Genomic DNA, 115,343 nt, shown 5'->3' on the forward strand with positions numbered 1-115,343 from the left:
TACCCATTCAACGGGAAGAAAGGATTTGCTGGTGCCGGCAGCCAAAGCCGCTTTGGCCATCGGAGCTGATGGCGTGATGGCCGAGGTCCATCCTAACCCGAAGCAGGCATTATCGGATGCTTCCCAGCAAATGAACTTTACGGAATTTGAACACTTTGTCAATGAGCTCGAAAAGAGCGGTTTATATAAGCATAATAAAGTAATGGTATAAGGATAAAGCCCTCTGTTAAATGGGGGCTTTTCTTTTATATGGATGGCCAAGAATATTAAGGAAAGGTGTTTTGTGCAATTTGGAGGATAATGAAGCATAATAAAGGGATTTAAAGAATGACCTGTATGAGTTGGACACTGGTAGTTACAAAAGAAAATACCTAAAAGAATCACGATAAGAAGTTTTTTACTTCCTCATTGAACTCCGTATAATGGGTAGGGTGAACCTGAAACACTGCAAATGGGTCAATTTGTAGCGGGGTCATTTTCTTTTTTTTTGAGGAGGAAAATCAATGATGAATAAACTTGAACAACAAACGAACATACAAAATTCAACTAAACGATCTTTAAGCTTTTTTCTGCTGGCGGTTATCCTTCTTTGGGTAAAATCGTACATCGCCTTCAGGGTTGGATTGAACCTTGATCTTGAGAACGTGATGCAAGAGATCATCCTGGTGATTACACCGCTCAGTTCCGCATTGTTTTTCCTGGGGCTGAGTTTGTTTGCTCCGGCAAAGAGCAGGAATAAAGCGTTGCTTACGATTCATTTTATAATGTCCTTTATTTTATACGCCAATATTGTGTACCACCGGTTCTTTGATGACTTCATTACAATACCGGTCCTGTTTCAATTTAAAAACTTTGGCGATCTCGGCGGAAGTGCACAAAGCCTGATGCATCCGCTTGATATTTTATATTTTTTGGACTTTCTACTGTTATTGACCATTGTATTAACCAAGAAAGTAAAACCTGTGGAAAAATTGAAAAAGAAAACCATTGGTCTTGTTTTTATTTCAGCACTCAGCATCTTTTTGGCGAACCTTGGGATGGCGGAAATTCAGCGTCCCGAGCTGCTGACCCGTACATTTGACCGGGCCATTCTGGTTAAGCTGATGGGTGTTTATAACTATCATGTATATGACGCGGTATTGAACACCAAGTCGTCTACACAGCGTGCATTAGCAGACAGTAATGATTTGGCTGAGGTGAAGAACTATTCGGATTCGCAATACAAAAAACCGGATCCAAAAATGTTTGGGGCGGCCAAAGGTAAAAATGTGATTCTTGTATCCATGGAATCCACCCAGAACTTTTTGATCAACAAGAAAATCAACGGTCAGGAAGTTACACCTTTCTTGAATGACCTGACCAAGAAAAGTTATTACTTTGATAATTTTTATCACAATACTGGACAGGGCAAAACGTCCGATGCGGAGTTTTTGATTGATAACTCGCTGTATGGACTGCCTGGAGGATCTGTATATTCAACGAAAGCGCAAAATAAATTTCATGCCACACCGGAGATCGTGAAACAAAAAGGCTATAACCCGGTTGTGTTCCATGCCAACAACAAAAGTTTCTGGAACCGTGACATGATGTACAACACGCTAGGATATAACAAGTTTTACTCTAAGCCTTACTATAATGTGAACGATGAGAACTCGGTAAACTACGGCCTGAAGGATAAGGAATTTTTCAAGCAGTCCATGCCGATGCTTGAGAATTTGAAACAGCCGTTTTACAGCAAGTTCATCACGCTGACCAACCATCACCCGTTCATCTTGAACAATGAACAGGAGAAGAGCATCCAGCCGGCTGATACCGGAGATCCTACAGTAGATAATTACTTTGTAACTGCGCGCTATCAGGATGAAGCCTTGAAGCAATTCTTCCAGCAGTTGAAAGCTTCAGGACTCTATGACAATTCTGTCATTATCCTGTACGGTGACCACTACGGAATCTCCGAGAACCATAATAAAGCAATGAGCAAAATCCTGGGCAAGGAAGTAACACCATATGAACACCTTAAGCTTCAGGAAACCCCTTTGTTCATCCATGTGCCGGGGCAAAAAGGTAAAGTAATGCATACCATCGGGGGAGAAATTGATTTAAAGCCAACGATTCTGCATCTGCTTGGCATTAAAACGAAAGGTGACATCCAGTTTGGATCTGACCTCTTTTCTCCGGACCGTGACGAATTTACAGTTCAGAGAGATGGCAGTGCCATAACGAAAGACTATGTTTATGCAGGTGAAAAAGAGAAATGCTACAGACAGTCTGATGGGCAGGAGGTAGCGAATAAACTCTGTAAGCCTGCAAAAGAAAAGGCAGCCAAAGATCTGAACCTCTCTGATAAAGTGGTGTATGGTGACTTGCTTCGCTTCTTTAAAGATGGGAAAATTGTTAATCAGCAAGAATCAAACAAATAAGAGAAAGCCGGCTGAAATCAGCCGGCTTTCCTGTTTTGAATGGACTTTTAAGGATTGGAGAAAACTAAACAAGAAAGTTGGAAAATGTTCACTTTTATACAGTGGAATATGGCAGTGTACGGGCTTTTCGTTGCCTAACAGCAGTCCTTTACTGTATGATAGCAATAACATTACATAACCTGTCTGGATTGTGGAATTAAAGGAGGATTACTAAATTGAATACAACAATTTATGATGTGGCACGTGAAGCAGGCGTCTCAATGGCAACTGTTTCCCGTGTCGTTAATGGAAACCCAAATGTTAAACCATCTACAAGGAAAAAGGTGCTTGAAGCGATTGAACGTCTAGGTTACCGACCAAACGCGGTGGCAAGGGGGCTTGCCAGTAAAAAGACAACAACCGTCGGCGTGATTATCCCCGATATCGCGAGCATCTTTTTTGCGGAGCTTGCGAGGGGTATTGAAGATATCGCGACCATGTATAAATACAATATTATCTTATGTAATTCTGACCAGAACAAAGATAAAGAAATTCATCTTTTAAATACATTGCTCGGAAAGCAAGTGGATGGCATCGTCTTTATGGGAGGTAAAATTACAGATGAGCATGTGGAAGAATTTAAAAAATCTCCCGTGCCGATTGTAATGGCGGCAACCGTAGATATGAACAATGAAATCCCGTCAGTTAATATCGATTATCAGCAGGCTGTGTATGATGCGGTTGAGCATCTGTTAAAATCAGGCCATGACTCAGTCGCGATGGTAACCGGCCCGCTGGAGGATCCCATCAACGGCTATCACAAGTTCACAGGCTTCCGTAAAGCAATGGAGGATGCCGGGAAAAAGGTGGATGAAAAACAGATTTTTGTCGGCGATTACACGTATGATTCTGGAATTGAAGCCGTGGAAACCTTCCTTGAAAGCGGAAATGTGCCTACAGCCATTTTTGTAGGGACAGATGAAATGGCGCTGGGAGTTATTCATGGCGCACAGGATAAAGGAATCACAGTTCCTGGGGATCTTGAAGTGATCGGCTTTGATAATACACGACTGGCTACGATGGTAAGACCAACCCTTTCAACTGTGGTACAGCCTATGTATGATATCGGAGCGGTTGCGATGCGTCTATTGACAAAGCTCATGAACAAAGAAAAAGTCGAGGAGAATACCGTTGTGCTTCCTCACCGTATTCAATTCAGAAATACAACAAAGAACAACGAACAATAGACGCTACAGAGGTGTGAGAGTTTTGAGAATCGGTATTATTGGAGCGATGGATGAAGAAATCCATTATATGAAACAGGCTCTTGATATTTATGGGGAAAACAATTATGCGAAAACCACCTTCTATGAAGGAACCTACGCCAACAAAGAAGTCGTCCTTTGCAAGTCGGGTGTGGGAAAAGTGAATGCGGCAGTCGTGACACAGCTTTTGGTGGACCGGTTTAACGTGACACATATCATGTTTACCGGCGTCGCTGGGGCCTTGCATCCTGAGCTTGAAATTGGAGATATTGTGATTTCAACAAGTGCCATGCAGCATGATATCGATGCCTCCGCATTAAGTTCGGATTTTCCGCAAGGAACCATTCCCATGTTTAGGTATGAGTCGGATTTTGCGGCAGACCCAGGCCTTGTGGATCTGGCGGAAAAAGCAGCGGCAAAGGTATCCGGAGTTTCTGTCAGAAAGGGAAGGATCCTAAGCGGGGATCAGTTTATTGCAAGCCGCACACTTGTGGAAAAGTATTATCAGCTTTTTGACGGTGCGTGCATTGAAATGGAAGGCTCCGCTGTGGCACAGACTGCTTTTTTAAATGACGTTCCCTTTGTCGTGATCCGTTCGATCTCGGACAAGGCCAATGGCGAAGCAGCTGTCAACTTTACTGAGTTTACAAAGCTTGCCGCGAAGCGGTCTTCTGACATGGTAGAAGAGATGCTGAAAGCCATTTAATAATTGGAAAGACCTGATGCATGTTTGCGTCAGGTCTTTTTTCTGCTGTCCCGGATATGGTGTAATGCCTTGCTTAAGGTCAGGCTGTTTTTTTCCATGATTTCAGGTTTTCGGGGAATCGGTTTATACAAACCGGGCGGGTCTTCCCATGTAAGTGGCAGGGTGACTGGAGCTGCTTTTTGCCACTTTTCAATCCATTCCATGGGAAGTGATCCTTCCAAATCCATATCGTTCATCGCCAGCCAGATTTCAGACCAGGCGCGTGGAACGACCCTCCAGATATCATAACCACCACCCCCGGTGGCGATCCACTTTCCGCCGCAAAACCGGTCGGCCGCTGCCTTTGCGATCCTGGGGATGGCATGATAGGATTTCATCGTTACCGACAGGTGGGTCAATGGATCGTAATAGTGGGCATCTGCACCATTCTGAGACAGAATGACATCAGGCTTGAAAAAGGAGGCCACTTCATGGACCGCCGTTTCATACAATTCAAGCCATGATTCATCTTCTGTAAAGGCATCCACGGGGAGGTTAAAGGAGTAGCCGTAACCGTCGCTTTGACCCTTCTCCGTGACGTTTCCGGTGCCCGGAAACAGATACCGGCCAGTCTCATGTATTGAAAGGGTACAGGCGTCCGGGTCTTCATAAAAGGACCATTGCACCCCGTCTCCATGATGGGCATCCGTATCAATATAAAGCACTCTCGCACCGTACTTCTTTTTCAAATAAGCAATGGCTACAGCGCTGTCATTGTAAACACAAAAACCCGAAGCTTTTCCGCGAAATCCGTGATGAAGTCCCCCGCTTGCATTAAATCCATACGTTGCTTTGCCTTCCATCACCATCTCAGCAGCTGTCAGGGTCGCACCCACTATCCACGCGCTTGCTTCATGCATGCCGGAAAAAATCGGGGTATCCTCAGTCCCAAGTCCGTAATTTTCTGCTGCAGCTCCTTTTAAGGTCCCATCCCCTGCTTTTTTTACGGCTTCGATATAAGCCGTATCATGGATGAGTGCGAGCTCTTCATCGGTTGCCATTCGGGGCTGTACGATATGGCTCTCATTCAGTGCATCAGACATGCGCAGCAGATCATAGGTCAGCTTGACGCGCAATTGGTTGAAGGGATGCCCTTCATTGAATTTGTAACGCAGCAGATCATCGGAATAAACAAAAACAGGCTTTTTCATTGTCCCACTTCCGGTTCCTGCGGCCAAATGACGTCATAACCATTCTGCCTTAATTCTGAAGCAATTCGGTAAGGATTCATCGTTCCAATGCGCAGGACAAGGATTTTTTGGCTGTCGTCCTGCTTGCCCGGATAGACAAGCACACTATTGATATTGATTTTAAATTTCTTGATCAGCGAGGCAACATCTGCCAGCTGTCCGGCTATGTTTTCAACTTTAACTTCCAGATGGGAGCTCGGCTGATGGGCGCCGGTCAATTGGATCAATGTGTACAGCATGTCACGTTCAGTAATGACCCCGACCAGTTTTTCATGCTCAAGCACAGGGACACAGCCGATTTGATGCTCATAAAAAACACTGAGAAGATCTTCTGCAAAATCAAGGGGATGGGCGGTAATCACATCCTTTACCATGATCTCCGATATCGGCCGTTCCAACTTGTCCGCATGATCGGCTGCATCAAAGATGGAAGGGCTGGCATCCCTGAGGTCACGGTCGGAAATGATCCCTGCCAATGATCCATCCTCGACAATAATGGGCAGGTGTCTGATCCGGTGTTTTTTTAGCGTAAGCAGGGCCTCCACAATGGTTGTTTCGGGCCGTGCGGTAACGGGCTTTTTATTCATCATATCCTGAACAATCATCTTTATTTCCCCTTTCTGTGGCTTTCTGGAACGCTATGTCTTTGGGTAGGAATAGTTAATACATGAAACGGTTCTGAAACCGAATCCGGTCAAACTGCTGGACGGTCTCCATCGAAACCCGGCTGCCGAATCTGACCATTAAGCAGTTTGCAGGGTGGGAACTGATCTCGGGATCATCGGTTGCCATATATTCCAAACCGCCGGCGTTCATCATTTTTTCCATGACTTTTCGGTAATCCCACACCGATAAACCGGTGCCTATTAAATCCCAATGCCAGTAATACTCCGTCGTAATAATAATATAATCTTCCATGCTGTCATCCATCATGGACACCTTTAACAGGCTTTTCCCTATTTTATAATTCCGGTAATCAGAAATGACTTCGATCGCTCCAAGCTCAAGAAGATTTTCCATATTGCCATGTGACCATCGTTCCATTGGATCAGGATAAACGTATGTAACGTAACCGATGATGGTATCCTTTGTTCTGGCAATAATAATCCTTCCTTCATCAAGGCCGGCGATTTCGATAAGAGCTTCATGCTGCTGAGGTGAGGGCCTGAACGCTTTTAGTCCGGCATGAAATTCGTAACCGGCCAGATGTTCCGGCGAGATGGGACCCTCAATAATAACCTTGCCTGAAGGTGTATCAACAGCAAGGCAATTGTAAGTTTTAATATGATTCATGTATACACCACCCAAGTAAAAATTCATCTACTTCCATTATACATAACAAAAAAGATTTGTAAGGGATTTCAAGACAGTCAGATTTGACATTTCTAATAAATTTAAATATTTTGAACCTATATGATATACTTAGTATGTATATATCTATTGGCATTGGAGGAGATTGACAGATGAAGGTGGAAGCGCTTCCTAGTATCAAAGGTAATTTTAATCTGGAAGATTATCAAACAGCATATGATGCATTTGACTGGACCGAAGTTGAAAAAGAATTCTCCTGGTATGAAACGGGGCGAGTCAATCTGGCCTATGAAGCAGTGGACAGGCATGCGGAAGGGAACAGAAAAAATAAAGTCGCTCTTTATTTTTCTGATCAAAAAAGAGATGAAAAATACACATTCCGCGATTTGAAGGAAATGTCCAACCGGGCAGGGAATATGCTCCGTCAGCTTGATGTTGAAAAAGGGGACAGGGTGTTTATTTTTATGCCTCGTTCTCCCGAGCTGTACTTTGCACTTTTGGGTGCGGTAAAAGTTGGAGCGATCGTTGGCCCGTTGTTTGAAGCATTCATGGAGGGGGCTGTCAGGGACCGCTTGGAAGACAGTGAGGCAAAAGTGCTCATTACCACTCCTCAGCTCCTGGAGCGTGTACCTGTAAGCGAACTGCCTCATCTCAAGCATGTTGTTCTTGTAGGGGAGGATGTGAAAGAAGAGGGGCTATATGTGGACTTTTTCAGCAGAATGGAAAAAGCTGACAAGCATCTTGATATCGAATGGGTAGACCGCGAAGACGGTTTAATCCTTCACTATACCTCCGGATCTACCGGAAAACCAAAGGGCGTATTGCATGTTCATAATGCCATGATTCAGCATTACCAGACAGCCAAATGGGTGCTCGACTTGAAAGATTCTGATGTATACTGGTGCACCGCCGATCCAGGCTGGGTGACCGGAACATCCTACGGTATTTTCGGTCCATGGCTGAACGGAGCATCCAATGTGATTCGCGGCGGCCGCTTCAGTCCGGAAGATTGGTATGGCACGATCGAAAAATATGGTGTAACCGTCTGGTATAGTGCACCAACGGCATTCCGTATGCTGATGGGAGCAGGAGATGAGGTCGTGAAGCGTTTTGATCTTTCCTCGCTGCGCCATGTACTGAGCGTCGGTGAACCGCTCAATGCTGAAGTTGTACGTTGGGGAATGAAGGTCTTCAGTCTTAGAATTCATGATAACTGGTGGATGACGGAAACAGGAGCCCAACTGATCAGTAACTATCCGGCAGTGGAAATTAAACCTGGCTCCATGGGGAAACCATTCCCTGGCATTGAAGCGGCCATTATCGACGACCAGGATAACGTGCTTCCGCCAAACCGAATGGGGAATCTGGCCATTAAGAAAGGCTGGCCTTCCATGATGAGGGCCATTTGGAATAATCCGCAAAAGTATGAATCTTATTTTACACCTGGCGGCTGGTATGTTTCCGGAGACTCGGCTTATATGGACGAGGAAGGATACTTCTGGTTCCAGGGAAGAATCGATGATGTGATTATGACGTCCGGTGAACGGGTAGGTCCGTTTGAAGTGGAAAGCAAGCTCGTCGAACATCCGGCGGTTTCAGAAGCGGGTGTTATCGGAAAACCCGATCCAGTGCGCGGTGAAGTGATCAAGGCGTTTATTGCACTAAGGGAAGGATATTCGCCAAGCGATGAGCTGATTGAAGAGATCCGTTCATTTGTAAAATCCGGCCTTGCTGCCCATTCAGCGCCAAGAGAAATTGAATTCCGTGACAAACTGCCTAAAACAAGAAGCGGTAAAATTATGAGACGCGTATTGAAAGCATGGGAGCTCGACCTTCCGACTGGCGACCTGTCCACGATGGAAGACTAAAAGAAAAGAAGATATGAAAAACCCCTCGATCAATTCGAGGGGTTTTCTGTTTCCTTTTTATCGGTATTCTGTTCATCAGATGGTTTCTTTGGCTTATCGGACGGTTTTTCTTCGGTTGGTTTCTTTTCCTTTGGTTTCTCTTTCTCGGGCTCTTCTTTTGTATCTTTTTTGGATTCCTTTTTAGAATCTTCCTTTTTTTTGTCTTTATCGGTGGATTCCTGTTTTTTCGTACCGTAGGTGACTTTTTCCGAAGGAGACGATTCCTTGCCTGCAATGTCCACTGCGGTGACATAGAGTACACCTGAAGGGGCAGACAGGGAGGTATGGTCTGACGTCACGCTACCAATCTTCTTAAAGGATCCACTGGTGCCGGAAGCCTGATAGATGCGGTAACCGATCACATCGCTCTCACCTGAGGACGACCAGGATAGCTTACCGTCTTTAACCGATATTCCGCTGACCGTACCAGGCGCTTTGCCGTTTTCCGGCAAGCTTTTGTCAGGGAGGAGATCTCCGGCATCTACGCCGGCAGCTTCTTTCAAATCCACACCATTAAATAATTCCTCACCGACCATTACACCATTTTTCGTAAACTCTTTTGGTGTAGAATCAGACGCCTTGTATTTTTTGCCGTTCGCAATGACATAAAGGCCGGTATCCAGACTGTTGTCTTTTGAATTAGGCGCATATTTCACATTAAATAAATCGGTTGTGACCAATCCGGCTTTTCGGCAAAGATCAGATGGAAGCTTTCCGGAAATGCCGCATATTTCTTTTCTTACGATACCAGACGGCATGCTGAACCGCTCTTTAGGAGCAATCAGTGAAGGCGCGTATTTATAGGCATCATTCGCAAAAGCCGCCCACAAGGTCTGGCTGATATGCTGTTGTCCGGCCGGAAGGGCATCCGGCTTGTCATAGCCATGCCAAACACCAAGAGTTACGTTAGGGTTGGTGGCAACGAACCAGGAATCCTTCGCTGAAGATGTGGTTCCTGTCTTTCCTGCCCAGTCGGCAGAAAAATTCAGTCTGCCTGGAATACTCGCTGCTGTTCCGCCCGGTTTCAATACATCTCTCATCATATCAAGGATCAGATAAGAAGTCTGTGGAGAATAAGCAGTGACCGGTTTAACTTTGTGCTGATATACGACTTTCCCGTCTTTTCCTACGATCTTATTGATCAGGTATGCATCCACGAACTTCCCTTGATTCGCGAAGGTGGCGAAAGCATTTGTGTTTTCTTCAACCGTTACCCCGTGGGTAAGACCACCGATGGCAACTGACGGTGCGCTTTTATCTGCTTCCGCAATACTAGAGAATCCCATTTTTTCCAGGCGGTTGAACGCATCGGCATGGTCAGCCATCAAGTAGCTTCTCAGTGCTGGGATATTATAGGATTTTGCAAGTGCAGTTCTGGCCGAAAGAAGACCATGGTACCGGTTATCATAGTTGTGCGGATTATATTTACCTATCGTCAAAGGTGTATCCGGAATAATGTAGCCCGGCTGCATTTTTCCTTCTTCAATGGCTGGCGCGTAAGCGAGCAGCGGCTTCATGGTTGATCCATTTTGGCGTAATGCCTGTGTCGCATGGTTCAACTGCTCACGGTTATAGTCGCGGCCGCCAACAAAGCTGAGAATTGCTCCCGTTTTATTTTCGATTAAAATGGATCCCACTTCCTGGGGCTGCTGGACATACACCCATTTTCCTTTGTCATTTTTGACGCGTACCGTGTGAGGAGATCCAAAGAGATACTTGTTCTTTGCCGTTTTCTCCATTTCATCATACATCTTTTTATTGATGGTGGTATAAATTTTCAAGCCTTTTTGGCGAAGCTGTACATACGCGTTTTGGCGGTATTCGTCCTTTTCCTTCCGCTTCAGCGTGGAATAGTTTTTACCATCTTGTTTCGCAGCCTGTGCCGCTAAAATGGACGCTGAACGCCGTTCGACTTCCATGCTTAAATACGGATATTTTTCATAGGAATTTTCTTTTTTCTTAGTAAAATGTTTTTTTACATCATACTTTATGGCTTTTTCATACTGGTCTGGTGTAATTTTTTCAGCAGTGAGCATCCGTTTGAGCACGATTTTCATACGGTTCGTTCCGGCGCTGATATCCTTTTTCACATCCCCGCTGTTCGTAAACGGAGAATACACAAATGGATTCTGCGGCATTCCGGCGAGAAACGCGGCTTGCGGAAGACTTAAATCCTTCGCATCCACACCAAAAACCCCTTGTGCAGCAGCCTGTATGCCCGCGACGTTGTGGCCGGATGAACTGCGTCCAAAAGGAACAATATTCAAGTATGCTTCGAGAATTTGCCCTTTCGTAAAAAAGTGTTCCAGACGAAGAGCCAGCAGAATTTCTTTTGCTTTCCGGTCGAAGGAGACTTCGTTAGTCAGGATTTGGTTCTTGATCAGCTGCTGGGTCAGCGTACTTCCTCCCGAGCGGTTAGATGATCCTGTTACTTCCTGAATGACGGCACGTATGATAGCTTTTGGAACAACACCTTCGTGCTCGTAAAAATATTCATCTTCTGTTGAGATGACAGCATCTTTTACAAAAGGGGAGATGTTTTTTAACGATACCTCGTCGCGGTTCAAATCCGCCCGAAGGTTGCCCAGTTTTGATTTGTCATTAAAGTACATCATACTCGTCGTCGAGTAGTTGTAAATCTCTTCTTTCATGGTAGCTTCGGCCCTGACCGGCTCATTTTTTACAAGTGAAGCCAGAAAGCCTGCACCGGCTCCAGCTGCCAGACAGCCGCCAAGCAAGATCAAAACGACGATGATTAAAAATAAGTTCCATGTAAAAGTGTATGTTTTATCGGCGGCCTGGATAATTTTCTTCTCATTAAGGTAGGCGATGAAGCGCCTCCATTTTTCCTTAATTACCTCTAGATGAGACATATGTAAATTCCCCCCTATTTGACTAATTATATCATATTCGTTGTCGTTTGAAGGGAGTGAGGGTACAATTTTGTCAATGAAGAGGAATTGACATCGCCCTTCAGCTATGGTAAAAAGAAGAATATATGCTAATTGGATAAGTAAGAAGCGAAGATAGGAATGAGTAGTAACTGTCTCCCTGTTTCAGAAAGCTGGTGGCCGCTGCAAACCAGTACACAGACGGATTATGAAGTACACCCTGGAGCTTTCTTTGTGAACATACAGTAGCAAAGACCGGTTGAAAAGCCGTTAACCGATATGAGTGGAAGGATTTTTCCTTCAACAAGGGTGGTACCGCGATAATCACGTCCCTTATTCAGGGGGCGTTTTTTATTTGTCTTTTTTAATTGGATGCAATGAAAGGAGCAACATTAATGGGAATCTTGCAAGATTTGGAATACCGGAATCTGATCAACCAGATGACCGACCGAGAAGGTCTGGAAGAAAAACTGAACAGCGGAAAAACAGCATTTTACTGCGGGTTTGACCCGACAGCGGACAGTTTGCATGTCGGCCATCTTCTCGTGATTATGACAATGCGCCGCCTTCAGCAGGCAGGACACCAGCCTATTCCATTGGTGGGAGGCGCCACTGGGATGATTGGTGATCCGAGCGGAAAAAAAGCGGAGCGCACACTGAATGAATCCAGTGTCGTCGAGCAATGGAGCGAGCGCATCAAAGGCCAGCTTTCCAAGTTTTTGGATTTCGAAGCTGAGAACAATCCTGCGGAAATTGCCAATAACTATGACTGGATTGGGAACATGGATGTAATTACCTTCCTTCGTGATGTGGGTAAATACTTCCCGCTGAACTATATGCTCGCGAAAGAATCGGTAGAATCCCGTTTGGAAGCAGGAATTTCTTTTACCGAGTTTACGTACATGATTCTGCAATCATATGATTTTCTGCAATTATACCGCCAGAAGGACTGCCGCCTTCAGCTGGGAGGAAGCGACCAGTGGGGGAACATTACTGCAGGGCTTGAACTGATCCGAAAAGCAGGGGAAGAAGAGAAGGCATTTGGCCTGACAATTCCGCTTGTTACAAAGAGTGATGGAACCAAGTTTGGTAAAACGGAAGGCGGAGCAATCTGGCTGGATCCGGAAAAAACCACTCCGTACGAGTTCTATCAGTTCTGGATCAACACGGATGACCGCGATGTCGTCAAATTCTTGAAATACTTCTCGTTCAAGAGTGAAGAAGAGATCCAGGCACTTGAGGAGCAGGTACAAAACGCTCCTGAAAAACGTGCGGCTCAAAAAGCGCTTGCCGAAGAACTGACAGCTCTCGTTCATGGGGATGCAGCCCTTGAACAAGCCATCAAAATTTCACAAGCTTTGTTCAGCGGCCAGCTTTCCGAGCTTTCCGGAGCTGAGATTGAACAAGGATTTAAAGATGTTCCATCCTTTGAAATGGAATCTAAAGAGGACATAGGACTCATCAATTTGCTTGTGGCAAGCAAGATTTCTCCTTCCAAACGGCAGGCGCGCGAGGATATCACAAACGGAGCGATCTCCATTAACGGCGAACGCTGCCAGGACCTTGAAAAAGTTGTTGGAGCAGACTCGCGAATCGATGATCGATTTGTCGTCATCCGCCGTGGTAAGAAGAAGTACTTCCTGATCCGATACTAAATAGACGAAAACCGGCTCACCATTATGGTAAGCCGGTTTTTTTAAGACAAATCGTGATTCAAAAGATTGCTGCTTTCCAGAACATCTTTGTAAAAAATCTTCATTGCAAGTTGATTGGAGTGCAAGGTGCGAGACTCCTCGAAAATAGGCAGGTGTTTACGCCGGTACATAGGCGCTCGCACCGGTAAAAGCGAGCAGCCTGGAATGGAAATCAACCACTCCTAGAGGAAACATCCCGTTTACATAAAAAAAAGCGTCCCGCATAAACGGAACGCTTTCTTAAACTTAACGAGAGTAGTACTCGACGATAAGTTGTTCTGAAATTTCAGCTGGCAATTCAGAACGCTCTGGCAAGCGAGTGAATGTACCTTCAAGTTTGTTTTCGTCAAAAGTCAAGAAGTCAGGAACGAAGTTGTTTACTTCGATTGCTTCTTTAACCGCGCTTAGGTTTTGAGACTTTTCACGGATTCCGATTACTGAACCAACTGCAACGCGGAATGATGGGATATCAACGCGCTTACCGTTTACAGTAACGTGTCCGTGGTTTACCAATTGACGAGCTGCACGGCGAGTGCGAGCAAGGCCAAGACGGTAAACGATGCTGTCCAAACGAGACTCAAGAAGGATCATGAAGTTTTCACCATGAATTCCTGCCATTTTGCCAGCGTCGTTGAAGATGCGGCGGAATTGGCGCTCGTTTACACCATACATATGACGAAGCTTTTGCTTCTCTTGAAGTTGTAAACCGTATTCAGAAAGTTTTTTACGTTGGTTAGGACCATGTTGTCCTGGAGCGTAAGGACGCTTTGCTAATTCTTTTCCAGTTCCGCTTAGGGAAATACCTAAACGACGGGAAATCTTCCATGATGAACCTGTATATCGAGCCATGAATGACTCCTCCTTCACGTGTTTTGTTTTTGTAAAACAAGAACAGTGACTGTTTTCTTTCCACCTGTTTATTTTGTTGGCCTATACCTTCACTTCAGCAGCCGTAGAAGCTACGTGATATACCATGCCAGGGAGGCATGTAACAAAATAACAGCAAGTGACGAACACAGTGCCGCTTTATTTTACACAAAGTCTAGTATATGTTTTTTGGGGCGCCAAGTCAAGGGATGTCTTCAAGAAAAGGATACATTGGCCAGAACCGATGAATACATTAGTAAGGAAGGGGAGGATTCACCTTTCTGAAGAAGAAGCTATTATAGTAAGCGCTTACAAATAGAGAAGGGGTGCATAGATGAAATCCAATTATTTTGAGACGAACGCGATTCATGCTGGATATGATGACAGGGAGCATAGCGGCAGTCTGTCCCCGCCCATCTTTCAAACTTCGACCTTTGTGTTTCCTGATGCAGAAACCGGAGAGCGGAGATTCGCCGGTACGGAGGAGGGCTACGTGTACTCCCGGCTGAAAAATCCGACGGTCCGCCAATTCGAAGAAAGAATGGCGGTGCTCGAAGGCGGTGAGAAAGCATTGGCGTTTGCTTCCGGGATGGCGGCAGTTTCTGCTGTTTTGCTGGGACTTGCGAAAACCGGAGAGCATATTCTTTGTTCAGAAGGAGTGTATGGCTGTACGTACGGACTCCTTCAATTTATGGAGGAGCGCCTGGGAATCAGTCATTCCTTTCTCTCCATGGAAAGCGCAGAAGAGCTCGATGCGGGAATCTTGTCAAATACATCACTGATTTATATTGAGTCCCCGATCAATCCGACGATGAAGCTGGTTGACCTGGAAATGGTTGTGACTATAGCTAAAGAAAAAGGAATTCCAGTCATTGTCGATAATACATTTTGTTCGCCGTACCTGCAGAAGCCGCTGGAGTTAGGTTGTGACCTTGTTGTTCACAGCGCGACCAAATATTTATGCGGCCACGGCGATGTGATAGGGGGTGTGGCTGTTGGCAGGCAAGAAGTGATGGAACAGATTGCCCACGCCGCACAAAAGGATATAGGCGGCATTATGTCTCCATTTGATGCATGGCTGCTTCTGAGAGGAATAAAGACGCTTCCGGTGCGGATGGACCGCCATTGTGATAATGCTGAACACATTGCGGTCCTGTTAAAACGGCATCCTTATGTTGATGGCATTTTTTATCCCGGTGATCCGGATTTTCCCCAGTATGATATTGCCTGTAAGCAAATGAAAAAGTCAGGGGGAATGATCAGTTTCAGAATTAAGGGAGGAAAAGAAGAAGCACAGCAGCTCGTGAACGAGCTGCAGCTTATTAAAATCGCCGTCAGCCTTGGTGATGCAGAAACATTGATTCAGCATCCGGCCACCATGACCCATTCGGGAGTCCCGGAGCACGAACGGGAGAACATGGGAATTCCCCAAAATCTGCTCCGCCTGTCTGTAGGGCTGGAAGCATGGCAGGACATCTGGGCAGATCTCGAGCAGGCACTGCATTCGCTCATGAAAAAAGAGGACCAGGTAGTATCCTAAAAAAAAACGGCCCGGAATGAATCCGGTGCCGTTTTTTATGTTTAATCTTAAATGTGTTTATTCAGTTCATCCACAAACTTTTCAAGCCACTCTTGATCGGTTTGATCAAATCTTCCTTTTTCCGGGCTGTCGATATCAAGCACACCAAAAAGCTGTCCGTCCTTTACGATGGGAACGACAATTTCAGATTGTGACGCAGCATCGCAGGCAATGTGTCCCGGAAATTGGTGAACATCTTCAACAACAAGGGTCTTTTGCTCTTTCGCTGCTGTACCGCACACACCTTTACCGATCGGAATCCTTACACAAGCAGGAAGACCTTGAAATGGCCCCAGTACAAGCTGATCCGATAATTCTTCGTATTCGTAAAATCCAACCCAGTTAATGTTGGGAAGGAACTGGTTTAAAAGCGCGGAAGCATTGGCCAGGTTGGCCGTGATGCTTGTTTCATCTTCCAAAAGAGCACGTGCCTGTTTAAGCAGCTGTTCGTATCCCTCTTTGCGATTCTGACTGTATTTTTCGACTGTAAACATGAACATCCCCCTTTATGTGCTAGCCGTCTTTTACCATCTTATCAAAAATTGTAGAAGAAAACATCCGAACAGATGTATTTGTCGAGCGAATCTTAAAGGGAAAAACACCGCTATGAAAGAAAAAAGAAGTATAAGAAGGGCGGTGGTTGTAATATGTCAAAAGATCAGATGGCCACAAAGATAAAAATTGCCGAAGCGGCGGTTGAACTGTTTACAAGTCAGGGGTATCAGGGAACTTCTGTCCGTCAGATTGCAAAAAAAGCGGGAGTGAACCTTGCTCTTGTTTCCTATCATTTCGGAGGCAAGAAAGGACTTCTCGAAGAATTGGTCTCCTCGTTTTATGAGGGATACATCCGTAAAATTGAAGTCGTCTACCATACCTCCGCCGATCAACCCGAGAAGGAGCGGCTGCTCGAAGTGATTGAGAGTGTCCTGAACTATCAGCTGCGGCAGCCTCATCTGTCCCGGTTTGTCCATCGTGAAATGACCCTGGACTCCACGCTCGTTCGCGAAGTGATGACCACTTACCTGGCAAAAGAAAAATATTATTATGATTCCATTTTTGAAAAAGGAATGAAACAAAAAGAGTTTCACAAACAGCCGGTTATGCTTCTGACCCTGCAGCTGCGCAATCTGATTATTATGCCTTTTCTTCATCCTTTATATATTTCTGAAGTGTTTTATACTGCACCTCATGACCCGTTATTTGTTACTTCTTATATGAGTTTTATCCATAAATGGCTGGAACAGTCTGTCTGTGTACCGCAAAGGAAAGGCTCTCTTCTTTCTGCCGTGCAAAATCCATTATTCGCTACGATTCAGGAAAAGTGGAACGGTTAAGCTTCCGGTATGGATTGAATCGAGACCTTGCCCCAATCCCTTCACGCTGTGGGCATCTGATCCATATACGAGAGGGATTTCTTGTTCTACGGCGGCTTCAATCACCCAATCCGGGGGATAAGGTTCCTTGCAGAAAGGCTTTGATAGTCCGGCTCCATTATAGTCCAGTTCTAGACCGTAAGTTTTCACGAGTTGTAAAATACCCTGGATTTCACGGTCGAAAGAAGTTTCTGTCGGATAGAGAGCCTGAAATTTATTTACTAGTGTCATGTGGCCGATCCTTTTTGGTTTGTACTTGCCAAGATCGGAAGTGATCGATTGGGCCAATGTCCTGTAATACGATGAATGGACTTGGTCTGTGCTGCCAAATACGGCGGCAATTTTTCCAAACATCTCTTCACTGTAATCGAGGCAATAATAATGGTCAGCTTGCTTTAAGAAGTGAACCGACAGGACAGCATCGTCCAGCCGGGGGCCGAATTCATCCAGGAATGTTCTGGTTTCGTTCTCCCATCCCTCAATATAATCCACTTCCAGACCGATATTAAGAGTTAGGGCACTGTTGTAATATTTTTTTAATGAAGTAAGCTCGTCAAGGTATGCCGGAAGCCTGGACATTTCCATCGCTGAATCGTTATCAGGTACAGGATCCGTGAATCCTTCGGGAAGCGGGGCGTGCTCAGTAAAGGTCATGCCGCGGTAACCCAATTGAATGGCCCTTTCGATATACTCTGTCAGTGGATCGGCTGAACCGTGGGGACAATAAGGGGTGTGAATATGGCCGTCATATATTCCTGTCATGCTTAACCTCCTGATTGATTTTAAATAAAAAACCGCTTTGATAATTCTGGAAAAAAATTATTCATTTTTTTCATTTTTTTTTGGTCAAAATTCGGGTTTACATGTTATCATTAGAACATTGAGTCAGCACTAAATGTGGTTTTAGAGGAAGAAAAATGCCGGCTCGAAGTAAAACAGGAATAAATCATTATTACAATAAAACGTAAATCATTGTAACATGATTATTACATAGATTTTGCAGTTTTGCAGAAAGGAAGAAAGGGTGCTTCCTATGACATACATAATTGCCGCAGTAATTCTTTTAATTGCTTTAGTTGTTTTCGGCTCCTTTTCACGCAAACGGATTTACAAGCAGATTGACCGGCTGGAATCCTGGAAAATGGAGATCATGAACCGTCCTCTGACAGAGGAAATTTCAAAGGTCAAAGGGCTTACCATGGTAGGCGAAACGGAAGAAAAGTTTGAATCCTGGCGAAATGATTGGGATGAGATGGTAACTGTCGAGCTGCCAAATATGGACGAGGCCTTGTTTGATGCGGAAGAAAGTGCAGATAAATACAAGTTCAACAAATCTAAAGGAATCCTTCGACGAATTGAATCACAGCTTCAGGGGATGGAAACACGAATTAAAGCCATCTCCACAGAAATAGATGAGCTGGTGACCAGCGAAGAGTTGAACAGAGAAGACATCATTGAAGCGAAGGAACAATTCAGTGAAGGTAAAAAGTATTTTCTTACACACTCCCGCTCATTGGGGAAGACAGCTTCACTGTTTGAAGCTGAGTTCTCGGAAGTCAATACAATGTTTGCGCAGTTTGACGAAATGACCTCACAGGGCAACCACCTCGAAGCCCGAAAAATCCTCGTAAACAGTATCGAACGCTTAAAAGATCTCCGCGAGAAAATGGAGTCTGTGCCAGAATTGCTTGTCCTGCTTTTATCCGATCTTCCATCGAGTCTGACAGATCTCAAGGACGGATTCTCCGATATGGAAGAGCAAGGGTATATCCTGAATCATATCGGCATCGATAAAGAAATCAGCTCCATGAACGAGCGGATCGCCGCGTTACTTGAAAAGGTGTATGAGTTGGAAATTGATGAAACCCAAAAAGGCATTGATCAATTAAACACAGAAATTGACCAATTGTATGACCTGCTGGAAAATGAAGTGATATCCAAGCAGTTTGTGTTTAAAGAGAAGGAAGTCATCCTTCAGTCTCTGGCCGATCTTCAGCTGGATATGGAAAAGATTCGTGCAGAAGCAGACATGGTTTCTCTAAGTTACCAGCTTGACCAGTCAGATGTAGAGGTGCATAAGCGACTGGAGAAGATGTTTAACAAGTTGCAAACCCGCTTTGCTTTGATTGAACACTCGATTGAGGAAAAAAAGGATTCCTATTCCGTCATCCGTGAGATGATGGAGGAGATGGCGGTTCAGCTGGAGGATCTGAAAAAATCCAATCAGGAATATCAGGAAAAGCTGGTGAATCTCCGAAAGGACGAGCTTGAAACCAAGGAGAAGCTGAAAGAACTAAGAAGACGGTTGCTTGAAGCAAGAAGAATGATGCAAAAAAGCAATCTGCCAGGACTGCCCGATCACTATCTGATGACCATCGAAAAGGCTGAAAACTATATTATTGAGGTGTCAAAACGCCTTGACGATAAACCGCTCGAAATTGCTGAAATTACTGAAGTGCTTGAAAATGCGCTTGAAGCAGTAGAAGAAGGATATAAAGAAACGGCCGAAATCATTGAAACAGCCATGCTTGCAGAAAAAGTCATTCAATATGGCAACCGCTACAGAAGTTCTTATTCTTCCGTTTCGGTCCGGCTCATTGAAGCAGAGATTGCGTTCCGCAACTTTCAATATGAAGAAGCACTCAATCTGGCGGCCAATGCCATAGAAAGTGTTCAGCCGGGGATCCTGAAAGAACTCGAAGTTAACGTGAAACAAAAAATCTGATAAAGCTGGAATCCGTAAAACGGGTTCCGGTTTTTTTATATTCACCAAAGAAGCGGAACTTCGTATACATGGGAAGCAGAGCAGAAGGTTTAGTTTCTTGTGATGATGGAATGCTAAAAGCGCGGAAAAATACAATTTTTTCTTTTCATCCATTATGGTATTATAGAATGATGTGTAGAATAAGTGAGTTATGCGGAGGACTCGATCATGATTTATTTTGACAACAGTGCAACAACCAAACCCTATAAAGAGGTTCTTGATGCGTTCGTTACGGTTTCTCAAACGTATTTCGCCAATCCATCCTCCATTCATTCCAAAGGCGGAGAAACAGAACGTCTGATGCTTCAAGCTCGGAAAACAGTAGCTGGGCTGCTGAGTGTTAAGCCAAACGAAATTATCTTCACTTCCGGAGGAACGGAAGGAAACAATACAGCTATCAAAGGAATCGCATTAAAACATCAGGAACGTGGCAAGCATTTGATCACGAGTGAAGTGGAGCATGCTTCATCCTATGAAACGTTTCATTATCTCGAATCCCTGGGTTTTGAAGTCACCTACCTTCCGGTAAACGGTAAAGGTGAAATTTCACTGGAACAGCTGGAGAACAGCATCAGGGAGGATACCATTTTAGTTTCGCTCATCCATGTGAACAATGAAGTCGGCACGATTCAGCCTGTCGTGGATGCCGGTAAAATTTTAAAGAAATTCCCGAAAGTATTCTTCCATGTGGATCATGTGCAGGGAATTGGCAAGGTGCCTTTGAACCTGAAAGAAGCTGCTATTGATTTATGTACCATGTCAGGCCATAAATTCCATGGCCTGAAAGGCACCGGCATTCTGTATAAGCGCGAAGGGGTAAGCCTTTCGCCGCTTCTTACGGGCGGAGAGCAGGAAATCAACGTACGGGCGGGCACAGAAAATGTGGCAGGCATCGTTTCCATCGCCAAGGCGCTCCGTATGTCTTTTGACAAAATGGATGCTGGCGTGGAGACCATGAACCGTGTCAAAGAGCAGATTTTGGAAGGTCTTTCGGACATCCAGGGAATTTCAATCAATACACCTGCTGACGGATCTCCTCACATTATCAACTTTTCGGTGGATGGAGTGAAGCCCGAGGTACTGATCCACACACTTGATCAAAAGAATATTTATGTATCCACCCGTTCAGCTTGTTCATCAAAGCAAGCGGGGCCGAGCAGAATACTTATGGCCATGGGGCTGGGACAAAAGAGGGCGAACACGGCCATACGGATCAGTCTGTCGTATGAAAATACGCTTGAGGAAGCAGAGATTGTCCTTAAGGAACTAAAAAATGCAGTGGTTCAGCTGCAGACAGTAATGGGGTAAATAAACATGCAATATAATCACATTGTTATTCGTTTTGGTGAATTGTCGCTAAAAGGGAAGAATAGAAGACATTTTGAAAGCCAACTGAGGGAGACGGTTCGCAAAAAGCTGTCACCGTTTACGAATGCAGTCGTTCTCAAGTCATACGACCGGATTTTGGTAGAAATCAACGGAGAAGATCATGAAAAAATGGTTGCAAAACTGCAGGAAGTGTTTGGAATTCATGCTATCAGTCTGGCCATCCGGGCAGAAAATGAACTTGAAAGCATAAAAGAAGCAGCGCTAGCCACGTTTTTAAAAAATGGACAAGGTCCGAAAACCTTTAAGGTTTCTGCACGCAGGAGCAACAAACATTTTCCGGTCGGTTCCATGGAATTGAATCGAGAAGTGGGCGGCCACATTTTAAAAAATACCGAAAATGTATCGGTGGATGTCCATCACCCGGACATCGATGTTAAGGTCGAAGTCAAAGACAATGGAACATTTATCAGCTGTGAGACCTATCCCGGGGCAGGCGGACTGCCAATCGGTGTTGGCGGTAAAGCGCTATTGATGCTGTCTGGTGGCATTGATAGCCCGGTGGCAGGCTACCTTACCATGAAGCGTGGTGTACGTCTCGAAGCGGTACACTTTCACAGCCCGCCTTTTACCAGTGAACGGGCAAGGCAAAAAGCGGAAGACCTCATGCAGGAGCTGACAAGATATGGTGGTAAATTGAAGCTTCATATCGTTCATTTCACAAAAATCCAGCAGCTCATTAAGGAAAAGATCCCGGCAAGCTACAGCATGACGATTATGAGGCGGATGATGCTGCGCATCGCCGAGCGGATCGCAGAAGAGCGAAATGCAATGGCTATTGCGAATGGTGAAAACTTGGGCCAGGTGGCCAGCCAAACAATGTACAGCATGCATACCATCAATGAAGTGACCAACCTTCCGATTATCCGGCCGGTGGTTACAATGGATAAATTGGAAATCATTGATATTTCACAAAAAATTGGAACGTATGATATTTCCATACGTCCATATGAAGACTGCTGTACCATTTTTGTTCCGGCGGCACCCAAAACAAAACCAAAGCGCGAAAAAGCCAATCGATTTGAACAGGCCCTTGAGAACATGGATGAACTGATCCAGGAAGCCGTGGATACCATCGAAACCGTAACCTTTGAAGAGCAAAAAGAACGAACGGAATTTGAAGACTTATTTTAAAACTGTCCTGATGGTGCCTAGCATCTTCAGGATTTTTTTTGGTTCTCAACTTAATATTTACCACGATTGAAAGCTTGTTTCTTTCACAACCTATAAGTACAGGAGGTGAACACAACATGTCAAACAACTCAAACCAACTTCTTGTACCTGGTGTACAACAGGCAATCGATCAGATGAAATTTGAAATCGCATCTGAATTGGGTGTTAATTTAAATGCTGATGGTTCTTCCCGCTCCAACGGGTCTGTCGGAGGAGAAATTACAAAGCGTCTTGTTGCGATGTCTCAGCAGCAATTCAGCGGACAACAAAAATAATTCATTCCTAACCAACTTCATATATGGCTTAAGAGTGGGCTCGTACCCACTCTTTTTATGCAATTTTAAAATATTCTAAATTTATTGTATAATAAAGAGGGTAATATGCTTGGTTTACATGGAGGAGGACGTAGAAATGGATAATCTATTGGATCTGCAGGCACCGCCGATTTACAATGTGACGGAGGAAATGGAGAAATTTGCTCAAAACCCTGAGCGTAAAGCCATTGTTTGGCAAAATGACCTGGGGGAAAAGAAAGAAATGACCTACAGCGAGCTTTTTGAATGCTGCAATAGCTTTGCAAACGCACTGACGAAATTAGGGCTTTCAAAGGGAGACAAAGCATTAATAGTAATGCCACGGAAAGTGGAAACCTATGTGGTTTATTTGGCCTGTTTAAAAGCAGGTATTGTGGTCATTCCATCCTCCGAAATGCTCAGACCAAAGGATTTGAGTTACCGAATTATACATAGCGAAGCAAAGGCTGTAATTATTGATGCTGCTTTTCTGTCCGGCATAGATGAAATTACTGACGAACTACCTTCGCTACAATACAAATTGTCCATTGGCGGAAGTAAAGAAGGCTGGCAATGTCTTGATGAATTAGCAAAAAATGAAAGCGGTTCATTTGAAACAGTTAAAACAAGTAAAGATGATATGGCATTTTTATCCTATACATCAGGAACGACTGGACTTCCCAAGGGAGCGGTACATACCCATGGATGGGCTTTTGCACACTTGCAGACAGCGGCAAAAGGCTGGCTGGGCATAAAAGAACAAGATAAAGTGTGGGCGACTGCTGGACCGGGCTGGCAAAAATGGATATGGAGCCCCTTTGTTTCCGTATTGGGCTGCGGAGCTACAGGTTTCGTGTACAATGGAAAATTTGATCCTGACAAGTATTTGGCACTTCTGGAAGAGCAGGACATATCCGTTTTATGCTGTACACCGACTGAATACCGTCTGATGGCGAAAACTGATCATCTGGACCAATATAAGCTTCCTTCGCTGCGCAGTGCTGTGTCTGCAGGCGAACCACTAAACCGGGAAGTCATTGATATTTTCCAGCGTCACTTCAATGTCACGGTCCGTGATGGATACGGTCAGACTGAGAATACATTGTTGGTGGGCATGATGGAGGGCATGGAACTGCGGCCGGGATCGATGGGAAAACCGACGCCAGGGAATCGTGTGGAAATTGTAGATGAAAATGGAGAGCCTGTTGCTGTTGGTGAAGTAGGGGATATTGCCGTTCACAACAGTTCTCCAGCTTTGTTTAAGACATACTACAAGGATCCTGAACGTACAAAAAAGGCGTTCAGGGGAGACTACTATTTAACAGGTGACAAAGCCAAAAAAGACGAGGATGGCTATTTCTGGTTTGAAGGCCGAAGCGATGATATTATCATCAGTTCCGGCTATACCATCGGACCGTTTGAAGTGGAAGATGCACTGGTTAAACACCCCGCAGTAAAGGAATGCGCGGTCGTGGCAAGCCCGGATGAGATCAGGGGCCATATTGTAAAGGCATATATCGTTTTAAAAGATGATCAGCAAGAAGCGTCTGAATCACTTGTCAAAGATTTGCAGGAACACGTAAAAGCACTCACTGCTCCTTATAAATACCCGCGCAGTATTGAGTTTGTATCCGATTTACCCAAAACAACATCGGGAAAAATCAGGAGAATAGAACTGAGGCTAAAAGAAAACAGTGGCAGTTGATGACAAAGGCAGGCAAAAAGCCTGCCTTTTGAGTGAAAAAATATTCCGTTAATTGTATGAAATATGGTTAAATGAGGGAAAAGCAGAGCTGAAATCCGTACATACGAGGTGAAATATGGGAACATTATACTTCAATGGAACAATCTATACGATGATGAGGGAAGGGGAAACGGTGGAAGCCGTCTTTGCTGAAGGAAAGGATATTCGGGATGCCGGTTCCCTTCAAGACCTGTCCGAGAAATATGGATGTCATATCAAAGAGAAAGTAGACCTGAAAGGAGCGGTTATGTTTCCCGGATTTGTGGATAGTCATCTTCATATCATTGGACACGGAGAAAAGCTGATCCGCAGGAATCTGTCTCATTTTACATCTGCAGAAGAAATGGGATCGTACCTGAAGAAAGAAGCTGAGAAAGAGAAGCCCGGAAATTGGCTGCTCGGAGACGGCTGGAATGAAAACAACTTTCTCGACCGAAAAATTTTTCACTGCCATGAGCTGGATGAGCTGGCTCCCAATCATCCGATGCTGCTGTCAAGAGTATGCCGTCATGCCTCATTGGCCAATTCAAAAGCGCTGGCGCTTGCGGGAATTACGAAAGAGACGGAAAATCCGGAGGGCGGAATTATCGTACGCGATGAAAATGGCGAGCCGACAGGTTATCTGCTTGACAGTGCTTCAGATCTTGTGAAAGATGTGGTTCCGCCTGCAACAAAGGAATATTTGTTCACCGCATTAACCGCTGCGGTAAAGGATTTGCTTTCTATGGGGCTGACCGGCGGCCATACCGAGGATCTCGGATATTACGGTGGATTTGATAAAACGATCTCCGTATTTCAGAACGTTCTTAACGATCGATCACTGAAATTCAAGGCGCATCTTCTTGTTCATCATAGTGTGGCCGGGGACTATCAAACAACCAGCCTGCATAAAAGCATCTCACCATACCTGGAGTTCGGAGCGATGAAAATCTTTAGTGACGGAGCCTTTGGGGGACGAACTGCACTTCTTAGCAAGCCATATAATGATGCGCCTGATACATCCGGTGTGGCTATTCATTCGCCGCAAGCTTTAAAGGAACTGGTGAAACAGGCGAGAGAATATCAAATGCCGGTGGCTGTGCACACAATCGGTGATCTATCTCTGGAATACACACTTGATGCAATTGGTGCATATCCGCCAGTCACAAAAGAGCGGGACCGGATCATTCATGCGGGTCTCGTTCGGCCCGAGCTGATTGAAAGGATGAAGCAGCCTTCTTTAATTATCGACATCCAGCCAAGCTTTGTTCCTTCTGATTTTCCATGGCTTATTGAGCGGCTAGGAATGGAGAGGGTACCTTATGCATTGGCCTGGAAAACGCTTCTGTCGAATGGGCTGCATTGCGCAGGCGGATCGGATGCCCCGATTGAAACAGCCAACCCCTTAGAAGGAATCTATGCGGCAGTTGCAAGGAAAAAACCGGAGGAGACGCATGAGGGCTACCGGCCTGAAGAAAAACTCACTCCTTATGAAGCAGTTCAACTCTATACTGCAGGCAGTGCCTATGCAATCAATAAGGAAGAGGAAAGAGGCAAGATTGCCCCTGGCTTTGAAGCGGACTTTACCGTACTCGACCGGGATATCCTGACATCAGAACCAGAAGACATCCGCCAAGCCAGAGTGGTTTATACGATTATTAACAATTCGATCGAATACAGGGCTGCTACCTAAAATAAACACCGCCTGCAGTCCCACGCTGCAGGCGGTTTATTGTATTTCTATAAAAAGCTTCGTCTCACTTTATGCCAGAATGAATTGTCCTTTAGTTTCACCGTTTTTACTACAAGGTCGGATAAGTGGAAACGGATGGATTCCGAATGTCTGATGCTCAATGCTTCGTTATCGATGCCGATGATGGGATATTGGTTATTGTCCTGTTCGATTTTAAAGGTGAGTTTTCGTTCGTTGCTCAAAACAAAGGAAGAACCAAGTGTCCGATACAGGTTGTTGTTTAGGGACGCCATTTCACTTACCTGATAACACTGCAGTTTGGGATCGACAACTGCACCTGTTACGGACTTGTTGTATGCCGTACTTCCGGTAGGCGTCGAGACGATCATGCCATCCCCCCGGAAGGTTTCAAAGTATAAATCATCGATGAACACATCCATCACTAGTGTTTTGATGATGGAAGAGCGGATAGAGCATTCATTCAAACAATAGAACGTTGAATCATCATGATCCATCGTGACCGCCAGTGTTGGATATTTACGGACTTCCACTTGGTTGTTGTCCATGGCGGTCATCATTTTTTCATGATCATCCACATGAAAATCACAATAAAAGCCAAGCTCTCCCGTACTGACCCCGACGTACAGGCAGTCATCTCTGAATCCGGTTTTCCTTACTGCCTGCAAAAAGGCGCCGTCACCGCCAATTGACGCAATAATATTGGCTTTTTTATAATCATCCACAAGGGTAAAACCGTAATTTTGAGCAAGCTCCAAGAGGGGCTCTACCTTTCTTAATACCTCATCTTCCTGCTTGTACGCAACAAATAAATTTCTGCGATCGTCTGTCATGTGATGTCCTCCTGTCGAATGTTTCTGGTGTCCTTTATCCATTTCTACTCTTGTTTTATAAATCCTTTTGCCGTACAGCAGGTTTATTTTTTTGCGCCAAGCCCATAATGGTTGTGAAAGGAAGAATAGCCTGTGTTGATTATTTATAGTATTCTCATTTTGCTTTTGCTCTTATTTATTGCCATACCACTGTCGACGCTCCACATTACTTTTTTGTTCACCCATCACGGAGATGACGATTTTCTTCGGTTAAAGATTACGCTTTGGAAAGTGATTTCCTATACGCTGGAGCTGCCGGAGATCAAGGTTAATCTTGCAGAAAAGAAGCTAGACCTTAAGGAAAAATCAAAAGGCGCGACCAAGGAAAAAAAGAAGAGAAAAAGCATTACACTGCATGCCTTTTTAAACAGCTATTATAATTATCTAAATTTACTCCGGCATGTTGGAGGCTTTTATCGTATTCTTAAGGTTTTTTTTAAAAAGGTGACGATTACGGATGTGAAATGGAACAGCCGGTTTGGGCTTGGTGACGCGGCATCTACTGCAGTCGCGTCGGGTTTGGTATGGGCATTAAAGGGAAACGTCCTTGGCTTGTTATCTCATATCGTAAGGTTAAAAGGCATTCCAACCATTGGAGTTGTACCTGTTTATCAGGGAACCCTCACGCAAACCCGGCTGTCCTGTATGATTTCTTTTAAAATCGGGCATGCTATTGTCGTCATGTTACAAGTGTTGAAGCACTGGAGATCCATCAGCTCCAACGCAAACAAAAAATCAAAAAAATATGTAGCAGGAGGAACATCACATGTCTGAGCACCCTATCGAAGGCTTAATGAAAACCGCGATGGAAAACCTGAAACAAATGATCGATGTAAATACCATTATAGGTGATCCGGTTGAAACCCCGGATGGAAGCGTCATCCTGACCGTTTCTAAGGTTGGATTCGGCTTTGCGGCTGGGGGAAGTGAATTTGGCGGCGGAGATCAACAAAATGGAAGCAGCCAGCAAAATCCATTGGATTCAGAAGAGCTGCCATTTGGCGGAGGAAGCGGTGGCGGGGTATCCATTACACCGATTGCTTTCTTGATTGTTGGCTCAAATGGCATCAAAACCATCCATTTAGACAACAGCACTCATTTATACGAGCGGTTGCTTGATCTTGCACCAAGCGTTGTGGAGAAAATCCAGCAAATGATGAACAATAAAAACAGACAACGCAATGTACAGCAACAGAACAACAATCCGAATCAACAGCAGAACCCTTTTTGAGTTAACTGTTTTTACAGTTAGCTTTTTTCTTTGCGGTTAACATACTCAGTTTTGGCGAGTAAATCAGTGACTATGGCGGGTAAACGAGTCGCAGAAGGGCGTAATCGCCTGCCTCAGCTTGTTCATCGATCCAGCTTCAGGGACCAGAGACTCGGCCACTTCGATCTTTGCCAGAAAACAAAAAGCGGTTTATGGCAAAGCCCTCCAGTGTTTTTCGTCTCTATACGGCCCCTTCAGCTTTTTATTTGCACATTCTGGTTCTTCGCTATATGATGGGACATGTACATAATTAAATAAGAGGAGGCTGTTTTCATGGGAGTTACATTTAAAGAAAAACCGGTTACGCTGGCTGGAAAGCAAGTACAGGTAGGTGACCAGGCTCCGGATTTTACGGTGCTGGCCAATGATTTATCAGAAGTGACACTTGCGGATTCTAAAGGTTCTGTTCGTTTAATTTCAGTGGTGCCTTCTATTGACACAGGAGTTTGTGATGCGCAGACCCGCCGTTTTAATGAGGAAGCTTCCCAATTGGACAATGTGAAAATTCTCACGGTTTCTGTTGACCTTCCTTTTGCTCAAAAACGCTGGTGCGCAGCAGCTGGAGTAGAGAACGTTCAAACGCTATCCGATCACCGCGATCTTTCTTTCGGTAAAGCTTACGGTGTAGCAATTGAAGAGCTTCGTCTTCTTGCAAGAGCGGTTTTCGTTGTAGACAGCTCTGACAAAGTAACTTACGTTGAATACGTGGATGAAGTAACCAACCATCCAAATTATGAGGCGGCTATTGAAGCTGCAAAAGCTGCCAAGTAAAACAAGAAACTCCGGATTCTGATTCCGGAGTTTTTTAGCGGTATAATCTCCCATGATCAGCTTTTGTATATATGATTAAACGCATAAACAGTGCGGTTGCAGGATATTTAGGAGGAACGACAATGAACAGCAATCTTTCGAATGTGGAAAAATTATTTACGGTTATCGACCAATCGGCAGAAAGAATTAAACAGGAAGAGGAACTGACCTATTTGGATGCCCTTGTGGAAACCGGTGAAAATATGTTTCATAAAGAAATCCCTGAAGACGTGTCGCAAGTTACCAAAGTATTTTTAGAAAAGGAATACGCAAAGGTTAAGCTTGAAGCCATGAATCGGGAAGAAATCCGTAAAGCTTTTCAGCTGGCTGTATTGAAAGGGATGAAGGAAGCCATACAGCCGCATCATGCCATGACGCCGGATGCGGTTGGTATTTTTATCAGTTATCTTGTCCAAAAGCTGATGCCTTCCGCCAAAGAGTTTGCGTTGCTGGATCCTGCGGCAGGAGCGGGTAATTTGCTGACAACGGTTTTGAATCAATTGGAAGGCAATATAAAAAGCTTTGGCGTAGAGGTGGATGAAACCCTTTTGCGTCTGGCATGGATCATTTCCAATCTGCAAAAGCATAACGTGGAGTTTTATCATCAAGACAGCATTAAGCCGCTTTATGTGGAACCCGTGGATCTTGTGGTCTGCGATCTTCCTGTCGGTTTTTATCCAAATGATGAAGCAGCAAAAGAATTTATCGTTCATGCTAATGAGGGACACACTTATGCCCATCATCTGCTCATTGAGCAAAGCCTTCATTACCTGAAAGAATCGGGATTTGGGGTATTTCTTGTGCCCAATGGGCTGTTTTCCAGTGAACAGGCGCCTCTTCTTCAAAAAATGATTAAAGAAAAGGCCGTCATCATTGGGATGATTCAGCTTCCGCTAAGTCTTTTTAAACAGGAATCACAGGCAAAAAGCATCCTTCTTCTGCAGAAAAACGGGGAGAATACAGTGAAACCGAAACAGGCATTGCTGGTGGATCTGCCGTCGTTTTCCAAAAAGCAGGCCATTGCTAACGTGATGGACCAAATGAATGAATGGTTTAGCGAAGAACTTAAACGTCCATAAAAAAAGGCATTTATCCGCAATGGAAACGAATTCATTTCTGAAAAATACGAATATGCACGGAAAGCCTTTACAAACTTGAAATAAGCGAATAACGATGGTTAAATGGTTAAGGATATATTGAATTTATATTGAGAAGAAGTTCATGGTTACATGTACTTCTTTTTCATTGCTGTTAAGGAGCTAAAAGAATGGCTAAAATTATTGCAATCAATGCCGGGAGTTCTTCCTTAAAATTTCAATTGCTTGAAATGCCTGAGGAGCTGGTTCTCACAAAAGGCGTGGTTGAACGAATCGGATTAAATGACTCCATCTTCACGATTGAAGTGAATGGGGAAAAAATAAAAGAAGTAACGGAAATACCTGATCACGGAGTAGCTGTCAACATGCTGCTCAACAAACTGACAGATCACAGCATCATTTCCTCATATGATGAAATTGAAGGAATTGGACACCGGGTTGTACACGGTGGGGAACAATTTCATGATTCTGCGGTTATCACGGATCAAGTTCTTGAAGAAATTGAGGAGCTTTCTTTCCTTGCTCCCCTTCACAATCCTGCCAACGTGGTAGGCATTCGTGCTTTCAAGGAAGTACTGCCCGATGTTCCGTCTGTTGCTGTGTTTGATACAGCATTCCATCAGTCCATGCCTGAACAATCCTATTTGTACAGTTTACCATATGAATATTATGAAAAGTACGGAATCCGTAAATACGGCTTTCACGGAACATCCCATAAATATGTATCCGAGCGTGCAGCTGAACTGCTTGGCCGTCCGATTGAACAGCTTCGCCTGCTTTCCTGCCATTTAGGAAACGGAGCAAGTATTGCTGCCATTGAAGGTGGAAAATCGATTGATACTTCCATGGGCTTTACGCCACTTGCAGGTGTGGCCATGGGAACCCGTTCAGGAAACATTGATCCTGCGCTTATTCCGTATATTATGCAAAAAACAGGTCAAACCGCTGAAGAGGTACTGACCGTACTGAACAATAAAAGCGGTATGCTTGGTGTTTCTGGTTTATCTTCCGATCTTCGCGATATCGAGCAAAAAGCGAATGAAGGTAACGAGAGAGCAGAGCTGGCACTGGAAGTCTTTGCTTCACGCATTCATAAATACATCGGTTCTTATGCGGCACGCATGGCCGGAATCGATGCGATCATCTTTACTGCTGGTATTGGTGAAAACAGTGACACTGTTCGCGCAAGAGTGCTTCGCGGGCTGGAATTCATGGGAGTATACTGGGACCCCGCATTAAATAAAATTCGCGGCAGGGAAGCTTTCATCAGCTATCCGCATTCACCAGTAAAAGTCATCGTGATTCCTACAAACGAAGAAGTTATGATTGCCCGCGATACTGTACGACTTTCCAAATAAACATGACAAACCAAAGGACAGCCATAGATGGAGCTGTCCTTTTTCTTTTACGGATGTTCCTTCTTTTTGACTGGGATCCAAATTTTGCTTTTAAAGGTTGGCGATGTTATATCCTTTTGTTCATTCCACAAAATTTCGGCTTGCGGAACTTCAAGCAAAGCCCAGTCCCCTGCTGTCTTGACCGTTGTTGCTGCACCCATGTAATGATCCAGTTCTCCTTTCCCTTCCATTCTTTCCTCGGAAAAATGGTCTGAAGCGCTGATCAGTCCGGCTTTCTGTGCACGAAGATGCAGGGTGCAGGGGATTTATGTTATAAAGGATAAAAAGATTGTATAATAACTATAACAAATGCGAAATCGCAGGAGGTTGAATTGTGAGCCTAACGCCAAGAGAGGAAAAAGTATTCAATTCCATTCTTCAATGGGAGTCCAGTTATTTTGAATATGAGCCGTCAGACTTTGAAGCAACGTACGAACGATGGGTGAAGCAGCAGCTGAACCAATTGAACCCCGCCCTGATTGAAAAGATGAACAATGGTATTGATTCAGCTTTATTCCATGTTCATGCGCTGATCCAAAATTCCAGGCATCAAATGGATGTTCGGGAAAGGCTGTTATCAGAGGCGAGAATCTTTCATCCGGAAGCGGAAGAAATTGAAGATTTAAAAGTATGCTCCGTCGACCAGCTTACATATATTGCCCAACAACAGATTGCCAGAAGCCGGATGCTGTCGCTTGCCCAGGGAGGACTTTCGGGAACCGGTGGTTTATTGCTATTGGGAATCGACATTCCGGCAATGATTGCCCTGCAGGTTCGTTCCATTCAATACATTGCAATGAATTATGGATATGACATTCAAAAACCGTATGAAATGATGATGTCGCTCAAGGTGTTCCATGCATCCACTCTTCCTAAACGCTACCAGCATGAAAGCTGGGATGAACTGATGGAGGAAATCAGCAACGGAGAAACCGACTCCTTTTTTTATGTCGGAGATGAGTCGGTAGCTGATATTTCATGGCTGTCCATGCCTCTCAGACAGGGCATCAAGGGTCTGATCATTACGATGCTGAAAAAGAAGGTTGTCCAGGGAATTCCGCTTCTTGGAGTTCTGTTTGGGGCGGGAATGAACTACCAGAAGTCGAGGGAAGTTACAGAGTTTGCCCATAAATTTTATCAAAAACGCTTTTTAATGGATAAACAACTATAATTTTATGCATTTTATGTATACAACATACAAAAACACCCGATGATCAATTGATCACTATCGGGTGTTTTTTATTATGAATGAAGCCTTGCGCTAATATCCTGATGGGTACGGTACCAGAGCCACAAATCGTTAATTATGGAAGCGAGCTCCGCGATTTCCCAATTTAATCGGCAGGAGGTTTCGAAATTATCTTCTTCGCCAAGTGCTTCTTGTTTTTGATTTATGGTTTCTTCAATCCGTGCAATTCTTTCCGGAATGGTTCCGCGGACGGTTTCCCACTGTGCAAGGATTTCCGACTGTCTGGCTGCCGAATAGTCATCCCAGGGCTGCTCCAGGCGGGGCAGAGCAATGCCGAGCCGTCCATTAAATTCAAAATCAGATCTCATTTCCATCACCTCTGCTTCCATCATACATAATATAAAGAAGATGTAAAACTGAAATCCTATTAATAATTATACATTTTTATAAATAATTATTGAAATATGATTCAAGAGTTGGTATAGTGGTCTCAGAAGAAAAATTGAAGTTGCAAAGAGCAGCTTCTTTTATTTAACCGGTAATGCATAAAAATTAAATTTAAAGTATTTTAATACAAAGGAGTTTTTACAGAATGGCGAACAAAAAAGTAGTATTGGCATACTCAGGCGGATTGGATACTTCAGTAGCGATCAAGTGGCTTCAGGAAAAAGGTTACGATGTCATCGCACTTGGACTGGATGTAGGAGAAGGAAAGGACCTGGATTTTGTTAAAGAAAAAGCGTTGCTTGTTGGTGCTATTGAATCCATCAGCCTCGATGTGAAAAAAGAATTTGCACAGGAGTTTGTCCTTCCGGCTCTTCAAAGTCATGCAATGTATGAAGGAAAATACCCGGTGCTTTCTGCGTTATCCCGACCGTTGATCGCCAAAAAGCTGGTTGAGGTAGCTGAGGAATATGGAGCGCAGGCGGTAGCGCACGGCTGTACAGGAAAAGGAAACGACCAGGTTCGTTTTGAAGTTTCCATTTCTGCATTAAATCCAAATCTTGAAGTAATTGCACCGGTTCGTGAATGGGGCTGGTCACGTGATGAGGAGATTGAATATGCAAGAAAACATAATATTCCGATTCCGGCGACACTTGACAGCCCGTATTCAGTGGATCAAAATCTTTGGGGAAGAGCCAATGAATGCGGCATTCTGGAAGATCCATGGGTTGCACCGCCAGAGGACGCATATGATTTAACGGCAGCACTTGAAGATACACCGAACACACCTGAAATTATCGAAATTGCATTTGAAGAAGGTGTTCCTGTTGCGCTGAACGGGATACCGTACAGCCTGGAGCAATTGATTCTACATTTGAACAAGATAGCCGGAGCACATGGGATTGGGCGAATTGATCATGTGGAAAACCGATTGGTGGGTATTAAATCACGTGAAATTTATGAATGTCCTGCAGCCGTAACGCTTTTAAAAGCGCACCGAGAGCTGGAAGATATCACGCTTGTAAAAGAAGTAGCTCATTTTAAGCCGGTTGTTGAGAAAAAATTGACGGAAGTAATTTATGAAGGGCTATGGTATTCTCCAATTCGCCCTGCACTTCAGGCTTTTCTTGAACAAACACAAAAAACAGTAACGGGCGTGGTACGTGTCAAGCTGTTTAAAGGGCATGCCATTGTGGAAGGACGTAAGTCACCATTTTCCCTTTATGATGAAAAACTTGCCACCTATTCAACAGACGATACATTCAATCACCAGGATGCCGTAGGGTTTATTTCCCTATGGGGCTTACCAACCAAAGTAAGCAGCCAGGTAAAGCAGCAAAACGGGGTGAAAGCATGACCACAAAATTATGGGGAGGAAGATTTACCGAATCTGCCGAACAATGGGTCGATGAATTCGGTGCTTCCATCTCTTTTGATAAAGAACTAGTAGAAGAGGATCTTGCAGGCAGCATCGCCCATGTGACGATGCTTGCCAAATGCGGGATCATAACAGAAGAAGAAGCAGAGACCATTCGAAACGGACTTCAAACCCTTTTGAAAAAAGCACAGAACAATGAGCTTGAGTTCAAGGTGGACTTTGAAGATATTCACCTGAACCTGGAGAAGCTTCTTACGGATGAAGTTGGACCTGTAGGCGGAAAACTCCATACAGGCAGAAGTCGTAATGACCAGGTCGCTACTGATATCCATCTGTACATGAAAAAGCAGGTTTCTGCATTTATCGAACAGATTAATCAGCTGCAAACGGTGCTTCTTTCTCTGGCGGAGGAACATGTGGAAACCATCCTGCCGGGCTACACCCATCTGCAGAGAGCGCAGCCGGTTTCTTTCGCCCATCATTTGATGGCTTATTTCTGGATGTTCCAGCGAGATAAAGAACGCCTTTCAGACAGCATGAAGCGGATCGATGTGTCTCCACTGGGAGCTGGTGCGCTCGCAGGGACGACGTTTCCTATCGACCGTGAATACAGCGCCCAGCTTCTTGGGTTTGATGATATTTACCACAATAGCCTGGATGCGGTCAGTGACCGGGATTTCTTGATCGAATTCTGCAGCAATGCTTCGCTTGTTATGATGCATTTGTCCCGTTTTTGCGAGGAGCTGATTCTGTGGTCTTCACAGGAGTTTCAATTTGTTGAAATCAGTGATTCGTTCGCAACAGGGAGCAGCATGATGCCGCAAAAGAAAAACCCGGACATGGCAGAGCTGATCCGCGGGAAAACCGGACGTGTCTATGGCAGCCTCGTTTCCTTGCTGACCGTGCTAAAAGGACTGCCGCTTGCGTACAACAAGGATATGCAGGAAGACAAAGAACCCTTGTTTGACGCGGTGCATACGTTAAAAGGTTCAGTGGCCATTTTTACCGGCATGCTTGAAGGTCTTACTGTTAAATCCGAGAATATGCAAAAAGCTATTTCTTCGGATTTTTCAAATGCCACTGAACTCGCCGATTACCTGGTAAATAAAAACATTCCATTCCGCGAAGCGCATGAAATTGTCGGAAAGCTTGTGCTAACCTGTATTCAGAAGCAGATGTATTTACTGGATCTTCCGTTTGAAGAATACAAATCCGCTTCATCATGTTTTGAGGAAGATGTTTATGACGTCCTGCAGCCGAAAACCGTGGTATCCCGCCGGAATTCTGCAGGCGGAACCGGGTTTGAAGCCATCAGATCTCAATTGGAAGTGGCGAAGACTAAAATTTAACCAGCCAAATTGTGGCACGCTAATCTACCCTCTCGTGGTGAACACTAAGTTAAACCCGAGAAGGAGGACAAAAGTATGCCCAAACAAGAAAAACCTGTTTCCTTTACATCCTTTGATCAGGAAGATGAGATAACCATACAGCAGCAAATCAACGAATCGTATCAGAGCGGAGTCGTTGACTATGTAGATCAAGGCCATTCAAAAAAAGAATGGGAAGACGACGAAAGTCTTGAATCCTGACAGGCAAAAAAGCACCTGGATAACCCAGCGTGCTTTTTTGTTTTGCAGAGATGAGAAGTGCCACACATTTAACTGGTGTCCGGAATAGACTTAGTTAAGAAGAAATGGTTACAATGATAATGAAGGATCAGAGTTTTTGGAGGTGGTACAGTGAGGCATGCCATTGTCACAGCAGGATCAAAAGGATTAGGCAAAAAAGTATCAGAGCAGTTAATCAAGCAGGGGTGTTCCGTCACTGTCAACTATCGAAGTGATGAACAGGCCGTAAGTAAGCTGAAGCAGGAATGGGAGTTGTATGAAGACCGTATCCAATACATAAAAGGCGATGTAACCAAAAAAGAGGATATCTCCCATATCTGTGAAAGTGCTCTGGATCAATTTGGACGTATCGATTATTTAATTAACAATGCAGGACCTTATATATTTGAACGAAAAAAACTGGCTGACTATGAAGATCATGAATGGTATGAAATGATCGACGGAAATTTAAGCTCAGTGTATCACTTTTTAAAATGTACGATACCGGTTATGAGAAAAAATGGTTTCGGACGCATCATCACCTATGGGTTTCAAGACGCAGAGTACACTCCGGGCTGGGTCTATCGTTCAGCCTTCAGTGCTGCAAAGGTGGGGCTCGTATCGTTGACCAAAACCATCGCGCTTGAGGAAGCGGAACATGGCATTACGGCAAACATGGTCTGTCCCGGCAACATTGTTGGAGAGATGAAGGAAGCGGGTATAGAAGAAGCAAGGATGATTAGAGACCAGGACACACCAATTGGACGTTCGGGAACAGGTGAAGATATCGCCAGACTGATCGCTTTCTTGTGTGAAGAAAATTCGGATATGATTACAGGCAGTATCATTTCAGCGACCGGCGGACTGGATGTCATCAACCGCCACCGGAAATAGGAAGTTTTTTAGTATTTTTTTGCTCGAATGCTAAGACTAGACATTAATACGTCATTACATAAATAATCATTGGTCTCAAAGAGGAGGATGGAAAATGAAAATCGGTGTTCCCACAGAAGTGAAAAATAATGAGAACCGTGTGGCGATGACGCCGGCCGGTGTATTGAACCTGGTGGCATCCGGGCATGAAGTGTATATTCAGAGCGGTGCGGGTGAAGGATCTGGCTTTCATGATTCTGAGTATGAAAAAGCGGGAGGAACGATTGTGCAGACCGCTGATCACGCCTGGGCCATGGACATGGTGATGAAGGTAAAAGAACCGCTGCCTGAAGAGTATATTTATTTCAGGGAAGGACTGATCTTATTCACTTATCTTCACCTTGCGCCAGAGCCGGAACTGACAAAAGCATTGATTGATAAAAAAGTAGTGGGCATCGCCTATGAAACCGTGCAGCTGCCAAACCGCTCACTTCCGCTTCTCACCCCGATGAGTGAGGTGGCAGGGAGAATGGCGGCGCAAATCGGCGCACAATTTCTTGAAAAGCCAAAGGGCGGAAAAGGCATCCTGCTTGGAGGAGTTCCGGGGGTGAAACGCGGAAAGGTAACCGTCATCGGCGGCGGCGTAGTTGGAACAAACGCTGCAAAAATAGCGATGGGGCTTGGAGCTGATGTGACCATCATCGATTTAAATCCTGAGCGGTTAAGACAGTTGGATGACATCTTCGGAGCAGAGATTAACACCCTGATCTCCAACCCGTTAAACATCGCTCTATCTGTAAGTGAATCCGACCTGGTAATCGGCGCTGTATTGATTCCGGGAGCTCGGGCGCCCAAACTTGTAACAGAGGAAATGATCAAATCCATGAAGCCGGGATCGGTCATTGTAGATGTAGCCATCGACCAGGGTGGTATCTTTGAAACCGTTGATAAAATCACCACCCATGATCATCCGACGTATGAAAAACACGGAGTGGTTCATTACGCGGTCGCCAACATGCCGGGAGCGGTTCCACGGACATCAACGATGGCGCTTACAAATGTCACCGTACCTTATGCGGTCCAAATCGCAAATAAAGGGTACAAAGAAGCCTGCCGGAAAAATGAGGCTCTGCTTATGGGGATTAATACACTTGAAGGCTATGTGACATACGAAGCGGTGGCAGAAGCGCACGGTCTTGAATATAAGTCGGTTCATGAGTTTATTGATAAAGATTGATACAAAAGAAAACCAGCGAATCCATCTTGGATCCGCTGTTTTTTCTGATTAGTTTACAATGACAAGTTCCTTGGTGAATTGTGTAAGGCATTCGTGGCCGCTTTCTGTTATGTAAACATCGTCCTCGATCCTTACACCACCCACATCCGGAAGGTAAATACCCGGTTCGATGGTATAAACCATTCCTTCAACCAGTTTTTCGTTATTTTTTTCGTTCATGGAAGGGTGCTCGTGAACGTCAAGCCCAAGCCCATGACCGATGCGGTGAGGGAAGTAGTCGCCGTATCCCGCTTCTTCGATGACCCGTCTTGCAGCAAGGTCTAGATCACCCACGCGGGTTCCCGGTTTGCTCAGATCCAATGAGGCCTGCTGGGCTTTTTTCACCACTTCATAAATTTCTTTTTGCTTTTCGGAAGCCGACTGGTAGGCAACGGTCCGGGTAATATCCGAGCAATATCCATCAACCACCACTCCAAGATCAAAAAGGACAAAGTCTCCTGGCTGGATTTCTTTTAATCCGGGATTGCCGTGTGGCATCGCGGACTTTTCCCCTGCCAGAATGGTTGTGGAAAAGGACATTTCTGCCGCCCCTTTTTTCTTGAGTGCATATTCCACTGTAGCGACGAGCTCAAGCTCTGTTACTCCTCTGCCTATGGCTGCGATTCCTGTTTCTATGCCAAAGTCGGCCAGACGTGCTGCTTCGCGGAGAATGGAAATTTCATCTTTGCTTTTGACAAGCCTCATGGCATTCAGCTCATGCTCCACGGACACAAGGGATGCGTTTGGAAAAAGATTTAACAGCTGCATACCGCGATGATAGGAGAGATGCTCTTTTTCCACGGCAATGGATTCCACAGAAGAAATGCCGCGGCCGGAAATGGCTTCCGAAATCATTTCCCATGGATTATCCGTATCGGAAAAGCCCAGAATCTCATGCTTCCATCCTGCATTTTTTGCCTGTAGTACTTCCATTCCTGGACAAATGAGAACGGGCTCTTTATCCGGAAATACAAATACACCGAGCAAGCGCTCGTGAGGGAAACAGCGAAATCCCGTTAAATAATAAACATTGGCGGTTGAAGTTACAAATGCGCCTTGTATGTTTTGCTCTTTCAGCCAGGTTGAGAGTGCTTCGATTTTTTGCATAATGTATCTTCCTTTCCTATGTATGGCTATTCATTGATATTTGAAGTACGCTTTCAATGTATCACTTCAATGGGGGGTTGTAAACGAACCGCCTCTGTAAAAGTCCGTTTAAGATCTGTGAAAACAGGTAATGAGAAGGAAATGAAGGCTGTAATTGCGAAATGAATTACAGATAACTATTAAAGGAGATGTGAAGTAATGAAATTAACGTTCCATGGACAATCTGCACTAGAGATTACCACTGAAAAACATTCCATATGGGTTGACCCTTTTATTTCAGGCAACACCTTTTGTGATGTGGAGATTGATGACGTAAAGCCGGATGTTATTCTTCTGACCCACGGACATAATGACCATGCCGGTGATGCAGAGGAAATTGCCAAACGGAATAACAGCCTGATTGTAGCGCCGTTTGAGCTGGCCGAATATTTTGGTACCAAGGGCTTGAACGTTCATCCCATGCATATTGGCGGCGGCTATCAGTTTGAATGGGGATATGTAAAGTGGACGCAGGCTTTCCACGGATCCAGCTTTACCGAAGAAGACGGAACGGTTGTCTATACAGGCATGCCGGCGGGACTTCTCTTTACATCAGAAGGAAAAACGATTTATCACGCAGGCGATACGGCCTTGTTCTCGGATATGAAGATGATCGGCGAACGCAATGATATTGATGTGGCCTTTTTACCGATCGGGGATAATTTCACGATGGGGCCAGAAGATGCGGCAACCGCGTCGGAGTGGCTTAATGCGAAATTGACAGTGCCTATTCATTACAATACGTACCCTGTGATTGAACAGGATCCCGACAAGTTTGTCGCATCTTTAAAAGGAGACGGCAAGGTCCTTAAACCGGGAGAATTTATTGAACGATAGGATACGCTCTGCTTCTGCCTCCTTGTCAACATGCATAGCATTAGACAAGGGGGTTTTTTTATGATGGCCAATCACACCATGTTTAAAGCACTTTCTTTATTGGCGCTGCTGGTTTACGGTATTCCGCATTTGAATTTTTCTCAGACAGGAAGTCCGGCTTTTGTTTTCTCGGTTGTTTGGCTCGGTTTCGCACTTGTGGCATTCATAGCACAGACGAAGAAATTATGGATGACGCTGGTTTTTGTTCTTGAACTGCATCAACGACCAAAAGGTGATAATCCCGAGCATTCCGGGCAGTCCTTCCTGAAGAATCATTGAGTTTCTGTTTCAATGTCTGTATAATCTGTATTAATCAACTATAGTAGAACAGATAAAACAGAAGCCAAAAGGAACGGTGGATAACGTGGCTACCAAACATGAACAAATTATTGAATACATCGAATCCCTTGAAATCGGCTCCAAAATTTCTGTACGGCAGATCGCCAAAGCGCTTTCCGTAAGTGAGGGCACTGCCTACAGAGCCATTAAAGAAGCTGAGAATCAAGGTGTGGTCAGCACAATTGAACGTGTTGGAACCATCCGTATTGAGCGGAAATTGAAGGAAAATATTGAAAAACTGACCTTTGCCGAGGTGGTTAACATTGTGGACGGCCAGGTGCTCGGCGGCAGAGAGGGATTACATAAAACACTAAACAAATTTGTCATCGGCGCGATGAAGCTGGATGCCATGATGAGATACGTGGATCCGGGAAGCCTCCTGATTGTCGGTAACCGTGAAAACGCCCATGAATTGGGACTGAACTCCGGGGCAGCTGTACTCATAACTGGAGGGTTTGATACAACAGATGAAGTGAAACGGCTGGCGGATTCCCTGAAACTTCCTGTTATTTCTTCGAGCTATGACTCCTTCACCGTGGCGACCATGATCAACAGGGCGATTTATGACCAGCTTATCAAAAAGGAAATCGTACTCGCTTCGGATATACTGATACCGGCAGAAAAGACCCACCTGCTCACCACGTCAGATAACGTGGAAAAATGGTACGAACTCAATCAGAAAACACAGCATAGCCGTTATCCGGTCATTGACAGCCAGATGAAAGTGGTTGGCATCGTAACGTCAAAAGACATCATTGGTATGGAGCGGTCTTTAATGATCGATAAGGTCATGACCCGCTCACCCATTACGGTCACTCATAAAACGTCTGTTGCTTCCTGCGCTCATATTATGATTTGGGAGGGCATTGAGCTACTGCCAGTGGTGAACAACGCACAGAAGCTGCTCGGGATTTTGACGCGGCAGGATGTATTGAAATCCATGCAAATGATCCAGAAACAGCCTCAGGTCGGGGAAACCTTTGACGATTTGATTACCGCCTCCATTACGGAAGTCAAAGACGGACAAGCTCCAAGATACAAGTTCGGGGTTACCCCGCAAATGACCAACTACCTCGGGACCGTTTCATACGGCGTCATGACAACCCTTGTTATTGAAGGAGCCAGCCGCGCCCTAAGAAAGATTAAAAAAGGGGACATCGTGGTTGAGAACCTGACGTTTTATTTTATCAAACCTGTGCAGATGGAAAGTACGATCGAAATCGTTCCGCGCGTACTCGAAGTCAGCCGGAAGTTCGGAAAAGTGGATGTGGAATTGTATCATGAGGGTGCAGTCGTGGGTAAAGCCCTTTTGCTTGCCCAGTTGATCGGACATCGCTCCTAACGAAAAAACGGCTCAGGATCATCATCCGCTGAGCCGCTTTTTATATTAAGACTGTGCGTTTTGTGCTTCTTCTATGGCCAAAGGCAGAAAATGCTTGTACATTTTATAGCCCTTAACCAATAAAAACAAGCCGTAAACAGAAAAAATGATAGCAATCCAAAGCTGGATTTTATCTTCGACCATGGTGAACTCGTTCAAACCGAATGAAAGCAAGAAGATACCAAGTGCCATTTTGGCTTTGGTACCAATCCAGTTTTTTTCATAAACAGCTCTGGAACGGACTTCTTTTACTTTATAAAAAATGTAAAATGAAAGAGAAACTACAATCAGGATAACAAATAACGGCATATGTCTACTAACCTCCAAGTTCGTTGTCCATCTCCATTGTAATGGTTGATGAGAAGAATTGCCATATGGTTAGTCAAAGAAAAGGGAGAGAATTCTATGAAAGACGCTATTCTTGAAACGATCAAAAGCTACAATAAAATCGTCATCCACCGCCATATCCGTCCGGACCCTGATGCGCTTGGTTCCCAGGGTGGACTTGGAGCCATTTTAAAAGCCAGTTTTCCAGAAAAAGAGATTTACCTGGTGGGGGAAGAAGATCGAGCATTAACGTTTTTGGTGCAAATGGATCAGATTACTGATGATACCTATAACGGTGCGCTTGTGATTGTATGTGATACGGCAAATTCCCCTCGAATCAGTGATCAGCGATACTCGCTCGGCGACAAACTGATTAAAATTGATCATCATCCCAATGAAGAGCCATATGGTGACCTTGTCTGGGTGGATACCAGTGCCAGTTCTGTCAGTCAGATGATTTTCGAGTGGTTCGAGCATGAAAAAGAAAATGGTCTGATTCTGAACAAAGAGGCTGCCCGGTTGTTGTTTGCGGGTATAGTAAGTGATACCGGACGATTTTTATACCGGAATACTACAGACAGAACTTATTATGCCGCAGGAGAGCTTGTGAGGAAAGGAATTCCAACAGGCGAAATCTTTGAAAATCTGTATAAAGTGAAAGAAAGTACGGCGAGATTGAATGGCTATGTTCTTCAAAATTTTACTGTGATTGACGGCATCGCCGGTTACATTCATCTTGAGAAGGAGACGCTCGAAGAGTACGGCGTAAGTGTGAGTGAAGCCTCCCAGCTCGTGAACGCGTTTGCCAATGTGGAGGGAATTGTGGCGTGGGTGTTTTTTGTTGATGAACCCAATCAGATTCGTGTCCGCCTTCGCTCAAAAGGTCCGGTGATCAATCGATTGGCAATGAAATACAACGGCGGCGGCCACCCGATGGCTTCAGGAGCAACGGTTTACAGTGAAGAAGAAACAAAACAAGTTGTTTCCGATTTGGTAGAACTGTGCAAAGAGTTTGTAACGGGCCGCTAAACCAGCAGGATGACATAAAGAAAAAACAGCTCGATGCAACTGCCCCTGGTAACAGGTCAGCAGTTCAACGGCTGTTTTTTGTTTGCTATGCACGCATTTAAATCCATTAGGATTTCTCGGGAATAAACCAGGAGCCAAGGTCTGTTGTGTCTTCGTGAACAGGAATATTCAGCTTCATCAGTTCTTTTTTGATGAGTTCTGCCACTTCTTTTGTTTCTGCAAAAGCAGAAAAGCCATTCTGGATTTTTTTGACTTGTTCGCGAGCGATTTCTTTACGGTTAATAATCAAGCGAAATACCCCCTATTCATTCTTGCTTTCTTTTATTGTAAACAATCCGGTATGAAAAAGCCAACAGATTATTTGAATTGTCAAAAAACAGGAAATACGAATTATTTTTGGGATGAGCAGATTATCCTTCGGGAATGATTTTTATGTGAACCTCGAGTGTCGTGAACAAAAAAAGATAAGTAACAATGACTTTGTAGCTTTCGCCGTCGACTTCATACCCTTTGTTTTCAATAGCCTTGTAAAGGAGCATACGGGTTTTATCGACGGATTCAATATCTTCACCGAGGAGGTTTTCCAGCTGATCCTGTACGGATTCTGATATTTCGTAGACTTTGAGCTGCGGCAGTCTGAGTGTATCATTGTTCGTTACGTATACTTTTATTTTCTGAACCCTTAATTGCTTTTCGTTTTCCTCATTGCTTTTTTCATAGGTATCTTTCCATTGGGCGATTTGTTCTTTAAGGTCAGCGATATGGGACGCTTGATTCTTGATGGTGCTGACATAATGTTCTACCGTCAGCCCATACTGTATTAAAAAGAAGACCCATCCCAGTATAATTCCAAGCATCATCCCGGCAAAAAAGCGCTGATATCCTTTTCGGTTAAAAAAAGGGGGGATTCTCATCTCAGTTCAGATTCTCCTGTGTCAGCCATTGCAAAAGAAGCATGGCGGTATTGGCTCCGGCCATGGCGATAAAGATGATAATCAGCTGTTTAATGATTTCGTAGGTTGCACCATTTAAAAAGCTTCGTTCAAAATTCGTAATGGTGTCAAACGTACCTCCCATTGCAGCCACGATGGCCCAGATTTTCAGTTTTTTTGCAAGATCCACTGTCTCCATGAGAGGGGCTTTCCCTACCAGGAAGGCGGCGAGGCCGCCGATAATGGCGCCACCGAGAATGACGCCGAAAGCGATAAAAAAGGTAATGATAATACTCGAAAGAAACTCTCTCACACGTCACTCCTCCTTTTTTATTATTATTATGGACACGCTCTGCCGAATATGCTTATTTTCTAAAGGAGGCACGGATGTACTATAATAGAAGACAAATGAGCGATAAGGAAGTGATGCAATGACATTTGTTCCGTTGCATATACATACAGAATACAGTCTGCTTGAAAGTTCCAGTCGCCTGAATTCCCTGGTGAACCGCGCAAAAGAGCTCGGGTACAAAGCGCTGGCGATTACGGACAAGCTGAATATGTACGGGGTGATCCCCTTTTATAAAGCCTGTAAAAAGCAGGGCATTAAGCCGATCGTTGGCGTTGAGGTCACCATTCTTTTAAACCCGGTGTTCGATACAAGAAAAAGACCGGAAACCGGCAAGCTGCTTCTTTATGCACGAAATGAAGAAGGCTATATGAATCTTTTGAAAATCAGCACAAAGCTGATGAAAGACCCGGCTTCTTTTCCAAGTCTGCAAAAAGATGTGTTGAGCGCAAATAAAGAGGGGCTGCTCCTCATCTCTTCCGGAACTGAAGGAGAAGTGCAGCAGCTGATTCTCCAGGGAGAAAAGGAGAGAGCGAGGGAAGTTTGCCGGCTTTATCAAAGCTGGTTTGGTCCACACGTTTACCTCGGGGTGGAAGACCATGGAACCGGGAAAGAAAAAAATATCAATTTTGAGATGGAGCAGCTCTCCAAAGAGGAAAACATTCCACTTACCGCTGCACATGAAATCTATTATGTGAAACCGGAAGAAGCGGAATCGCAGGAGGTGCTGCTCTGTATTAAAAACGGTCAGAAGCTTGGGGATTCGGATAGGGAAATGCTCCCAACCGATGAGTTTTACCTGCTGTCACCCGATGAGATGGAAACCCGGTTCAGCCACCTTCCAGATGCTTTGGCTGCCTCAGAAAAAATTGCGTCTGAGTGCAATGTCGATCTTGTATTCAATCAGCAGTTGATTCCTAAATATCCGCTGCCCGAAGGAACAGCATCCACCGACTACCTGAAGACGATTTGCCTGAAAGGCGCGGCTGCCCGATATGGGGAACCAGATGCCAGAGTTCTTGAACGGCTGGACTATGAGCTCGACATTATCCGGAAAATGAAATTTGATGATTATTTTTTAATTGTCTGGGATTTTATGAGATTTGCACATCGTTCCGGCATGATCACAGGACCCGGACGAGGGTCGGCGGCAGGCTCGCTTGTCGCTTATGTGCTCTATATTACCGAAGTGGACCCTATTGAGCATGATCTGCTATTTGAACGATTTCTTAATCCGGAACGTGTAACCATGCCGGATATCGATATTGATTTTCCGGATGTTCGAAGAGATGAAGTGCTTCAATATGTGAAAGAGAAATACGGAGAAGAACGGGTCGCTCAAATCATCACGTTTGGAACCCTCGCGGCCAAAGCGGCAATCCGTGATACGGCCCGGGTGCTTAACCTCCCGGGGAATCTGGTGGACTCGGTTTCCAAACAAATTCCCTCACGCCCGGGTATGACACTGGCACGGGCAACAGAAGAGTCGTTTGGGCTGCAAAAGCTGATGAATGAAAATCCGACTGTGAAAAAACTGATGGACGTGGCTGCTACGCTTGAAGGCTTGCCGCGCCACGCTTCCACACATGCAGCCGGGGTAATCATAAGCGGTCGGCCACTTACGCATTATACTCCCCTGCAAACCGGGCATGAAGGCATATCTCTTACACAGTACAGCATGGAATGGCTTGAGGAGATCGGATTGCTTAAAATGGATTTTCTCGGCTTGCGAAATTTAACGTTGCTGGAGCAAATCTGCACGCTCGTTGAAAAAGGTACAGGAACGACCGTCCATCTGGGCAGCATTCCGTTTGATGATAAGGCAACCTTTGAAATGTTGGGCAAAGGCGATACAACAGGGATTTTCCAGCTGGAATCTGACGGAATGCGAAGAGTCCTGCAGCAGCTGAAGCCAACGGAATTTGAAGATATTGTCGCCGTGAACGCGCTTTACCGGCCGGGCCCAATGCAGAATATTCCGGATTATATTGAGGGGAAGCATGGGACGCGAAAGGTACAATACCGGCATCCGGATCTTGAACCCATTCTAAAACCAACCTATGGCGTTATTGTGTATCAGGAACAGATCATGAAAATCGCCTCAAAAATGGCAGGCTTTTCTTTGGGTGAAGCCGACCTGCTGCGACGGGCCGTAAGTAAAAAGAAGCGGGATGTGCTCGATCGGGAAAGAGAGCATTTTGTTAAAGGCTGTCTTGATCATGGGCATGACCAGGAGACGGCGAACGGCCTTTATGATCTCATCGTCCGGTTTGCTGATTATGGATTTAACAAAAGCCATGCGGTCGCATATAGTGTTATCGCGTATCAGCTGGCCTATTTGAAAGCCAATTATCCGCTTTACTTCATGGCGGCTTTGTTGTCCAGTGTAACGGGAAATCCTGAAAAAATTGAACAGTACCGGAAAGAATGTACAGAAAAGAAGATACAGGTGCTTCCGCCCTCGATCCGACACAGCTTTCTCCATTTTACTGTGGAAGGAGATTGTGTTAGATTTGGTCTGTTGTGCATAAAAAATGCAGGTTATCAAGCAATCAAGCACTTGATTGAAGCAAGGAGCAAGCATCCGTTCACTGATTTGTTCGATGTTTGTGCTTATTCGCCCGCCAGGCTGGTGAATAAGCGGACACTTGAATCCCTGATTTTTGCCGGAGCATTCGATGATTTTGGACAGGATAGGGCTTGTCTTCTGGCTACTCTGGACCGGGCCATTGAGTATGGAGAAAAAATTCAGGCGTACCGGGAAGAAAATCAGATACAGCTGTTTGGGGAACACGACAGCGTAGAGAAGCCCGGCTATGTAGAAGTGCCTCCGTTCAAGGAGCCGGAACGTCTGAAGTTCGAGCATGAAGCCCTTGGCTTTTACCTTAGCGGCCATCCGCTGAAAAAGTTTCAGCGCATAATGGAACAGTATGGGCTCCTTTCCATCAGTGAAGCGTCAAACACCCCGGCGAAGTCCAATGTGCGCCTTGGCGTCATGATCACGAAGGTAAGAGCGATTAAAACAAAAAAGGGAGACCTGATGGCTTTTATTTCGGGAAGTGATGAATCGGGAGAAATGGAATTTGTGGCTTTCCCGAATGCCTATAAAACCTATCATGACCTTTTTCAAAAAGGAGCTTTCCTCTTGATTGAGGGAACCATGGAGGAAAAGAGCGGGTCAAGGCAGGTTTTGATTAATAAAGCCAGCCTCCTTTCGGACGTCAGTGAAAGAAAGCAGCCTTCCGGGGAACAAATTTTGTATCTCAAACTTCAAAAGAACCTTTCTCCGGCCGTGCTGAGCCAATTAAAAGCAAGGCTGAATACGAGCCGGGGAGAAGCCCGGGTGATTCTGTATTATGAACAGGATCGAAAAAGCATGAAGCTGGCACAGTCAGTCGCTCCAACCCATGAATTTTTGTCAGAAATCAGGGGGCTGATTGGTGCAGAAAACGTGGTGTTAAAAGGAAGGTAATGTCTTTACAGCTTGCCTTCATCTGTTATAATAAATAGGTCAATGGTGGTCTGACCACCAAAAAAGGCTGATAAAATATACTGGATATTTGCACCGCTTTGAAACAGACATTGCTTCACCAATTCTTTTTACGCTAACTTAATTCATTAAAATTAGGAGATGAACGGATGTCTATATTACGAGAAGAAGCACTGCACATGCACAGAGTAAACAAAGGGAAACTGGAATCAACTCCTAAAGTTCCGGTAAGAAATGCAAAGGATTTAAGCCTTGCGTATTCTCCGGGAGTCGCAGAACCATGCAAAGATATCTATGATGACAAATCCAAGGTCTACGAATATACCATGAAGGGCAATACTGTTGCTGTAGTTTCCGACGGAACCGCTGTTCTTGGACTGGGCAACATCGGACCGGAAGCGGCCATGCCTGTTATGGAAGGAAAAGCTGTTCTTTTTAAGAGCTTTGCCGGTGTGGATGCGTTCCCGATCTGCCTGAATACAACGGATATCGATAAAATTGTTGAAACGGTTAAGCTGCTCGAGCCTACCTTTGGCGGAGTTAACCTGGAAGACATTGCGGCTCCAAATTGCTTTTTGATAGAAGAACGATTGAAAAAAGAGACGAATATCCCTATTTTTCATGATGACCAGCACGGCACGGCAATCGTTACACTTGCAGGCCTTGTTAATGCTTTGAAGCTCTCAAACCGTCAGATGTCTGAGATCAAGGTTGTAGTGAATGGGGCAGGTGCTGCCGGAATCGCTATCATTAAGCTTTTGGACCGCTTTGGTGTAAAAGACATTGTAATGTGCGATACTAAGGGTGCGATTTATGAAGGTCGTCCGTTTGGCATGAACAGCGTAAAAAGCGAGGTTGCTAAATTCACCAACCGCTCCAAAAAGGAAGGAACCCTTCAGGAAGTCATCGCCGGCACCGATTTGTTCATCGGCGTGTCAGTTGAAGGGGCATTAACGGAGGAAATGGTTCGCTCCATGAATGAAAACCCGATCATCTTCGCCATGGCGAATCCTACGCCTGAAATTATGCCTCGAAATGCGAGAGAAGCAGGAGCTATGGTTATTGGGACTGGCCGTTCCGATTTTCCAAACCAGGTAAATAACGTACTTGCTTTTCCGGGGATTTTCCGAGGTGCTCTTGATGTCCGGGCAACCCACATCAATGAAGAGATGAAGATCGCTGCGGTGCATGCCATTGCGAACCTTGTGGCAGAATCAGAACTGAATCCTGATTATGTAATTCCGGCACCATTTGATCCACGTGTAGCACCAGCAGTTGCCGCAGCAGTGGCAAAAGCGGCTATGGAAACTGGTGTTGCCAGAATCAAAGCGGATCCCGAAAAAATCGCTGAAAAAACCATGCAGCTTTCATTGATTGGTAAGGAATAAGCGATTCTCGAGGGAGGCTGGACAGTTGTCAGGCACATCTGAAAAGGTCTATGTTGAGATCATAAAAAAGATTAAATCCATTATTGAAGAAGACGATCTGCAAGCCGGTGATAAACTTCCGTCGGAGCGAGAGCTTACAGACCGCCTGCATGTTGGGCGCTCCTCTGTAAGAGAGGCGTTGCGTTCACTTGAGCTTCTGGGGCTTATTGAAACCCGCAGAGGTGAAGGGACGTTTATAAAGCCTGCCACGGGCCACCGGCTTGTGGAGGTTCTTGCTTCTTTTATTTTGCACGATCAAAAGGCCAGGCAGGATCTTCTGGAAACCAAGTCTATTATTATCAGAGATTGTATAGAATTAGCTGTACAGAGAGTTCGTCCAGAGGATATTGAGTACCTGAATGTCCTCATCCGGGAGATCGAACGCACGGAGCATGACAGAGATGTGCAGCAGCTGATTCTCCGGTTTCAGGAATCTGTCATCAAATTATGCAATAATCATTTGCTGTACAGGCTGTGGGTTGAGTTATCAGACTACGGACTGTCAGTTCATCAACATTCATTTCTTCTTCATTCAGGGGAATGCTCGCAACTATTGGAGCACTTAAAGAACGGGGACAGCAAGAATGTAATTCAGCTAATGTCACAGACGATGTGAGATTAAGTTTACACAGTATGGGTGGTGTTATTTTGTTAAAGGATTTTTTCGCCAAGAAGAAGAAATATGCCACGATTCCTACCGAAAAAATGAAACATGATGTACCTGAGGGACTGATGACCAAGTGTCCCGAATGCAAACACATCATGTATACAAAAGAGTTAAAGAAAAACTTGCTTGTATGCCAATCCTGCCATTATCATTATCCGATGTCTTCCTTCGAACGAATTGGAAGTCTTGTGGACGAAGGCAGTTTCACAGAATACGACCGGAACATGATATCGGAGAATCCGCTGGAGTTTCCAGGATATCTGGAAAAATTAGAAAGTGACAGAATGAAAACAAAAATCAATGAAGCGGTTGTCACTGGAGACGCGACCATTAATGAAAATCCAGTTGTTATTGCCGTCATGGATTCGCGTTTCAGAATGGGCAGCATGGGCTCTGTGGTTGGAGAAAAGATCACAAGAGCTATTGAGCAGGCTATAGAGAAAGAGCTTCCGTTTATCATCTTCACCGCTTCCGGTGGTGCAAGGATGCAGGAAGGAATCCTGAGCTTGATGCAGATGGCCAAGACGAGTGTTGCGCTTAAAAGGCACAGTGACCGCGGGCTGCTGTTTATTTCTGTCATGACCCATCCGACAACGGGCGGGGTATCTGCAAGCTTTGCTTCTGTTGGAGATTATAATTTTGCAGAGCCTAAAGCGTTGATTGGCTTTGCCGGCCGCCGGGTCATCGAGCAGACAATCCGCGAAGACCTGCCGGAAGATTTCCAGACGGCAGAATTTTTGCTGAAGCACGGTCAGCTTGATAAGGTTATACCAAGACATGAAATGAAAGAAACACTGACAAATGTATTGAAAATCCACTCAGGAAGGAGGGCATAAACATGGTTGGAGAGTTGGAGTTCGAACGTCCGATTACAGAACTGAAAAAGAAGATCGCAGAACTTAAATCGTTTATGGATGAAAAGGGAATTGACCTAACCGATGAAATCACTTCACTTGAAGAAAGGCTGAGCGCTCTTCAAAACGATACGTATGAAAATATGAGCGCATGGGACCGTGTTCAAGTTGCCCGCCATCCTGAGCGTCCGACAACCCTTGATTACATCTCTTATCTTTTTAAAGATTTCATTGAATTGCATGGCGACCGCCTCTACGGAGAAGATGAGGCGATTGTCGGGGGAATTGGCATGTTCCATGACCAGCCCGTTACTGTGATTGGACAGCAGCGCGGCCGTGACACAAAAGAAAACATCAGGCGCAACTTCGGCATGCCGCATCCGGAAGGATACCGCAAAGCCCTTCGTTTGATGAAGCAGGCAGAGAAGTTCTCACGCCCGGTTATTTGCCTGATGGATACAAAAGGAGCATTTCCCGGGAAGTCAGCTGAAGAAAGAGGACAGAGTGAAGCCATTGCCAGAAACCTGGTGGAAATGGCGGGTCTTCATGTACCCATTATTTGTATCGTTATCGGTGAAGGTGCAAGCGGCGGAGCCCTTGGCATCGGAGTAGGCAACCATGTTCACATGCTGGAAAACTCCTGGTACTCTGTTATTTCACCTGAAGGTGCGGCTTCTATTCTTTGGAAGGATTCCACAAAGGCCAAACTTGCGGCAGAGTCGATGAAAATTACAGCTCCGGATCTGAAGGAACTCGGAATTATCGATGAAATGATCCCCGAAGTTAAAGGCGGAGCACATCATGATCCCGAAGAACAGGCGAAGCGAATCGAAGCGGTTATTCAGTCATCGCTTGAAGAACTGATGAATTTGTCGGAAGAAGAGCTGGTGGAACAGCGCTATGAAAAGTATAAAAATATGGGAGAATTTACGTTTGTAAACGATTCCATTGCTGTGAAATAAGGAATGTGCTTTCTCTGTGACGAGAAAGCACATTTTTTGTCGTTTGTTGTCTATTGTGTTGAAGTTTTGAACATGATATTTTAATAAGATGAGAATACAGGAGAGGTGGAAGCTAAATGAAGCGAATTGGGGTTCTTACGAGTGGAGGAGATTCACCAGGTATGAACGCTGCCATTCGTGCTGTAGTTCGTAAGGGGATTTTTCATGATCTTGAGGTTTATGGCATCTATAATGGTTATGCTGGCTTGATTGCGGGTAACATTACTAAATTGGAAGTGGGCTCTGTGGGAGATATTATTCACAGAGGCGGCACCATGCTTCGTACAGCAAGATGCGAAGAATTCAAAACGTCTGAAGGACAGGCTAAAGGTATTGAGCAGCTAAAGAAATTTGGCATCGAAGGTTTGGTTGTCATTGGAGGAGACGGTTCTTTTCAAGGAGCGAAAAAACTCTCCGAAGCCGGGTTTCCAACGATTGGTTTGCCAGGAACCATTGACAATGATATTCCGGGAACCGATTTTACGATTGGATTTGATACAGCATTAAATACTATAATTGAAGCGATCGATAAAATTCGAGATACTGCAACTTCCCATGACAGAACCTATGTCATTGAAGTTATGGGGCGCGATGCAGGGGATCTGGCCTTATGGGCAGGTCTTGCTGACGGTGCAGAATCCATTCTTATACCTGAAGAACAGCATGAAATTGATCACATTATCAACCGTCTGCAGCTGGGCATTGACCGCGGTAAGAAACACAGTATTATCATTGTGGCTGAAGGCGTCTGCAGCGGTGTGGAAATCGGAAAACAGATCGAAGAAAAAACGAACTTGGAAACACGGGTTACGGTGCTGGGACATATCCAGCGCGGCGGATCACCAACCGCATTTGACCGTGTACTTGCAAGCCGTCTGGGCGCCAGAGCCGTAGAGCTCCTGCTTGAAGGCAAAGCCGGGCGTACCGTTGGTGTGCAGAAAAACGCCCTGGTGGATCATGACATCACGGAAGTGCTGGCAAGCAAACACCATTTGGATCAAGGAATGTACCGTCTGTCTCAGGAACTATCAATCTAATTTTACATTGCATGAGCAAGTGCAAAACACAGGAGGAAGACCATGCGTAAAACAAAAATAGTCTGTACTATCGGACCTGCAAGCGAGAGCGTTGAGAAACTGACTCAACTGATCGATGCAGGTATGAATGTGGCTCGACTTAATTTCTCTCACGGAGATTTTGAAGAGCACGGAGCACGTATTATTAATATCAGGGAAGCAGCTGGTAAGCTGGGAAAAACAGTTGCCATTCTTTTGGATACAAAGGGGCCTGAAATTCGTACACAGACATTGGAAGGCGGAGTGGCAGAGCTTCAAGCAGGAGAAGAGCTTGTCATTTCCATGGAAGAAGTCGTGGGTACGAATAAAAAAATCTCAGTAACATATCCTGGCCTTGTGGACGATGTTCATGTAGGTTCCAAAATTCTTTTGGATGATGGCTTGATTGAGCTGGAAGTTACAAAAATCGGAGCCAAAGAAATCACAACAAAAATACTTAACAGCGGAACGCTAAAAAATAAAAAAGGGGTTAACGTCCCAAATGTCAGCGTTAAGCTGCCAGGTATTACGGAAAAAGATGCGAAGGATATCGAGTTCGGTATAGAACAGGGAATCGACTTTATTGCTGCCTCCTTTGTACGTCGTGCGACGGATGTGCTTGAGATCCGCGAGATTCTTGAAAAGCACAACGCCCCAAGCATTCAGATCATTCCAAAGATCGAGAACCAGGAGGGTGTCGAAAACATCGACGAAATCCTTGCTGTATCTGACGGTTTGATGGTTGCCCGCGGTGACCTTGGCGTGGAAATCCCTGCTGAAGAAGTTCCGCTAGTGCAAAAAATGCTCATTAAAAAGTGTAACGAGCTTGGAAAGCCTGTCATTACGGCAACGCAGATGCTCGATTCCATGCAGCGTAATCCTCGTCCAACACGTGCGGAAGCGAGTGACGTAGCCAACGCGATTTTTGATGGCACAGATGCCATTATGCTTTCCGGAGAAACAGCAGCCGGAACTTATCCGGTTGAAGCAGTACAAACCATGCACAAGATTGCGAACCGTGCCGAAGCCTCTCTGGAATACCGCAATATCCTGTCACAGCGAAGCAAAGAGAGCAAAACAACGATTACAGATGCGATTTCTCAATCTGTATCCTTTACTGCTCTTAATCTTGAAGCGGATGCCATCATCACAGCAACCGAGCGCGGTCATACTGCAAGAATGATTTCCAAGTATCGTCCAAAAGCTCCTCTTGTTGCGGTAACAAGCCACGATGACGTGATGAGAAAGCTTGCTCTTGTCTGGGGAGTCTATCCGGTAAAAGGCAAAAAGGCAGAAACAACAGATGAAATGTTCCAGATTGCTATTGACTCTTCCATTGAAAGCAACCTTGTTACTCATGGCAGCATTGTGGTGATTACAGCTGGTGTTCCTGTAGGAAAAACCGGATCAACCAACCTTCTTAAAGTTCATGTGATCGGCGATGTACTTGCCAAAGGTCAGGGCATTGGACAAAATTCCGCTACCGGGAAAGTTGTAGTGGCAAAAACCTCCACTGAAGCTTCCAAAGTTCAGGCAGGCGACATCCTTGTAACGATCGGTACTGACCGTGAAATGATGCCGGCAATTGAAAAAGCAGCTGCTATTATTACCGAAGAAGGCGGGTTAACAAGCCACGCTGCAGTAGTGGGGATCAGCCTTGGAATTCCTGTTATCGTTGGTCTTCAGAATGCCACAGAAATTTTAAAAGACGGCCAGGAAATTACGGTGGACGCTTCCAAAGGCGACATTTACGACGGGCGTAAAAATGTACTATAAAATATACAAATAAGAGAGGGATTCTTGTCCTTCTCTTTTTTTATAAACAAAAAGTGTGATGGTAAAGGAGCACCTTTATGTTCAGGATTTTATTTTTATTGTTGCTGATCGTACCCGCTGCCGAAATTGTAATTTTGGTATGGGTGGGCCACCAAATCGGTCCACTGCCCACGTTTATCCTCATTGTCCTCACCAGCCTGCTTGGCGCATGGCTGGCCAAAAAAGAAGGGCTGCATGCTTTGAGGCTTGCACAATCTCAGCTGCAGAACGGGCAGGTTCCCGGCTTTGTCCTTATTGACGGCATCTGTATTCTGGCGGGTGGTATATTTTTGTTCACGCCAGGCTTTATTTCAGACCTTATCGGTGTGCTTCTGCTCATCCCGCCGACCCGGGCGGTGGCAAAAGCCTGGCTTTTGCGCTATTTTCAGCGAAAAATCAAATCCGGGCAATATCAATTCTATTGGAAACGGTAAAAGAGCATCCATTTTGGACGCTCTCTTCTTTTTACGGGGGAGAGTAAAACCGATGGCTGCGTTTTATGGAAAAGTCCTCCAATGCTTTTCGTCTCTGATCGGGCATGTCGGCTTTTCCTGATCCAGCTTCCACGCCCAGAGACTCAATCATTTCAGCCTTTTCCAGAAAACAAAAAGCGTTTTATGGAAAAGTCCTCCAATGCTTTTCGTCTCTAATCGGGCATGTCAGCTTTTCCTGATCCAGCTTCCACGCCCAGAGACTCGATCATTTCAGCCTTTTCCAGAAAACAAAAAGCGTTTTATGGAAAAGTCCTCCAATGCTTTTCGTCTCTAATCGGGCATGTCAGCTTTTCCCTTTGATAAACGCATAGATTTCGTGGAAAAACTGGGCTTGATGGAGGGCGCGGATGATGACGAGAAAGGCAGGTCCAATTAACAGCCCAAGAAAGCCAAACCACTGGTATCCGGCAAAGAGGGCAATCAGGGTAGCGAGAGGATCGAGTCCGATCGTGGAGGACAGAATTTTGGGTTCTGCCAGCTGGCGCTGAATGATCACAACCCCATACAGGATGGAAAGCCCCACGGTCAAAGGATAGTCGCCTGATACGAAGGTATACGCAATCCAAGGCATAAAAACCGCTCCCGTTCCGAGGTAGGGAAGAAGGTCAACGGCACCAATCAAAAGTGAAATGGTAATGGCGTATTCAATCCGCAGCAAAAGCAGACCGATTAGAACAATACAGGCTGTCATTGAAATCAGTGTAAACTGGGCCTTTGCAAAACCGAACAACGCCTTTCTGAGCTCCAGATAGACGGTCCGTGTGCTCGCCATCCACTTGTCCGAAGAGATTTTTCGCAAATACCGGGAAAAGCGGTACCAGTCCTTGCATATAAAAAAGGCAGCCAGTATGGAAAAAACAAAAACGGTCACAAACGTGGGAAGGCTGACGACCAGGGCGGAGACGATATTCACGGCTTCTTGTGCGAGCTTGGAAACCGTTGTGGTAATGTGGGTACCGATGGCGTCAATATTCTTCATGATCGTTTGCTGATGGTCGTCTTCAAGGTTGTTGAACATGGCGTTAATATCATTATAAAAGGGCAAAATTTTTGTTTTGAAGCAGATCTCCATATACTGCACAAGTTCCTTGCTGTAATCGGGAAGAACATGGGCCAGGTACGCCAACCCGGTGAAAATTTCACGGACGAGCAGCAGGATGATGCCGGCTGCCGCTCCAATCAGGAGCAGCAACGCCGCAAAGACAGCCAGCGCCCTCGGCATTTTCCCCTTTTCCTCCAAAAAGTTAACAAACGGATTAATCACCATGGCGATGATTCCCCCCAGGATAAAAGGATAGGTTACTTTGGAGAGAAAAAAACAGCCTACTAAGACGAGGGCAAATAAACATACTATGAGAAAGAAACGAAATATACGGTGCAGATAATCATTGTTCACCATTTCCACCACTTCCTGTCCATTGCTTACTACGAAAGAAGGTATATTATGCAGTCCACTATATTTTTGGTTATTTTGCTCATCATAGGAGTAATCGCGAAGAACCAGTCGCTGATTGTAGCGCTGGCGGTATTGCTTGTCCTGAAATTCACCGGGATTGGGGACAAGGTTTTCCCGCTGATTCAACAAAAGGGAATAAACTGGGGAGTCACGATCATAACCATTGCTGTTCTTGTTCCTATTGCAACCGGCGATATCGGATTCAAGCAGCTTCAGGAGGCAATGAAGTCTTCCTTCGCCTGGATCGCCTTACTTTCGGGAATATTTGTCGCACTAATTGCTTCTAAAGGAATCATCCTTCTCCAGGAGGATCCGCATATCACAGCAGCTCTTGTTTTCGGCACTATCCTCGCTGTAGCATTCCTGAACGGCGTTGCCGTAGGGCCGCTTATCGGAGCAGGAATTGCTTATTTCGCCATGAAGATTGTCGAATATTTCACTGCATAAAGAAGGAAAAAGGGCTTAAGCATTCACAAAGTACTATTTATTGTTTATAATTGACTTATATGTACCAATTCCTTTAAATAGTCTACATTTCTTAATAGGCCAGAAATGTAAGCTCTTACTTATAAGAGTTTTTTGGTATTGTGCTTTTCTATTAAAGGAGAAAGAGATTCTAGAAAGGGAGAGATAACCATGACAGCAACAAGAGGATTAGAAGGTGTAGTAGCTACCACCTCATCTGTCAGCTCAATCATTGATGATGTACTGACATACAGAGGGTACAGCATCGATGATCTCGCAGACCATGCAACATTTGAGGAAGTAGTGTATTTATTATGGAATGGCAAACTTCCTAACGAAAGAGAACTTGAACAGTTTAAAGCAGAGCTTGCAGAACAAGCGACCGTATCTGAAAATTTAATCAACCAATTGAAATCGCTTCCGCTAAAAGGGGTACATCCGATGGCGATTCTGCGTACAGCTGTCTCTATGCTAGGCATGTATGACGACGAAGCGGAAGATATGTCAACAAAAGGAAACTACAAAAAAGCGGTAAAACTTCAAGCGCAGATTTCAACTGTGGTTACAGCGTTTGCAAGAATAAGGGAAGGCAAAGACCCTGTTGCTCCGCGCAAGGATCTCGGCTTCGCCGCCAACTTCCTGTACATGCTGACTGGCAATGAGCCGGATGAAGTGGCAGTGGAAGCGTTTAATAAAGCGCTTGTTCTTCATGCAGACCATGAACTGAATGCATCCACGTTTACAGCACGTGTAGCGGTTGCCACGCTTTCTGATATTTATTCTGGTGTTACTGCTGCAATCAGCGCCCTTAAGGGACCATTGCACGGCGGTGCCAACGAGCAGGTTATGAAAATGCTCAGCGAAATTAAAGAAGAAGAAAACGTTGAAAGCTATTTAAGAAACGCAATTGACAACAAACAGAAGATCATGGGCTTCGGACACCGTGTATATAAGAGTGGTGACCCGCGCGCCAAGCATCTTCGTGAGATGAGCAAGCAGTTAACGACAACAACAGGCGAAGAAAAATGGTATAACATGTCTGTGAAGCTTGAAGGATTGTTGAAAGAAGAAAAAGGCCTTCTTCCAAATGTTGACTTCTATTCAGCAAGTGTATATCACAGCCTTGGAATTCCGCATGATATCTTCACACCGATTTTTGCAGTAAGCCGTGTATCCGGTTGGATTGCTCACATTCTTGAGCAATATGAGAATAACCGCCTGATCCGTCCGCGTGCAGATTACACCGGGCCTTCCATGCAGAAATACACACCGCTTGCCGAGCGTTAAAAAAAGATGGTGAGAAGAGGGCTTCCTCTTCTCATTTGAACGGTATTTTAGTAGGATAGAAAAGTAAGAGTTTTTGGATAGATTACAGATAGGAGGACAAGCAACATGTCAAACGGAGAGCGTATTACAGTAGATAACGGGGTATTAAATGTACCAAACCATGCAATTATTCCTTTTATTGAGGGAGACGGGACAGGCCCTGACATTTGGGCGGCTGCATCTCGTGTATTGGAAGCAGCAGTAGATAAAGCATATAACGGTGAGAAGAAAATTGTCTGGAAAGAAGTTCTTGCCGGAGAAAAAGCATTCAACGAAACTGGGGAATGGCTTCCAGCTGAAACACTTGATGTGATCCGCGATTACATAATCGCTATTAAAGGACCTTTAACTACACCGGTTGGCGGCGGAATCCGTTCATTGAACGTAGCACTTCGCCAAGAGCTTGACTTGTTTACATGTCTTCGTCCGGTTCGTTATTTCAAAGGTGTTCCTTCACCGGTTAAACGGCCAGAAGACACAGATATGGTTATCTTCCGTGAGAACACTGAAGATATTTACGCTGGTATCGAGTATGCAAGCGGTTCTGATGAAGTGAAGAAAGTAATCTCTTTCCTTCAAAACGAAATGGGAGTTAACAAAATTCGTTTCCCAGAAACTTCTGGAATCGGAATCAAACCAGTTTCTTCAGAAGGTACAAAGCGTCTTGTGCGTGCTGCTCTTCAATATGCAATCACTGAAGGCCGCAAGAGCTTAACGCTCGTTCACAAAGGAAACATCATGAAATTTACAGAAGGTGCTTTCAAAAACTGGGGTTACGAGCTTGCTGAACAAGAGTTTGGCGATAAAGTATTCACTTGGGCTCAATACGACCGCATTGTAGAAGAGCAAGGAAAAGAGGCAGCGAACAAAGCACAGGCTGATGCAGAAGCTGCAGGAAAGATTATCGTTAAAGACTCAATCGCTGATATCTTCCTTCAGCAAATCCTTACTCGTCCGGCAGAATTCGATGTTGTAGCAACAATGAACCTGAATGGTGACTACATTTCCGATGCACTGGCTGCACAAGTAGGCGGAATCGGAATCGCTCCTGGAGCCAACATCAACTATGAAACTGGACATGCGATCTTCGAAGCAACTCATGGTACAGCTCCTAAATATGCTGGTTTGGATAAAGTTAACCCATCTTCTGTTATCCTTTCTGGTGTGCTCATGCTTGAACACCTTGGATGGCATGAAGCAGCTAAACTTATCACGAATGCTATGGAAAAATCCATTGCAGAAAAAGTGGTAACTTATGACTTCGCTCGTCTGATGGACGGTGCTACAGAAGTAAAATGTTCCGAGTTTGCTGACGCATTGATCAGCAAGATGAAATAATAACAAAAGGCCCCGACTTCCGGGGCCTTTTGTAAAATTTAACGAGCTGCAGGACAGAAACCTGAATACCTTGGAGGGATAATAGAATGGCAGTGAATTCGCGCAAAAAGATTTCGGTCATCGGTGGAGGATTTACAGGAGCAACTACTGCATTTATCGCAGCACAAAAAGAACTTGGCGATGTGGTTCTTGTTGACATCCCACAAGCTGAAAACCCTACGAAAGGCAAAGCGCTGGATATGCTTGAAGCAAGTCCGGTACAGGGGTTTGATGCCAACATTATCGGTACTTCCAACTATGAAGATACAAAAGATTCCGATGTGGTGGTCATCACAGCCGGTATTGCACGCAAGCCCGGCATGAGCAGGGATGATCTTGTCAACACGAATGCAAACGTCATGAAAAGTGTTACACAAGAGATTGTGAAGCATTCACCTAATGCCGTTATCATTGTTTTAACCAATCCGGTGGATGCCATGACCTATACCGTATTGAAGGAATCCGGTTTCCCGAAAAGCCGTGTGATCGGGCAGTCTGGTATCCTTGACAGCGCCCGCTTCCGTACCTTTATCTCACAAGAGCTTAACTTGTCTGTAAAAGACATTACCGGGTTTGTCCTTGGCGGACATGGAGATGACATGGTTCCGCTCGTTCGTTACTCTTACGCAGGCGGTATTCCGCTTGAAAAACTGATTCCTCAGGAGCGTCTGGATGCCATCGTGGAACGTACACGGAAAGGCGGAGGAGAAATTGTTAATTTGCTTGGAAATGGCAGTGCCTATTATGCACCAGCGGCATCTATGGTTGAAATGGTGGAAGCTGTTCTTAAAGACCAAAGGCGCGTTCTTCCATCCATCGCTTACCTTGAAGGTGAGTACGGCTATCAAGGAATCTGTCTTGGAGTACCGACCATTATTGGAGGAAACGGACTGGAAGAAATCATTGAGCTGGAACTTACAGCAGATGAAAAAGCCGCTCTTGACCGTTCGGCTGAGTCTGTAAAAGCAGTCATGAACGTGCTTGCATAATGATAGAAGATTCGGGACTTCCCGAATCTTTTTCTAGCACCAAAAATGTAAGCGTTTACTTTTTGATTCGGGGAAGGGGTGTTCTATATGCTGCTTGGAAAAAAACGAAAACTGGGCAGAAAATTAGAAGAAATCAAAACAGGTGAGAAGCTTGAGTTGTCTGAAGCGATAGAAGATAAAGATCTCCTGTTATATCTTGGACTTACCAACGATAATAATCCTTTATTCATCCAGCATGACTATGCATCGATGACGCCTTTCAAAAAGCCAATTGTTCCACAAATCATGCTGACGGGAATGGTAACCTCGGCCATATCAAAATATTTGCCGGGACCAGGAAGCAGTATTAAAAAACAATCCCTTACCTTCATTAAGCCCGTTCACCATTATGGAAAAGTACATTTTCTTTTCCAGGTGACCGGCATCAACGAGGCAGCCCATTCTATTACCATGTCGGTGGAGGGCAAAAATGAAAAGAACGAAAAGGTGCTTGAAGGAGAACTTGAAGTTTGTCCTCCCTATGCTCCAAAATCGATTACTTCCCATACCTTGGAAAATTTCTGAGGAAATTTCTAGGAAAATTTCTGAGGAAATTTCTAGGAAAATTTTTAGGGGGATTTCTAAGACCGGCTGCAGAGCTGGTCTTTTTTCATTTGGAAATACCCGTCAAGAATGAGCACCACTCTCAATAAAAATTTTACAAACTTTACGAAATCTTTATTCTGACCCTTTTGTGCATTGAAGAAAAAAATAGTATGATTGTAATGAATCAAGTGAAACGTAACTATAAAAGGGTGGGAAAAGATGAGCCAGAAGATTATGGTAGTCGAGGACGAATTATCGATCTCAACATTATTGCAATTTAATTTAGAACAAGCTGGTTTTGAAGTGATCACTGCTATGGACGGACGCAAGGGCCTGGAATTGGCAGAGATGGAAAAACCGGATTTAATGGTTCTCGATCTTATGCTTCCTGAGATGGATGGCCTTGAGGTTTGCAAAAACCTGCGGCAAAAGCAGATTTTTATTCCCATTCTCATGCTGACTGCAAAAGATGATGAGTTTGATAAAGTCCTGGGGCTGGAGCTTGGGGCTGACGACTATATGACAAAGCCATTTAGCCCGAGAGAAGTGGTGGCCCGTGTTAAGGCGATCTTAAGACGGACAAAGCAGATGGCCGTGGAAGAAACTGCTCCTGAGGAAGAAGCAGAAAAACTGACGATCGGCGAGGTTGAGGTATACCCGGAAAATTATGAGGCCTTTTATAAAGGAACGGCACTGGAATTAACACCAAAAGAATTTGAACTTCTCGTTTATCTGTCAAAAAATAAAAACAGAGTATTAACCCGTGAGCAGCTTCTGTCAGCTGTTTGGAATTATGATTTTGTCGGTGATACACGAATAGTTGATGTTCATATCAGCCACCTCCGGGAAAAAATCGAAGAAAATACACGCAAGCCCATCTATATTAAAACCATACGGGGAATGGGCTATAAATTAGAGGTTCCTCAGTAATGCCGGATTTTAAAAACCGGGTACTTTCTTTTTTCCTGGTTGGCATTATGCTTGTTTTTATTTTGCTTGCTTTAATTGTGGGAGGGCTGGTACATTACACCATCAAGGAGAAGCGGGTGCAATCCTATCTGCATGATCTTGAGCTGGTGGCGGTTGCTGTCAGAGGCAATGATCAGGAACTGCTTAAAAAGCAGCTGATTATGGCAGAAAAGGATTTACATGGTAAACTTGTCTATCTTTCCCCTGAAGGCAAGGTGCTTGCCCAAACCGACAGAGAAGAACAGCCGGTTCCCCGGCAGCCATTACAGGGCTTGGACGGTTATAAAAAAGATGTACTGGTTTCCGCCAAATATATGGACCGCCTTTTGTATACTCTCCCTGTAAAAGAAGACTCCTCCGGTAATCTCCGTGGCTATGTACAGCTGATTATCCCGGAACAAGTGGCCAACCAAACAGAACGAACCGTATGGCTCAGCCTTTCACTTGGCTTTTTGCTCAGCCTTGTGATCGTTCTATTTATCTCAATCCGGGTGCTGGACCGCATTGTGAAACCGGTGGAAGAAGCGACCAGCACGGCGAAAGAATTGGCCCGGGGGAATTTTAAAGCCAGAACCTATGAGTATAAAGGTGATGTAGGAGAACTGAACTTTTCATTAAATGTACTGGCAAGAAACCTGGAAAAAATGACAAAATCGTACGAGTCACAGCAGGACCGTTTGAAAACCCTGATTGAAAACATGGGCAGCGGTCTGATCCTGATTGATTCCGATGGATACATCAATATCGTCAATAAAGCATTTAAAGAGATTTTTAGAGAATATACCGATTCCTGGAGCGGGCATTTGTTTCATGAGGTTTTTCCTTACAAGGAAATCAAGGAAATTGTGGAAGACACCTTTATTATGGAAACCAATATCCGCAAGCAGGTGGTCCTGCCGATTCATATTGAAAGAAAAAACTTTGATGTATACAGCGCACCCGTTTTAAACAGTCTTGGAAAACTGCGGGGTATGGTCCTGGTTTTCCATGATATTACCGAATTGAAAAAGCTCGAACAAATGAGAAAAGATTTTGTTGCCAACGTTTCTCATGAATTGAAAACGCCTGTTACTTCGTTAAAAGGCTTTGCTGAAACATTGCTGGATGGGGCGGACGGAAACCCGGAAATCCGCAAAAAGTTTTTAACGATCATATGGAAGGAGAGTGACCGGCTGCAGCATCTGATTCAGGACCTGTTGGATCTTTCCAAAGTGGAACAAGGGTTTTCGTTAAACCTGCAGAAAGTCAATCTGTCTGCCATTGTTGAAGAAGTGATCGTCATGCTTGAAACGAAGGCTAAGGAGAAAGAGATCACACTGAAGTACTCGGTCGAAGGGGACACCGCCATTGAAGGCGATGCTCCGCGTTTAAAGCAAGTATTTATCAATCTTATCAACAACAGTCTGAATTACACGCCTAAAGGCGGCCGGGTCACCATCAGGCTTAAGGAGAGCAGTGAGAAGGTAACGTTCAGTGTGTCGGATACCGGAATTGGCATTCAGAAGGAAGAAATCTCCCGTATTTTTGAGCGTTTCTACCGGGTGGACAAAGCAAGAAGCCGTAATTCCGGAGGCACAGGGCTTGGCCTGGCCATCGTAAAGCATTTGATTGAGGCCCATCATGGAAGAATTCATGTTAAAAGCAAACCAGGTGAAGGTTCGACATTCACACTTGTTTTTAGAAAAGAATTTGTTGAGTGAATTTACAAACTATTAACACTGGGTTTGTTTCAGCTTAACAGTCTCCATGTAATATGAAAGTATCCTTTTTCAGTACCCCCTTTAAGAGAATCCGATTCCGGGTTCTCTCTTTTTTTGTTTTTGCTCACCAGCAGGCAGAGCAAGGCGGCCGTTATTTTGTTTTCGGGGAAACCGATGGTACAATATAGTCAGAAAAACTGATCAGGGGGTATCATTTTGGCAAATAAACTAGTATTGATTGACGGAAACAGTATCGCCTACCGGGCGTTCTTTGCACTTCCTCTGCTCAATAACGAAAAAGGTGTTTACACGAATGCCGTTTATGGATTCACGACTATGCTTCTTCGCATATTGGAAGACGAAAAACCAAGTCATGTTCTTGTAGCTTTTGATGCAGGCAAGACGACGTTCAGGCATAAAACATTTGAAGACTATAAAGGAGGCCGTCAAAAGACGCCTTCCGAGCTTTCAGAACAATTCCCGCTGATTCGGCAGCTTCTGGACGGTTTTGGAATCAAGCGGTACGAGCTTGAAAGCTATGAAGCGGATGATATCATTGGCACCCTTTCCAAACAGGCCGCAGAAGGTGATTGGGATGTGAATGTCTATACAGGAGATAAGGATTTACTTCAGCTCGTAACGGAGAATGTGAAGGTTACACTCACAAGAAAAGGCATATCTGAAGTTGAAGCCTACGATCTCAAGCAGGTGGAAGAGAAATATGGCTTAACACCACATCAGATCATCGATATGAAAGGCCTGATGGGCGATCCTTCCGATAATATTCCGGGAGTTCCCGGAGTCGGGGAGAAAACAGCCATCAAACTGATTAAACAATTCGGTTCTCTGGAACAAACACTGGATTCCATTGATCAGGTGTCTGGAGCAAAGCTTAAAGAAAAGTTGATTGACAACAGAGATCAGGCATTGATGAGCAAGGAATTGGCAACCATTACGCACGAAGCTCCTATTGAGGTTTCTTTGAAGGATGCCGCATACCAGGGGTATGAGGCAGAACGGCTCCTCCCGCTGTTCAAGGACCTCGGATTTAACTCCCTGCTTGAACGGATTGGAGGGGACAGCGAGCAAGCAATGGTGAGTGAAGAAGAAAAAGAGGAGATCAATTTTGAAAAAGCGGAAGCGTTAAATGGTGAAATTTTATCTTCTCCTGCAGCCTTGATCGTAGAAACCACACCGGAAACCTATCACCGGGCGCCGGTAAACGGCCTGGCGATCGTTAATGAAAACGGAAGGTTTTACATTCCAGCAGACCTTGCCCTGTCTTCTCCCGAATTCAAGCAATGGGCGGAGGATACAAGCAAAGAAAAGTTTGTATTCGATGCGAAAAGAGCGTACGTCGCACTGGACTGGAATAATATTTCACTTCAGGGAGTGACGTTTGACCTGATGATCGCCTCATATTTGCTGAACCCCTCGGATTCGGGGGATGATGTGGCAGTGATTGCCAAGCGCTATGGCATCCATGATACCGATAGTGAAGAGGCGGTTTATGGAAAGGGAGCCAGGCGGAAGGTACCAGAAGAAAGCGTTCTTTCCGAGCATATGGTACGTAAAGCCAACAGCATTTATGTGCTTCAGGAAAAGCTGACGAATGAACTGAAAAAGAATGAACAATATGAGCTGTTTTCGGATCTGGAACTACCACTATCGCTGGTGCTTGGTGAAATGGAAACGACTGGCGTTAAGGTAGATGTAGGCAGACTGCAGTCCATGGGACAGGAGCTGACGGAGCAGTTGAATGCACTCGAAGCGGACATCCATGAACTTGCCGGGGTCGCCTTTAATATTAATTCACCCAAACAGCTTGGTGAAATCTTGTTTGAAAAGCTCAATCTTCCTCCCATCAAAAAAACAAAGACCGGCTACAGCACCTCGGTCGATGTGCTGGAGAAGCTGGAAGGCAAGCATGAAATCATCCGGAAAATTCTTGTTTACCGGCAGTTGGGCAAGCTGAGCTCAACCTATATCGAAGGTCTCCTGAAAGTGGTAGATCAACAGACAGACAAGATTCATACTCGTTTTAATCAGGCTCTTACTCAAACCGGACGCTTAAGCTCAACAGAGCCCAATCTGCAGAATATTCCGATCCGGCTTGAAGCAGGAAGGAAGATCAGACAAGCCTTTGTTCCAGCTACTTCAGGGTGGAAAATCCTGTCTGCCGATTATTCTCAGATTGAGCTCCGTGTACTAGCCCACATTTCTCAGGATGAAAATCTGATGGAAGCCTTTAAGAAAGAAATGGATGTTCATACGAAAACAGCGATGGATGTGTTCCATGTTGATATGGAGGATGTTACTTCGGAAATGAGAAGGCACGCGAAAGCCGTCAACTTCGGGATTGTATACGGAATCAGTGACTACGGATTGTCTCAAAGCTTGAATATCACAAGAAAAGAAGCGGGAGAATTTATCGAGCAGTATTTAAAGACGTTTCCGGGTGTCAAGGAATATATGGAATCCATAGTCCGACAGGCTAAACAGGATGGATATGTGTCCACGCTGATGAACCGTCGCCGGTATCTTCCGGAAATTACGAGCCGAAACTTTAATCTCAGAAGCTTCGCTGAACGCACCGCAATGAATACACCGATTCAGGGGACTGCAGCTGATATTATCAAGAAAGCCATGGTAGAAATGGAACGCGTGTTAAAAGAAGAAAAGCTTGAAGCCTTGATGCTGCTTCAGGTGCATGATGAATTGATCTTTGAAGCACCTGAACACGAAATTGAAAAACTTTTAAAATTGGTTCCTCAAGTCATGGAATCGGCCCTTGGCCTTGACGTTCCATTAAAAGTGGACTTGAATTACGGAGATACATGGTACGACGCAAAATGACAGAAAGAAAAAAGGAAAACAGCCGCCGGGCTGTTTTCCGTTTGATTAGAGGTGAAACAAATGCCAGAGCTACCTGAGGTAGAAAATGTAAAGAATACACTGAACCGGCTGGTTGGGGGAAAAACCATTAAAGAAGTCAGTGTGCTATGGAGCAACATTATCAAGCATCCGGAGCTGGATGAGTTTAAACTCCGGCTTGAGGGACAGACGATTCAGAATGTGGAACGCCGGGGTAAATTTCTGAAAATTTTCCTGGATCATGATGTGCTGGTGTCCCATTTGCGGATGGAAGGAAAATACGGGCTGAATCAGCTGGAGGATCCCTCGGACAAACATACCCATGTGCTTTTCTCATTTACAGATGGAACACAATTGCGGTATCGGGACGTAAGGAAATTTGGCACCATGCATCTTTATCCCATCGGAAAAGAAGAGCAGGAGCAGCCGCTATCAAAGCTCGGATATGAGCCTTTTTCTGCGGAATTGACTCCTTCTGTTATGAAAAAGATGTTTTCCAAGACCAGCAGGAGCATTAAAGCTGTGCTTTTGGACCAATCACTGATCACGGGACTTGGCAATATTTACGTGGATGAAATCTTGTTTGCATCCGGCATTCATCCAGAAAGGAAAGCGAACGAAGTGTCGCTTCCGCGATTGCAGAAGCTTCACGAACATATGGTATCCATCCTGAAAAACTCTGTTGAAAAAGGCGGCAGCACCATCCGCTCCTATACCAATTCAGAGGGGAAAACCGGAAACTTTCAGCTTGAACTGTTTGTTTACGGAAAGAAAGGAGAGCCATGCAAAACGTGCGGATCCGAAATCGACCGGTCCGTCGTGGCCGGGCGGGGCACCCATTTTTGCTCAAAGTGCCAGAAATAACACTTGCCAGGCTCCTTTCATATACTGCAATACGTGGTATGAAAGGAGCTTTTAGAGTCATGGTATCCTTTTCGATGCTCTTGCTGGCGTTTGCTGTCAGCCTTGACAGCTTTGGTACGGGGTTGACCTACGGAATGAAGGAAATCAAAATACCTATCAAATCGGTACTGATTATTTCCTCTTGTTCCGCCATTACTTTTTTCATGGCCATGGGGTTCGGCCATTTCCTCGAACGTTTCTTGTCTCCGCAAGCCGGTCAAATGGCCGGGGGGCTTATATTGCTGGGTCTTGGTTCATATTTCTTGTTTCAAGTTGCCAAGCCTGACAAAAAGGCTGAAACTGTACCCGAAGAGAAGACTATTGTAAAATTAGAAATAAAATCGCTCGGAATTATGATACAGATCTTAAAAAAGCCGACCATTGCGGATTTGGATAAATCGGGATCCATTAATGGCTGGGAGGCGGTGCTTCTCGGTGTTGCCCTTTCGCTGGATGCGTTTGGTGCAGGGATTGGGGCGGCCATGATTGATATGCCGCCGATTACAACGGCTTTCACGGTGGCAGCAATGAGTTCCATTTTTGTGCTTGCCGGCATAAAACTGGGTTTTGCGGTCTCCAAAGTTACCTGGATGAAAAAACTGACGTTTCTTCCGGGAATTCTGTTGATTATTATTGGTTTGATGAAATTGTAGTGAAGGGATGTTAACAAATGATTATTGGCCTGACCGGCGGAATTGCGAGTGGAAAAAGCACAGTTTCCAATTTTTTGCGAAGCTATGGACTGCCAGTTGTTGATGCAGATGTTATTGCGCGTCAGGTTGTGGAGAAGGGCCATCCTGCCTATGAAAAAATCGTGGAGTACTTTGGAAAACATATTCTGGATGAAGCCCAAAACATCGACAGAAAAAAGCTGGGAAGTATTGTTTTTACTAATGAAGAAAAGCGACTGATGCTTAACAGGATTGTTCATCCAGCTGTTCGGCTGGAAATGAAAAATGAGGCGGCAGCTCATTTAAAGGAGAGCCCATGTGTCGTTATGGATATTCCTCTGTTATTTGAAAGCGAATTAACGCATATGGTAGACCGGACCCTTCTTGTCTTTGTGGATGAGGAAACCCAATTAAGCCGGCTGATGGAACGAGACGGCTATACAGAAGCAGAGGCAAAGAGCAGAATCGCGGCGCAAATGCCGCTAAAGGATAAAGTGCAGCTTGCCGATGCAGTAATCATGAACAATGGTTCATTGGAAGAATTAAAAGAGAAAGTGGAGATCCAGCTTCACGAATGGAAAATCATTTAACCCTCTGTTATAGGCAGAGGGTTATTTTTTCGCCCGTTTTTATAAAATAGTGTTCTTTTTTTGATCAATTATGCTATACTAATCATAGCAAAAGAGAGATAAAAGTATAACACATATTTGGAGGGAGCATACCATGAAAGCAAAAGTAGCGATTAATGGACTCGGGCGAATCGGAAGAATGGTTTTTCGAAAAATGATGGAGGAAAACAATGAATTTGAAGTGGTGGCAATCAATGCCAGTTATCCTCCAGAAACGCTGGCACATATGATAAAGTATGACTCCATCCATGGAGCTTATAAAGGTGAAGTCACTGCCCAAGAGGGATACTTAATGGTGAATGGGCAAAAGGTTCTGCTGCTCAATTCCCGTGATCCAAGGGAACTGCCTTGGAATGGACTTGGGATTGATCTTGTGATCGAAGCAACTGGAAAATTTAAATGTCAGGAAACTGCAGGCTATCATTTGCAGGCCGGCGCTAAAAAAGTGATTATTACCGCTCCCGGAAAAGATGAGGATGTAACCATCGTTATGGGAGTGAATGAGAGCGATTACAATCCGGATAAACACCATATTATTTCTAACGCATCTTGTACAACCAATTGCCTGGCCCCAGTAGTAAAAGTACTGGATGACCATTTTGGCATTGAATCAGGTATGATGACAACGGTACATGCTTATACAAATGACCAAAAGAATATTGACAACCCGCATAAAGATCTTCGCCGTGCGCGGGCGTGCGGACAATCAATTATCCCGACTTCGACAGGGGCTGCCAAAGCGATTGCCAAGGTGCTTCCTCATCTTTCAGGCAAGCTTAATGGGATAGCGCTTCGAGTGCCTACGCCAAATGTGTCACTGGTGGATTTCGTGGCTGATCTAAAAACAGAGGTAACAGAAGAGAGGATCAATGAGGTACTGAAGTCGGCTGCGAACGGATCCATGAAGGGGATTCTGGGCTATAGTGATGAACCGCTTGTTTCCGTAGATTACAATGGAAACGAAAATTCATCGATAATTGACGGATTGTCCACGATGGTCATTGAGAATAGAAAAGTAAAAGTACTGGCATGGTATGATAACGAATGGGGGTATTCCTGCCGTGTCGTCGATCTTGCGGGCTTGGTTGCCGCAGGACTTAAACAAGAAGAAAACATCAAGATACCTTCCTGATCACAGGGGAGTCTCTTTGACAGCACCGACACATTTGGTGCTGTTCTTTTTTGTGTGGTTTGGTACTTAATTTGTCTAAGGTATGCGAATACTTTTCATATAAAATATTCAGAGGAAAAATTGAATCAGGTTATTGCAAATGAAATATAAAACAAGTATACTATGATTCGTGAACTTCAAATAAAGCAAACCAAGGCGTTGGATTCTACTTAAAGGGTTAGGACCTCTTAGGACTAACTTTCCCCCGTGGTAGATGTTCAATACCGCATGCTTGAAGGCATGAAAATTTTTTAAGGGGGACTATGCTAATATGGATACAATGGGAAGACACGTAATTGCCGAACTATGGGGTTGCAACAGTGAAAAGCTGAATGACATGAAATTTATTGAAGAAACATTTGTTGACGCTGCTTTAAGAGCAGGCGCAGAGGTGCGTGAGGTGGCTTTTCATAAATTTGCACCGCACGGCGTTAGCGGAGTTGTTATTATTTCAGAATCTCATCTGACAATCCACAGTTTTCCAGAGCATGGTTATGCAAGCATTGATGTATACACTTGTGGGGATCGAATTGATCCAAATGTGGCTGCTGATTATATTTCACAGGCATTGGAAGCAAACAGCCGTGAAAATTTAGAGGTTCCGCGTGGAATGGGTCCTGTCAAAGTTAAAAATAAAGTTGCCGCAAATCAATAATAAAAAAGTTAAATGAAAAAGAGGTGTGTAATTTGCACCTCTTTTTTTACATGTTATTCTATAAGTAACAACCCTGAGGAGGAAGACCATGCTGCGACGATTGCAAAACATTTTGAAAAATAATTCAGAAACTTCTGAAAAACATTATGACCCCTTGCTCAGAACGCCGTATTTTAAGGCAAACCGCAATAGCGTCATGGATGCGTTGGAAGAATTAGTCCGTCAGAAACAGAATTATAAGCTGCTCGGTTCATCCAAGGAAAGAGGCGAATTTTCCTTTCAAGTGACCTCCCCCCGAAAAGCGTTCGTTGTTGTAACCGCAACCACGCTAAGACCATACCGCACAGCCATCGACTTCAATGTGTCCACCGAATCTGCCCTTCCCGTCGACTTTGGATACAGCAAAAAAGTCATTTCCAATGTAACCGAAGAACTAAAAGGAAAGCTCGAATATATCGGAACATCTTTAATGGAAAACAATTAATTCTTGTCACCCGCCTTCCTTTTGTCTAAGATAGAATTATAGTAGAGGAACATTAATTTTTGGAGTTGATCTGCATTGCGTTGTCCGTCCTGTCAATATAACGGTACAAAAGTGCTTGATTCCCGACCCGTTCATTCAGGAAGATCGATTCGCCGTCGACGTGAATGCGAATCATGCAACTATCGATTTACCACATTTGAAACCGTTGAAGAAATACCGCTCATAGTTGTAAAAAAAGATGGTACCAGGGAGGAGTTTAGCCGGGAAAAAATTCTCCGCGGACTCATTAAAGCGTGTGAAAAGCGTCCTGTTCCCTTGGAGGTACTTGAAAATATTGTGGATAATATAGAAAAAGATCTCCGGAACCAGGGGGCATCTGAAATAAACAGCCAGGAAGTCGGTGAAAAAGTCATGGATTATTTGGCAGACACGGACGAAGTAGCTTATGTCCGATTTGCTTCCGTTTACCGGCAATTCAAGGACATTAATGTATTTATTCAGGAACTAAAGGACCTAATAAAAAAAGACGAGCACTAACCTGCGTAAGACAGAACCGGTTTTACGCTTTTTTTTATCGAAAGGTCCTAAATCCTCTGCAACAACAGAAATTCTTTTTGAAAGGTGAGAACCATGAGTGTACACTGGAAAGAAATTGTCCCGGTGGATACATATGAGGTTCAATTTAGCGGCTATCTTCATGATGTAGACCGCAAAGTATTGACCATGCTGTACCAGCCGTTAATAGGGGCTTTTGCCTATAGTTTATATATGACATTCTGGTGCGATGCGGAGATGGAGGTTGAGAACCCCCAAACCCATCAGCGTCTGATGAATGTCACCCAGTTTTCATTGAAAGACATTATAGCAGCACGCAAGAAGCTCGAAGCCATCGGCTTGCTGAAAACATATAAAAGAGAAGAAAATGAATCAAAGTTTTTTCTGTATGAATTGCAGACTCCGCTTTCTCCGGCTGCTTTTTTCAACGACGGAGTGCTGAATATCTATTTGTACAACCGGCTGGGGAAAACGAAGTATTGCGAGATGAGAGATCATTTTCTGCAGGAAGAAACAGAAGTGGATGAATATCAAGAGGTTACCGCATCGTTCAGCGACATATTTGCCTCCCTTCATCCTTCGGAGATGACCGCCGGCACCTATTCGGAAATACAAGAAGGCGCCAACGGCAGGCTGGCAGACCGAAGGCCTGGCAGAACGTTGGAGATTTCGGCAGAGGAATTTGATTTTGATTTACTGGTTTCCAGCATTTCCAGCTTTATACTTCCAAAAGAGGTGATTACGCCTTCGATCCGGGAAGCGATTGTGAAGCTGGCCTATGTGTACCAGATGGAGCCACTGGAAATGAGCCGGCAAATTCAGAGTGCCTACCATATCCACGGGGAGCTGACCGAAGAAAACCTTCGGAAAGAGGTTCAGAAATGGTACCGGATTGAAAACAATAACCAGCTTCCGCAAATGGCCCTCCGGACTCAGCCGCAAGGTTTGAAAACCGTCAGTGGCGAGCCTGTTTCGGAAGAAGAGAAAATGATAAAATACTTTGAAGAGGTTTCTCCTTATCAGCTCCTCGAGCATCAATCAGGAACAAGGCCGGCCGAAGCCGACTTGAATATTGTCAGCTACCTGATTCTCGAGCAAAAGTTGACACCGGGTGTTGTGAACGTATTGATCGATTATGTATTAAAAACCAACGATCTTAAGCTGACCCGGTCATTTGTCGAAAAAATCGCCAGCCATTGGGCGAGAAAAAAAGTGAAAACTGTTCCTGAAGCCATGGCGCTGGCCCGTTCCGAGCAAAAGAAATACAAAGACTGGCAGGAACGGAAAAATACGTCCTTTCAACGAAATACCTCACAAAGAAAGGCACCGAGGCTGCCAGACTGGCTTAAGGACGAGAATGTGCCGGCAGAGAAATCCAGTCCGAACATCAACGAAGAAGAAGAACAAAATCAGCAATGGCTGGAAAACTTGCTTAAAGATATTTAAAGGGGGGATCAACATTGGAATCCATTACTGACGCTGTAAAAAAGATGGAAGGTTACGACCAGCTTAGAAGACAGCTTGACCGTATTAAGCAGCAGGTACTCCAAGATCCGTATGTCGCTTCTTTTATGGAAGCGAACCCTGGCATCAATGAAGTTAACCTGGAAAAAGGGCTCACCAAGCTGTATGAGTACTCCAAAGAAAGGCATCAATGCGCCAACTGCCCGGGCCTGGAACGTTGCCCGAATTTGATGCAGGGCTACCAGCCTGTGCTGACTGCGGAGAAAAATCAGATTGATATCTTTTATGAGAAATGCTTTCTGAAAAAGCAGGATGAAAAGCAAAAATCGATGACAGCATTAATTAAAAGTTATTTTATTCCAAAGGATATTCTCAAAGCTTCATTCGACCGCCTGCACAGTATTGATCAGGATCGGAAAGAAGCAATTGGGGCAGCTGCTGAATTTGTAAAAAAAGTGGCGGCTGGCGAGGAATGCAAAGGCATTTATTTTTACGGTAAATTTGGCGTCGGAAAAACGTATCTTCTCGGTGCGATCGCAAACCGGCTGGCAGAGCGTCAGATTCCTTCGCTATTGGTGCATACACCCGAATTTCTTCGGGAGATGAAAAACAGTCTCTCGGATGGATCATTCAATGAGAAAATGGAGCTGTTGAAAACCGTTCCTGTATTGATGCTGGATGATATCGGGGCCGAAAACATGACCAATTGGGTCAGAGACGAAATTATCGGAGTGATTTTGCAATACCGCATGATGGAACGTCTGCCGACCTTATATTCTTCTAATTATGATTTTTCGATGCTGGAAGAGCATTTTTCCTACTCTCAAAAAGGGGGCCTCGAGGAGGCAAAGGGAAAACGAATCATGGAACGGATCCGCCATCTTACTGTTCCAATTTTTATTGGCGGAGACAAAAACTTTAGATCCTTACAATAAAGAGCAAGCAAACCTTTGTCAATCATTGGCAAAGGTTTTTTGTTTGAACTGATGATTCTTCGGGAAGATGCTAATACTACTACCTATAGAATCAGCAGAAAGAAAGGAAATCAATGAATATGGGAATACTTTTAGCAGTAGTTACAGCGGTTTGCTGGGGAAGCATTGTGCTGGTGAGCCAAAAACTGGGGGGAGATTCATACAGCCAGACCCTGGGCATGACAATCGGCGCCCTGGTCTTCTCCATCGTTACATTTTTTATCGTCTCTCCCGAAATAAATACACTTGTCTTAACAATTGGCGTGATATCCGGTGCTTTATGGGTTGTCGGCCAGCGCTTCCAATTTGCAAGTGTGGATCACCTCGGTGTATCCAAAGCTGTTCCTCTTTCTACCGGGATGCAGTTGTTTGGAACCACCCTTTTTGGGGTGCTCGTTTTTCATGAGTGGAAAACAAAAACTGAAATCATTGTTGGCATTATTGCGATTGTGGTTATTATATTGGGGGCTGTTTTTACTTCCATTAAGGATAAAAGCAATGAAACCGGCGGGGGGAACACCAAAAAAGGCTTGCTTATTCTCCTGCTTTCAACAGCAGGCTATGTTGGCTATGTGGTGATAGTCAACTGGTTTAAAATCGGAGGCTGGGAAGCCATACTTCCTCAGGCGGCAGGTATGTTTGTAGGTGGTTTACTTCTGACGTTCACAGGGAAACCGTTTAATAAATTTGCGATAAGAAACATTATTACGGGGCTGATTTGGAGCACAGGAAATATTACTTTGCTGCTGTCACTGCCCAAAATCGGAGTGGCGACAAGCTTCTCGCTATCCCAGACGGGGATCATTATTTCTACTCTAGGCGGGATTTTTATCCTGAAGGAGAAGAAGTCGAAGCGGCAGGTCATATTTGTTATTGCAGGATGTTTACTCATTATTGCGGGCGGCGTTATGCTCGGATTTACAAAATCTTAAGGAGCGGATGAAGATATGTTTACAGATTTAGAAGGAAAAGTTGTTATTATTACTGGTTCAACCACTGGCATCGGAAAAGCATGCGCGCAGAGGTTCGCAAAAGAAAAAGCGAAAGTAGTCATCAATTACCGGAGTGAAAAAGGAAACGACCTGGAAGAGCTTCTTCAGGAACTAAGAGATCTTGGCGGAGATGCGATTGGGGTTCAGGCCGATGTAACAAAAGAGGAAGATGTTAAGCGAATGGTTCAGGAAACCGTGAAGACGTTTGGCACCCTGGATATATTTATCAATAATGCGGGAATTGAAAATGAGGTTCCGTCACACGAACTTTCACTGGAAGACTGGAATAAAGTCATTTCCACCAACCTTACAGGACAGTTTCTCGGCTGCCGTGAAGCCATTGATTACTTTCTGAAACATAACATCGAGGGTAATATTATAAACATGTCAAGTGTCCATGAAATCATTCCATGGCCGCATTTTGTCCACTATGCAGCTAGCAAGGGCGGCGTAAAATTAATGACCCAAACCCTTGCCATGGAATATGCGCCAAAGAAAATCAGAGTAAATGCGATAGGGCCGGGTGCCATCAATACACCGATCAACGCAGAAAAATTCGCGGATCCTGGAAAAAAGGCGGATGTGGAAAAACTGATTCCAATGGGTTATATCGGAGAACCTGAGGAAATCGCTTCTGTAGCTGTCTGGCTCGCTTCAAAAGAATCCAAATATGTTACGGGCCATACGCTTGTTGCCGACGGCGGAATGACACTGTATCCTTCCTTCCAGGCAGGAAGAGGATAATCCACATAAGAAATAAATGGGGCTCCCTTGATCAGGGAGCTCTTATTTTGTGTAGGTACGAGCCTGTTTGTTTGCTTCACAAATTTCATAAAACTATGATAGGATTATAGAATGCTACATAAGATGTTCCGTAACTGGAGGTAATATAGATGAGCATTGATGCGATTTTGCAAAAAGCACTGGATGGCAAACGTTTGACCGTCGAAGATGCGGTTGCTCTGTATGAAAGTGATGAAGTGGAAAAGATGGGAGAAGCGGCCGACGTGATCATGAAGCGCTGGCACCCGGAACCCATTACGACTTTTGTAATCGGGAGAAACGTCAATTACACGAATTTTTGTGATACATACTGCCGTTTCTGCGCGTTTTACCGCCCGCCGGGAAGCGAGGAAGGCTATGTATTGGATGATGAAGTGATCTTCCAAAAGATTCAGGAAACCATTGATGTCGGTGGTACAGAAATCCTGATGCAGGGAGGAACCAATCCGAACCTTCCATTTTCTTATTATACTGACCTGCTTCGCAATATTAAGAAGCGCTTTGATATTACAATGCACTCTTTTTCACCCGCAGAAATCTGGAAGATGGTTGAAGTTTCCGGCCTAACTCTTGAGGAAGTGCTGAAAGAGCTGAAAGACGCAGGGCTCGATTCCCTTCCGGGCGGAGGAGCAGAAATACTGGATGACCGGACGAGAAAAAAAATCAGCCGGTTGAAAGGGTCCTGGACAGAATGGATGGAGTGCATGAAAACGGCAAAAAAAGTCGGCCTTCATTCCACGGCTACCATGGTTATTGGCTTTGGTGAAACCTTTGAAGAACGGGCGATGCACTTGCAGCGGGTACGTGATGCGCAGGATGAAACCAATTGCTTCCTTGCCTTTATTTCATGGACGTTCCAGCCGGATAATACCAACTTAAAAGGGGAAAAGACGTCACCAAGAGAGTATCTGAAAAACGTGGCTATCTCCCGCCTGTTCCTCGATAACATTGCTAACTTCCAGTCTTCCTGGGTTACGATGGGACCTGAAGTGGGCAAGAAGTCCCTTCATTACGGCTGCAACGATTTCGGAAGCACGATGATGGAGGAAAACGTGGTATCTGCAGCGGGGACCACTCATAAAGTAAATACGAACCTGACCCTGCGTTTAATTCGTGAAGCCGGCAAGATTCCGGCCCAGCGCAATACGAAGTACGAAACCTTGCGTGTGTTTGATGGAGAAGAAACCGCCGAAAAAGATTTTGTGATGCAAAACTAATGAACCAAAAGCCTGGCCTTTTAGCAAAGGGGCCGGGCTTTTTTGTTTGTAAACGACATATTTACCTAAATAATTATGGGAATATTCTCATTTTTAATAATTTTGTTATAATAGAAGAGAATACATATATTAAGGGGGAAAAAGATTGAAAAAAGTCATTTTATTTTTATTATTGTTGAGTATGCTCGCTTTGGCTGCCTGTGGAAGCCAGTCAACATCCGGATCCGAAGGCGGAAGCAAAAACGAAAAACTGGTGGTGGGGACAGATGCAGCTTATGCACCGTTTGAGTATTTGAAAGACGGGAAAATCGTCGGGTTTGACGCAGACTTGCTTAAAGCCGTCATGAAAGAAGCAAAGCTGAAATACGAATTGAAAAATACAGGCTGGGAGCCATTGTTTGCTTCTCTCAAGAGTGAACAGGTACAGGCTGGCATCTCCGCCATCACAATCAATGACAAACGAAAACAAACCTATGATTTCTCCTCTCCATATTTTGAATCCATCAACAAAATCCTGGTCAAGGAAGGTTCCCCCATTAAGGGCGTGGATGACCTGAAAGGAAAGAAAGTCAGTGTTCAAAACGGAACGACCGGACAGGACGCGCTTGAAAAGAAATTCGGCAAGGGCGACGCCAATGTGAAAAAATATGAAACCAACGTATTGGCTATCCAGGCCCTGTTGAACGGAGAAGTGGATGCTGTGGTGGCAGACAACACCGTGGTAGATGAATACGCCAAAAATAATCCGGACAAAAAACTGACAGTGGTGGATGACAAAACCAACTTTGAGTCTGAATACTATGGCATTGCTTTCCCGAAAGGAAGCGAGAATAAGAAAAAAATCGATAAAGCATTAAAAACGGTCATTGATAATGGAACCTACTCCAAGGTCTATAAAAAATGGTTTAAAGTAGAACCGAACCTGGATGCATTGAAAAAATAACCTGACACAATGACCGGAGGCACAGATGGATTTTAAATTTGATCTGATTGAAAAATACATGCCTTTGTTTCTGAAAGGCACATTGATTACCATAGAAATTTCGGCAGCGAGCATCGTGATTGGAACCATTATGGGGCTATTGATCGCTCTTGGAAAAATGTCTTCCAACGCCTTTCTCCGCCAGCCATTTATCTGGTACATTAATTTTTTCCGGGGAACTCCTCTGCTTGTACAAATATTGCTTATTCACTTTGCGGTCATGCCGTTGTTTATGAAGCCCCCGGTTGCTCTTATTTCTGCGATTACCGCTCTTTCCCTTAATGCAGCCGCCTATATTGCAGAAATTTTCAGGGCGGGGATTCAATCGATTGATAAAGGACAGACAGAAGCGGCTCGTTCTTTGGGTATGACCCACCGGCAGACGATGAGACATATTATCATACCCCAGGCGTCCAAACGCATGATTCCTCCGCTTGGCAATGAATTCATTGTTCTGATTAAGGATTCGTCCCTTGCGGCGATCATTGCAACAGAAGAGCTGATGTATTGGGGAAGAGCGATGATGGGGGAATACTACCGTCCATGGGAGCCTTTCTTAACGGTTGCCTTTATTTATTTAATCCTTACGTTGACGCTGACCCATTTGTTGAACTTTATTGAACGGAAATTTGCTATTGACTAAAAAAACAGCAGGGAACCCTGCTGTTTTTTAATATTCTTTGAAAAGGGTTCATTTTTCACGACATTGTCCCATATAGTGTATTATCGAGTGTTTAGGGGAGGGACAGGGTTGGCAGAACTTATTTTTGCAGATCAAAAAACGTGTTACCAATTACAAAAGGAACTGCAGCAGATGGCGAAATCACTTAACATTCAACCTTCCTTTGTAGAATGCAGAAACCACTCCTTGGTGCTGGACACAACATATGATTTGGAAAGCGCCGCAGATGTCATGGCCGCATATACCCGAAAAAAAGTGGAGGAATCCCGTATCCTTTTTTTTATCGAGCATTTTTTTTATTTTACCGACGCTCAGGAGCAGCGGGAAATTGCAGCAATCGTTAAAGAGTTTATTGAACAGGAGCGGGAAGATGTGCCGGCGGTCAGGGAGCTGGACACCTGTGATTACCATATGAGGGATGCCTGGAGAAAAATTCTGTCAGAGAAAGAGCTGTCGTTCACGTTCGAGTCTTTTTTGCAATTCCGGCTTAAGGATTACTTCGAATTGCTCCAGGTGTATGTGGAATGTGCGATCGATGAATACAAGCTGGAGCTGGATTATCAGGCATTTGTTGAGCAGCTGCGAAAATGTGCGGCGAGTCAGCCGTATCTTACGGATGAGATTCATGTCGCTTATGACGGTGAATTCAAGCTGTATGACAATCATTACCGGCTGTACAGCAAAAAAATGCTGGAGCTTATGCATGAAAGAGCCCTTGTTCTGACACAGGAATTAGACCTGGATCAAGAAGTTCTGGGACCGAGTATCGGTCTTGCTCCGGAAATCCTTCATTTGTATCTGGAAGATGAAAATCATGGCATGGTACATACCTTGCAGAATATTTTCCAGGAACGATTGATTAAAAAACCGCTTCATGCCTTTTATGGCAGGATCAACCGACAAAGTTAGCTCTTGATTTTGAGGAGCTGCTTGCCTATAATGGAGGTATCAATTGGATACCAAAATGAGTAAAGATAAGGACATGTGATATTTTTTACGGTTTATAGAGAGGAATGCCCAGGCTGAAAGCATTCCAACACGGAAAAATGTTGTACCCCCTTTGAACTTCAGCGGTGAAAAACAGGAGTAGTCGCTGACGGCCCAAAGCCGTTAAATCTTGACCGAGTGCCGCCGCATATTTTGCCGCGGAACAAGGGTGGAACCACGAGTACAACACTCGTCCCTTTTTGTGGACGGGTGTTTTTTGTATTTTAATTAATCATTAGCGTGCATACTGTATTGTAAAAAAAGGAGAGATTAACCATGGCAGACATTAAACTGACATTTCCAGATGGTTCTGTTCGTGAGTATCCGAAAGGAACTACTTCCGAGCAAGTGGCTGACTCCATCAGTTCAAGCCTGAAGAAAAAATCAGTAGCAGGAAAAGTCAACGGAGTAATATATGATTTTACCCGTCCGATTGAACAAGATGCATCGATTGAAATCGTTCCCCAGGATTCCCCTGAGGGACTTGAAATGACCAGGCACAGCACGGCCCACCTGATGGCTCAGGCGATCAAACGGCTGTACAAAGACGTGAGACTCGGCATTGGTCCCGTGATCGAAAATGGATTTTATTATGACATCGATATGCCGGAAGCTTTAACTCCGGAAGACCTTCAGAAAATTGAGAAAGAAATGAAAAAGATTGTCAGCGAAAACCTACCGATTGTCCGTAAGGAAGTCAGCAGGGAAGAAGCCTTGGCCATCTATGAAAAGTTGGATGATCACCTGAAGCTGGAGCTGATCCGTGATCTTCCGGAAGATGCAGTCATTACCATTTACGAACAGGGTGAATTCTTTGATCTTTGCCGCGGACCGCATGTGCCGTCCACAGGAAAAATCAAGGCGTTCAAGCTGATGAGCATTTCAGGTGCCTACTGGCGTGGAGACAGTAACAATCAAATGCTGCAGCGTATCTATGGCGCAGCCTTTTTAACTCAAAAAGAGCTCGATCAGCACCTGGTTTATCTTCAGGAAGCAAAAGAGCGTGATCACCGTAAGCTTGGGAAAGAGCTGGATCTCTTTACGATTTCTCAAAAAATCGGACAAGGTCTTCCAGTATGGCTGCCTAAGGGAGCAACCATTCGCCGCATCATTGAGCGCTATATCGTGGATACTGAAGTAAAGCTTGGTTATGACCATGTGTACACTCCTCACCTTGGAAGCGTAGAGCTTTATAAAACTTCCGGCCACTGGGATCATTATCAGGAAGATATGTATCCTGCGATTGAAATGGATAACGAACAGCTCGTGCTTCGTCCGATGAACTGCCCGCACCATATGATGGTGTTTAAGAACAGCATGCACAGCTACCGCGATCTGCCAATTCGTATCGCAGAACTCGGAACCATGCACCGCCATGAAATGTCCGGAGCACTGGCTGGCCTTCAGCGTGTCCGTTCCATGACACTGAATGATGCTCATATCTTTGCCCGCCCGGACCAATTGAAGGATGAGTTCATCCGTGTGGTAAAACTTATTCAGCGAGTATACAAGGATTTTGGCATTACGGATTACAAGTTCCGTCTGTCCTACCGCGATCCTGAAGACAAAGAGAAATATGTGGACAATGACGAGATGTGGGAAAAAGCTCAGGCGCTTCTCAAAGAAACAATGGAAGACATGAATCTTGATTATGTTGAAGCGGAAGGCGAAGCGGCGTTCTATGGCCCGAAACTCGATGTACAGGTGAAAACAGCGCTTGGAAAAGATGAAACGCTGTCCACTGTACAGCTTGATTTCCATTTGCCTGAGCGTTTTGACCTCACGTATAAAGGTCGTGACGGTAAGGATCACCGCCCAGTCGTTATTCACCGCGGTGTCGTTTCCACGATGGAACGTTTTGTTGCCTTCTTGATTGAAGAATACAAGGGAGCATTCCCTGTATGGCTGGCTCCGGTACAGGTTCAAATTATTCCGGTTTCTTCTGTACACGAAGAATATGCGAAAAAGGTGAGCGAAGAGCTGCTTGAAGAAGGTATCCGTGTGGAAGTGGACAACCGTGATGAGAAACTCGGCTACAAGATCCGTGAAGCTCAAATGCAGAAAATCCCGTACATGCTCGTACTCGGTGATCAGGAGATTTCCGACCAGACCGTGAACGTGCGTAAATACGGAGAGCAAAAGTCCGAAACCGTAGCTTTTGAAGCATTCAAAGAAAGCATCCTTCAACAAGTAAACAAAAGAGGTTAACAAAAAAGAACTGCGAAGTGATTCGCAGTTCTTTTTTGTCCTTCTAAATTTACTGGCGTGAGGAATTTTTTAAGTGCCTCATTGATTAGTTGATCGAAGTGCAAGGTGGCGAGACTCCAGCGGGATAAGCGGGACAGATGAGACCAAGGAGGCGCTCGCGCCGTTACCGCAGGAGCTTGCGACGAGAAAGTAGGCGTTTACGCCGGTAAGGCTCAGCGCCCGCCCGCGGAAAGCGAGTCACCTGTAACGAAGATCAACCCCCTCGATGGCTGTGCAGCTTTTTAAAAAGATACTCCTTGCCAAACTCTCCGATATGCTGTAAAATAATTTTTGTTGTTAAAAACAAGATCGTCAGTTGACAAGTGGTGCTTGTCAATGGTATATTAACTTAGGTAATTAAATAGTTGAGTTTCGAAACAAAGCAGAAGCACCCGCTTCTCACCTGTTCAACGCAAATGCAGTTGGCTGGTCAACCGAACTTTCAGAGATGATTGAGGTAGTGTGGGTGCAGTATGCGCCGACGCTTTTTTATTTGTTTACAAAACGCTGAGTGGAACTGACTCACACAAATTCTTGGAGGTGACTTACTATTAGTAAGGACATGTCTGTCAATGAGGGCATCCGTGCTCGTGAAGTAAGACTTATCGGGGCTGATGGCAGCCAGCTAGGGATTAAAACACGTCATGAAGCTCTTGATATTGCGGCAAACGCTAATCTTGATCTTGTGCTTGTTGCTCCAACTGCAAAACCGCCAGTATGCCGAATTATGGACTATGGCAAGTTTAAGTTTGAACAGCAGAAGAAAGAAAGAGAAGCCCGTAAGAATCAAAAGATTGTTACGACCAAAGAAATTCGCTTGAGCCCAACGATTGAGGAGCATGATTTTAATACGAAGCTGAAAAATGCGCGTAAGTTCCTTGAAAAAGGCGATAAAGTGAAGGCAAGCATTCGTTTCAGGGGCCGTGCGATTACGCATTCCTCTATCGGTAAAACTGTGCTTGAAAAACTTGCTAAAGAATGTGAAGACGTTGCTACGATTGAAGTCCGACCTAAAATGGAAGGCCGAAGCATGTTCCTCATTTTAGCACCAACAACCGAAAAATAATTACTTACCAGGGAGGAATCCAATCATGCCTAAAATGAAAACACATAGAGGTGCTGCAAAGCGCTTTAGAAAGACTGGAACAGGTAAACTTAAGCGTGGACGCGCGTACACAAGCCACTTATTCGCTAACAAATCTACAAAAGCGAAACGTAAACTTCGTAAAGCGAAGATTGTTACAAGCGGAGACTACAAACGTATCCGTACACTATTGACTTACAAGAAAAAATAATAACTGATCGTATATATCTAGGAGGGTTTTAAAATGCCAAGAGTAAAAGGTGGCTATGTGTCACGTCGTCGTCGTAAAAAAGTATTAAAATTAGCTAAAGGTTATTTCGGATCCAAACATAAGTTATTTAAAGTTGCTCAACAGCAAGTTTTCAAATCTCTTATGTATGCATACCGCGACCGCCGTCAAAAGAAACGTGATTTCCGTAAACTTTGGATCACTCGTATCAACGCGGCAGCTCGTACAAACGGTCTTTCTTACAGCCGTTTAATGCACGGTCTTAAAGTTGCAGGCATCGATATCAACCGTAAAATGCTTGCAGAAATCGCAGTTACAGACGAAAAAGCATTCGCTGAACTTGCTTCTAAAGCAAAAGACAGCCTAAACGCATAAGTTAAGCACCCAAAAGCCATTTTCTAAACCTAGAAAATGGCTTTTGCTGTAACAGAAAGGATTTATTCCATGATTTATATTTACTTGATAGTGGTCAATGTGCTCGCTTTCTGGCTGATGCATCATGATAAAGAAGCGGCAAAAGCGAGAAAGTGGCGCACTCCTGAAAAGCGCCTGTGGCTGTTTGCCATCATCGGTGGAGCGGCGGGCATCTGGGCAGGCATGATTCAGTTTCGCCATAAAACAAAACACACGAACTTCCAGATCGGTGTCCCTCTGCTCGTGCTGGTTGACGTATTTATTGTGGCAAAATATTTGATCGGATGAGAGCGCTATTCCTGCTGGAGGTAGCGCTTGTCTTTTAAGAACAATCTCCAGAACACATAAAAGCCAGGTGTGAGGATGGCAAGTCCGACAGCATACATAATCATAAGAGAGTAGAAGGTTTCCTTAGCTGTAAAGGCATCATAAATCGTAAGTCCGGGATAGACAATATAGGGCAGGTGTGCCATTCCATAACCATAGCTTGCAAAACCATACTGTGCAACTATGGCCAGAAGTGCAAGCCTCGGCTTTCCGGCGGTATCCATTTCGCTGTTTTTCAACCACAAGCAACCGTAGCCAACAAGAAAGGCAAGGAAAGACAAAATAAACCACATACGCTGGTCGTACAAATTGTCAATCAGCCAGTTGGCTTCCGGCTGTAGGACCATTAATGTAACCATGGCGGCAATTAGCGTCAACGGTCCAAGCAGCAGTGCATTTCCTCTGTAGAGCCTGTACGCTCCTTCCTGCTTGGATACTTTGGAATAGTCAGCAAGGAAAAGAGAGGAGAGAAACAATTCAGAGGTTAACCCGAATAAAATATACATATAGAGGGATGGACTGGTAAACAGCTTCCCGATCAGGAGAACATCTCTGCCGTTAAATCCCGAAATATATCCACCCTGGCTGACGGGGAGAACTGTAATCAGCAGTGCGGGGATCAAGACACCGCAGATTCCTGATATAAAGAACATGGTTTTTCGATAGCCTTGCACCGAATAGGAGAACACCATGAATGCACTGCGGATCGCCAGCAAAAACAAGATCAGCGAGACGGGAATAAGAAGCACGGTTCCCAGCGTAAATGCTCCTTTTGGAAAAAAGCCGACAAAGGCCACGACCAGCAAAACGAGAAACACATTTGTAATTTCCCATGTAGGAGAAAGAAACCGGTTGGCAATTTTCCCCGCGGATGTCCGGTGCTCATGATAAACCATGGCCCAAAAACCTGATCCAAAATCGATGGACCCGAAGATGCTGTAGATGAATATAAAGGTCCATAATACGAGGATGGCAATGACTTCTTCGTTCATAGTGATCCCTCTTTCTTCGGTTAATAGCCGGAGTATTTTTCAAATTCCTTGGAAACAGGATTCCGTTTGAAATAACTTGTAAGAATCAGTATGGTCAGTACGCCAAGCATCACATAAAGGCCAATGAACAATAAAAAAAGCGGGGCCAGGTTCTGGGATTGAGTGGCAGCTTCAGCGGTCGTCTGAACTCTGTAGATGGTCCAAGGCTGCCTGCCGCTGCAGCTGAAGATCCATCCAAATTCAATACCGAGCATGGACAGCGGACCTGAAAAAATTAAAAGAAACAAAAGCCATCTTGGATAGGGCCTCTTCTTTCTTTTGCCGTAATACCACCAGAAAAATAAAGCAACAGCAGCCAATCCAAGCAACAGAAAACCAATTCCCACCATGACATTGAACAGGGTATGTACATAAAATGGCGGCCAGGTTTCCCGTGGAAATTCATATAGCCCTTTTACCTTCGTATCAAATTTTCCCGCTGCCAGCCAGCTCAGCATCCAGGGGATTTCGATTCCATATTTGACTTCCTCTGTTTTTGGATCTGTAAATCCGCCGATCGCAAGAGGGGCATACCGCTGGGTTTCAAATAGTCCTTCTGCCGCAGCCAGTTTTTCGGGTGAGTGCTCGTGTAAAATTTGCGCGGAGTGATGCCCGGAGAAGCTGGAAACCAGTGAAAACACCAATCCCACAATCATCGCCAGTAAAAAGCCTTTTTTATGGTACACGGATTCATTTTTTGATAGCTTTCCTCTCAAGAGCTTATAGGCCCCGATCGATGCGACGGCAAATGCGCCTGTCATATAGGCTGTCACCGATACGTGAAAGGCAGAAGAAATGAAGCTGGGATTAAAGAATGCATCCCAGGGATTCACATCAAAAATGGTCCCGTCCTTTGCGATTTTGAATCCATCGGGTGTATTCATCCAAGTATTGACCGCCGTGATTAAAATAGCTGAAGCTACGGCACCAAACGCAACGAGAATGACAGAAATGATGCGAAAGAACTTGGGCAAGCGGTCCGCTGCATAAACGTAAATCGACATGAACAGTGCTTCAATAAAAAAGGCAAACAGTTCGATCTGAAAGGGAAGGGAGATCACCTTTCCCACAATTTCCATGAAACCGGGCCACAGTAAGGACAACTGGACGCCTACGATGGTTCCGGATGGAATGGCAACACCAAGCAATACAGCGAAAGCCTTTGTCCAGCGTTTGGCCATAATGGCATAATCATTGTCGTTTTTTACTTGGTGAAGAATTTCAGCGATGACAATCATCAAGGGAATTCCCACTCCGAGCGTTGCAAATATAATATGAAAGGCCAGGGAGGTTCCAAAGAAAGCCCGGGCAAGTACAACCGTATCCATTTTTCATCCACTCCTCATTCATTGGCGCATTGTTAAAGAAATCCAACTTTTCTATTGTTAACCTGTCATAAACCAAATCGAAATATTCATGGTCTCTGAAATTGCGAAGAATAACAGCTCGTCTTATGTCATATGATGGCGATAAGGAGGGTTGGATCATGCAGCATGAGCTTACAGAGATTCTGGATATCCTGAAGTTTGCCGGTATTTTTGCTCCGCTCTTTTTTATTCTTCTTCATCTGATGAGACAATTTCTTTTTCTTCCCGTAGGTTTGATCTGTATGGCAGGAGGTGTTCTGTTTGGTTCCGTGTACGGAACACTGTATTCGATCATTGGCATTACCTTGTCCAGTGTGCTGTTTTATGGCCTTCTGAAAAAAATGCCGAATACGCTGAATCGATTCCTGAAGATCAAGCGCAAAGTTGTGGGGAAACGCATGCCGTTTTCGATTGGACAGATCGCCATTTTGAAACTCGTGCCTTTCATTCACTTTCAACTGCTGTCTCTGTTGATTCTGGAAATAACAAAGAGCTTTAAAGAGTATACAAAAGCGAGTGCGGTGTCCAATGTTCCTCTGGCTTTTATGTATTCCACCTTTGGGCATTACATTTTTAAAATTTCTGTTGTATGGGGCATGGGAATTGCCGCTGTCATGCTCGTTTTATTCCATCTTCTCCGAAAAAAAGAATGGGTCATAAAATGGGAAGAGTTTTTCGAAAAAGAAAAATCAAATGCCAAAAGCGCATAATGGAGAGGCTTGGGTCCCGGTAGCATGGCTGCCGGGTATTTTGCTTCCTTGTGATTTGGCAGGAACGATTGCTATAATGGGTCGATAGGAGGGGATCAAGTGAGTTTTAAAGAACTATTTGAAATGCAGGAAACACTGAATGCGCGAATTGTGGACGAGCATCAGTTACATAATGAGGATCTTTATGAAAAACGGCTGCTGGCTCTGCTTGTTGAACTGGGGGAGCTGGCAAACGAAACGCGTTGTTTTAAGTACTGGAGCTTAAAGCCTCCTTCCTCCTTTGAAGTAATTCTCGAGGAGTATGTTGACGGGCTTCATTTTCTTCTTTCTGTCGGCCTTGATCTTGGCATAAAGGATATGGATGATGCTGAATCCCTACAAAGGGATAATCTCACCGATCAGTTTTTGTCACTCTATCAACACATTGGAGAGCTTCAGAAGAAAAAAGATATCTCGTTGTTCCGGTCGCTTTTTTCCGAATTCGTCGGGCTGGGAGATCTGCTTGGTTTTTCGGAAGAAACGGTTATTGAAGGATACAAGGATAAAAACCAAATTAACCATCAACGGCAGGATGAAGGCTATTAAAAACAACATCCCGGGAGATTTCCCGGGATGTTATTTATTTTAAGCCGCTTGATAGCGTGGACAGCAATTCTTCTTTTTTCTGGTGGTCTGATTCTTTCCAGATGACCTCGAATAATACGCCAAGCCCTGGCAGCATTTTTTCCTCACCGCTCTGGATGGCATCCACAATCGTGCTTTCGAGCTGGTCTTTATTGTTGCCGGAAACATTTGCAAGAACTGCCTTACGGATATCGATATCCATATTTATCACCTCAGGATCAATTTAGTTCATTTAAGTTTTTGCTATTTCCTAGTTTTTATTAAGAGCTCATGGATTATGTATCATTTTGAAGATATAATAAAAAAAGTTGAACGTGATAAAGGATGGTTGAGGAATGAAACGGATTGAATCCGAACAAAATGCATCGGTTAAACAATGGAAAAAGCTCTATACGAAAAAGGAGCGGGACAAATCGGGCCAATTTATCATAGACGGCCCTCATTTGATTGAAGAAGCACTTCGTCATCACGTTCCCATTGCCCATTTGATTGTGGAAGAATCGTATATCCTTCCCAAAAATTGGGATGTATCTGCTCTGGACCCATGGGTGGTGCCGAAGAAAATCATGAAAATGCTTAGTGACACCGAGCATCCCCAAGGGGTGTTGGCGGTTTGCCGGATGAAAGAACAGCCTCTAAAACCGAGACCAGATGGGAAGTATCTTTTGATTGACGGAGTACAGGACCCGGGCAACCTTGGAACCATCATCAGGACTGCAGACGCACAGGGTATAGATGGTGTTATTCTGGGAGAAGGCACCGTTGATGTATATAACAGCAAAGTGCTCCGGTCCACTCAAGGGTCACTGTTTCATGTGCCGGTGGTAAAAGGAAGTCTGGACGAATGGATCGCGGATTGCAAAACGGCAGGTGTCCCAGTGTTTGTGTCTGCACTGAAAGGGGCAATACCGATTCAGGAGGTACAGTCATCCGGATCGTTCGCTCTTGTGGTCGGGAACGAAGGCAGCGGTGTCCGTCTTGAAAGCATAGAGGGGGCAGACGAATTGGTGTACATCCCCATGTTTGGGAATGCTGAATCGTTAAACGTGGCTGTGGCCGCAGGAATCATGCTGTATGAACTCATGAGAAACCGGCAATAATTGAAAGGAAAACGTAATTTCAATTGCACAGCCCTCAATGTTCCACTATAATAAGAAGACAACTGCATGAACCAAATGCAATGATGGAGAGTAGTACATAAAAGCTCGCCGGTAAAGGGAGGAAGCATCTTGACTGAAAGTGTTTCTACGGTTGAATTTATCGAATTCGCTCCTGAGCAGTCGCCTGAACGAATTGTCAGTAGGGTGAACCGGATCCAGTCCGTTATGGAAATGAAGTGAACAAGAACAAGAGGCGCTTTGCCTTTTTCTCTTGATTAATTTGGGTGGTACCGCGAATCCTCGTCCCTTTTCGGACGGGGTTTTTTTATTTTCAAAAGGAGGCCGAAAAAATGCAGGACCGATTACAAGCACTAAAAGAAGAAGCACTGCTGAAAATTCAGCAGGCAAGTGATTTAAAAGCATTGCAGGATATTAAAGTATCCTATTTGGGTAAGAAGGGCCCGATTACTGAAGTATTGAAAGGTATGGGCAAGCTTTCACCCGAAGAGCGCCCGGTCGTAGGGGCTTATGCCAACGAGGTCCGAGACGCCATCACATCTGCGCTGGAATTAAAAATCAGTGAACTGGAACAAGCGGTAATTGAAGAAAAGCTGAAAAAAGAATCCATTGATGTCACGCTTCCGGGACGCCCGGTCCGAAAAGGAAACGCTCATCCGTTAACTGCAGTTATTGAAGAAATTGAAGACCTTTTCTTAACGATGGGCTTTACTGTGGCTGAAGGACCCGAGGTGGAAACGGATTATTATAATTTCGAAGCGTTAAACCTTCCGAAAGACCATCCGGCACGCGACATGCAGGACTCATTCTTTATCACGGAGGACATTCTGCTTCGAACTCAAACCTCACCGGTTCAGGCGAGAACAATGGAAAAGCATCACGGCAGAGGCCCGGTTAAGATCATATCGCCCGGTAAAGTGTACCGCAGGGACGATGATGATGCGACACACTCCCATCAGTTCATGCAGATCGAGGGTCTGGTTGTTGATGAAAATGTCCGCTTGAGTGACTTGAAGGGCGTTTTGGAGACCTTCGCGAAAAAAATGTTCGGAGAAGAACGCAAAATCCGTTTACGTCCAAGTTTCTTCCCGTTTACAGAACCGTCTGTGGAAATGGACATCTCCTGTTTTAAATGCGGAGGAAAAGGCTGCTCCATCTGTAAGCATACAGGCTGGATTGAAATTCTTGGAGCAGGCATGGTTCATCCGAACGTACTTGAAATGGCAGGCTTTGATTCGAAAAAATATACCGGATTTGCATTCGGCATGGGTCCTGAGCGTATTGCCATGCTGAAATATGGGATTGATGATATCCGTCATTTTTACACAAATGATCTTCGTTTCTTAAAACAATTTAAAAAGGCATAAGGAGGGGAATGCTGTGTTAGTTTCTTATAATTGGCTAAAAGACTATGTAGACCTTGATCTTTCAGCAGCTGAACTTGCAGATAAAATAACAAAAAGCGGAATTGAAGTAGAAATCGTTGAATCCCTCAATAAAGGGATTACCGGTGTAGTGGTTGGCCACGTGCTGGAATGCGTACAGCATCCAAACGCGGACAAATTGCGGGTATGTAAAGTTGACCTCGGTGAAGAAGAACCGGTTCAAATCGTATGCGGGGCACCGAACGTGGCGGCCGGCCAGAAAGTTCCGGTCGCAAAAGTGGGAGCAGTACTTCCTGGGAACTTCAAAATAAAAAAAGCGAAGCTGCGCGGAGAAGCCTCCAATGGAATGATCTGCTCTCTCACTGAATTGGGCGTTGAAGGTAAACTTGTGCCAAAGGAATATTCCAGCGGGATCTTTGTTATGCCATCCGACGCGGAAATCGGAAGCGATGCATTGGCGTACCTGAATCTTGATGATTATGTTCTGGAACTTGGATTAACGCCTAACCGTGCAGACTGCCTGAATATGCTTGGAGTCGCTTATGAAGTAGCTGCTATCTTAAATGAAGAACTTCGCCTTCCTGAAGTCCAGGTGGAAGCGTCGGGAGAGAAAGCATCTGACTATGTATCCGTTGCGGTCGATGCAAAAGAAGACAATCCGTATTACGGTGCCATGATCATCAAGAATATCACAATCGCTCCCTCGCCGTTATGGATGCAAAACCGCCTGATTGCAGCAGGAATTCGTCCCATCAATAACGTGGTGGATATTACAAATTACGTGTTGCTGGAGTATGGCCAGCCGCTTCATGCATTTGACTATGACCGGCTTGGATCCAAGGAGATTCTTGTCCGCCGTGCAAAAGACGGTGAGGAGATGGTTACCCTTGATAATGCCAAGAGAAAGCTGGGCACCAATCACCTGGTGATCACCAATGGTAAAGAGCCTGTGGCTGTTGCCGGTGTTATGGGTGGTGCCACATCCGAGGTGCAGGATGACACAACCACCGTATTGCTGGAAGCTGCCTATTTTGAAGGCATCCGTGTAAGAGCGGCTTCCAAGGATCTTGGGCTGAGAAGTGAAGCCAGCTCTCGCTATGAAAAAGGAATCGACCGAAACCGTGTATATGATGCGGCATACCGTGCAGCTTCTCTCATGGCCCAATACGCAGGCGGTGAAGTGGCACAAGGAGTCGTTGAAGCCGGAGAGCGTTTGGTTTCTGAAGGAAAAGCTGAAGTGACGCAAACGCGGATTAACACCTTGCTCGGAACCGAGATCGAAGGTGAACAGATCAGCGATATTTTAAAGCGTCTTCGCTTTGAATTTGACGTTCAGGGTGAAAACTATATCGTTACAGTTCCAACGAGAAGACCGGATATCACGATTGATGCCGATCTTGTGGAAGAGGTCGGAAGAATTTATGGATATGACCGAATTCCAACCACCTACCTGTTAAGCGAAGGGCGTCCTGGCGGGCTTACACCATATCAGGCCGCACGACGGAAAGTGATGCGCTATATGGAAGGAACCGGTTTGTATCAGGCTGTCACCTATGCGCTCACAACGACTGAAAAATCCAATGCCTTTACGTTTTCAGAGGAACAGGAAAACGTGCACAGCATCAAGGTTTCTCACCCGATGAGTGAAGAGCGCAGTACGCTCAGAAGCACGCTGATCCCTCAGCTTCTCGAAGTGTTAAAGCATAATCATCACCGTTCGATTGATGATGTGGGAATCTTTGAAATCAGTTCGGTATTTTTTGCCCATGAGCAATCCCTGTCGGTTTTGCCGGAAGAGAAAACGTATCTTTCCGGGGCTTTGACCGGGTTATGGAGTATTCATCCTTGGCAGGGTGAGAAGAAGAAAATTGATTTCTTTGTTGTGAAGGGAATTCTTGAAGGGCTATTTGAAGAGCTTGGCTTGCACAGCAGAATTACATTTGAGATTGAGAGCCTTCCTGGCATGCATCCCGGCCGTACAGCCGTAATGAAACTCGACAGCATTGTCGTTGGATTCATCGGGCAGATTCATCCTGGAACCCAGAAGGAATGGGATTTGAATGAAAGCTATGTGTTTGAATTGGATCTTGACCAGCTCCTTGGGGCAAGTGTCGAACCGACCGTTTATCAAACTCTTCCTCGTTTTCCTTCCATCACTCGGGATATTGCCGTAGTGGTTGATCAAAATCTGCCGGCAGGCGATTTGAACACGGTCATCCATGAAGCTGGAGGAGAGTTGCTGAAGGAAAGCAGCCTGTTTGATTTGTATGAAGGAGAACGGATGGAAGAAGGAAAGAAATCGTTGGCGTTCTCGCTTAAATACTACGATCCTGAACGAACGTTAACAGATGAAGAAGTAACGAAAGCTCATGAAAATATCCTGCGCAGCCTGGAAGAGCGATTTGGTGCCTCATTGCGTAAATAATGCTGCAAAAAACCCGCTGTCTGAAACCAGACAGCGGGTTTTTTCGTATAATGAGACTAGTTGCGCTTTCCGTGTGCCAGATTCATCGCCTTTTTCGTGTTGGCAAAATGAATCTTGGCGATATCGTTCAAGAAATCCGGGCCATGTTTGCGAATCAATTCGGCGGCCTTGACATCCACTTTGCTGCCCGCGCCCTTTGGAATTTCGATTCCTGTTTTGGCACTGATTTTGTCCATTTCGTTTATAAAAGCATAGCGTGCGAGAATGGAGGACGCTGCCACTGAAAGATGCAGGGATTCGCCTTTGGTGGCAAAGTACACTTGATCCTTTACCACCGTGGATTGCCGTGACAGGTAGTTGAAGTAGACGCCCGGTTCACAGAATTGATCCACCAGGATACCGTCCACTTTTTCATTCTTCGTTTTTTCCAGCATATGAAGAAGCGCTTTATTATGCAAAAGAGCTTTCATTTTTCCCTGGCTCATTCCCTTGGCCTGCAACTCGTTATATTTTCGGTTGTTCAGCACCAGCAGGCTATAGGGAATGGTATGCAAGAGATCTTTGGCAATGGAAACGATCTGGAGATCATTCAAAAACTTTGAATCTTTGACCCCGAGCTCCCTGAGGAGTTCCAGCTTGGATTCCGGCACATACGATGCAACCACGGTGATCGGGCCGAAAAAATCTCCGGTTCCGACTTCATCACTGCCAATCAGGGATAAAGAGCCAACATTTTCGGGAGGAGCGTAGGCATGGGCTGGTTTGTCCTTCTTTGGTTTGCTTCCTGAGGGAGCAGGTTTGATGTTCCATTTTAGGGCTTCCGCTTCCGCATTCTTTCCTTGAAATAATACCTTTCCAGATTTATAGGCAGTTATTGTGCATCCCGGCGGCTTTGCGGTAAAAATGCTGCCAGGCGGTGAGGCGGCCGGAATGAATGCTTTGTAGGCTTCTTTCATCTTCTGGATTTCCTGTGTAGTTGCTTGCAATACGGTGTTCGCCATTTTTATTTTCCTTTTCACTAAATTTGTTTTACAAAATTTTGCTTTAATGTTAACAGATGATACAACAAATATTTTCATAAGTGTTCGCTTTCTGTTAAGATAATGAATAGAGTTTCATCCTTTTATAAGAAAGTGAGCTATGAATGGAGGTAATTTTGTGGCGGAAGAAAACATGAGAGAACGGACCATCGTTGAGATCTTTGGTCAAAAATATACAGTAATGGGTACTGAGACTTCCAGCCACATTCGTTCAGTCGCTGCAATGGTTGACGAAAAAATGAGGGACATCCAGCAATATAACGCTGTGCTCGATACGAAACAGCTTGCCGTCCTTACTGCAGTTAACATCATGAACGAATACTTAAAGACTAAAGAAGAGCTGGAAAAATTGCAACAGCAGATTAGGAAAGAGGATAGATAAATGTTAGATTTAATATTGATTGTTCTTTTGATTGCAGGGTTCTTTATCGGCCTGAAGCGCGGGCTTGTCATGCAGGTTGTCCACCTCGTCGGTTTTATTGCAGCATATGTGGTGGCGTATCTGTACTTTGATGATCTGGCACCGCATCTGAAACTTTGGATTCCATATCCATCGGTTGGAAATGACAGTCCAATGTCATCCATCCTGAACAGCATATCACTAGAGGACGTTTATTACCGGGCGATTGCCTTTGCGCTCCTTTTCTTTGCAACCAAAATATTGCTTCAGATTGTCGGCAACATGCTCAGCTTCATTGCAGAATTGCCGCTGCTCCGTACCGTGAACCGCTGGCTTGGAGGCGTTCTCGGATTTGTTGAAGTCTACCTGATTTTATTTCTGTTGCTTTATGTGGCTTCCCTTGTACCATCGGGTTCCATTCATACCGCATTTCAGGATTCCTTCATCGGACAGAGCATGGTAAAAAATACCCCGGTCTTCTCGGATACGATAAAAGATTTGTGGAGCAAAAACATGGCATAAAACTTCTCTCAAGCAGAGAAGTTTTTTTACCGTACGAGTCGATCAAATTGAAGGAGGGAATTCCCGATGAACAAAAAAGAAGTTGTTAATGTGCTGGAAGTAATAGCCGTTTATATGGAAATCAAAGGGGAAAACTCATTTAAAACCTCAGCGTACAGAAAAGCAGCCCAGGCTCTGGAGACAGACGACCGGAACATGGAGCAGATTGAGGATCCTTCTAAATTAAAAGGGATTGGAAAAGGAACCGCTTCCGTAATCACGGAACTTATGGAAACAGGAAGGTCATCTTTACTTGAAGAATTGCAGGCAACGCTTCCTTCCGGCCTGTTAACCTTGCTTAAAATTCAGGGTCTTGGCGGCAAAAAAATATCAAAGCTTTATCAGGAACTCGGTGTTACGGATATTGATAGTTTAAAAGAGGCCTGTGAACAGGAAAAAGTGAGGGGCCTTGCCGGATTTGGAACAAAAACAGAGGAGAAAATTCTTGCGGCCATTGAAGAGCTTGGAAAGCGTCCGGACCGTTTGCCCATTGCTTACATGCTGTCCGTGGCCGAAAAAATAGAAAAGCAACTTTCACAAATCGATGGCGTCGAGCGGTTTTCCAGGGCAGGAAGCCTGCGACGCTGCCGTGAAACCATTAAAGATTTAGACTTTATTCTTGCCGTGTCCGAACCTTCTGTTATTAAGGAAAAGCTTATAGAGCTTGAAGACGTTTCCGAAATCATCGCCAAAGGAGATACGAAGGTATCAGTCGTGCTCCAATATGATTACCCTGTTTCTGTTGATTTCCGTTTGGTCGCCGAAGAGCAGTTTGCAACAGCGCTGCATCATTTCACCGGCTCCATGGAGCATAATGTGCAGATGAGACAGCTGGCCAAGGAACGAAATGAAAAGATTAGTGAATACGGCGTAGAGAATTCAGAGACCGGCGAAATGTTGACGTTTGATTCTGAAGAAGACTTTTATGCTCACTTTGGCCTTCAATACATCCCGCCGGAAGTCCGTGAAGGCGAAAATGAACTGGAACTTTTTCGTGAACCGCAAAGGCTCATTCAAGAAAGTGACATAAAAAGCGATCTCCATATGCACTCCACCTGGAGCGACGGCGCCAACACCATTGAAGAAATGGCTGAGGCGGTGAGGGCCATGGGATATACACACATGGCCATTACGGACCATTCAAAGTACCTGGTCGTCGCCAATGGGCTGACGCCGGAACGCCTCCGCAAACAGCGGCATGAAATTGACCGTTTGAACGAAAAATACACCGATTTTAAAATTCTGGCTGGTGTAGAAATGGATATTCTTCCGGATGGCTCACTCGATTATGATGATGAAATGCTGGCTGAGATGGACCTTGTGATTGCATCGATCCACTCTTCATTTTCCCAAAACAGGGAAACGATCATGAAACGGTTGATAACAGCGCTAACCAGCCATCACGTGGATATTATTGCCCATCCGACCGGCCGGATTATCGGACGCCGTCCAGGCTATGACGTGGATGTGGAATTGCTGATTGAACTTGCCGCAGAAACAAATACTGCTCTTGAACTGAATGCCCATCCCAGCCGTTTGGATCTAGCTCCGCAATGGCTGAAGCTGGCACAGGAAAAAGGCGTGAAAATTACCATTAACACGGATGCCCATTATAAAGATACACTCGATTTTATGGAAGTGGGTACCGCTGTCGCAAGAAAAGGGTATATACGCCCTGAAAATGTATTGAACACGATGACACTGGAAGAACTGACTTCCTTTTTAAAACGAAACGACAATAAGGAATAGCGAACGCTCCTAAGGAGGAGGAATCATTTTGCAAGAACGTGTTCAGAGAGTATTAGAATACACCAAAATTATTGAACAGCTAAAAAAGCATGCCAGCTCAAGCCTGGGACGACAAAAGGCGGAACAGCTGCAGCCATCCATTGATTTTGAGGAAATCAAGCACTGGCAGAACGGCACGGATGAAGGCGTAAAAGTCCTTCGTCTGAAAGGGCAGGCCCCACTCGGGGGCATCCGGGACATCCGGGCAAGCCTGAAGCGTACCCAGATTGGCGGTGTGCTGAATACGGATGAGCTTTTGGATATCTCCACCACCATTTATGGCGGAAGACGCTTCAAGCGGTTTACCGAAGGAATGGTGGAAGGCGGAATAGAACTGCCAATTCTTGATAGCCTGGTGGCGGATATTGAACCCCTTACCGATCTTGAGCGGGAAATCAAAGCCTGTATTGATGATAACGGCCATGTGATGGACAGCGCAAGCCCAGCTCTTCGCACGATTCGCGGTCAGCTTCGCACATTTGAATCCAGGGTCCGGGAGAAGCTCGAGAGCATGGTGCGCTCCTCCAGCTACCAAAAAATGCTGTCTGATGCAATCATCACCATCCGGAACGAACGTTTTGTGCTCCCAGTCAAACAGGAATACAGAGGCAATTTTGGCGGAATGGTTCATGACCAGTCTGCATCTGGAGCAACGCTGTTTATCGAGCCGCAGGCCGTGGTTACGATCAACAACCAGCTGAAAGAAGCGAAAGCCAAAGAAGCCAGGGAAATCGAAAAGATCCTGAGAGAGCTGTCTGTGCTTGTTGGGGAATCAGCCGAACTTCTTGCGCATAATGTAGCCATTTTGGCGGACATTGACTTTATTTTCACGAAAGCACAGTACAGCCGGGAATTAAAAGCAACAAAACCGATCATGAACGACAGAGAATACATTTCCCTTCATAAGGGACGGCATCCACTGCTCGACCAGGATACTGTTGTTCCCATTGATGTGGAGCTTGGCGGTGCGTTTCAATCGCTGATTATTACCGGACCGAACACGGGCGGTAAGACCGTTACGCTCAAAACCATCGGCCTGTTGTCATTGATGGCCCAGTCCGGCCTTCAGATTCCAGCCGAAGAAGAATCCGAAATGACCGTTTTTGAAGCCATTTATGCTGATATCGGGGATGAACAGTCGATTGAACAGTCATTGAGTACGTTCTCCTCACATATGGTCAACATCGTCGACATTTTAAAACAAGTGAACTTCAAAAGCCTGGTTTTATTTGATGAACTGGGCGCTGGCACCGATCCGCAGGAAGGAGCAGCCCTGGCGATCTCCATCCTGGATTATGTGTATGCCCGCGGGGCGAAAGTCATCGCAACAACTCACTATAGCGAACTAAAGGCGTATGCGTATAATCGTGACGGGGTGATCAACGCAAGTGTCGAGTTTAACGTGGAGACACTGCGGCCAACCTATAAGCTTTTGATCGGCGTACCCGGCAGAAGCAACGCGTTCGAAATATCAAGGCGACTTGGTCTGAAGCCATCCATTATCGACGAAGCAAAATCGCAAATCAGTGATGAAGATAACAAGATTGACAACATGATTCGTTCTCTTGAGGACAACCAGAAACGTGCCCAGGAAGAACGTGAAAAAGCCATTGCCATCCGGAAGGAAGCGGAACAGCTTAAAGCGGATCTGGAAGCCGAACTGCGCCACCTCGAACAGGACCGAGACCGTTTGCTTGAAGAAGCAGAGCGAAAAGCGGAAGAAGCGGTCGCCAATGCTAAACAAACTGCAGAAACTGTTATTAAAGAACTTCGCGAATATCAGAAAGAGGCTGCAGGAAATGTTAAGGAACACCGTTTGATCGATGCGCGCAAACGCCTGGAAAACGCCACACCGAGCCTTCGCTCCAAAAAGAAGAAATCCACAGGTACTGCCAAGCCTAAGACCGTTTCTTTCAAGCCGGGTGACGAAGTCAAGGTGCTGAGCTTTGGCCAAAAAGGGCACATTATTAACAAAGTCAGCGACAAAGAGTATCAGGTTCAAATTGGTATTTTAAAAATGAATGTAGGTGTCGGTGATCTTGAACCGATCAAGCAAACGAAAGAGAAAAAGCCCGAGCCGCGTTCCTTTGTCAAAGTACAGGGCAGTGATGACTCGGTTCGTCCGGAGCTCGATCTTAGGGGCAAGCGTTACGAGGATGCCATGATCGAAGTGGATAAATACCTGGATGAGGCGATGCTCGCAGGATATCCTCAAGTTTCCATCATTCACGGAAAAGGAACGGGTGCACTTCGTTCCGGTGTTCAGCAGCTTCTTAAGTCCCATCCCAATGTGAAATCGACCCGGATGGGGGCAGCCAATGAAGGCGGAAGCGGAATTACAGTCGCTTTACTAAAATAATCGGAGGTTAAGATGGATGTATCCCAGAGTCCGTTTATCCAAACGGCAGCATACTACAGTGTAGTCGTCCTTTTTCTCGTCATATTCCTTGCAATATTTGAGCTGGTTACCCGGTATCAGAACTGGGTGGAAATAAAAAACGGAAACGTGGCTGTTGCCATGGCGACTGGTGGGAAGATTTTTGGTATTGCCAACATCTTCAGATACTCCATTGCCCAGAACGACTCCTTGCCGCAGATGATGGGGTGGGGGCTGTTCGGCTTTGTGCTGCTGTTGGTTGGGTATTTTATCTTTGAATTTCTAACCCCGAAATTTAATATAGACGAAGAGATTGAAAACGATAACCGGGCAGTGGGGCTGATCTCTATGATCATTTCCATCGGATTGTCCTTTGTTATCGGTTCAGGGATCCACTAGGAGAGAGTGAAGCATCGATGGACACATTATGGAAAGTTTTATTTGTAGTAAGCGGCCTTTTTATTCTGTTCGGCATCGTTTATTTACTTTTTTTCACTTAAATATTTAAAAGGTTGCAGCGCACTGTGATATGCTGCAGCTTTCTTTGTTGTTTTTATAGCGGAAGTAGAAGAAACCGGCCTGATTTTGGCCGGTTTTTTGAGTAAATAGAGGTTTTTGGGTCTGTCATGGCGGAGGTATTCGCTCGCATCCTTCAACACAAAAGCGTGTTGCTGGCTGTGAACTACCAAAACGGTCCCTTCAGCTTTTCTTGATCCAGCTTCAACAGGCAAAGACTCGGCCGTTTCACTCTCTCACCTCAACACAAAAATCGTGTTGCTGTGCAAGAGTTCCAACGTCTTTCGGCTCTGAACGCCTGCTTCAGCTTTTCCAACTAATACTCAATCTCGTCATAGTCGGCTGGCTGGGTGGTGAGCTCGTTGTTGCTTTTCATGCCAATTTCGCTTGAGAGTTCATGCTGTGATTTAATTTTGCCATGGGGGTGCTGGGTTTCTTTTCCCGCTCTTTGTTCCCCTTCTCTTCGTGCTTTGGAATGGGTCATTTTTTCTCCTCCTTTGCGCTTTACTGTTAGTATGCGGTCTAGAAACACAGTCAATCCGCGAAAAAAAGTGCCAAATCCAGTAAAAAGTTTTTAAATTTTAAAAATATATGTTAAATTGAATGCGTTTTCACTATAATATTGTATGAGAGAGTATTTCAAAGAAAGGCGTGAATTAAGGAGGAGATAAAAGTGGAAAGAAGATGGCTAAACCATTATCCACCCGAAATCCCCAGTGAGGTTGACTACAAAGAAAAGCCTTTATTCACGTACCTGGAAGAAGCAGCTAATATAAACCCAGAAAAAACTGCTCTTCATTTTTTAGGAAAAGAATTATCGTATCAGGAGCTGCATGACAGTGCGCTCCGCTTCGCCAACGGATTGGTTTCCCTGGGAATAGAGAAGGGGGACCGGGTGGCAATCATGCTGCCCAATTGCCCGCAGGCAGTCATTGCTTACTACGGAATTCTCCTTGCCGGTGGAATTGTGGTCCAAACCAATCCTCTTTATACAGAAAGAGAACTAAGCCATCAGCTGGAAGACAGCGGGGCTGTGGCGATCGTTTGTTTGGACCAGTTGTTTTCAAGAGTAGCGGCGGTCAAAGAGGAAACTTCACTAAGGCATGTGGTTGTCACAGGCATTAAGGACTATTTGCCGTTCCCGAAAAACGTGGTTTATCCGTTTATCCAGAAAAAGCAAAAGCCGTATATTTTGGTTGATGTCCAGTATGGTGGAAGTGTTCATGCATTTAAAGAAATGCTGAACAACAGCAGTACGTCAAGAATTCCCCTGGAAATTGATCCAAAGGAAGATATTGCGCTCCTGCAGTATACAGGCGGAACGACAGGGCCCTCAAAGGGTGTGATGCTTACGCATTCCAACCTCGCCGTCAACGCTAAGCAATGCAGCATCTGGATTTATAAACATCAGGTCGGGGAAGAAGTCGTGCTGGCGGCACTTCCGTTTTTCCATGTGTATGGCATGACGGTGGTCATGAACCAGGCGATCATGACTCGGGCAAAGCTGATTATTCTGCCCCGTTTTGATGCCAAGCAGGTGCTTCAGACGATTCATAAACAGCGTCCAACTTTGTTTCCCGGAGCACCGACCATGTACATTGCCTTGCTGAACCACCCTGATTTAGGGAAGTATGATCTTTCCTCTATCAAGGCATGCATCAGCGGCTCTGCTCCTCTTCCATTGGAGGTCCAGCAAAAATTTCAGGATGTAATATCGGGAAATATTGTCGAGGGCTACGGACTGACGGAGGCTTCTCCGGTAACCCATTGCAATTTTATTTACGGCAAAAAGGTAAAAGGCAGTATTGGTGTTCCATGGCCTGATACGGAAGCCGCCATCTATTCCACGGAACGGGATGAGCCGGCACATGTCGGCGAGGTGGGCGAGTTGATGGTGCGCGGTCCCCAAGTGATGAAGGGGTACTGGAACCAGCCCGAGGAAACAGGGGCGGTCCTGAAAGACGGCTGGCTGATGACCGGGGATATGGGCTATATGGATGAGGATGGATATTTCTATATCGTAGACCGGAAAAAAGATCTCATTATTGCCGGCGGCTACAATATTTACCCGCGGGAAGTCGAAGAGGTGCTTTACGAGCACGAAGCGGTAAAAGAAGCTGTAGTGGTCGGGGTACCTGACCCTTACCGGGGGGAAACCGTAAAAGCATTTGTGGTGTTAAAAGAAAACATGACTTGTACAGAAGAGCAGTTAAATCAATTTTGCCGCGAACATATGGCGGCATTTAAAGTGCCAAGGATTTATGAATTCCGTGCCGAGCTTCCGAAAACCATGGTCGGAAAAATATTGCGGCGGGTTCTGCTGGAGGAAGAAAAAGCAAAAGAACGGCAGACACAATCACCGGAAGCACAAGAGATTTAAGGGCCTTTTTAAAAAGGTCCTTGTTTTTTTAGCAAAAGAATTGAATAATAGAATTGACAGAAAAAAACGACTTGTTTTACAATTAATTTATGAATGAACAATCATTCAGTTTAGAGCAGCTCGTTTTGAAGTGAGGAGATTATCGTGAAACGTAAAGGCCCAAAGTATGACCAAATTATTGATGCCGCGGTGAATGTCATTGCAATTCATGGATATCATCAGTCCCAAGTATCCAAGATTGCAAAACAGGCATCTGTAGCAGATGGGACGATCTATCTTTATTTTAAAAATAAAGAAGATCTGCTCGTTTCTGTTTTTAACGAAAAAATGGGAACCTTTATCGAAAAAACGGGGAATGAGCTGAAAGGAAAATCGTCGGCCGTTGAAAAGCTGTTAACACTGATCGAGATGCATTTCAATCTGTTGAATGAGGATCATCAACTGTCCATTGTCACCCAACTCGAGCTTCGCCAGACCAACCGGGCGCTTCGTGCTAAAATTGGTGAGGTTTTAAAGCGGTATCTGTCACTGATTGATCTCATCCTGAAAGAGGGGATGGAGGAAAACGTGTTTGACAGAACAATGGATACACGGCTCGCACGGCAGATGATTTTTGGGACGATAGATGAAACGGCGACGAACTGGGTGATGAACGACCACCGTTACGATCTGCCTTCCCTGGCTCTTCCAGTACACCGAATGCTTGTTAATGGATTAAGCAATAATGCAGGGAGCTGACGCCCCTGCATCAACCAGATAAATAAGGAGTGTGAGAGAATGGAGTTCTTACAGGTTCATAAAGAGAATCGCATCGCCACCATACAGCTCAACCGGCCCCCGGCGAACGCCTTGTCGACCCAGCTGATCCGCGAATTGTCCAAGGTGTTTGATGAACTTGAGCATGATGGTGAAGCAAAAGTGATCGTGCTTAAAGGAGAGGGCAGATTTTTTTCTGCAGGGGCGGATATCAAGGAATTTACAACGATTCAGAATGAAGCCGATTTTGCGGAACTTGGAGCGTTTGGCCAGCAGCTTTTTGACCGGATGGAGAATTACCCGAAACTGATTATAGCTGCCATACACGGTGCCGCACTTGGTGGTGGCCTGGAGCTTGCAATGGCATGCCATATCCGTCTGGTTTCAAAAGAAGCAAAGCTTGGTTTGCCAGAGTTGCAGCTTGGGTTGATTCCCGGTTTTGCAGGAACACAAAGGCTCCCGCAATATGTAGGAGCGGCGAAAGCGGCTGAAATGCTCGTCACCTCGGAACCGATAACCGGAGAGGAAGCGGTGGCGTGTGGATTGGCGACAGCAGCTTATACAGATGAAGACCTTTTTGAAAAGGCTTACAGTCTTGCGGGAAAGGCAGCGGCCAAGAGTTCTCTCTCCATCCGTTATACCCTCGAACTTTTGCAGTATGCTTCAAAAGGACAATACGCAGAAGGAGCCAAAAAGGAATCTCAGTATTTCGGAAAAGTGTTTGTCTCCGAAGATGGCCAAGAGGGGATTCAGGCATTTATCGAAAAACGAAAGCCAAACTTTAAAAACTAATTTTCCATTGGAGGGTTTCGCATGAATTTATATGTGATTTTAAAACGCACGTTCGATACCGAAGAGAAAATCAGCATTTCCAACGGGGAAATTTCCCATGACAGTGCCGAGTACATCATCAATCCGTACGATGAGTACGCAATTGAAGAAGCGATTACACTCCGTGATGCCCATGGCGGTGAAGTTACGGTTGTAACGGTCGGAACAGAAGAATCCGAAAAAGAATTGCGCACAGCACTTGCCATGGGTGCCGATAAAGCTGTTTTGATCGATACTGAGGAACTTGACAGCACAGATCAGTACACCACGTCTGCCGTGCTGGCTGAGTTTTTCAAAGATAAGGAATATGATTTAATTCTTGGTGGAAACGTGGCGATTGATAATGGTTCAGGTCAAGTCGGCCCGCGTTTGGCTGAACTTCTTGGAATTCCGCAGGTCACCACGATTACAAAGATTGAAGTAAACGGCACGGATGTCTTCATTGAACGTGACGTGGAAGGCGATGTGGAAAAGATCGAAACGTCGCTTCCACTATTGGTAACCGCTCAGCAGGGATTGAATGAACCTCGCTATCCTTCTTTGCCGGGAATTATGAAGGCCAAGAAAAAGCCGCTTGAAACGCTGGAAATCGATGATCTGGACATCGATGAGGAAGATGTAGAAGCCAAAACAAAGACGGTGGAAGTATTCATGCCGCCTAAGAAAGAAGCAGGAAAAATCTTAAGCGGTGAACTTAACGACCAAGTTAAAGAACTTGTTTCATTACTACGCTCAGAAGCAAAAGTGATATAAGGAGGAATACAACATGTCTAAAAAGGTTCTGGTACTCGGAGAAGTTCGTGACGGAGAATTAAGAAATGTATCCTTTGAGGCTGTAGCTGCAGCAAAGGAAATTTCTTCAGGCGGAGAAGTCATCGCTGTCCTATGCGGTGAAGGATTAAATGAAGCAGGTAAAGCATTGATCCACTATGGAGCCGACCGCGTGGTACTTGCTGAACACAGCTTGTTATCCAACTATTCAACAGATGGATACGTTCAAGCGCTTTTGCAAGTGATTGACCAGGAAAAACCCGATGGATTGGTACTTGGGCACACAGCGCTGGGGAAAGACCTTTCTCCAAGACTTGCAGCCCGCCTGAAATCCGGATTGATTTCCGATGTGACGTCGCTTGAGCAAGCCGGAGAAAATGTGGTATTTACCCGTCCGATCTATTCTGGAAAAGCGTTCGAGAAAAAAGTGATCACAGACGGACTTGTATTCGTCACCATCCGACCGAACAATATCACGCCGCTTGAAATCGATGAAAGCCGCTCGGGAGATGTTTCTGCTTTTGCGGTTGATGTAAAGGATTTACGCACGGTTGTTAAAGATGTGGTCAGAAAAGCTTCCACAGGCGTTGACCTTTCCGAAGCGAAAATTATCGTGGCAGGAGGGCGCGGTGTAAAATCCCAGGATGGCTTTAAGCCGTTGCAGGAATTGGCAGATGTACTGGGGGCAGCGGTAGGTGCTTCCCGCGGAGCGTGTGATGCAGACTATTGCGATTACTCCCTGCAGATTGGTCAGACAGGCAAGGTGGTAACACCGGATTTGTATATCGCTTGCGGAATTTCAGGTGCGATTCAGCATCTGGCCGGCATGTCCAATTCTAAGGTTATCGTCGCAATTAACAAGGATCCGGAAGCGAGCATCTTCTCTGTTGCCGATTATGGCATTGTTGGGGATTTGTTTGAAGTCGTTCCCCTGTTAACCGAAGAATTCAAGAATGTTCTGGTGAAATCATAAGCAAAGGGCCGGCGGTCTCTGCCGGCTTTTTGTTTTTACAGCCCCATAAATGTTACAATGGGTCCAAATCTGAAGAAATGAGTGGGCAACTTGACGACACTAGCATTTGTAAGACATGGCCAGACCGATTGGAATGCCGCGGGAAGAATTCAGGGAATCATAGATATTCCGCTCAATGCGGATGGACGGGCTCAGGCGGGTGCTTTGGCCGGGCGGTTTGAGGGAGAACATTGGGATCTCATTGTGACCAGTTCACTCTCTCGTGCCCATGAGACAGGGCGTATCATTGCAGAAGTCCTTCATGCGCCTCTGGCCACGGATTCGCGGATACGCGAAATGAATTTCGGGCGCCTGGAAGGAACGGATGAAGCCGGTCGGATCAAGCGATGGGGAGAGCAATGGAACGACCTTGAACATGGAATTGAAAAGAAGGAAGAGGTCCTGAAGAGAGGATACCAGTTTCTTCAGGAGCTGACTGAAAACCATGAAGGAAAAAAAGTAATGGTCATCAGCCATGGGGCATTTATCGGTACACTGATCAGGGATATGATGAAAGCTGCGGAGTATGAAGCTTCACTCTTTAATACATCAGTGAGTATCCTGAACTATAGGGAGCAGCAATGGGAGTGCCTGTTGTTTAATTGTAACGCTCACCTCAGGGTTCCCTCACCAATGAATGGCAGGGTTTGATTCTCTCACAATTTGGGTACGATAAAGCATGAGCAAACAAATAGATGTAAATTAGGTTTGATGATATACTCTGTTTACATGCTGAAATTAAGGAGGCAATTTTAATATGGCAATTGTAAATGCAACTGATCAGACGTTCAGCCAAGAAACAAGTGAAGGCTTAGTGCTAGCAGACTTTTGGGCACCATGGTGCGGACCTTGTAAAATGATCGCGCCGGTTCTAGAAGAGCTTGCCAGCGAGAACGAAGATCTAAAAGTAGTAAAACTTGATGTTGACGAAAACCAGGAAGTAGCCGGAAAATATGGAGTAATGAGCATTCCAACTCTTATCGTTTTCAAAAATGGTGAGGTCGTTGACCAGGTTGTAGGCTTCCAGCCGAAAGAAGCACTGGGCGAACTGTTAAACAAACACAAATAAAAAACGAAGAAAGGGCTGGCCATGATATGGCTGGCCTTTTTCTTGGCATTAATTATAGAGAGCGTCTGTTCTTATGAACTGCAAAATTAAGGGTATCATGCTATGATATTACATAGAAAAAGGGGGGAGAGGCACGTTGGATATTATAAGAGAAAAGTTGGCAGTACTTCCCGATCAGCCAGGATGCTACCTCATGAAAGACCAGTTCGGAAAGGTTATCTATGTTGGTAAAGCAAAGGTCCTTAAGAACCGGGTAAGGTCTTATTTTTCAGGTTCGCATGATGGGAAAACTCAGCGTCTGGTCGCGAACATTGCGGATTTCGAATACATCATTACCTCCTCGGAGTTTGAGGCTCTCCTTCTTGAAATGAACCTGATCAAAAAATACGATCCGAAGTTTAATGTCATGCTGAAAGATGATAAAACCTATCCTTATCTGAAAATAACCGGAGAGGAACAGCCAAGGCTGTTATATACCAGAAAGGTAAAAAAAGATAAGGGCAAGTATTTCGGGCCCTTTGTCAATGCCTATGCCGCCCAGGAGACCAAGAAGCTGCTGGACCGTTTGTATCCGCTGCGCAAATGCGATCATATGCCAAATAAAGTGTGCCTGTACTACCACATCGGACAATGTCTGGGGCCTTGTGTGTATGATATTACGAAGGAACAGAATAAAAAGATGGTCGATGAGATCGTGAAGTTTTTAAATGGCGGTTTTCCAGAAGTTAGGGAAGAATTAACGAAAAAAATGCTTGCGGCATCAGAAGAGCTTAATTTTGAACGCGCAAAGGAACTCAGGGACCAGATCCAGCATATCGATGCCGTTATGCAGAAGCAGAAAATGATGACCGCTGATATGGCCGACAAAGACGTGTTTGGCTATCATTACGACAAAGGGTGGATGTGTGTTCAGGTTTTCTTCATCAGGCAGGGCAAACTGATCGAGAGAGACGTTTCCCTTTTTCCGTTCTATGGAGAAGCCTCCGAGGATTTCTTAACGTTTATCGGTCAGTTTTACCTGCAAAAAAGCCATATCCTCCCCAAAGAAATTATTTTGCCTCAAGAGGTAAACGGGGATATGGTGAACGAGCTGCTTCAGGTGAAGGTGTCGCAGCCAAAACAAAGGCAAAAGAAAGAATTTGTTGATCTTGCCACGAAGAATGCCCAAAATGCGCTGAAAGAAAAGTTTGCACTCATCGAGCGTGATGAAGAACGGACCATCAAAGCGGTCGAAAGCCTTGGAAAGCAGCTGAACATCCCGGCCCCTTACCGGATAGAAGCATTTGATAATTCAAATATCCACGGCACCAGCCCGGTGTCGGCGATGATTGTCTTCGAGGATGGTAAACCAAACAAAAAAGAGTACCGGAAATACAAGATTAAAACGGTAACCGGTCCTGATGATTATGCTTCCATGAAAGAGGTCGTGCGGAGAAGGTATTCACGGATTCTGAAGGAAAATGGACAGCTTCCGGATCTGATAATCATTGATGGCGGAAAAGGACAGATTGCCGCGGCGCAGGATGTTCTTGAAAATGAATTAAATCTCTTTATCCCGGTGGGCGGATTAGCGAAGGATGAAAAACACCGCACGTCTCAATTGTTAATGGGAGACCCTCCGGAAATTATGGAAATGCCGAGAAACAGCCAGGAGTTTTATCTTCTGCAGCGCATACAAGATGAGGTGCACCGTTTTGCCATCACGTTCCACCGTCAGGTCAGGGATAAGGGCATGTTTCGTTCCAGCCTTGATAATATCCCGGGTGTCGGTGAAAAAAGAAAAAAAATGCTGCTGAGAAAATTTGGATCTATAAAAAAGATGAAAGAGGCGACCATGGAGGATTTCCGGGCAGCAGGCATCCCCATGGGGGTAGCAGAAGAAATCATGCAGGCGCTGCAAAAGGATCCATCATAAAAAAGGGTTGATTTTTAAAATCTGCTTTGCTACACTAAATACAAATTTTAATAGAGCGCCATACTTCAGTTTTTGAAGTGATGGTAGAGGAGCAAAAACCAATAGTAGGCAACCGGAAGAGAAGGAGCTCTTATGACGGTGGCTGAAAGGGGATTTTTGCCGAAGCTTTAGGAAACTTCCTTTTTCTTAAGGCTGGACCTGCATTGAATAAATGCAGGGCTGTCACACATTCCTTGCCCGGAGGATGTGTGGAGGACTATCTCACATGAGGGGAAAACATGCTGGCTTACTGTTGCCTATTCAAGCAGCAATAAGGTCTTTTCCTTATTGCTGCTTTTTTGTATTCATAAACAGTTTTACAGTCTGTTGAAAAAGTGGAAGCCAGGACTTGGCTGGCCATATCTGGGTGTCTTTTTAGCATAACAACTTTTTGCGGATGAGAAAGGATGGACCATTGTGGCGTTAATTGTTCAAAAATTCGGAGGGACAAGTGTAGGTACTCCCGAAAAAATCAGGAATGCGGCCAGACGGATTATTCAGGCAGCAAATGAAGGAAATCAGGTGATTGCGGTTGTTTCTGCCATGGGCAAGACAACCGACGATTTGGTAAAGCTGGCAGGAGAAATCACAAGCAAACCATCCAAACGGGAAATGGACATGCTGCTCACCACAGGTGAACAAATTACCATATCATTGTTAGCCATGGCTCTTGAGGAGGCCGGTCACCCGGCGGAATCTCTCACCGGATGGCAGGCGGGTATCCAAACGGAGAGCCTTCATGGCAATGCGAGAATATTGGACATTGATACGAAAAGAATCGAAACGCTCTTAAATGAAGGGAAAATAGCAGTCGTTGCCGGATTTCAAGGGTGGACAGCGTCGCAAAGGATTACGACTCTAGGTCGGGGAGGCTCGGACACAACAGCTGTTGCTATAGCTGCAGCCCTTCGTGCGGACAAGTGCGAAATTTATACGGATGTGACCGGTGTGTTTACCACCGATCCCAGGGTTGTGAAGCATGCGCGGAAACTGGCTGCCATTTCTTATGATGAAATGCTTGAGCTGGCCAATTTGGGGGCAGGGGTCCTGCATCCAAGAGCTGTTGAATTTGCCAAGAATTACGGAGTAAAGCTTGAAGTTCGTTCAAGTATGGAAGAGGAACGTGGAACAATCGTTGAGGAGGAAGCAGAAATGGAAAACAATCTAGTGGTAAGAGGACTGGCTTTTGAAGGCAATGTTACCAAAATCACAATTGAGAATCTCCCGAACGGATTGAATACACTTTCGTCTGTATTTTCTTTGCTCGCGGACAATAACATTAATGTTGATATTATTATTCAAAGTGTAAACAAGCAGGAAAAAACCAACATTTCCTTCTCCATTGACAGTGCCATTTTTGATGAGACGGTCCAGCTTTTGGAGCAGAACAAAGGACAGCTTGGTTTCAGCCAAATTCTCCACGAAGATGGACTGGCGAAGGTTTCTATTGTCGGCTCAGGGATGATCTCCAATCCTGGTGTCGCGGCACAAATGTTTAAGGCTTTATCTGATCAGAATATTATGATCAAAATGGTAAGTACCTCAGAGATCAAAGTATCCACTGTAGTTGGGCAGCAGGATATGATTAATGCTATTGAGACACTTCATGATGTATTTGAACTGGACGCGAGAGTACCAGTTCAACACGCATAATAACGTCCGGGCCATTTTGCCCGGACGTTTTATTTTTCTATACGTTTGCCTTATCGTTCAAAAAGTCGATCTCAAACCCGAGGTCCTCAAGGATTTGATGATCTGCAGTAGTTTCCTGTCCGCCTGTCGTCAGATAATCCCCGACAAAAATGGAGTTCGCCGCGTAAAGCCCCAGCGGCTGAAGGCTGCGAAGATTAACTTCCCTGCCGCCGGATATTCTGATTTCCTTCGCAGGGTTCATATACCTGAACAAAGCCAGTACCTTTAAGCAGAAACGCGGATTCAGATTGTCCATGTTTTCAAGAGGAGTGCCCGGAATGGCATGAAGGAAATTGACGGGAATCGAATCCGCATCGATCTCCCGGAGCGACATGGCCATAGATATAATATCCTTGTTGCTTTCTCCCATGCCGATGATGACTCCCGAACAAGGTGAAAGGCCGGCTTCTTTTATTTTGTCTAGGGTGGAGACCCTGTCTGCATATGTATGGGTGTTCGTGATGACACTGTGGTGGTCTTCGGATGTGTTGATGTTATGGTTGTATCGTTCTACGCCTGCCTCCTTAAGCTGCTGTGCTTGAGTTTCACTGACAATGCCCAGGCAGGCGCATATTTTCATAGTATACGAGGATTTGATTTCCTTTACGGCTTCGATCACGGTCGTCAAGTCTCTCTGGAGTGGTCCGCGCCCGCTTGAGACAATACAATACGTTCTGACATTTTGCTGATAGGCTTTCTCTGCCCCGGCGACAATGGTTTCTTTATCCATCATTGTGTATTTTTCAATTGATGCAGATGAAACAGAAGATTGCGAGCAATATCCGCAGTCTTCGGGGCACATGCCGGATTTTGTATTGATGATTTTATTCAATTTTACCTTCTTTCCAAAGTAATGCTTTCTCACGATAAATGAGCCTTGAAGAAGGGGAAGCAGTTCATCATCCGAAGACTCCAGAATGCTCATGGCTTCTTGATGGGTAAGCACTTTTCCGTTGATCACATCTTTTCCAAGCCGGGTCCAGTCCATAGAATTCCCTCCTGATTGTCAACTTAAATAATTTACAAGTTAACATTAAGGGACGGGCCAGAAAGTTGTCAATTAGGAAGTAAAAATAAAAAAAACCGGCATGCCGGTTTCATAGTGAGTGGACTTAAGCTAGTTTTTCGGTGGATGTTTCGTCTTTTCGGTCCCATTGTACAGTAAATTGAATTTTATTTTTACGCTTTACCGTTTCATAGGTTTCCGAGATGCACTTTCGCTGATTTTGTACTTGTTCTGCAATAAACCCTGCTTCCAGGCCGAAGGTGGGGTTTTCCTGTAGTTCAAAGCGTTTGTCAATGAGTGGAGAAGACAGTTCCAATATCATCTCATTCTTGTTCATTTCGGCAATAATCAAGCTTCCCCAACCGGCTTCTGCAAAAAAGTGAACCAGTTCTTCCGTTGAGCTTAAAGGAAACTTCCTTGCCAGGCTGCGTCCGGCCCAATACAGGATGTTGCGTTCTTCTTTACCAAGCAATTCCGGCAGCAGAATGTTTTTCAAAAGTTCATAGCCGAAAACCGGAACACCTCCAGCAGGTGGAGTTTCTTTTGATGCCTTTTCCTCGCTTTGCTGGATGTTCTCATGTTGTTCCATTTCGATCTCCCCGCTTTCTACGTTTTCCATTATAGCCTGAATAATACGAGAACTCTATAAAAAGTCACATATTTGTCGAATTTTCCGTGAGCGATAACGTTGAAAAAACCCTTTTAAATCAAGACTTTTTTGAAATTTTTATGTTAACGTTTTCTTGACGGTGTCAAACGATGGGAGTAAAATGAAACATGTTATTAAGTTAACGCATGAACGATCATCTTTTTTACTTCAAGCGCTGAGGAATAGCTTTCAAAAAGGGACGGAGAGAAACCAGTGGTTTCAAAAAAGACAGAGGTAATTTAGAAAGGGGCAAATTGAATGGCAGGCAGTCGAAGTTTTAACACAAGAAGGCTACACTCATTACTCGGTGTAATCCCGGTAGGACTATTTCTACTAGAGCATCTCGTTGTAAACTACTTTGCAACAAAAGGGGCAGCATCGTTTGATAATGCAGCAGATTTTATGGGCAACTTACCATTCCGTTATATTCTGGAAGCGGTTGTTATTTTTATTCCTCTCTATTTCCATGCAATTTACGGTCTTTATATTACTTTTACGGCAAAGAACAACACAAGCCGTTATGGGTATTTCCGTAACTGGATGTATCTTTTACAGCGTGTAACTGGAGTTATTACTCTAATCTACGTTTCCTGGCATGTTTGGGAAACTCGAATTGCAGCAGCCTTTGGAGCAGAAGTAAACTATCAGATGATGGCAGACATTTTAAGCTCACCATTCATGGTGGCATTTTACTTAATCGGTGTTCTTTCTGCCGTATTTCACTTTTCAAACGGTTTATGGTCATTTTTTGTCAGCTGGGGTCTTACGGTTTCGCCTCGATCACAGAGAATTTCTACTTACGTGACGATGGGCGTTTTTGTTGCGCTTGCGATCGTGAGTGTCCGAACTATTTTTGCATTCATTTAAGAAGGGGTGAACCATCTTGAGTAAAGGAAATATTATTATTGTTGGTGGAGGCCTTGCCGGGCTGATGGCTACCATCAAGGCAGCTGAAGCCGGTATGAAGGTTGACTTGTTTTCGCTGGTTCCTGTTAAACGTTCCCACTCTGTATGTGCACAGGGCGGAATTAACGGGGCTGTAAATACAAAAGGGGAAGGGGATTCTCCGTACGTCCATTTCGATGATACGATTTATGGGGGAGACTTTCTTGCCAACCAAACTCCTGTAAAGGCGATGTGCGAAGCGGCGCCAGGAATTATCCATCTTATGGACCGCATGGGTGTAATGTTTAACCGTACACCGGAAGGATTGCTTGATTTCCGCCGTTTCGGGGGAACACAGCATCACCGAACCGCATTTGCCGGAGCAACAACCGGACAGCAGCTTCTGTATGCGTTGGACGAGCAAGTAAGACGCCATGAAGTAGCCGGCCTGGTTACCAAATATGAAGGCTGGGAATTCTTGTCCGCGATCGTCGATGATGAAGGAGTTTGCCGCGGTATTACTTCCCAAAACTTAAAATCCATGGAGATTCACAGCTTTGCTGCGGACGCTGTTATCATGGCGACCGGAGGACCTGGAATTATCTTTGGTAAATCTACGAACTCTGTTATCAATACTGGTGCAGCAGCAGCTTCTCTATACCAGCAAGGTGTTGATTATGCAAATGGGGAGTTCATTCAAATTCACCCAACAGCAATCCCGGGGGATGACAAGCTTCGTCTTATGAGTGAATCAGCCCGTGGTGAAGGTGGTCGCGTTTGGACCTATAAAGATGGTAAACCTTGGTACTTCCTTGAAGAAAAGTATCCTGCATATGGAAACCTTGTTCCTCGTGATATTGCTACACGTGAAATTTTCCATGTGTGTGTAGATGAAAAATTGGGAATCAACGGCGAAAACATGGTCTATCTTGACCTTTCTCATAAAGATCCGAAAGAGCTGGACATCAAGCTTGGCGGAATTATAGAAATCTATGAAAAATTCATGGGGGATGACCCTCGTAAAGTTCCGATGAAAATCTTCCCTGCTGTCCATTATTCCATGGGAGGCATGTGGGTTGACTTTAACCAGATGACCACCATCCCTGGTCTTTTCGCTGCGGGTGAATGTGAGTATCAATACCACGGAGCCAACCGTTTGGGAGCCAACTCACTTCTTTCTGCCATTTTCGGTGGAATGCAGGCGGGCCCTGCAGCTGCTGCATATGTAAACGGTCTTGAAAAAAGCTCGGATGACGTTTCTGCTTCTGTATTTGAGCAGCAGGTTCGCAAAGAGCAAGAAAAATACGATAACATTATTAGCATGGACGGTAATGAAAATGCGTATGTTCTTCACAAAGAACTTGGTGAATGGATGACGGATAACGTTACAGTTGTACGCTATAATGACAAGCTTCAGCAAACGGATGAAAAAATCCAGGAATTGATGGAGCGATACAAAAAGGTCAACATCAATGATACAGCCAAGTGGAGCAACCAGGGTGCATCCTTTACACGCCAGCTGTGGCATATGCTTCAGCTTGGAAGAGTCATTACGCTTGGTGCCTTAAACCGTGATGAAAGCCGCGGTGCGCACTATAAGCCGGACTTCCCGGATCGTAATGATGATGAATGGCTAAAGACAACAAAAGCAACCTTTAACCCTGCAACTAACGGTCCAGATTTTTCTTATGAAGAAGTGGACATTCAATACATCAAGCCGCGTAAGCGTGACTATTCCAAAAAGAAAGCGGAGGCGAAATAAATCATGAGTGATAAGACCATTAAGTTTCTCATCACGAGACAAGACACTCCTGAAACGGCCCCGTACGAAGAAGAGTTCGAGCTTGAATATCGTGCGAATATGAATGTCATTTCCGCGCTGATGGAGATCCGCAGAAGCCCTGTGAACGCAAAAGGGGAAGCGACTACTCCTGTTACGTGGGAAATGAATTGCCTTGAAGAAGTATGTGGAGCATGCTCCATGGTCATTAATGGGAAGCCGCGTCAGGCGTGTACGGCTCTCATTGACAAGCTTGAACAGCCGATTCGTCTGGCCCCAATGAAAACATTCCCGGTCGTACGTGACCTTGCTGTCGACCGAAGCCGTATGTTCGATGCCCTGAAGCGTGTGAAAGCCTG

109 protein-coding genes, 1 pseudogene, 1 riboswitch and 4 other annotated features (2 of these 115 cut by a window edge) are annotated in these 115,343 nt (G+C 45.0%); of the genes and pseudogenes, 87 read left to right on the forward strand and 23 right to left on the reverse strand.

Annotated features, from left to right (window positions below):
- The 4 genes from AS030_RS13880 to AS030_RS13895 all read left to right on the forward strand — a co-directional run.
- A protein-coding gene (locus tag AS030_RS13880) for a bifunctional 3-deoxy-7-phosphoheptulonate synthase/chorismate mutase (protein WP_061972465.1) crosses the window boundary here: on the forward strand, positions 1-211 show its 3' end. The gene continues 851 nt to the left of window position 1, outside the view; 211 of the gene's 1,062 nt are visible here — the last part of the coding sequence; its start codon lies beyond the left edge, outside the window; its stop codon occupies positions 209-211.
- 292 nt (positions 212-503) lie between these two features.
- Positions 504-2,420, forward strand: a complete 1,917-nt coding sequence (locus AS030_RS13885) for an LTA synthase family protein (protein ID WP_240482344.1) — start codon at positions 504-506, stop codon at positions 2,418-2,420.
- A 215-nt stretch (positions 2,421-2,635) separates the two neighbouring features.
- Complete coding sequence (ccpA, locus tag AS030_RS13890) at positions 2,636-3,646, forward strand: catabolite control protein A (protein WP_061972466.1); 1,011 nt, start codon at positions 2,636-2,638, stop codon at positions 3,644-3,646.
- Between the two features lie 13 nt (positions 3,647-3,659).
- Positions 3,660-4,370, forward strand: a complete 711-nt coding sequence (locus AS030_RS13895; protein WP_338082333.1) for a 5'-methylthioadenosine/adenosylhomocysteine nucleosidase — start codon at positions 3,660-3,662, stop codon at positions 4,368-4,370.
- Between the two features lie 29 nt (positions 4,371-4,399).
- Here the strand turns inward: AS030_RS13895 and AS030_RS13900 are convergent, their stop codons facing one another.
- From AS030_RS13900 to AS030_RS13910, 3 genes are read right to left on the reverse strand one after another with little or no spacing between them, the layout of a single operon-like run.
- Positions 4,400-5,560 carry an acetoin utilization protein AcuC gene (locus AS030_RS13900; protein WP_061972468.1) on the reverse strand — a complete coding sequence of 387 codons (1,161 nt, stop codon included), beginning with the start codon at positions 5,558-5,560 and terminating at the stop codon, positions 4,400-4,402.
- Entirely contained in the window at positions 5,557-6,204 is a 648-nt protein-coding gene (locus AS030_RS13905; RefSeq protein WP_061972469.1) for an acetoin utilization AcuB family protein, read from the reverse strand. Before AS030_RS13905 ends, AS030_RS13900 begins: the two co-directional genes overlap by 4 nt.
- A gap of 55 nt (positions 6,205-6,259) precedes the next feature.
- A complete protein-coding gene (locus tag AS030_RS13910) occupies positions 6,260-6,892 on the reverse strand; it encodes a GNAT family N-acetyltransferase (RefSeq protein ID WP_061972470.1) in 633 nt (210 codons plus the stop codon).
- A 170-nt stretch (positions 6,893-7,062) separates the two neighbouring features.
- On the opposite strand from AS030_RS13910, the gene acsA reads away from it, so the two are divergent.
- Entirely contained in the window at positions 7,063-8,778 is a 1,716-nt protein-coding gene (acsA, locus tag AS030_RS13915) for an acetate--CoA ligase (protein ID WP_061972471.1), read from the forward strand.
- A 29-nt stretch (positions 8,779-8,807) separates the two neighbouring features.
- Here the strand turns inward: acsA and AS030_RS13920 are convergent, their stop codons facing one another.
- Positions 8,808-11,690, reverse strand: a complete 2,883-nt coding sequence (locus tag AS030_RS13920) for a transglycosylase domain-containing protein (protein ID WP_061972472.1) — start codon at positions 11,688-11,690, stop codon at positions 8,808-8,810.
- A gap of 141 nt (positions 11,691-11,831) precedes the next feature.
- Positions 11,832-12,045 (forward strand) — a binding site (T-box leader).
- A 58-nt stretch (positions 12,046-12,103) separates the two neighbouring features.
- Here AS030_RS13920 and tyrS point away from each other — a divergent pair.
- Positions 12,104-13,363 carry a tyrosine--tRNA ligase gene (gene tyrS / locus AS030_RS13925; RefSeq protein WP_061972473.1) on the forward strand — a complete coding sequence of 420 codons (1,260 nt, stop codon included), beginning with the start codon at positions 12,104-12,106 and terminating at the stop codon, positions 13,361-13,363.
- 285 nt (positions 13,364-13,648) lie between these two features.
- Here the strand turns inward: tyrS and rpsD are convergent, their stop codons facing one another.
- On the reverse strand, positions 13,649-14,251 hold the full coding sequence (gene rpsD / locus AS030_RS13930; protein WP_061972474.1) for a 30S ribosomal protein S4: 603 nt from the start codon (positions 14,249-14,251) through the stop codon (positions 13,649-13,651).
- Between the two features lie 352 nt (positions 14,252-14,603).
- Here rpsD and megL point away from each other — a divergent pair, with 352 nt between their 5' ends.
- Positions 14,604-15,809, forward strand: coding sequence for a methionine gamma-lyase (gene megL / locus AS030_RS13935; protein WP_061972475.1), 1,206 nt, complete (start codon positions 14,604-14,606; stop codon positions 15,807-15,809).
- A 47-nt stretch (positions 15,810-15,856) separates the two neighbouring features.
- Here megL and AS030_RS13940 read toward each other — a convergent pair whose 3' ends face one another.
- Positions 15,857-16,342, reverse strand: a complete 486-nt coding sequence (locus tag AS030_RS13940) for a GAF domain-containing protein (RefSeq protein WP_061972476.1) — start codon at positions 16,340-16,342, stop codon at positions 15,857-15,859.
- A gap of 153 nt (positions 16,343-16,495) precedes the next feature.
- Between AS030_RS13940 and refZ the strand changes: the two genes are divergently transcribed.
- Positions 16,496-17,182, forward strand: a complete 687-nt coding sequence (refZ, locus tag AS030_RS13945; RefSeq protein ID WP_061972477.1) for a forespore capture DNA-binding protein RefZ — start codon at positions 16,496-16,498, stop codon at positions 17,180-17,182.
- Here the strand turns inward: refZ and hisJ are convergent.
- Entirely contained in the window at positions 17,147-17,983 is an 837-nt protein-coding gene (hisJ, locus tag AS030_RS13950; RefSeq protein WP_176716391.1) for a histidinol-phosphatase HisJ, read from the reverse strand. The genes refZ and hisJ overlap by 36 nt on opposite strands.
- A gap of 271 nt (positions 17,984-18,254) precedes the next feature.
- On the opposite strand from hisJ, the gene ezrA reads away from it, so the two are divergent.
- The 6 genes from ezrA to AS030_RS13980 all read left to right on the forward strand — a co-directional run bounded on the left by ezrA (position 18,255) and on the right by AS030_RS13980 (position 26,253).
- Positions 18,255-19,946 (forward strand): septation ring formation regulator EzrA, encoded by a 1,692-nt coding sequence (ezrA, locus tag AS030_RS13955; protein ID WP_061972478.1) that lies wholly within the window; start codon positions 18,255-18,257, stop codon positions 19,944-19,946.
- 207 nt (positions 19,947-20,153) lie between these two features.
- Positions 20,154-21,293, forward strand: a complete 1,140-nt coding sequence (locus tag AS030_RS13960) for a cysteine desulfurase family protein (RefSeq protein ID WP_061972479.1) — start codon at positions 20,154-20,156, stop codon at positions 21,291-21,293.
- Between the two features lie 6 nt (positions 21,294-21,299).
- Positions 21,300-22,505 carry a tRNA uracil 4-sulfurtransferase ThiI gene (gene thiI, locus AS030_RS13965; RefSeq protein ID WP_061972480.1) on the forward strand — a complete coding sequence of 402 codons (1,206 nt, stop codon included), beginning with the start codon at positions 21,300-21,302 and terminating at the stop codon, positions 22,503-22,505.
- 116 nt (positions 22,506-22,621) lie between these two features.
- Positions 22,622-22,819, forward strand: coding sequence for an alpha/beta-type small acid-soluble spore protein (locus tag AS030_RS13970; protein ID WP_061972481.1), 198 nt, complete (start codon positions 22,622-22,624; stop codon positions 22,817-22,819).
- A 136-nt stretch (positions 22,820-22,955) separates the two neighbouring features.
- On the forward strand, positions 22,956-24,542 hold the full coding sequence (gene mbcS, locus AS030_RS13975; protein WP_061972482.1) for an acyl-CoA synthetase MbcS: 1,587 nt from the start codon (positions 22,956-22,958) through the stop codon (positions 24,540-24,542).
- A 115-nt stretch (positions 24,543-24,657) separates the two neighbouring features.
- Positions 24,658-26,253, forward strand: coding sequence for an amidohydrolase (locus tag AS030_RS13980; protein WP_061972483.1), 1,596 nt, complete (start codon positions 24,658-24,660; stop codon positions 26,251-26,253).
- 47 nt (positions 26,254-26,300) lie between these two features.
- On the opposite strand, the gene AS030_RS13985 is transcribed toward AS030_RS13980, so the two are convergent.
- Positions 26,301-27,104 carry an NAD kinase gene (locus AS030_RS13985; protein WP_061972484.1) on the reverse strand — a complete coding sequence of 268 codons (804 nt, stop codon included), beginning with the start codon at positions 27,102-27,104 and terminating at the stop codon, positions 26,301-26,303.
- Between the two features lie 132 nt (positions 27,105-27,236).
- Between AS030_RS13985 and AS030_RS13990 the strand changes: the two genes are divergently transcribed.
- The 5 genes from AS030_RS13990 (at position 27,237) to AS030_RS14010 (ending at position 31,678) form a co-directional block, all read left to right on the forward strand.
- Entirely contained in the window at positions 27,237-27,917 is a 681-nt protein-coding gene (locus tag AS030_RS13990; protein ID WP_061972485.1) for a DUF2953 domain-containing protein, read from the forward strand.
- Positions 27,910-28,374: a GerW family sporulation protein gene (gene ytfJ / locus AS030_RS13995; protein WP_061972486.1), complete on the forward strand. Its 465-nt coding sequence runs from the start codon at positions 27,910-27,912 to the stop codon at positions 28,372-28,374. Before AS030_RS13990 ends, ytfJ begins: the two co-directional genes overlap by 8 nt.
- 312 nt (positions 28,375-28,686) lie before the next feature.
- Positions 28,687-29,184 (forward strand): thiol peroxidase, encoded by a 498-nt coding sequence (tpx, locus tag AS030_RS14000; RefSeq protein ID WP_061972487.1) that lies wholly within the window; start codon positions 28,687-28,689, stop codon positions 29,182-29,184.
- Between the two features lie 122 nt (positions 29,185-29,306).
- On the forward strand, positions 29,307-30,302 hold the full coding sequence (locus tag AS030_RS14005; protein WP_061972488.1) for a class I SAM-dependent methyltransferase: 996 nt from the start codon (positions 29,307-29,309) through the stop codon (positions 30,300-30,302).
- Between the two features lie 188 nt (positions 30,303-30,490).
- On the forward strand, positions 30,491-31,678 hold the full coding sequence (locus AS030_RS14010; protein WP_061972489.1) for an acetate kinase: 1,188 nt from the start codon (positions 30,491-30,493) through the stop codon (positions 31,676-31,678).
- Between the two features lie 47 nt (positions 31,679-31,725).
- Here the strand turns inward: AS030_RS14010 and AS030_RS14015 are convergent.
- Positions 31,726-31,950 (reverse strand): annotated as a pseudogene (locus tag AS030_RS14015) (AraC family transcriptional regulator); the annotation flags it as partial.
- Between the two features lie 101 nt (positions 31,951-32,051).
- On the opposite strand from AS030_RS14015, the gene AS030_RS14020 reads away from it, so the two are divergent.
- Positions 32,052-32,888: an EcsC family protein gene (locus AS030_RS14020; RefSeq protein ID WP_061972491.1), complete on the forward strand. Its 837-nt coding sequence runs from the start codon at positions 32,052-32,054 to the stop codon at positions 32,886-32,888.
- A gap of 71 nt (positions 32,889-32,959) precedes the next feature.
- Here AS030_RS14020 and AS030_RS14025 read toward each other — a convergent pair whose 3' ends face one another.
- Positions 32,960-33,274, reverse strand: a complete 315-nt coding sequence (locus tag AS030_RS14025; RefSeq protein ID WP_061973026.1) for a hypothetical protein — start codon at positions 33,272-33,274, stop codon at positions 32,960-32,962.
- Between the two features lie 224 nt (positions 33,275-33,498).
- On the opposite strand from AS030_RS14025, the gene AS030_RS14030 reads away from it, so the two are divergent.
- The 5 genes from AS030_RS14030 to ald all read left to right on the forward strand — a co-directional run bounded on the left by AS030_RS14030 (position 33,499) and on the right by ald (position 38,445).
- Entirely contained in the window at positions 33,499-34,707 is a 1,209-nt protein-coding gene (locus AS030_RS14030) for an argininosuccinate synthase (protein WP_061972492.1), read from the forward strand.
- Entirely contained in the window at positions 34,704-36,077 is a 1,374-nt protein-coding gene (argH, locus tag AS030_RS14035) for an argininosuccinate lyase (RefSeq protein ID WP_061972493.1), read from the forward strand. The genes AS030_RS14030 and argH overlap by 4 nt, the downstream gene beginning before the upstream one ends.
- A gap of 75 nt (positions 36,078-36,152) precedes the next feature.
- Entirely contained in the window at positions 36,153-36,317 is a 165-nt protein-coding gene (locus AS030_RS24020) for a hypothetical protein (protein WP_164989007.1), read from the forward strand.
- Between the two features lie 150 nt (positions 36,318-36,467).
- Positions 36,468-37,229 (forward strand): SDR family oxidoreductase, encoded by a 762-nt coding sequence (locus tag AS030_RS14040; protein ID WP_061972494.1) that lies wholly within the window; start codon positions 36,468-36,470, stop codon positions 37,227-37,229.
- A gap of 94 nt (positions 37,230-37,323) precedes the next feature.
- Complete coding sequence (ald, locus tag AS030_RS14045) at positions 37,324-38,445, forward strand: alanine dehydrogenase (RefSeq protein WP_061972495.1); 1,122 nt, start codon at positions 37,324-37,326, stop codon at positions 38,443-38,445.
- Between the two features lie 48 nt (positions 38,446-38,493).
- Here the strand turns inward: ald and AS030_RS14050 are convergent, their stop codons facing one another.
- The gene (locus AS030_RS14050) at positions 38,494-39,591 is read right to left on the reverse strand and encodes a M24 family metallopeptidase (RefSeq protein WP_061972496.1); all 1,098 of its coding nucleotides are present in this window, start codon (positions 39,589-39,591) and stop codon (positions 38,494-38,496) included.
- Between the two features lie 198 nt (positions 39,592-39,789).
- On the opposite strand from AS030_RS14050, the gene AS030_RS14055 reads away from it, so the two are divergent.
- From AS030_RS14055 to AS030_RS14065, 3 genes are all read left to right on the forward strand, one after another.
- Positions 39,790-40,467: a metal-dependent hydrolase gene (locus tag AS030_RS14055; RefSeq protein WP_061972497.1), complete on the forward strand. Its 678-nt coding sequence runs from the start codon at positions 39,790-39,792 to the stop codon at positions 40,465-40,467.
- A gap of 60 nt (positions 40,468-40,527) precedes the next feature.
- On the forward strand, positions 40,528-40,785 hold the full coding sequence (locus AS030_RS14060; protein ID WP_061972498.1) for a hypothetical protein: 258 nt from the start codon (positions 40,528-40,530) through the stop codon (positions 40,783-40,785).
- Positions 40,786-40,870: 85 nt separating this feature from the next.
- Positions 40,871-42,187 carry a DRTGG domain-containing protein gene (locus AS030_RS14065; RefSeq protein ID WP_061972499.1) on the forward strand — a complete coding sequence of 439 codons (1,317 nt, stop codon included), beginning with the start codon at positions 40,871-40,873 and terminating at the stop codon, positions 42,185-42,187.
- Positions 42,188-42,232: 45 nt separating this feature from the next.
- Here AS030_RS14065 and AS030_RS14070 read toward each other — a convergent pair whose 3' ends face one another.
- Positions 42,233-42,535: a YtpI family protein gene (locus AS030_RS14070; RefSeq protein ID WP_061972500.1), complete on the reverse strand. Its 303-nt coding sequence runs from the start codon at positions 42,533-42,535 to the stop codon at positions 42,233-42,235.
- A 96-nt stretch (positions 42,536-42,631) separates the two neighbouring features.
- Between AS030_RS14070 and AS030_RS14075 the strand changes: the two genes are divergently transcribed.
- Positions 42,632-43,582, forward strand: a complete 951-nt coding sequence (locus AS030_RS14075; RefSeq protein ID WP_061972501.1) for a DHH family phosphoesterase — start codon at positions 42,632-42,634, stop codon at positions 43,580-43,582.
- Positions 43,583-43,688: 106 nt separating this feature from the next.
- Here AS030_RS14075 and AS030_RS14080 read toward each other — a convergent pair whose 3' ends face one another.
- From AS030_RS14080 to AS030_RS14090, 3 genes are all read right to left on the reverse strand, one after another.
- On the reverse strand, positions 43,689-43,871 hold the full coding sequence (locus AS030_RS14080; RefSeq protein WP_061972502.1) for a YtzJ family protein: 183 nt from the start codon (positions 43,869-43,871) through the stop codon (positions 43,689-43,691).
- Positions 43,872-43,992: 121 nt separating this feature from the next.
- A complete protein-coding gene (gene ytrI / locus AS030_RS14085; RefSeq protein ID WP_061972503.1) occupies positions 43,993-44,496 on the reverse strand; it encodes a sporulation membrane protein YtrI in 504 nt (167 codons plus the stop codon).
- Between the two features lies 1 nt (position 44,497).
- Entirely contained in the window at positions 44,498-44,827 is a 330-nt protein-coding gene (locus tag AS030_RS14090) for a YtrH family sporulation protein (RefSeq protein WP_061972504.1), read from the reverse strand.
- Positions 44,828-44,945: 118 nt separating this feature from the next.
- Here AS030_RS14090 and AS030_RS14095 point away from each other — a divergent pair, with 118 nt between their 5' ends.
- The 8 genes from AS030_RS14095 to AS030_RS14130 all read left to right on the forward strand — a co-directional run bounded on the left by AS030_RS14095 (position 44,946) and on the right by AS030_RS14130 (position 55,606).
- Positions 44,946-48,335 carry a DNA polymerase III subunit alpha gene (locus AS030_RS14095; protein ID WP_061972505.1) on the forward strand — a complete coding sequence of 1,130 codons (3,390 nt, stop codon included), beginning with the start codon at positions 44,946-44,948 and terminating at the stop codon, positions 48,333-48,335.
- A 167-nt stretch (positions 48,336-48,502) separates the two neighbouring features.
- On the forward strand, positions 48,503-49,741 hold the full coding sequence (ystJ, locus tag AS030_RS14100) for an NADP-dependent malic enzyme (RefSeq protein ID WP_061972506.1): 1,239 nt from the start codon (positions 48,503-48,505) through the stop codon (positions 49,739-49,741).
- A 25-nt stretch (positions 49,742-49,766) separates the two neighbouring features.
- Positions 49,767-50,396, forward strand: a complete 630-nt coding sequence (locus AS030_RS14105; RefSeq protein ID WP_061972507.1) for a FadR/GntR family transcriptional regulator — start codon at positions 49,767-49,769, stop codon at positions 50,394-50,396.
- A gap of 32 nt (positions 50,397-50,428) precedes the next feature.
- Positions 50,429-51,283 (forward strand): acetyl-CoA carboxylase, carboxyltransferase subunit beta, encoded by an 855-nt coding sequence (gene accD / locus AS030_RS14110; protein ID WP_061972508.1) that lies wholly within the window; start codon positions 50,429-50,431, stop codon positions 51,281-51,283.
- A gap of 2 nt (positions 51,284-51,285) precedes the next feature.
- The gene (locus AS030_RS14115; RefSeq protein WP_061972509.1) at positions 51,286-52,263 is read left to right on the forward strand and encodes an acetyl-CoA carboxylase carboxyltransferase subunit alpha; all 978 of its coding nucleotides are present in this window, start codon (positions 51,286-51,288) and stop codon (positions 52,261-52,263) included.
- A 116-nt stretch (positions 52,264-52,379) separates the two neighbouring features.
- A complete protein-coding gene (gene pfkA, locus AS030_RS14120; RefSeq protein WP_061972510.1) occupies positions 52,380-53,339 on the forward strand; it encodes a 6-phosphofructokinase in 960 nt (319 codons plus the stop codon).
- Positions 53,340-53,381: 42 nt separating this feature from the next.
- A complete protein-coding gene (gene pyk, locus AS030_RS14125; protein WP_061972511.1) occupies positions 53,382-55,133 on the forward strand; it encodes a pyruvate kinase in 1,752 nt (583 codons plus the stop codon).
- Between the two features lie 77 nt (positions 55,134-55,210).
- Positions 55,211-55,606: an FxsA family protein gene (locus AS030_RS14130; RefSeq protein ID WP_061972512.1), complete on the forward strand. Its 396-nt coding sequence runs from the start codon at positions 55,211-55,213 to the stop codon at positions 55,604-55,606.
- Positions 55,607-55,949: 343 nt separating this feature from the next.
- Here the strand turns inward: AS030_RS14130 and ytvI are convergent, their stop codons facing one another.
- The gene (gene ytvI / locus AS030_RS14135) at positions 55,950-57,062 is read right to left on the reverse strand and encodes a sporulation integral membrane protein YtvI (RefSeq protein WP_061973028.1); all 1,113 of its coding nucleotides are present in this window, start codon (positions 57,060-57,062) and stop codon (positions 55,950-55,952) included.
- 48 nt (positions 57,063-57,110) lie between these two features.
- Here ytvI and AS030_RS14140 point away from each other — a divergent pair, with 48 nt between their 5' ends.
- The 28 genes from AS030_RS14140 (at position 57,111) to AS030_RS14275 (ending at position 84,818) form a co-directional block, all read left to right on the forward strand.
- Positions 57,111-57,569 carry a DUF441 domain-containing protein gene (locus AS030_RS14140; protein WP_061972513.1) on the forward strand — a complete coding sequence of 153 codons (459 nt, stop codon included), beginning with the start codon at positions 57,111-57,113 and terminating at the stop codon, positions 57,567-57,569.
- A gap of 189 nt (positions 57,570-57,758) precedes the next feature.
- On the forward strand, positions 57,759-58,874 hold the full coding sequence (gene citZ / locus AS030_RS14145) for a citrate synthase (RefSeq protein WP_061972514.1): 1,116 nt from the start codon (positions 57,759-57,761) through the stop codon (positions 58,872-58,874).
- 105 nt (positions 58,875-58,979) lie between these two features.
- Positions 58,980-60,251 carry an NADP-dependent isocitrate dehydrogenase gene (gene icd, locus AS030_RS14150; RefSeq protein WP_061972515.1) on the forward strand — a complete coding sequence of 424 codons (1,272 nt, stop codon included), beginning with the start codon at positions 58,980-58,982 and terminating at the stop codon, positions 60,249-60,251.
- An 86-nt stretch (positions 60,252-60,337) separates the two neighbouring features.
- On the forward strand, positions 60,338-61,279 hold the full coding sequence (gene mdh / locus AS030_RS14155) for a malate dehydrogenase (RefSeq protein WP_061972516.1): 942 nt from the start codon (positions 60,338-60,340) through the stop codon (positions 61,277-61,279).
- An 87-nt stretch (positions 61,280-61,366) separates the two neighbouring features.
- Positions 61,367-61,843 (forward strand): MaoC/PaaZ C-terminal domain-containing protein, encoded by a 477-nt coding sequence (locus AS030_RS14160; protein ID WP_061972517.1) that lies wholly within the window; start codon positions 61,367-61,369, stop codon positions 61,841-61,843.
- A gap of 240 nt (positions 61,844-62,083) precedes the next feature.
- Positions 62,084-62,794 (forward strand): response regulator transcription factor, encoded by a 711-nt coding sequence (locus AS030_RS14165; RefSeq protein WP_061972518.1) that lies wholly within the window; start codon positions 62,084-62,086, stop codon positions 62,792-62,794.
- A complete protein-coding gene (pnpS, locus tag AS030_RS14170) occupies positions 62,794-64,533 on the forward strand; it encodes a two-component system histidine kinase PnpS (protein WP_061972519.1) in 1,740 nt (579 codons plus the stop codon). Before AS030_RS14165 ends, pnpS begins: the two co-directional genes overlap by 1 nt.
- A 216-nt stretch (positions 64,534-64,749) precedes the next feature.
- Positions 64,750-67,389: a DNA polymerase I gene (polA, locus tag AS030_RS14175; RefSeq protein WP_061972520.1), complete on the forward strand. Its 2,640-nt coding sequence runs from the start codon at positions 64,750-64,752 to the stop codon at positions 67,387-67,389.
- A 60-nt stretch (positions 67,390-67,449) separates the two neighbouring features.
- Complete coding sequence (mutM, locus tag AS030_RS14180; protein WP_061972521.1) at positions 67,450-68,271, forward strand: DNA-formamidopyrimidine glycosylase; 822 nt, start codon at positions 67,450-67,452, stop codon at positions 68,269-68,271.
- 59 nt (positions 68,272-68,330) lie between these two features.
- Entirely contained in the window at positions 68,331-68,963 is a 633-nt protein-coding gene (gene ytaF, locus AS030_RS14185; RefSeq protein ID WP_061972522.1) for a sporulation membrane protein YtaF, read from the forward strand.
- A gap of 17 nt (positions 68,964-68,980) precedes the next feature.
- A complete protein-coding gene (coaE, locus tag AS030_RS14190; protein WP_061972523.1) occupies positions 68,981-69,571 on the forward strand; it encodes a dephospho-CoA kinase in 591 nt (196 codons plus the stop codon).
- A 133-nt stretch (positions 69,572-69,704) separates the two neighbouring features.
- On the forward strand, positions 69,705-70,742 hold the full coding sequence (locus AS030_RS14195) for a glyceraldehyde-3-phosphate dehydrogenase (RefSeq protein WP_061972524.1): 1,038 nt from the start codon (positions 69,705-69,707) through the stop codon (positions 70,740-70,742).
- A gap of 310 nt (positions 70,743-71,052) precedes the next feature.
- Positions 71,053-71,436: an adenosylmethionine decarboxylase gene (gene speD / locus AS030_RS14200; protein ID WP_061972525.1), complete on the forward strand. Its 384-nt coding sequence runs from the start codon at positions 71,053-71,055 to the stop codon at positions 71,434-71,436.
- An 88-nt stretch (positions 71,437-71,524) separates the two neighbouring features.
- A complete protein-coding gene (locus AS030_RS14205; protein ID WP_061972526.1) occupies positions 71,525-71,920 on the forward strand; it encodes a hypothetical protein in 396 nt (131 codons plus the stop codon).
- Positions 71,921-71,995: 75 nt separating this feature from the next.
- Complete coding sequence (nrdR, locus tag AS030_RS14210) at positions 71,996-72,457, forward strand: transcriptional regulator NrdR (RefSeq protein ID WP_061972527.1); 462 nt, start codon at positions 71,996-71,998, stop codon at positions 72,455-72,457.
- A gap of 93 nt (positions 72,458-72,550) precedes the next feature.
- Positions 72,551-73,921 carry a replication initiation and membrane attachment family protein gene (locus AS030_RS14215; protein ID WP_061972528.1) on the forward strand — a complete coding sequence of 457 codons (1,371 nt, stop codon included), beginning with the start codon at positions 72,551-72,553 and terminating at the stop codon, positions 73,919-73,921.
- A gap of 14 nt (positions 73,922-73,935) precedes the next feature.
- Positions 73,936-74,874 (forward strand): primosomal protein DnaI, encoded by a 939-nt coding sequence (gene dnaI / locus AS030_RS14220; RefSeq protein WP_061972529.1) that lies wholly within the window; start codon positions 73,936-73,938, stop codon positions 74,872-74,874.
- A 119-nt stretch (positions 74,875-74,993) separates the two neighbouring features.
- A complete protein-coding gene (locus AS030_RS14225) occupies positions 74,994-75,845 on the forward strand; it encodes a GRP family sugar transporter (RefSeq protein ID WP_061972530.1) in 852 nt (283 codons plus the stop codon).
- A 15-nt stretch (positions 75,846-75,860) separates the two neighbouring features.
- A complete protein-coding gene (locus AS030_RS14230; RefSeq protein WP_061972531.1) occupies positions 75,861-76,649 on the forward strand; it encodes a glucose-1-dehydrogenase in 789 nt (262 codons plus the stop codon).
- A 149-nt stretch (positions 76,650-76,798) separates the two neighbouring features.
- Positions 76,799-77,905 carry a cyclic dehypoxanthinyl futalosine synthase gene (gene mqnC, locus AS030_RS14235; RefSeq protein WP_061972532.1) on the forward strand — a complete coding sequence of 369 codons (1,107 nt, stop codon included), beginning with the start codon at positions 76,799-76,801 and terminating at the stop codon, positions 77,903-77,905.
- A 181-nt stretch (positions 77,906-78,086) separates the two neighbouring features.
- Positions 78,087-78,848 carry a basic amino acid ABC transporter substrate-binding protein gene (locus AS030_RS14240; RefSeq protein ID WP_061973031.1) on the forward strand — a complete coding sequence of 254 codons (762 nt, stop codon included), beginning with the start codon at positions 78,087-78,089 and terminating at the stop codon, positions 78,846-78,848.
- Positions 78,849-78,873: 25 nt separating this feature from the next.
- The gene (locus tag AS030_RS14245) at positions 78,874-79,530 is read left to right on the forward strand and encodes an amino acid ABC transporter permease (RefSeq protein ID WP_061972533.1); all 657 of its coding nucleotides are present in this window, start codon (positions 78,874-78,876) and stop codon (positions 79,528-79,530) included.
- Positions 79,531-79,638: 108 nt separating this feature from the next.
- Positions 79,639-80,478 carry a sporulation protein YtxC gene (ytxC, locus tag AS030_RS14250; protein WP_061972534.1) on the forward strand — a complete coding sequence of 280 codons (840 nt, stop codon included), beginning with the start codon at positions 79,639-79,641 and terminating at the stop codon, positions 80,476-80,478.
- Between the two features lie 53 nt (positions 80,479-80,531).
- Positions 80,532-80,757 (forward strand) — a binding site (T-box leader).
- A 75-nt stretch (positions 80,758-80,832) separates the two neighbouring features.
- Complete coding sequence (thrS, locus tag AS030_RS14255) at positions 80,833-82,764, forward strand: threonine--tRNA ligase (protein ID WP_061972535.1); 1,932 nt, start codon at positions 80,833-80,835, stop codon at positions 82,762-82,764.
- Between the two features lie 413 nt (positions 82,765-83,177).
- Positions 83,178-83,300, forward strand: a sequence feature (ribosomal protein L20 leader region).
- Positions 83,301-83,365: 65 nt separating this feature from the next.
- Complete coding sequence (gene infC / locus AS030_RS14260; protein WP_061972536.1) at positions 83,366-83,869, forward strand: translation initiation factor IF-3; 504 nt, start codon at positions 83,366-83,368, stop codon at positions 83,867-83,869.
- Between the two features lie 25 nt (positions 83,870-83,894).
- Positions 83,895-84,098, forward strand: a complete 204-nt coding sequence (gene rpmI, locus AS030_RS14265) for a 50S ribosomal protein L35 (RefSeq protein WP_061972537.1) — start codon at positions 83,895-83,897, stop codon at positions 84,096-84,098.
- Positions 84,099-84,131: 33 nt separating this feature from the next.
- Positions 84,132-84,491: a 50S ribosomal protein L20 gene (gene rplT / locus AS030_RS14270; protein WP_061972538.1), complete on the forward strand. Its 360-nt coding sequence runs from the start codon at positions 84,132-84,134 to the stop codon at positions 84,489-84,491.
- Between the two features lie 69 nt (positions 84,492-84,560).
- Entirely contained in the window at positions 84,561-84,818 is a 258-nt protein-coding gene (locus AS030_RS14275) for a DUF1294 domain-containing protein (RefSeq protein WP_061972539.1), read from the forward strand.
- A gap of 5 nt (positions 84,819-84,823) precedes the next feature.
- Here the strand turns inward: AS030_RS14275 and AS030_RS14280 are convergent, their stop codons facing one another.
- Complete coding sequence (locus AS030_RS14280) at positions 84,824-85,849, reverse strand: cytochrome d ubiquinol oxidase subunit II (protein WP_061972540.1); 1,026 nt, start codon at positions 85,847-85,849, stop codon at positions 84,824-84,826.
- Positions 85,850-85,869: 20 nt separating this feature from the next.
- A complete protein-coding gene (locus AS030_RS14285; RefSeq protein WP_061972541.1) occupies positions 85,870-87,216 on the reverse strand; it encodes a cytochrome ubiquinol oxidase subunit I in 1,347 nt (448 codons plus the stop codon).
- Between the two features lie 158 nt (positions 87,217-87,374).
- Between AS030_RS14285 and AS030_RS14290 the strand changes: the two genes are divergently transcribed.
- Both AS030_RS14290 and AS030_RS14295 read left to right on the forward strand, forming a co-directional pair.
- The gene (locus AS030_RS14290; RefSeq protein WP_061972542.1) at positions 87,375-87,965 is read left to right on the forward strand and encodes a TVP38/TMEM64 family protein; all 591 of its coding nucleotides are present in this window, start codon (positions 87,375-87,377) and stop codon (positions 87,963-87,965) included.
- A 99-nt stretch (positions 87,966-88,064) separates the two neighbouring features.
- Positions 88,065-88,550, forward strand: coding sequence for a dUTP diphosphatase (locus AS030_RS14295; protein WP_061972543.1), 486 nt, complete (start codon positions 88,065-88,067; stop codon positions 88,548-88,550).
- Between the two features lie 34 nt (positions 88,551-88,584).
- Here the strand turns inward: AS030_RS14295 and sspI are convergent, their stop codons facing one another.
- Complete coding sequence (gene sspI / locus AS030_RS14300) at positions 88,585-88,791, reverse strand: small acid-soluble spore protein SspI (protein ID WP_061972544.1); 207 nt, start codon at positions 88,789-88,791, stop codon at positions 88,585-88,587.
- Positions 88,792-88,924: 133 nt separating this feature from the next.
- Between sspI and AS030_RS14305 the strand changes: the two genes are divergently transcribed.
- From AS030_RS14305 to pheT, 3 genes are all read left to right on the forward strand, one after another.
- A complete protein-coding gene (locus tag AS030_RS14305) occupies positions 88,925-89,689 on the forward strand; it encodes a TrmH family RNA methyltransferase (protein WP_061972545.1) in 765 nt (254 codons plus the stop codon).
- A 71-nt stretch (positions 89,690-89,760) separates the two neighbouring features.
- Positions 89,761-90,000 (forward strand) — a binding site (T-box leader).
- A gap of 39 nt (positions 90,001-90,039) precedes the next feature.
- Positions 90,040-91,074, forward strand: coding sequence for a phenylalanine--tRNA ligase subunit alpha (gene pheS / locus AS030_RS14310; RefSeq protein WP_061972546.1), 1,035 nt, complete (start codon positions 90,040-90,042; stop codon positions 91,072-91,074).
- Between the two features lie 13 nt (positions 91,075-91,087).
- Positions 91,088-93,517, forward strand: coding sequence for a phenylalanine--tRNA ligase subunit beta (gene pheT / locus AS030_RS14315; protein WP_061972547.1), 2,430 nt, complete (start codon positions 91,088-91,090; stop codon positions 93,515-93,517).
- A 56-nt stretch (positions 93,518-93,573) separates the two neighbouring features.
- Here the strand turns inward: pheT and rnhC are convergent, their stop codons facing one another.
- A complete protein-coding gene (gene rnhC / locus AS030_RS14320) occupies positions 93,574-94,518 on the reverse strand; it encodes a ribonuclease HIII (protein ID WP_061972548.1) in 945 nt (314 codons plus the stop codon).
- Between the two features lie 139 nt (positions 94,519-94,657).
- Between rnhC and zapA the strand changes: the two genes are divergently transcribed.
- From zapA to AS030_RS14345, 5 genes are all read left to right on the forward strand, one after another.
- Positions 94,658-94,939 (forward strand): cell division protein ZapA, encoded by a 282-nt coding sequence (gene zapA / locus AS030_RS14325; RefSeq protein WP_061972549.1) that lies wholly within the window; start codon positions 94,658-94,660, stop codon positions 94,937-94,939.
- A complete protein-coding gene (locus AS030_RS14330; RefSeq protein WP_061972550.1) occupies positions 94,940-95,479 on the forward strand; it encodes a CvpA family protein in 540 nt (179 codons plus the stop codon). It begins immediately after the preceding gene.
- Positions 95,480-95,545: 66 nt separating this feature from the next.
- Positions 95,546-97,267, forward strand: coding sequence for a DNA polymerase/3'-5' exonuclease PolX (gene polX, locus AS030_RS14335; protein ID WP_061972551.1), 1,722 nt, complete (start codon positions 95,546-95,548; stop codon positions 97,265-97,267).
- 28 nt (positions 97,268-97,295) lie between these two features.
- The gene (locus AS030_RS14340; RefSeq protein ID WP_061972552.1) at positions 97,296-99,665 is read left to right on the forward strand and encodes an endonuclease MutS2; all 2,370 of its coding nucleotides are present in this window, start codon (positions 97,296-97,298) and stop codon (positions 99,663-99,665) included.
- A 12-nt stretch (positions 99,666-99,677) separates the two neighbouring features.
- Positions 99,678-100,082, forward strand: coding sequence for a DUF350 domain-containing protein (locus AS030_RS14345; protein ID WP_061972553.1), 405 nt, complete (start codon positions 99,678-99,680; stop codon positions 100,080-100,082).
- A 433-nt stretch (positions 100,083-100,515) separates the two neighbouring features.
- Here the strand turns inward: AS030_RS14345 and AS030_RS24685 are convergent, their stop codons facing one another.
- Positions 100,516-100,683 carry a DUF6254 family protein gene (locus AS030_RS24685; protein ID WP_169792706.1) on the reverse strand — a complete coding sequence of 56 codons (168 nt, stop codon included), beginning with the start codon at positions 100,681-100,683 and terminating at the stop codon, positions 100,516-100,518.
- A 189-nt stretch (positions 100,684-100,872) separates the two neighbouring features.
- Between AS030_RS24685 and AS030_RS14355 the strand changes: the two genes are divergently transcribed.
- The 9 genes from AS030_RS14355 to AS030_RS14395 all read left to right on the forward strand — a co-directional run bounded on the left by AS030_RS14355 (position 100,873) and on the right by AS030_RS14395 (position 110,625).
- Complete coding sequence (locus AS030_RS14355; protein WP_082635822.1) at positions 100,873-102,579, forward strand: long-chain-fatty-acid--CoA ligase; 1,707 nt, start codon at positions 100,873-100,875, stop codon at positions 102,577-102,579.
- 144 nt (positions 102,580-102,723) lie between these two features.
- On the forward strand, positions 102,724-103,317 hold the full coding sequence (locus tag AS030_RS14360; RefSeq protein WP_061972556.1) for a TetR/AcrR family transcriptional regulator: 594 nt from the start codon (positions 102,724-102,726) through the stop codon (positions 103,315-103,317).
- Positions 103,318-103,356: 39 nt separating this feature from the next.
- Complete coding sequence (locus tag AS030_RS14365) at positions 103,357-104,127, forward strand: enoyl-CoA hydratase (protein ID WP_061972557.1); 771 nt, start codon at positions 103,357-103,359, stop codon at positions 104,125-104,127.
- 21 nt (positions 104,128-104,148) lie between these two features.
- Positions 104,149-104,919 (forward strand): electron transfer flavoprotein subunit beta/FixA family protein, encoded by a 771-nt coding sequence (locus tag AS030_RS14370; protein ID WP_061972558.1) that lies wholly within the window; start codon positions 104,149-104,151, stop codon positions 104,917-104,919.
- A gap of 13 nt (positions 104,920-104,932) precedes the next feature.
- On the forward strand, positions 104,933-105,910 hold the full coding sequence (locus AS030_RS14375; RefSeq protein WP_061972559.1) for an electron transfer flavoprotein subunit alpha/FixB family protein: 978 nt from the start codon (positions 104,933-104,935) through the stop codon (positions 105,908-105,910).
- Between the two features lie 90 nt (positions 105,911-106,000).
- Entirely contained in the window at positions 106,001-106,600 is a 600-nt protein-coding gene (locus tag AS030_RS14380; protein WP_061972560.1) for a histidine phosphatase family protein, read from the forward strand.
- Positions 106,601-106,706: 106 nt separating this feature from the next.
- Positions 106,707-107,018 (forward strand): thioredoxin, encoded by a 312-nt coding sequence (trxA, locus tag AS030_RS14385; protein ID WP_061972561.1) that lies wholly within the window; start codon positions 106,707-106,709, stop codon positions 107,016-107,018.
- 193 nt (positions 107,019-107,211) lie between these two features.
- Complete coding sequence (gene uvrC / locus AS030_RS14390) at positions 107,212-108,933, forward strand: excinuclease ABC subunit UvrC (RefSeq protein WP_061973034.1); 1,722 nt, start codon at positions 107,212-107,214, stop codon at positions 108,931-108,933.
- Between the two features lie 76 nt (positions 108,934-109,009).
- Positions 109,010-109,200: riboswitch (Lysine riboswitch) on the forward strand.
- Between the two features lie 189 nt (positions 109,201-109,389).
- Positions 109,390-110,625 carry an aspartate kinase gene (locus AS030_RS14395; RefSeq protein WP_061972562.1) on the forward strand — a complete coding sequence of 412 codons (1,236 nt, stop codon included), beginning with the start codon at positions 109,390-109,392 and terminating at the stop codon, positions 110,623-110,625.
- 37 nt (positions 110,626-110,662) lie between these two features.
- Here AS030_RS14395 and bioB read toward each other — a convergent pair whose 3' ends face one another.
- Both bioB and AS030_RS14405 read right to left on the reverse strand, forming a co-directional pair.
- Positions 110,663-111,652 carry a biotin synthase BioB gene (gene bioB, locus AS030_RS14400; protein ID WP_061972563.1) on the reverse strand — a complete coding sequence of 330 codons (990 nt, stop codon included), beginning with the start codon at positions 111,650-111,652 and terminating at the stop codon, positions 110,663-110,665.
- Positions 111,653-111,776: 124 nt separating this feature from the next.
- Positions 111,777-112,259, reverse strand: coding sequence for a YslB family protein (locus AS030_RS14405; protein ID WP_082635824.1), 483 nt, complete (start codon positions 112,257-112,259; stop codon positions 111,777-111,779).
- 318 nt (positions 112,260-112,577) lie between these two features.
- Between AS030_RS14405 and AS030_RS14410 the strand changes: the two genes are divergently transcribed.
- The 3 genes in view from AS030_RS14410 to sdhB are tightly spaced (at most 16 nt apart) and all read left to right on the forward strand, a layout consistent with a single transcriptional unit that may run on beyond the window.
- The gene (locus AS030_RS14410) at positions 112,578-113,186 is read left to right on the forward strand and encodes a succinate dehydrogenase cytochrome b558 subunit (RefSeq protein WP_061972564.1); all 609 of its coding nucleotides are present in this window, start codon (positions 112,578-112,580) and stop codon (positions 113,184-113,186) included.
- A gap of 16 nt (positions 113,187-113,202) precedes the next feature.
- Entirely contained in the window at positions 113,203-114,966 is a 1,764-nt protein-coding gene (gene sdhA, locus AS030_RS14415; RefSeq protein ID WP_061972565.1) for a succinate dehydrogenase flavoprotein subunit, read from the forward strand.
- On the forward strand, positions 114,967-115,343 hold the beginning of the coding sequence (sdhB, locus tag AS030_RS14420; RefSeq protein ID WP_129474692.1) for a succinate dehydrogenase iron-sulfur subunit. The gene runs 385 nt beyond the window's last position; the window shows 377 of its 762 coding nt (coding positions 1-377); it begins with the start codon at positions 114,967-114,969; its stop codon lies off the right edge, out of view. It begins immediately after the preceding gene.

Source organism: Fictibacillus enclensis (genome assembly GCF_001457035.1).
GTDB lineage: Bacteria > Bacillota > Bacilli > Bacillales > Fictibacillaceae > Fictibacillus_C > Fictibacillus_C enclensis.

Excerpts from the sequence above, each read along its gene's own strand:
- AS030_RS13885 (WP_240482344.1), top strand. The coding sequence starts at position 504 with ATGATGAATAAACTTGAACAACAAACGAACATACAAAATTCAACTAAA.
- AS030_RS13900 (WP_061972468.1), bottom strand. The coding sequence starts at position 5,560 with ATGAAAAAGCCTGTTTTTGTTTATTCCGATGATCTGCTGCGTTACAAA.
- AS030_RS13905 (WP_061972469.1), bottom strand. The coding sequence starts at position 6,204 with ATGATTGTTCAGGATATGATGAATAAAAAGCCCGTTACCGCACGGCCC.
- AS030_RS13910 (WP_061972470.1), bottom strand. The coding sequence starts at position 6,892 with ATGAATCATATTAAAACTTACAATTGCCTTGCTGTTGATACACCTTCA.
- acsA (WP_061972471.1), top strand. The coding sequence starts at position 7,063 with ATGAAGGTGGAAGCGCTTCCTAGTATCAAAGGTAATTTTAATCTGGAA.
- AS030_RS13920 (WP_061972472.1), bottom strand. The coding sequence starts at position 11,690 with ATGTCTCATCTAGAGGTAATTAAGGAAAAATGGAGGCGCTTCATCGCC.
- tyrS (WP_061972473.1), top strand. The coding sequence starts at position 12,104 with ATGGGAATCTTGCAAGATTTGGAATACCGGAATCTGATCAACCAGATG.
- rpsD (WP_061972474.1), bottom strand. The coding sequence starts at position 14,251 with ATGGCTCGATATACAGGTTCATCATGGAAGATTTCCCGTCGTTTAGGT.
- megL (WP_061972475.1), top strand. The coding sequence starts at position 14,604 with ATGAAATCCAATTATTTTGAGACGAACGCGATTCATGCTGGATATGAT.
- AS030_RS13940 (WP_061972476.1), bottom strand. The coding sequence starts at position 16,342 with ATGTTTACAGTCGAAAAATACAGTCAGAATCGCAAAGAGGGATACGAA.
- refZ (WP_061972477.1), top strand. The coding sequence starts at position 16,496 with ATGTCAAAAGATCAGATGGCCACAAAGATAAAAATTGCCGAAGCGGCG.
- hisJ (WP_176716391.1), bottom strand. The coding sequence starts at position 17,983 with ATGACAGGAATATATGACGGCCATATTCACACCCCTTATTGTCCCCAC.
- ezrA (WP_061972478.1), top strand. The coding sequence starts at position 18,255 with ATGACATACATAATTGCCGCAGTAATTCTTTTAATTGCTTTAGTTGTT.
- AS030_RS13960 (WP_061972479.1), top strand. The coding sequence starts at position 20,154 with ATGATTTATTTTGACAACAGTGCAACAACCAAACCCTATAAAGAGGTT.
- thiI (WP_061972480.1), top strand. The coding sequence starts at position 21,300 with ATGCAATATAATCACATTGTTATTCGTTTTGGTGAATTGTCGCTAAAA.
- AS030_RS13970 (WP_061972481.1), top strand. The coding sequence starts at position 22,622 with ATGTCAAACAACTCAAACCAACTTCTTGTACCTGGTGTACAACAGGCA.
- mbcS (WP_061972482.1), top strand. The coding sequence starts at position 22,956 with ATGGATAATCTATTGGATCTGCAGGCACCGCCGATTTACAATGTGACG.
- AS030_RS13980 (WP_061972483.1), top strand. The coding sequence starts at position 24,658 with ATGGGAACATTATACTTCAATGGAACAATCTATACGATGATGAGGGAA.
- AS030_RS13985 (WP_061972484.1), bottom strand. The coding sequence starts at position 27,104 with ATGACAGACGATCGCAGAAATTTATTTGTTGCGTACAAGCAGGAAGAT.
- ytfJ (WP_061972486.1), top strand. The coding sequence starts at position 27,910 with ATGTCTGAGCACCCTATCGAAGGCTTAATGAAAACCGCGATGGAAAAC.
- tpx (WP_061972487.1), top strand. The coding sequence starts at position 28,687 with ATGGGAGTTACATTTAAAGAAAAACCGGTTACGCTGGCTGGAAAGCAA.
- AS030_RS14005 (WP_061972488.1), top strand. The coding sequence starts at position 29,307 with ATGAACAGCAATCTTTCGAATGTGGAAAAATTATTTACGGTTATCGAC.
- AS030_RS14010 (WP_061972489.1), top strand. The coding sequence starts at position 30,491 with ATGGCTAAAATTATTGCAATCAATGCCGGGAGTTCTTCCTTAAAATTT.
- AS030_RS14025 (WP_061973026.1), bottom strand. The coding sequence starts at position 33,274 with ATGAGATCTGATTTTGAATTTAATGGACGGCTCGGCATTGCTCTGCCC.
- AS030_RS14030 (WP_061972492.1), top strand. The coding sequence starts at position 33,499 with ATGGCGAACAAAAAAGTAGTATTGGCATACTCAGGCGGATTGGATACT.
- argH (WP_061972493.1), top strand. The coding sequence starts at position 34,704 with ATGACCACAAAATTATGGGGAGGAAGATTTACCGAATCTGCCGAACAA.
- AS030_RS24020 (WP_164989007.1), top strand. The coding sequence starts at position 36,153 with ATGCCCAAACAAGAAAAACCTGTTTCCTTTACATCCTTTGATCAGGAA.
- ald (WP_061972495.1), top strand. The coding sequence starts at position 37,324 with ATGAAAATCGGTGTTCCCACAGAAGTGAAAAATAATGAGAACCGTGTG.
- AS030_RS14050 (WP_061972496.1), bottom strand. The coding sequence starts at position 39,591 with ATGCAAAAAATCGAAGCACTCTCAACCTGGCTGAAAGAGCAAAACATA.
- AS030_RS14055 (WP_061972497.1), top strand. The coding sequence starts at position 39,790 with ATGAAATTAACGTTCCATGGACAATCTGCACTAGAGATTACCACTGAA.
- AS030_RS14060 (WP_061972498.1), top strand. The coding sequence starts at position 40,528 with ATGATGGCCAATCACACCATGTTTAAAGCACTTTCTTTATTGGCGCTG.
- AS030_RS14070 (WP_061972500.1), bottom strand. The coding sequence starts at position 42,535 with ATGCCGTTATTTGTTATCCTGATTGTAGTTTCTCTTTCATTTTACATT.
- AS030_RS14075 (WP_061972501.1), top strand. The coding sequence starts at position 42,632 with ATGAAAGACGCTATTCTTGAAACGATCAAAAGCTACAATAAAATCGTC.
- ytrI (WP_061972503.1), bottom strand. The coding sequence starts at position 44,496 with ATGAGAATCCCCCCTTTTTTTAACCGAAAAGGATATCAGCGCTTTTTT.
- AS030_RS14095 (WP_061972505.1), top strand. The coding sequence starts at position 44,946 with ATGACATTTGTTCCGTTGCATATACATACAGAATACAGTCTGCTTGAA.
- ystJ (WP_061972506.1), top strand. The coding sequence starts at position 48,503 with ATGTCTATATTACGAGAAGAAGCACTGCACATGCACAGAGTAAACAAA.
- AS030_RS14115 (WP_061972509.1), top strand. The coding sequence starts at position 51,286 with ATGGTTGGAGAGTTGGAGTTCGAACGTCCGATTACAGAACTGAAAAAG.
- pfkA (WP_061972510.1), top strand. The coding sequence starts at position 52,380 with ATGAAGCGAATTGGGGTTCTTACGAGTGGAGGAGATTCACCAGGTATG.
- pyk (WP_061972511.1), top strand. The coding sequence starts at position 53,382 with ATGCGTAAAACAAAAATAGTCTGTACTATCGGACCTGCAAGCGAGAGC.
- AS030_RS14130 (WP_061972512.1), top strand. The coding sequence starts at position 55,211 with ATGTTCAGGATTTTATTTTTATTGTTGCTGATCGTACCCGCTGCCGAA.
- AS030_RS14140 (WP_061972513.1), top strand. The coding sequence starts at position 57,111 with ATGCAGTCCACTATATTTTTGGTTATTTTGCTCATCATAGGAGTAATC.
- citZ (WP_061972514.1), top strand. The coding sequence starts at position 57,759 with ATGACAGCAACAAGAGGATTAGAAGGTGTAGTAGCTACCACCTCATCT.
- icd (WP_061972515.1), top strand. The coding sequence starts at position 58,980 with ATGTCAAACGGAGAGCGTATTACAGTAGATAACGGGGTATTAAATGTA.
- mdh (WP_061972516.1), top strand. The coding sequence starts at position 60,338 with ATGGCAGTGAATTCGCGCAAAAAGATTTCGGTCATCGGTGGAGGATTT.
- AS030_RS14160 (WP_061972517.1), top strand. The coding sequence starts at position 61,367 with ATGCTGCTTGGAAAAAAACGAAAACTGGGCAGAAAATTAGAAGAAATC.
- AS030_RS14165 (WP_061972518.1), top strand. The coding sequence starts at position 62,084 with ATGAGCCAGAAGATTATGGTAGTCGAGGACGAATTATCGATCTCAACA.
- pnpS (WP_061972519.1), top strand. The coding sequence starts at position 62,794 with ATGCCGGATTTTAAAAACCGGGTACTTTCTTTTTTCCTGGTTGGCATT.
- mutM (WP_061972521.1), top strand. The coding sequence starts at position 67,450 with ATGCCAGAGCTACCTGAGGTAGAAAATGTAAAGAATACACTGAACCGG.
- ytaF (WP_061972522.1), top strand. The coding sequence starts at position 68,331 with ATGGTATCCTTTTCGATGCTCTTGCTGGCGTTTGCTGTCAGCCTTGAC.
- coaE (WP_061972523.1), top strand. The coding sequence starts at position 68,981 with ATGATTATTGGCCTGACCGGCGGAATTGCGAGTGGAAAAAGCACAGTT.
- AS030_RS14195 (WP_061972524.1), top strand. The coding sequence starts at position 69,705 with ATGAAAGCAAAAGTAGCGATTAATGGACTCGGGCGAATCGGAAGAATG.
- speD (WP_061972525.1), top strand. The coding sequence starts at position 71,053 with ATGGATACAATGGGAAGACACGTAATTGCCGAACTATGGGGTTGCAAC.
- AS030_RS14205 (WP_061972526.1), top strand. The coding sequence starts at position 71,525 with ATGCTGCGACGATTGCAAAACATTTTGAAAAATAATTCAGAAACTTCT.
- AS030_RS14215 (WP_061972528.1), top strand. The coding sequence starts at position 72,551 with ATGAGTGTACACTGGAAAGAAATTGTCCCGGTGGATACATATGAGGTT.
- AS030_RS14225 (WP_061972530.1), top strand. The coding sequence starts at position 74,994 with ATGGGAATACTTTTAGCAGTAGTTACAGCGGTTTGCTGGGGAAGCATT.
- AS030_RS14230 (WP_061972531.1), top strand. The coding sequence starts at position 75,861 with ATGTTTACAGATTTAGAAGGAAAAGTTGTTATTATTACTGGTTCAACC.
- mqnC (WP_061972532.1), top strand. The coding sequence starts at position 76,799 with ATGAGCATTGATGCGATTTTGCAAAAAGCACTGGATGGCAAACGTTTG.
- AS030_RS14240 (WP_061973031.1), top strand. The coding sequence starts at position 78,087 with ATGCTCGCTTTGGCTGCCTGTGGAAGCCAGTCAACATCCGGATCCGAA.
- AS030_RS14245 (WP_061972533.1), top strand. The coding sequence starts at position 78,874 with ATGGATTTTAAATTTGATCTGATTGAAAAATACATGCCTTTGTTTCTG.
- thrS (WP_061972535.1), top strand. The coding sequence starts at position 80,833 with ATGGCAGACATTAAACTGACATTTCCAGATGGTTCTGTTCGTGAGTAT.
- infC (WP_061972536.1), top strand. The coding sequence starts at position 83,366 with ATGTCTGTCAATGAGGGCATCCGTGCTCGTGAAGTAAGACTTATCGGG.
- rpmI (WP_061972537.1), top strand. The coding sequence starts at position 83,895 with ATGCCTAAAATGAAAACACATAGAGGTGCTGCAAAGCGCTTTAGAAAG.
- rplT (WP_061972538.1), top strand. The coding sequence starts at position 84,132 with ATGCCAAGAGTAAAAGGTGGCTATGTGTCACGTCGTCGTCGTAAAAAA.
- AS030_RS14275 (WP_061972539.1), top strand. The coding sequence starts at position 84,561 with ATGATTTATATTTACTTGATAGTGGTCAATGTGCTCGCTTTCTGGCTG.
- AS030_RS14280 (WP_061972540.1), bottom strand. The coding sequence starts at position 85,849 with ATGAACGAAGAAGTCATTGCCATCCTCGTATTATGGACCTTTATATTC.
- AS030_RS14285 (WP_061972541.1), bottom strand. The coding sequence starts at position 87,216 with ATGGATACGGTTGTACTTGCCCGGGCTTTCTTTGGAACCTCCCTGGCC.
- AS030_RS14290 (WP_061972542.1), top strand. The coding sequence starts at position 87,375 with ATGCAGCATGAGCTTACAGAGATTCTGGATATCCTGAAGTTTGCCGGT.
- sspI (WP_061972544.1), bottom strand. The coding sequence starts at position 88,791 with ATGGATATCGATATCCGTAAGGCAGTTCTTGCAAATGTTTCCGGCAAC.
- AS030_RS14305 (WP_061972545.1), top strand. The coding sequence starts at position 88,925 with ATGAAACGGATTGAATCCGAACAAAATGCATCGGTTAAACAATGGAAA.
- pheS (WP_061972546.1), top strand. The coding sequence starts at position 90,040 with ATGCAGGACCGATTACAAGCACTAAAAGAAGAAGCACTGCTGAAAATT.
- rnhC (WP_061972548.1), bottom strand. The coding sequence starts at position 94,518 with ATGGCGAACACCGTATTGCAAGCAACTACACAGGAAATCCAGAAGATG.
- zapA (WP_061972549.1), top strand. The coding sequence starts at position 94,658 with ATGAATGGAGGTAATTTTGTGGCGGAAGAAAACATGAGAGAACGGACC.
- AS030_RS14330 (WP_061972550.1), top strand. The coding sequence starts at position 94,940 with ATGTTAGATTTAATATTGATTGTTCTTTTGATTGCAGGGTTCTTTATC.
- polX (WP_061972551.1), top strand. The coding sequence starts at position 95,546 with ATGAACAAAAAAGAAGTTGTTAATGTGCTGGAAGTAATAGCCGTTTAT.
- AS030_RS14345 (WP_061972553.1), top strand. The coding sequence starts at position 99,678 with ATGGATGTATCCCAGAGTCCGTTTATCCAAACGGCAGCATACTACAGT.
- AS030_RS24685 (WP_169792706.1), bottom strand. The coding sequence starts at position 100,683 with ATGACCCATTCCAAAGCACGAAGAGAAGGGGAACAAAGAGCGGGAAAA.
- AS030_RS14365 (WP_061972557.1), top strand. The coding sequence starts at position 103,357 with ATGGAGTTCTTACAGGTTCATAAAGAGAATCGCATCGCCACCATACAG.
- AS030_RS14370 (WP_061972558.1), top strand. The coding sequence starts at position 104,149 with ATGAATTTATATGTGATTTTAAAACGCACGTTCGATACCGAAGAGAAA.
- AS030_RS14375 (WP_061972559.1), top strand. The coding sequence starts at position 104,933 with ATGTCTAAAAAGGTTCTGGTACTCGGAGAAGTTCGTGACGGAGAATTA.
- trxA (WP_061972561.1), top strand. The coding sequence starts at position 106,707 with ATGGCAATTGTAAATGCAACTGATCAGACGTTCAGCCAAGAAACAAGT.
- uvrC (WP_061973034.1), top strand. The coding sequence starts at position 107,212 with ATGAAAGACCAGTTCGGAAAGGTTATCTATGTTGGTAAAGCAAAGGTC.
- bioB (WP_061972563.1), bottom strand. The coding sequence starts at position 111,652 with ATGGACTGGACCCGGCTTGGAAAAGATGTGATCAACGGAAAAGTGCTT.
- AS030_RS14405 (WP_082635824.1), bottom strand. The coding sequence starts at position 112,259 with ATGGAACAACATGAGAACATCCAGCAAAGCGAGGAAAAGGCATCAAAA.
- AS030_RS14410 (WP_061972564.1), top strand. The coding sequence starts at position 112,578 with ATGGCAGGCAGTCGAAGTTTTAACACAAGAAGGCTACACTCATTACTC.